Raw genomic sequence first — 111913 nt, 5'->3', positions numbered from 1 at the left:
TCCGGGGTCGGCTCCGGGGCCTCGGCGAGGAGCGGCTCGCCGTCGGCGGCGCGCTCGTGCGTGTCGGGCTCCGGCGGCGGGTCGGGCAGCCGGACCTGGAGCGTGGTCTCGGAGACGGACTCGTACGGGGCCGGGTGCGGCTCCTCGTACAACGCCTCGTGCGGCGCCTCGCGCGGCTCCTCGTACGAGGCCGCGTACGGCTCCTCGTGCGAGGCCGCGTACGGCTCCTCGTGCGGCCCTTCCGGCTCGGGGGCGTACGGGGCCTCCGGCTCGTACGCCTCCCCGGGCGCGGGCGCCCGCTCCTGGGCCTGTTCCGTCTCCGCCGCCAGGAACGCGGCCTCCGCCGCCTCCACGAGCGGGTCGCGGGTGCGGGAGGGCAGGGTGTTGGAGTTGGCCTCGGCGGCCGAGCCGGGCAGCTGGAGCACGGGCGCGGCGCCCGCGACCCGTACGGGCTCCGTCACGGCCGTCGGCGGGGTGGTGGGCAGGAGCGGCAGCGGCAGGACCACGACGGCCGCCGTGCCGCCCGGCTTCTGCTCGCGCAGTTCGACGCGCACCCCGTGGCGGGCGGCGAGCAGGGCGATGACCCGCATGCCGAGCCCCTCGCCCTCGAAGGCGTCGGGATCGGCCTCGGCCAGGCGCGCGTTGAGCTCGGCGGACCGGGAGGCGGTCATGCCGATGCCCGCGTCCTGCACGGAGAGCATCACCTCGCCGCTCTCCAGGAGCCAGCCGGAGAGCTGGACCTCGGCGTCGGGCGGCGAGAAGGAGGTGGCGTTCTCCAGGAGTTCCGCGACCAGGTGGCTCAGGTCGTCCGCGGCGAAGCCGGCGACCTGGGCGTGCGGCGGCAGGGACTGGATGGTGACCCGCTCGTACCGCTCGATCTCGCTGACGGCGGCGCGCAGCACGTCGACGAGCGGGACGGGCCCGGCGTGGCCGTGGACGTGCTCGTGGCCGGCGAGGACGAGGAGGTTCTCGCTGTGGCGGCGCATGACGGTCGCCATGTGGTCGAGCTTGAAGAGGGTCGCGAGGCGGTCCGGGTCCTGCTCGCGCTCCTCCAGCTTCTCGATGACGCCGAGCTGCCGCTCGACGAGCCCGAGGCTGCGCAGCGAGAGGTTGACGAAGGTGTGGTGGACGGAGTTCCTGAGCCGTTCGAGGTCGGCGGTCAGGAGCGCGACCCGGCCCTGGAGGTCGGCGCGCTGGGCGGCGAGCTCCGCGGCCGCGGCGTCCTTGGCGGCGACCAGGTCGGCGCGCTCGTCGGTGAGCCGCTCGGTCTGCGCGGCGAGGCCGGAGAGCTTGCCGTGCAGGGCGTTGAGGGAGCGGACGACCTGGGCGAACTCGTCGTTGCGGCCGGTGAAGCGGACCGCTTCCTCCGTGTGCGGCTCCGGGGCGGCGGCGAGCCGGGCGGCGCCGAGGCGGAGCACGGCGAGCGGCCGGGTGAGAGTGCGGGCGACATAGGTGGAGATGCCGATCGCGACGAGGAGGCAGCCGCCGAGGAAGGCGACGCGCAGTTCGAGGGCCTCGACGTCGTCGTCGCGGAGCGTGGCGAGGCGGTCGACGCGCTCGGTGGCGAGGGCGGACTCGACGCCGCGCATCTGCTCGATGCGGGCGGAGAGGGCGGCCTCCAGGCCGGCCGGGTCCGTGCCGCGCTCGGCCTCGGTCAGCCTGGGCTGGTCGGTGAGCGAGGCGAGCGCGAGCTCGGCGCTCTTGACGTCGGGGCCGGTGACGGTGGCCGCGAGGGAGTCGCGGGCGGTGGCTCCGGCGGCCTGGTCGAAGTCTCCGAGGGCGGCGAGTTCGCGGACGCGGGCCTGCTGGGCGGCGGCGGTGAGGCCGTCGCGGGCGCGCTCGGCCTCGGCGGCGCCCTCGGGCTCGTCGGCGACGTAGGTGCCGGTCTGGGGGTCGTAGTGGACGTTCCCGGTGGGCTCCGGCTGCGGTACGGAGAGCGCGGCGAGGAGCAGGCCGCGGGTGGCGGAGGCCTGTTCGACGGCGCGGCCGAGGGCGGCGGGGGCGCGGGTGGCCTCGGTGAGGGCGGCGTCGGAGGCGCGGGCCGGGGTCTTGTCGGCGAGCTCGTCGGCGAGGGCCTGGAGCTTGCCGATGATGTCCGAGTACGCCTTGTGGGCCTCCAGCGCCGTGCCCTTGCCGGTCAGCGCGGTGCGGCGGACGGAGGGGACTCCGGCGAGGTCGCGGCGGAGTTCGGCGGAGGCGGCGGGCCGGATCTCGTCGATCTGGCGGTCGACCCGGGTGGATCGCGCGTCGGTGATCCGCCGCTCGTGCTTGGCGTCGTCGCCCTGGGCGTCGCGTCCGGCGGCGATGTACGCCACGACCTCGTCGCGCTCGTCGGACAGGGAGTGCGCGAGGGTGACGGCCTGCCGGTCGAGTTCGGCGAGGGTGACGAGGCGCTGGGACTCGGTGAGCTCGGTGGAGGCGGCGAGGATCGCGGGGGCTCCGGCGGCGAGGACGGTGACGCCCACGAGGGCGACGCCGGCGACCAGCCGGTTGCGGACGCGCTTGGGCCGGCCGGCGGGGGCCTGCGGCTCACCGGGGGTCTGGCTCTGCGTGCCGTTGTTGCTCCGAGGCCGCTTCTTCTGCACCGGTGCTCGCATTCTTGATTCGTCCGCCGATGAAGCAGAGGTGACGGCCGGTCACATGGAGCGCCCCCACCCCTGGTACGGCTTCCGACCATTCCAGCGCTTCCGGCAAGGGGACGGGCATCGGCCGCTCCGCCACCCGAACGAGTGAACAACACTCAGTAGTTGGCGAACAACTTCCGGCGGCGATTGCCGGGGGCCCGTGCGGGGCGCCGGTTGGATCTTCCGGGCGGGCTTTGGCAGGATGCCCGCCCGCAGCTCCCCGGAGGTGGCCCTTCCGCCTCACGCGCCCGTTCCGCAGGGTTGGTACAGGCCTTTTCCGGTCATTTGCAGGTCCCGTGAAGGAGTTCACCGGGGAACGTACGGGTGCGGGCACACTGGACGCCATGCGCAGCGAAGTCGCCTCCCTTCCCGGCAGCCCCGAACGCCCCAACGAGGACTGGGTGGCCGCCGCTCTGCCCGCCTCGGGGAGCGGGGGGACGGTCGTCCTGCTCGACGGCGTCACGCCGCCCGCCGGTGATGACGGTTGTGTGCACACGGTCCCGTGGTTCACCGCGCGACTGGGCGGGGCTTTGACCGAACTGTCCGGTTCCCACCGGGACATGCCCCTGTCCGAGATCCTGTCGCTGGCCATCCGGCGCACCGCGGACGCCCATCGCGACACCTGTGACCTTTCTCACGTGCGAACGCCGCAGGCGACCGTGGTCCTCGCCCGCTGGGACGAGGCGTCGGTCGAACACCTCGTCCTCTCCGACTCCGTCCTCCTCCTGGAGGGCCCGGACGGGTCGGTGCGGGCCGTGCTCGACGACCGGCTCGACCGGGTGCCGGAGGAGGTGCTGCGCTCCCTGGCGGCGACGGACCGGCTGCGGAACCGCGAGGGCGGCTTCTTCACCGCGGCGGCGGACCCGGCGGTCGCGGAGCGGGCGGTGACCGGGACGAGCCCGCGCGCGGAGGTACGGGCGCTCGCCGCGCTCACGGACGGGGCGAGCCGCTGGGTGGAACGGTTCGCCGAGGGCGGCTGGGCGGACTGCTTCGGCGTGCTGCGCGCGGAGGGGCCGGCCGGCCTGCTGCGCCGCGTGCGGGCCCTGGAGGTGGCCGGCGCGCGGGCGGGCGGGGCCCGGCGCAGCAAGCTGCACGACGACGCGACGGCGGTGTACGCGGAGCTGTCGGACCGCTGACGCCCTCCTGCTCCTCAGCCCTCCGAGCGCAGGTTGAAGTGGTTCAGGAGGCGGGCGAGTTCGGCGACCTCGGCACGGTCCCAGTCGGCGAGTTTGCGGACGTAGCGTTCGCGCCGGGCGTCGCGGACGCTGCGGAAGCGGCTGCGGCCCTCCTCGGTGAGGCGGACGAGCGAGGCGCGGCCGTCGGCGGGGTCGGGGTCGCGGGCGACGAGCCCGAGGTCCTCCAGGGCGCGGAGCTGGCGGCTCATGGTGGCCTTGCCGACGCCGAAGTACCCGGCGAGTTCGGTGGCCCGCTGGGGTCCGGTGTCGTCGAGCCGCACGAAGAGGCCGTAGGCGGCGGGCTCCAGTTCGGGGTGGACCTCGCGGGCCATCTCGCCGGACTGGGCGCGGGCGCGCCTCAGGAAGACCGCCAGTTCCCGTTCGAGGGCGAGGAACTCCTGGTCCACACCACCTCCGGCGGTGACCCGGCCTTCATTTCCCGTACCGCTTCCGTGCACGTCAGCACCTCCCGCGCGCTTTCCGACCGCTGAAAGTTTCTTCCGGCGGCGCCCATCGCCGCAGCTCCTTCAGTATTTCGCAGGCGTAGACCAACGGCGGCAACCAGGCCCCCTTCCATCGGGCGGGTCTACGTGCGTAGCGTCTTGTCCGGCAGCCCTGAATGACATGTCCATTCCAGGCCGTTGTCGCGGGTCCTGCCGTCACCGCTCCCCCACCGAGCCTTTCGGAGGCACGCAATGCGTGTGCACAGATCCGGAACGACCCTCGCCGGCGCCGCCCTCGCGGCCCTGGCCCTCCTCCTCCCCCTCGGCCTCCCCGGCACCGCCGCCGCGGCCCAGGACCCCGGCGCCCGGCAGGCGGTCCCCGCCCGGGGCTCCGCCCACATGGGCATGGGCGTGATCGCGCACGACGGCCAGGGCCCCACGTCCGGCGCCGCGACCCTGGCCGCGCAGACGGAAGGCGTGGACGTCTCCAGCCACAACGGCAACGTGGCCTGGTCCACGCTGTGGAACAGCGGGGTCAAGTGGGCCTACGTCAAGGCGACGGAAGGCACGTACTACAAGAACACGTCCTTCACCCAGCAGTACACCGGCTCCTACAACGTCGGCATGATCCGCGGCACGTACCACTTCGCCACCCCTGACACGACGACCGGAGCCGCCCAGGCCGACTACTTCGTCAACAACGGCGGCGGCTGGTCGAAGGACGGCAGGACGCTCCCGGGCGTGCTCGACATCGAGTGGAACCCGTACGGCGCGGCCTGCTACGGCAAGTCGGCGGCCGGGATGGTCGCGTGGATCCAGGACTTCGTGAACCGCTACAAGGCCCGGACGGGCCGCGACGCGGTGATCTACACGGCCACGAGCTGGTGGAAGCAGTGCACCGGCAACTCCTCGGCCTTCGCCTCCACCAACCCGCTGTGGATCGCCCGGTACGCCTCCGAGGTCGGCGAACTCCCCGCCGGCTGGCCGTACTACACGATCTGGCAGTACACCTCCTCCGGCCCGACGGTCGGCGACCACAACCACTTCAACGGGGACTACTCGCGCGTGCAGGCGCTCGCGAACGGCTGACCTGCCGACCCGTCCCCCCTGGCGGCTTCCCGGGTGTGCGGCGCACCGGGAGGCCGCTTCGGCTTTTTCCACCCACCCCCTTGCCCATTGGTATGGACCAATGCGAGGCTTCCTCCGCCGGTCGCCCGGATTTCAACTTCCGTGCGCCCCACGCGCGTTGCTCGTCCCGTACTCCCCCACGCACGAGAGAGAGCCCCCGCATGCCCTCCTACCGCCGCACCACCGCCGTCGCCGCCTCCGCCCTGTCAGCAGCCGCCCTCGTCGGCCTCACCCCCACCGCGGCCGGTGCCCACGGGGCCGTCTTCAACCCCGTGAGCCGGGTGGCGGCCTGCTACGCCGAGGGCCCCGAGACGCCCAAGTCGCAGGTGTGCAAGGACCTCGTCGCCGACTCCGGCACCCAGCCGCTCTACGACTGGAACGAGGTCAACATCGCCAACGCCGCCGGACAGCACCAGGCCCTGATCCCGGACGGCAAGCTCTGCTCGGCCAACCGCGAGAAGTACCGGGCCCTGGACTGGGCGCGCACCGACTGGCCCTCGACGGCCGTGGCCGCCGGCTCCTTCGACTTCAAGGTCCGGGTGACGGCCGCGCACTCGGGCACGATGACGGTCTACATCACCAAGGCGGGCTTCGACCCGACCAAGCCCCTGAAGTGGTCGGACCTGGACACGACCCCCGTCGCCGTCTACAACACCACCCGCACCGCGACGGACGGCTACTACAACTTCACGGGCAACCTCCCGGCCCGCACCGGGCGCCACATCGTCTACAAGGTGTGGCAGCGCAACGACAGCCCCGAGGCCTTCTACAGCTGCTCGGACGTCACCTTCGGCGGTGCGGCGACGGGGACCCAGGCCCAGAAGCAGGCCCAGGCCCCGACCGAGGCCAAGATCGCGGCGGGCGCCTCGCTCTCCACCGTGAGCCACGCGGGCCACGGCGGCGACGAGCAGCCCCCGGCGCTCTCCGCCGAGACGGCCGAGGCCCCCTCCTCGCCGCTCCCGACGGCCCTCGCCGCCGCGGGCGCCCTCGCCGCCTTCGCCGGAGGCAGCCTGCTCCTGAGCCGCCGCCGGAACTCCTCCGCTTCCTGACGCCCAGGCGTCCTGTCGATCAGGCCGGGCTCACGACGCCCGGCACCGCGCCCCGATCCGGCCCGATCGACAAGACGCCCCTCGGGCCACGGACCCCTCCGGCTGCTACGTGCCGGAGGCGGCGGGCGGGAAGAGGGCGGTGAGCCGGGGTATCGCCAACCCCTCCGGCCGGGACCCCCGGGACTCCTCGTCCTCTTCCCACTCCCCCGCAGCCTCCGCGGCGTCCTCCGCCTCCTCCACGGCGTCGAGGAACTCCTCGCCGTCGTCGCCCTCCTGGCCCGTCAGCTCGTCCCACGCGTCCTGGGCGACGTAGTCGAGCTCCTCCCACTCGGGCCACTCGTCGTCGTCCCACGCGTCGTGGTGCCGGCCCACGAGCGCCCGCACGCCGGGCACGTCGGCCAGCGCGTCCGGGTCGGCGAGGACCGACTCGTACACCTTCCGTCCCTGGCCCACCAGCCACAGGGTGAAGTAGTGGAAGCCGTCGTCCGTGCAGTCGCCGCCCTCGATCCTGTCCGCCGCCTTCCACAGCGCGCGCGTGTCGGCGATCTCGCACGCCCTCTCCAGACGCACCTGGAACTCCACGCTCTCGGCCGCAGGACGCCGGACCAGATCCGCCCGCAGCCACTCCAGCCGCTCGTCCCGGTCACCGGGACGGCGGCTCAACTCGTCGATGAGAGCCCAGAAGGCGTCTTCGTTCATGCGTACGAGCATGCCAGCCCGCAGTGACATCCGGGTACCGGGATACGGCACGCCGGAGCGGGGTGCCCGGACGGCACCCCGCTCCGGCGTACGGGGAGTTACGCGGCCACGTCCACCGGCACCACCGCCGGGGCGAGCGCGATCTCCAGGACCTGGCGGACGTCCGTCACCGGGTGGACCTCCAGCTTCTCCAGGATCTCGGCCGGGACGTCGTCCAGGTCGGCCTCGTTCCGCTTGGGGATCACGACCGTCGTGATGCCCGCCCGGTGCGCGGCGAGCAGCTTCTGCTTCACGCCGCCGATCGGCAGCACGCGGCCGGTGAGGGAGACCTCGCCGGTCATGGCCACGTCCGTGCGGACGAGCCGGCCGCTCAGCAGGGAGGCGAGGGCGGTCGTCATGGTGACGCCCGCGCTCGGCCCGTCCTTGGGCACCGCGCCCGCCGGGAAGTGGATGTGCACACCCCGGTCCTTGAGTCCGGTGACGGGCAGTTCCAGCTCCGCGCCGTGCGAGCGGAGGAAGGAGAGCGCGATCTGCGCCGACTCCTTCATCACGTCGCCCAGCTGACCGGTGAGGGTGAGACCGGCGGCGCCCGTCTCCGGGTCGGCGAGGGACGCCTCCACGAAGAGGACGTCACCGCCCGCGCCGGTCACGGCCAGGCCCGTGGCGACACCCGGCACGGCCGTCCGCCGCTCCGCCGGGTCCTGGGCCGACTCCGGCACGTGGTGCGGCCGCCCGATGAGCTCCCGCAGGCCGTCGGGACCGACGGTGAACGGCAGCTCGCGGTCGCCCAGTTCGTGCTGGGCCGCGACCTTCCGCAGCAGCCGGGCGATCGCCCGCTCCAGGGTGCGGACGCCGGCCTCGCGGGTGTACTCGCCGGCCAGCTTCCGCAGCGCGGACTCCTCCAGGACGACCTCGCCCGCCTCCAGACCGGCCCGTTCCAGCTGGCGCGGGAGCAGGTGGTCACGGGCGATGACGACCTTCTCGTCCTCCGTGTAGCCGTCGAGGCGCACCAGCTCCATGCGGTCGAGGAGCGCCTCGGGGATGGCTTCGAGGACGTTGGCGGTGGCCAGGAAGACGACGTCGGAGAGGTCGAGTTCGACCTCCAGGTAGTGGTCGCGGAAGGTGTGGTTCTGCGCCGGGTCGAGGACTTCGAGGAGAGCCGCCGCGGGGTCGCCGCGGAAGTCGGAGCCGACCTTGTCGATCTCGTCGAGCAGGACCACCGGGTTCATCGACCCGGCCTCCTTGACGGCGCGGACGATCCGGCCGGGCAGGGCGCCGACGTAGGTCCGCCGGTGGCCGCGGATCTCCGCCTCGTCGCGTACGCCGCCGAGGGCGACGCGGACGAACTTCCGGCCCATCGCGTGGGCGACGGACTCGCCGAGGGAGGTCTTGCCGACGCCGGGCGGGCCGACGAGGGCGAGGACGGCTCCGCCGCGGCGGCCGCCGACCACGCCGAGGCCGCGGTCGGAGCGGCGCTTGCGCACCGCCAGGTACTCGGTGATCCGTTCCTTCACGTCGTCGAGGCCGGCGTGCTCGGCGTCCAGGACCGCGCGGGCGCCCCGGATGTCGTACCGGTCCTCGGTCCGCTCGTTCCACGGCAGTTCGAGGACGGTGTCCAGCCAGGTGCGGATCCAGGAGCCCTCCGGGGACTGGTCGCTGGACCGCTCCAGCTTCTCGACCTCCTTGAGGGCGGCCTCGCGCACCTTCTCGGGGAGGTCGGCGGCCTCCACGCGGGCGCGGTAGTCGTCGGACTCGTCGCCCTCGGACTCGCCGTTGAGGTCGCGGAGCTCCTTGCGGACGGCTTCGAGCTGGCGGCGGAGCAGGAACTCGCGCTGCTGCTTGTCGACGCCCTCCTGGACGTCCTTGGCGATGGTCTCGGCGACGTCCTGCTCGGCGAGGTGCTCGCGGAGCTGGGCGGTGGCGAGCTTGAGGCGGGCGACCGGGTCGGCGGTCTCCAGGAGTTCGACCTTCTGCTCGACGCTGAGGAAGGGCGAGTACCCGGAGTTGTCGGCGAGGCTGCCGACGCCGTCGATCTGCTGGACGCGGTCGACGACCTGCCAGGCGCCGCGCTTCTTGAGCCAGCTGGTGGCCAGCGCCTTGTACTCCTTGACCAGTTCGGTCACGGAGCCGGGCAGCGGGTCGGGCAGGGTCTCCTCGACGGTGCTGCCCTCGACCCAGAGGGCGGCTCCGGGGCCGGTGGTGCCGGCGCCGATGCGGACGCGGCCGAGGCCGCGGATGAGCGCGCCGGGGTCGCCGTCGGACAGGCGGCCGACCTGCTCGACGATGCCCAGGACGCCGGTGCCGGCGTAGGTTCCGTCGACCCGCGGCACGAGGAGCACGCGGGGCTTGCCCGCTCCGGTGCGGGCGGCGGCCTGGGCGGCCTCGACGGCGGCCCGTACGTCGTTGTCGGACAGGTCCAGCGGCACCACCATTCCGGGCAGCACGACCTCGTCGTCGAGCGGCAGCACAGGCAGAGTGAGCGGCACAGACGCCATGGACTCAGAAGCCATGATCTCCCCTTCGGCAGTCAAGTTGAGCTATACGCACTCAATGCTTGTGAGCCCGAGGATGTTCCCGGACGTTCGTTCGCTCTGAGCGATCACCCTCGCACGCGCCCGCGTGCAGCCGATGTAATGCCTGGATGGATATAGGAGCCATTACAGATGCCTGGGTGGCGGGCTGGACCGTCTCCCGGGGCACCCCGCCCGCCGTCGCCGAACCCTGGGGCTACCGGATCGACGTCGGCCTGCCCCGGCACGTCGTGCGCCACGTCCTGCCCACCCCCGACGCGGCCTCCGTCGGCGCGCTCTGCGCCCGGCTGACCGCGCCGTACAGCTGGCTCAAGGTCATGGCGGGGCCGGAGGAGGCCGGGTCCTGGATCACCGAGGGGTGGACCGTCCCCGACGACCCGGGCTTCATGATGGTCAAACCGCTGGACCCCGGCGCCCGCCCCGCGCCGCCCGAGGGGTACGCCCGGACCACCGAGGTCGAGGACGGCGTCGTCCGGGTACGGATCCTCGCGCCGGACGGCACCCTCGCCGCCCGCGGCCAGATCGCCCCGACCGGCTCCACCGCCGTCGCCGACCAGATCGAGACCGACCCCGCGCACCGGCGCCGCGGCCTCGGCGCGAACGTCATGCGCACCCTGGAGGCCGCCGCCGCCCAGGCGGGCGCCGTGACCGGCGTCCTCGCCGCCACCACGGACGGCCTCGCCCTCTACGACTCGCTGGACTGGCGCTACCGGGGACCGCTCACGGGCATCGTCCGCACCGGTCCGGCGGGCCGCTGACGACCGAGGGCCACTGACGGCCACACGCCGGCCGACGGCCCCCGGCCCCGGCCGAACCGGCGCCCCGAGGGCCCCCGCCGGGTGGAATCCCGGCCTTCCGGCTGCGCGCGGGACCCCGGAGGGGGCATGCTCGACCCATGGTGCGAGGCGTACGGAGGACGGGGACGTGGTGCGGCGCCCTGCTGCTGGCAGGGGCCCTGGTGGGCGGCGTGAGCGGCTGCGGCCCCGGGGTGCCGCCCGCGCCCGGCGGGCCGCCGTCGAGCACGAGCGCGCCCGCCGTGCCGAGCCCCACGACGGAGCCGGGCACACCGGTGGCGGACCCGCAGCCCGGTGAGGTCCTCGTCGAGGTGGTCGTCAACGGCGGCTTCGCCGGCGTCCGCAACCAGCTCGTCGTCCACTACGACGGTTCCTGGACCAGCCGCTCGGGCACCAAGCCTCCGCGCACCGGCAGGCAGACCCCCGCCGAGGCCGCCGAACTGCGGGCGGCCCTGGAGGACCCCGCGTACGCCCTGGTCCCGGAGCGCCCGACGGGCAGTCCGATCGCGGACGGCTTCCAGTACTACGTGACCTACCGTCACCACCTGGTCGTCGCGGGCGACGGCGAGCGCCCGCCCGCCCTCCAGCGCGTCTTCGCCGCCCTCCCGGAGGGCGGCCCCCCGACAGGCCGGTGAGCCCGCGCACCCCGTGCGCGCGGGTGATCCCGGGGGCGCGTGAACCGGGAGACGGTCTCCCGGCGATAGAGAGGGCGTGAGACTGTCGCGCCCCGCAGGGGGAGGCCCCTCCGGGGGCGACGAGGACGACGACGCGGCGCTGCTGCGCGCGGTCGCCCGGGGGGACACCGAGGCACTGGCCGTGCTCTACGACCGGCACGCCGGCTGGCTGTACGCGCGGCTGGCCCGGCGCTGCCCGGACGAGGAGACCGTACGGGAGGTCCTCCAGGACACCTTCGTCACCGTGTGGCGCTCGGCCGGCGGCCACCGCGGCCGGGGCGAGGCCGGCGGCTGGCTCTGGGTCATCGCCGCACGCCGCCTGGTGGACGCGCGGCGGGCCGGCGCCCGGGCCGAACGGGCCGCGGCCCACCCGGTACCGCCCGCCCCCGCGCCCTCCGCCGAGGACCGGGTGCTCGCGGGCCTGGAGTACGGGGAGGTCGGCGCCGCCCTCGACCGGATCTCGCCGGAACTCGCCGAGGTCCTGCGGGCCACCGTCGTCGACGGGCTCACCACCCGCGAGACCGCCAGGCTGCTCGGCATACCCGAGGGCACCGTCAAGACCCGCGCCCTGCGCGCCCGCCGTGAACTCCGCGCCGCGCTCGGCCCGCACCCCCTGGGAGGCACCGCATGACGGCCCCCTGGCACGTCTCCGGCACCCTGGCCCACCGGTACGCGGCGGGCGCCGCGCCCGAGACGGACGCCTGGTCCCTGGAGAAGCACGTCGAGTCCTGCGCCGCCTGCGCGGCCCTCGTCTCGGCGGCGGTCCGCGCGAGCACGGCGGGCCCGGCCCTGGCGGCGGTGCGCGCGGACCTCCTGACGTCCCTGGGCCACGCCCCGGCAGGAACGGCGACCACGCGCACGCGTGCGGAACCCGGCGGGGTGATCCCACCGCGCGGGATCCACGCGGAGCCCGATGTCCCTGGCACCTACCCGGAAGCCGACGTCACAGGCGCGCGCGTGGAAGTCGACGTCACGGGCGCCCACCCGGAAGCCGGCTTCACAGGCACCCGCCCGGAAGCCGTGTCCGGGACCTCTCCCGGGTCGTCCGCCGCCGGTGGGCCGGCCGGGCGGTGGGTGAGGGTCTGGTGGGCCGCCGGGCCCGCGCTGCGCGGGTCCTGGGTGGTGGCCGTGGTCCTCGTCGTCGGCGGGGCGTTCACCCTCGCCCACGGGGCCGGGTTCCGGGGCGCCCGGGGCTGGCTGCTCGCCGTCTCCCCGCTCCTGCCGCTCGCCGGTGTCGCCGTCTCGTACGGACGCCACGCCGACCCCCTGCACGAGATCACCGCGGCCACCCCCTCGGGCGGTCTGCGGCTGCTGCTCACCCGCACCGCCGCCGTACTCGCCGTGTGCGTACCCCTGCTGACCGCCGGCGGGGCGCTGCTGCCCCCCGTGGCCGGGTTCCCCGGCGCGGCGGCCTGGCTGCTCCCCGGACTCGCGCTGACCCTGGCCGCGCTCGCGCTCGGCTCCTTCGTCGGCTGCCGGGCGGCGGCCGCGACGCTCGGCGGCGGATGGCTGCTCGCGGTGGCCGGCCCCCTGCTCGGACCACAGGGGCAGGGCGCCGCGGGAGTCGCGCGGTACTTCGCCGGCCCCGCGGTGCAGGGGGCCTGGGCGGCCGCCGCCCTCGTCTGCGCCGCCCTCCTCGCGCTCCGGCGCCGTTCCTTCGACCACCTGGAGACGAACCGGTGAACCCCCCGACCACCGTCGCCGTGACCGGACTGACCGTCCGGCACCGCCGCAACGTCGCCCTCGACGCGCTCGACCTCTCCCTCGGCCCGGGCGTGCACGGTCTGCTCGGCCCGAACGGGGCCGGGAAGACCTCCCTCATCCGGGTCCTCGCGACCGTCGCCGCGCCCGCCTCCGGCCGGGTCGAGCTGCTCGGCGCCGACACCTCCGGCCACGGCGCGCGCACCGGGGTCCGGCGCCGGCTCGGCTATCTGCCGCAGGACTTCGGCTTCTATCCGGCCTTCACGGTGCGGGAGTTCGTCGCGTACGTGGCCTGGCTCAAGGAGCTGCCGGCCGACCGCGCCCCGGCGGCCGTGGAGCGGGCCGTGCGGCGGGTCGGGCTCGGGGACAGGATCGACGCGCGCATGAAGACGCTGTCGGGCGGGATGGTGCGGCGTGCCGGGATCGCGCAGGCCATCGTCAACGAGCCGGAGCTGCTGCTGCTCGACGAGCCGACCGCCGGACTCGACCCGGAGCAGCGCGTCGACTTCCGCGCGCTGCTGCGGGAGCTCGGCACACGGGCGACGGTGGTGGTCTCGACCCATCTGGTCGAGGACGTGGCGGCGGCCTGCACCGACGTCGCCCTGATCGAGGCGGGACGGCTGGCCTTCCAGGGATCGACGGCGGAACTCGTCGCGCTGGGCGGCGGGCCGGCCGGCCCGCACGACGCGTCGACGAGCGCCGTGGAGCGCGGCTACACGGCCGCGCTGCGCTCCCACCGGGACGCCTCGGGCCGGAGGACGGAGGTTCTGCGATGAACGGGACCTCCGCCACCCCTCGTACGAAGGAGCCACGCCCGTGACCGGCACCCTCGCCCCGTCCCGTACGGCCGCACCCGCGCGCGTGCGGGCCGTCTCCCCGCTCCGGACCGAGCTGCGGCGCGGCCTCGGGCCGTGGACCGGCGCCGCCGTGGCGGTCGTCGCCCTGGTGGCGATGTACGGCAAGGCTCCTGTGTGGCAGACCCGTTGGACGGATGCCACGGGACTGCTGCACGTGGCCGTCGGGCTGCTGGGCGGCCCCCTCGCGCTCGCGGCGGGCTGCTGGCAGGGCGGCCGGGACCGGCGGCGCGGCACCGTGGAGCTGTGGGAGTCCGTCCCCCGTTCCCCGCTGCGCCGTCTCCTGGTCGCGGTCGCCCCGTCCGCCCTGTGGCCGGTCGCCGGGGCGCTGTTCGCCGACGCCGTGTGCCTGCTCGCGACCTGGCCGTACGTCTCCGGAGGCCGCCCCTACCTCGAACTCCTCGCCTCCGACGCGGTCGCCCTCGCCTCCCTGGGAGCGCTCGGGCATCTCGTCGGGCGGCTGGTCCCCTGGCGGCTGGCGCCCCCGCTCCTCGGCGTCGTCGGATACGTGGCTCTCGGCATCGGCACGTACGCGGGGGGCTGGGCCCGCTGGCTGGGCCCGGCCGTCGAGTACCGGTTTCCCTGGGCCCGGCCCGTGTGGTGGTTCGCGCCCGTGTCGTCGGCGTGGGCCGCGGGGCTCGCGCTCGCCGCGCTCCTCGCCTACGGGGCGCGCACGGCCCGCCCGAGGGCACTCGCGCTGGTCCCCCTGGCCGTCGCGGTCGCCGCCGCCGGGCTGATCCTCCGCCTGCCGGCGGACGAGGGCCCGTGGCGCCCCGACCCGTCCCTGACCCGCCCCGTCTGCGACGGCGGGACTCCGCGGGTGTGCGTGACGACCCTCGACCGGAAGCTGCTCCCGGCCCTGTCGGAAGCGCTCGCCCCGGTCAACGCCCGCCTCAGGGGTCTGCCCGGCGCCCCGGCCCGCTGGGCGGTCGGCCCGCTCGACCCCCGCCCCGGCGACGTACAGCTGCTCGATCCGGCGGCGGACGCGGTGCGGGGCCGGATCGAAGCCGCGGACCTCTACCGGAACTTCGCCGTGATGCAGCTCTTCTCGGACACCTGCCGAGCGGGCGACCTCGCGGGCCCGAACGCCGAGCGGGCGATGACCGTCAACGCCGCCGTCATCGAGTGGCTGGCCCCCACACCGGACGGCTTCGGGCCCGACGTCACGGGCGCGCAGCCCCACATCGACCGCCTGCGCGCCAAGTCCCCCGCCGCGCAGCGCGACTATCTCGCCCGCTACCTCGCGGCGAACACCTGTCACCCGGACGAGGTGCCGATCCCGTGAGTCCCACCAGCCCCGCGGGCACCGCCCCTCCCACCAGGCCCGCAGGATCGGGTAGGCCCGGGAGCCCCGTCCGCGCCCGGCGCCCCCTGGCGCTCTACGCCCGCTCCCGGGCCCTCCCCGGCGGCCTCGCCGTCCTCGTGGGTACCGCGGCCGTCGCCGCCTGGGCGGCCCGGTGGCTGGTGTCGGCACCGGGACTCGGTCACACGGCCCGGCTGCCGGTCGTCGTCCTCGGCCCGCTGCTCGCGGCGGCCGTGATCGGCACGGGCCTGCACACCCCGAGCGACGAGCTGGACCGCACGGCGGTCCGCGCGTGGTGGCCCCGCCGATCGGCCCATCTCCTGGCCGTGACCGCGCTCGCGACGGCCCTGCTCGCCCTCGCGGTGCCGGGCCACCCGGAGGAGTTCGGCCCGCCCGCGGCCGTACGGAACACCCTGGGCCTGGCGGGTGTCGCCGCGGGTGGCGCCGCGCTGCTCGGCGCCCGGCTGAGCTGGCTGCCGCCCCTGCTCCTCGTGGCGGCGGTCTACCTGGCGGCCCCCGCCGAGCCGGGCGGTGCGGCGGCCTGGTGGGCGTGGCCGATGCAGCCGGGCCCGGAGGGCGGGGCGTGGACGGTGGCGGCGGGCGCCTTCACGGCGGGTGGCGCGCTGTACGCCTGGCGCGGCGCACGCCGGGGCACGCCGACGTCCTGAACCGGCCGCGGGGCGCGCCTCGGCCGCGGGCGCCGATCAGCCGCGAGGCCCCGAACAGTCGCGAGGCGCCGATCAGTCGCGAGGCCCCGATCAGTCGCGGGGCGCCGCCATCTCCGCGTACCGGCGTCGGAGGTACGCGCCCACCCGGGCCGGCATGTCCATCGCGGACGGATCCAGGGCCCACTGGATCTGGAGGCCGTCCATGACGGCGAGGTGTTCCTGGGCGACGGCCGGGCAGTCGAGGCCGGCGCGGAGTTCGCCGCTCCGCACGGCCTCCTCCAGGAGGTCGACGGTGTGCCGGAGCACGCGCGCGTAGCGCTCCTTGAAGTACGCGTGGGCGGGGTGCCCGACGTTGCCGGACTCGCCCACCAGGACGTTGAACATGCGGACGATGCCGGGGCGGCGGGTGTTCTCCTCGACCAGGGCGACGAGGGTCTCCAGGTAGTCGGCGTACGAGTCGGGGTCGACGCCGAACAGGCGCTCCTCGTCGTGCTGCTCGCTCTGCGCGAGGACCGAGAGGAGCAGGTCCTCCTTGCTGCGGAAGTGGTGCAGCAGGCCGCCCTGGGTGATCCCGCAGTCGTTCGCGATCCGGGCGAGGGAGGAGGCGTGGAAGCCCCACTGCCCGAAGTGGTCGACGGCGGTGTCCAGGATCTTCTGGCGGCGCGCGTCGCCGACCGCGTAGCTGCCCCTGCCTGCGCTCTTGCGGTTCGTTCGGCCCGTGTTCTCCGGCATGCGGCCACCTTAGTCGGGACCGGAATGCCCGTTTTCGACTGTGATCCAGGACACAATGCAGAAACCTAGTGGTCACTCGGTTTTCACACTTAGCCTGTGGTCGCCCAAGGTCGGCACCGCCGGCCCGTCACCGGTGGCACCCTCCCCACGGCCACCGGTCGATCAGCCCCGGAGCCACCCATGCACCCGTACCAGGACCCCAGCCGCCCCGTCGACGAGCGCGTCGAGGACCTCCTCTCCCGCATGACGCTGGAGGAGAAGGCCGGACAGCTCTTCCACACCATGCTGATGATGAACGCCGACGGCTCCCCGGTGACCGAGGTGGACGGCGAGACCCTGCGGCTCACCACCCCGCAGCTCGTCGAGGAACGGCAGCTGACCCACTTCAACCTGCTCGGCACCTACGGCGCCCGCGAGATGGCCCTCTGGCACAACGCGGTCCAGGAGATGGCGGCCGGCACCCGGCTCGGCATCCCCGTCTCGCTGTCGACCGACCCCCGCCACGCCTTCACCGACAACATCGGCGCCTCCTTCGACTCCGGCGCCTTCTCCGCCTGGCCCGAGGCGCTCGGACTGGCCGCGATCGGCGACCCCGAGCTGGTCTTCGACTTCGCCGACACCGTCCGCCGCGAGTACCTCTCCGTCGGCTTCCGCACCGCGCTCCACCCGCAGATCGACCTCGCGACCGAACCCCGCTGGTCCCGCCAGTCCGGCACCTTCGGCTCCGACGCGAAGCTGACGGGCGAGCTGGTCCGGGCGTACGTGCGAGGGCTCCAGGGTCCCGAGCTCGGCCCGGACTCGGTGGCCGCGATGGTCAAGCACTTCCCCGGCGGCGGCCCGCAGAAGGACGGCGAGGACCCGCACTTCCCGCACGGCAAGGAGCAGGTCTACCCGGGCGGGATGCGGGAGCACCACCTGGAGCCGTTCCGGGCCGCGATCGCCGCCGGCTGCTCGCAGATGATGCCGTACTACGGCCAGCCGGTCGGCACCGACTGGGAGGAGGTCGGCTTCGGCTTCAACAAGGGCGTCATCACGGGCCTGCTCCGCGAGGAGCTCGGCTTCACCGGCATCGTCTGCACGGACTGGGGCCTGCTCCAGGACGCCTCGATCTTCGGCGAGGTGCACGAGGCCCGTGCCTGGGGCGTCGAGCACCTGAGCGTGGCCGAGCGGGCCGCGAAGGCGCTGGACGCGGGCGCGGACCAGTTCGGGGGCGAGGAGTGCCCCGAGGTGATCGTGGAGCTCGTCGGGACGGGCCGGATCTCCGAGGCGCGGATCGACGCGTCCGTACGGCGGCTGCTGCGGGAGAAGTTCCTCCTGGGGCTCTTCGACGAGCGCCGTTACGTCGACCCCGACGAGGCCGCCGAGACGGTCGGCCGCGCCGACTTCGCGGCCGCGGGCGCCGCCGCCCAGCGCCGCTCGCTCACCGTGCTCACCGACGGACCGCTCCCCCTGCCGGGGCGGCCGAGGCTGTACGTGGAGCACGTCGACCCGGCGGTCGCGGCGGCGTACGGCGAGGTCGTCTCCGACCCGGCCGTCGCCGACCTCGCGGTGCTGCGGCTCCGTACCCCGTTCGAGGAGCGGCCGAACAGGTTCGAGTCCTTCTTCCACTCCGGCAGCCTCGCCTTCGGCGAGGAGGAGCTGGCCGGGATCCTCACGCTCCTGCGGGCCGTCCCGACGGTGGTCTGCGTGAACCTGGAGCGGCCGGCCGTCCTGCCGGAGATCGCCGAGCACGCGGCCGCGCTGATCGCCGACTACGGCGCGAGCGACGAGGCCCTCCTCGACGTGGCCTTCGGCCGGGCGAGGCCGGAGGGGAGGCTGCCGTTCGAGCTGCCGCGCTCGATGGCGGCGGTGGCGGCGTCCCGGCCGGACGTCCCGAACGACACGGTGGATCCGGTGTTCGCGCACGGCCACGGCCTGGAGATCTGAGAGATCTCCCACAGACCGCGGGGCATCTGACGGCCCCGCGCACGATCCGGGGCCCTCCCGTGGGGGGCTGGGCCCCGGATCCTCTTCTCCCGCCCGAATGTCATGCTCATGAAGGGACGCCCACGCATGCGCACGTACCTCGCGCTGTCCGCCGCGGCAGCCGTACTCGCCGCCGCCGGAGCCACCGCCTACGCCACCACCCCCGACAGGACCGAGAGGCCCCTCCCGCTCGCCGGGATGCGGATCCTGATCTCCAACGACGACTCGATGCAGGCGGCGAAGGCGAGCAACTCGGACGGTCTCGGCCTGTACGAGCTCCGCCGCGCGATGTGCGCCGCCGGCGCCGACGTCGTCGTGATGGCACCCTGGCAGGTCCAGTCCGGCAAGGGCACCGCCGTCACCAACGGCGGCGTCCTCACCGCCCAGCGCCGCACCGCCCTGCCCGCCGGCTACGAGGACGACTGCGCGCAGGCGCCCGCCCGGGGAGCCGTCTACGGCGTCTGCCTCGCCGACGGCCCCTGCGGCAAGGACTCCCCGTCCGCCACCCCCGCCGACACCGTCAAACTCGCCCTGCGCGCCGGACTCAGAGCCAAGGCCGGCTGGACCGGTGCTCCCGACCTGGTCCTCACCGGCATCAACTCCGGCCCCAACGTCTCCGCGAGCGTGAACGACTCCGGGACCGTCGGCGCCGCCGTCGCCGCGATCGACCAGGACGTGCCCGCGATCGCGTTCTCCTCCTCCGGCGACGAGACGAACACGAGCTTCCCCCGGGTCAACTACCGCGCCAACGCCGAGTTCGGCGCCCGCCTCGTCGCCGGCCTCCGGCAGCGCGCCCTGCTGACCTCCGCGTTCGCCCTCAAGGTCGACTACCCCGACGTCAGCACCGGGCGGCGGGCCGGAGCCCCGGTCTGGACGCGCGTCGGGGACGGGGCCGTCGTCCACCACGCCTTCGAGCAGCGCGGGAACGGCGACTCGTTCGACATCACCCTCGGCCTCTGCCCGTTCGACGGCACGGGCGAGGGCGAGTGCGCCGAGGGCCGGAAGGACGCCGACTCCACCTGGCTGCTCGACAAGGGCCACCTCACGATCGCCCCCGTCACCTGGGACCGCACCTACGGCACCCCGGTCGGCGCGCGCCGCGAGCTGAAGGCGGTCGAGCGGTACGTGGAGCGCGAAGCCCCGCGCCCGTAAGGGCCCGTTAAGCGTTTGTCCCGGCCGTCGCCACCGCACAGGATGGCCGGGACGAACCGTACGCAAGCGAGCCACGGAGTGATCATGACCAGCCCCGTCACCCTCGACCGCCGCGAAGGGCCGTACGGCGAGGTGGTGCTCCGCCGCCGTGCCGAGCACTACGAGATCATCGCGAACGGCACCTTCCTGATGGACACCTCCGACGGGCGCTCCGAGCGGCTCCTGATCGACGCCGCGCTGGCCGCGCTCCCCGAGGAGTCCCGTACCGGCGCCTCCGTCCTCGTCGGCGGCCTCGGCGTCGGCTTCTCCCTCGCCCACGCCGCCGCCGACCCCCGCTGGGGCCGGATCGTGGTCGCCGAGCGCGAGGAGGCGATCATCGACTGGCACCGGAAGGGACCCCTCGCGGCGATCTCCGGGGCCGCACTCGCCGATCCGCGGACAGTGATCCTGCACACGGACCTCGTGGCCCACCTCCGCACCACCTCCGACACCTACGACGCCCTCTGTCTCGACATCGACAACGGCCCCGACTGGACGGTCACCGAGGACAACGAATCCCTGTACTCGGCCGAGGGATTGGCCACCTGCGCGGCCCGGCTGAACCTCGGCGGAATCCTCGCCGTGTGGTCCGCCCGGCCGTCCGCCGATTTCGAAGGGTCGTTGCGGAATGCCGGATTCAGCGGGGTACGGACGGAAGAGATCCCCGTTGCCCGGGGCGTCCCCGACGCGGTCCACCTCGCGGTCCGTCCCGGGTAGCTCCTGGATAGCCGGGACGGCGCCGGTGCCTCTAGGCTGCTGAGCCGACAACGGCGACGCGAGGCGGGGCAATGGAGCAGACACACACCACTCACCACGGTGCGGCGGCCACTCCGGGGGCCCAGCGGCGCGTCCTTGTGGTCGAGGACGACGCCACGATCGTGGAGGCGATCTCCGCGCGGCTGCGCGCCGAGGGCTTCCTCGTGCAGACCGCGACCGACGGCCCCGCGGCCGTCGACGCCGCCGAGGCCTGGCAGCCCGACCTGATGGTCCTGGACGTGATGCTCCCCGGTTTCGACGGCCTGGAGGTGTGCCGCAGGGTCCAGGCCCAGCGCCCCGTCCCGGTCCTCATGCTGACGGCCCGGGACGACGAGACCGACATGCTCGTCGGCCTCGGCGTCGGCGCGGACGACTACATGACCAAGCCGTTCTCGATGCGCGAGCTCGCCGCCCGGGTGCACGTACTGCTGCGCCGGGTGGAGCGGGCCGCGCTCGCGGCGGTCACCCCGCGCAGCGGGATCCTCCGCCTGGGCGAGCTGGAGATCGACCACGCGCAGCGCCGGGTCCGGGTCCGCGCGGAGGACGTGCACCTGACCCCGACCGAGTTCGACCTGCTGGTCTGCCTGGCGAGCACGCCCCGCGCGGTCCTCTCCCGCGAGCAGCTGCTCGCCGAGGTGTGGGACTGGGCGGACGCCTCGGGCACCCGGACCGTGGACAGCCACATCAAGGCGCTGCGCCGGAAGATCGGGGCCGAGCGGATCCGTACGGTCCACGGCGTCGGTTACGCGCTGGAGACCCCGGCGCCGTGAACCGGCCGGGGCCCGGGAGGCCGCACGTGGGACGGAGAGAGCACCGGCCGCGTCGGATCGTGATCTCGATCAAGACCAAGCTGGGCGCCCTGGTCGTCGGGGCGGTCCTGCTGACCTCCTGCCTGGCCCTGGTCGCGATCCGCACGTCCACGGAGTTCCGGTACATCACGATCTTCGCGATGATCGCGACCCTGCTGATCACGCAGTTCGTGGCGCAGTCCCTGACGGCGCCGCTCGACGAGATGAACACGGTGGCCGGGTCGATCTCGCGCGGGGACTTCAGCCGCCGCGTGCGGGGCGCGGACCGGCGGGACGAGCTGGGCGACCTCGCTTCGACGATCAACCGCATGGCGGACGACCTGGAGGCCGTCGACCGGCACCGCAAGGAGCTGGTGGCGAACGTCTCCCACGAGCTGCGCACGCCGATCGCCGCGCTCCGGGCCGTCCTGGAGAACGTGGTGGACGGGGTGTCGGAGGCCGATCCGGAGACCATGCGGTCGGCGCTGAAGCAGACGGAGCGGCTGGGCCGGCTGGTGGAGACCCTGCTGGACCTGTCACGTCTTGACAACGGTGTCGTCGCGCTGCGGGCGGGCCGCTTCGAGGTCTGGCCCTATCTGTCGGGCGTGCTGCGGGAGGCCAACCTGGCGGCGTCCCAGCGCGGCCTCTCGTCCACGTCGGGCCTGCACCGCCGCACGGACGTGCACCTGCACCTGGACGTCTCGCCGCCCGAGCTGGTCGCGGTCGCGGACGCGGAGCGGCTGCACCAGGTGATGGCGAACCTGATCGACAACGCGGTGAAGCACTCCCCGCCGCACGGCCGGGTCACGGTCCGGGCCCGGCGCGGCCCGTATCCGGACTCGCTGGAGCTGGAGGTCGAGGACGAGGGCCCCGGCATCCCGGAGTCGGAGCGGCACAAGGTCTTCGAGCGCTTCAACCGGGGGTCGACCCCGGACCGGCACGGCCCGGGGAGCGACGGCGGCACGGGCCTCGGACTGGCGATCGCCCGGTGGGCGGTGGATCTGCACGGCGGCGGGATCGGAGTGGCCGAATCGTCACGTGGCTGCCGTATCAGAGTCACTCTTCCGGGCAGCCTTCCCCTGCGGGATTGACGTAGGGTTCGAACCGGAAGGGCACGTTCTGCGTGTACGTGAACAGGACGTGGTCAGGGGTGCGGTCGAACAGGGCCGTGCTCGCGCTTTTCCGTACCCTCACACATGCGGAACCACGCTTGTTTCCCGCCATTCACGGCGTCGAAACACCCCGTCAAGTGTGACTTGCGCGACGTTGGCAGTGCCCGGCCTGCACCTCCCGGCCGGACAGGCGTAGCCTTTATTTCCGCTGTCCATCACCTTGCGAAGCGGAAGAGGGCGGTTGCCGCCGTGTCGTCTCAGTCCCCCAGTACCCCGAGCTCCCCGGCCCACCAAGACGGGCAGGGCGTGAGCCCCGCAGCCGCCTTCGGTGCCAATGAGTGGCTCGTCGACGAGATCTACCAGCAGTACCTCCAGGACCCGAATTCGGTCGATCGTGCCTGGTGGGACTTCTTCGCCGACTACAAGCCCGGAGCGTCGGAGACCCCGACCGCCCAGGCCCCCACCACTCAGAGCGCGCCCGTCGCGCAGCAGGCGGGCCCCGCACAGGCCGCGCCTGCCGCTCCGGCGGCCGTTCCGGCCCCCGCGCCCGCCCCGGTCCCGGCCCCGGCTCCCGTGAAGCCCGTCGCGGCTCCCGCGCCGGTCGCCGCGAAGCCCGCCGCCGCCGCTCCGGCGCCGGTGAAGGCCGCTCCGGCCGCCGAGGCCCCCGCCGGCCCCGAGCTGATCACGCTGCGCGGCCCCGCCGCCGCGGTCGCGAAGAACATGAACGCCTCCCTGGAGGTGCCGACGGCCACGTCCGTCCGCGCCGTCCCGGTGAAGCTGCTCTTCGACAACCGGATCGTGATCAACAACCACCTGAAGCGCGCCCGGGGCGGGAAGATCTCCTTCACGCACCTCATCGGCTACGCGATGGTGCAGGCGATCAAGGCCATGCCGTCCATGAACCACTCCTTCGCGGAGAAGGACGGCAAGCCGACCCTGGTCAAGCCGGAGCACGTGAACTTCGGCCTCGCGATCGACCTGGTCAAGCCGAACGGCGACCGCCAGCTCGTCGTCGCGGGCATCAAGAAGGCCGAGACGCTCAACTTCTTCGAGTTCTGGCAGGCCTACGAGGACATCGTCAAGCGCGCCCGCGTGGGCAAGCTGACGATGGACGACTTCTCCGGCGTGACGGTCTCCCTGACCAACCCCGGCGGCCTCGGCACCGTCCACTCCGTGCCGCGTCTGATGCCCGGACAGTCGGTCATCATGGGCGTCGGCTCGATGGACTACCCGGCGGAGTTCCAGGGCACCTCCCAGGACACCCTGAACAAGCTGGGCATCTCCAAGGTCATGACCCTGACCTCGACGTACGACCACCGCGTCATCCAGGGCGCCGCCTCCGGCGAGTTCCTGCGGATCGTGGCGAACCTCCTCCTCGGCGAGGACGGCTTCTACGACGAGATCTTCAAGGCCCTGCGCATCCCCTACGAGCCGGTCCGCTGGCTCAAGGACATCGACGCCTCGCACGACGACGACGTCACCAAGGCCGCGCGCGTCTTCGAGCTGATCCACTCCTACCGGGTCCGCGGCCACGTCATGGCCGACACCGACCCGCTGGAGTACAAGCAGCGCAAGCACCCCGACCTGGACATCACCGAGCACGGCCTCACCCTGTGGGACCTGGAGCGGGAGTTCGCGGTCGGCGGCTTCGCCGGCAAGTCGATGATGAAGCTCCGCGACATCCTCGGCGTGCTCCGCGACTCGTACTGCCGCACCACCGGCGTCGAGTTCATGCACATCCAGGACCCGAAGCAGCGCAAGTGGATCCAGGACCGCGTCGAGCGCCCGCACTCCCGTGTGGAGCGCGAGGAGCAGCTGCGGATCCTGCGCCGGCTGAACGCCGCCGAGGCCTTCGAGACCTTCCTGCAGACGAAGTACGTCGGCCAGAAGCGCTTCTCCCTGGAGGGCGGCGAGTCCGTCATCCCGCTGCTCGACGCGGTCATCGACTCGGCCGCCGAGTCGCGCCTCGACGAGGTCGTCATCGGCATGGCCCACCGCGGCCGTCTGAACGTCCTGGCGAACATCGTCGGCAAGTCGTACGCGCAGATCTTCCGCGAGTTCGAGGGCAACCTCGACCCGAAGTCGATGCACGGCTCCGGCGACGTCAAGTACCACCTGGGCGCCGAGGGCACCTTCACGGGCCTCGACGGCGAGCAGATCAAGGTCTCCCTGGCCGCCAACCCCTCCCACCTGGAGGCGGTCGACCCGGTCCTGGAAGGCATCGTCCGCGCCAAGCAGGACGTCATCAACAAGGGCGGCACGGACTTCACCGTCCTGCCCGTCGCCCTCCACGGCGACGCGGCCTTCGCGGGCCAGGGTGTCGTCGCCGAGACGCTGAACATGTCGCAGCTGCGCGGCTACCGCACCGGCGGCACGGTCCACATCGTCATCAACAACCAGGTCGGCTTCACCGCCGCCCCGGAGTCCTCGCGTTCCTCGATGTACGCGACCGACGTGGCCCGCATGATCGAGGCGCCGATCTTCCACGTGAACGGCGACGACCCGGAGGCCGTGGTCCGCGTCGCGCGGCTCGCCTTCGAGTTCCGCCAGACGTTCAACAAGGACGTCGTGATCGACCTCATCTGCTACCGCCGCCGCGGTCACAACGAGGGCGACAACCCCTCGTTCACCAACCCGCAGATGTACAACCTGATCGACAAGAAGCGTTCGGTGCGCAAGCTGTACACCGAGTCGCTCATCGGTCGCGGCGACATCACCCTCGAAGAGGCGGAGCAGTCGCTCCAGGACTTCCAGGGCCAGCTGGAGAAGGTGTTCGCGGAGGTCCGCGAGGCCACCACCGCCCCGGCGGCGGCGACCGTCCCGGACGCGCAGGCCGAGTTCCCGGTCGGCGTCACCACCGCGGTCTCCCAGGAGGTCGTGAAGCGGATCGCCGAGTCGCAGGTCAGCATCCCGGAGCGGACCACGGTCCACCCGCGTCTGCTCCCGCAGATGCAGCGCCGCGCCGCCTCCATCGACGACGGCACCATCGACTGGGGCTTCGGCGAGACCCTCGCCATCGGCTCCCTGCTGATGGAGGGCACCCCGGTCCGCCTGTCGGGCCAGGACTCCCGCCGCGGCACGTTCGGCCAGCGCCACGCGGTCCTGGTCGACCAGGAGACCGGCGAGGACTACACCCCGCTGCTCTACCTGGCCGAGGACCAGGCCCACTACAACGTCTACGACTCGCTGCTCAGCGAGTACGCGGCGATGGGCTTCGAGTACGGCTACTCGCTGGCCCGCCCGGACTCCCTGGTCATCTGGGAGGCCCAGTTCGGTGACTTCGTCAATGGCGCGCAGACCGTCGTCGACGAGTTCATCTCCTCGGCCGAGCAGAAGTGGGGCCAGACCTCCGGCGTCACGCTGCTCCTGCCGCACGGCTACGAGGGCCAGGGCCCGGACCACTCGTCCGCGCGCCCGGAGCGCTTCCTCCAGATGTGCGCCCAGGACAACATGACGGTCGCCATGCCGACGCTGCCGTCGAACTACTTCCACCTCCTGCGCTGGCAGGTGCACAACCCGCACCACAAGCCGCTCATCGTCTTCACCCCGAAGTCGATGCTGCGTCTGAAGGCCGCGGCGTCCAAGGTGGAGGAGTTCACCACCGGCGGCTTCCGCCCGGTGATCGGCGACTCGACGGTCGACCCGGCGAACGTCCGCAAGGTCGTCTTCTGCGCCGGCAAGGTCTACTACGACCTCGAGGCCGAGCGTCAGAAGCGCGGTGACACGGAGACCGCGATCATCCGTCTGGAGCGCCTGTACCCGCTGCCGGGTGCCGAGCTGCAGGCCGAGATCGCCAAGTACCCGAACGCCGCGAAGTACATCTGGGCCCAGGAGGAGCCGGCGAACCAGGGTGCCTGGCCGTTCATCGCGCTCAACCTGATCGACCACCTGGACCTGGCGGTCGGCGCGGACATCCCGGCGGGCGAGCGCCTGCGCCGGATCTCGCGTCCGCACTCCTCCTCCCCGGCGGTCGGCTCGGCCAAGCGCCACCAGGCGGAGCAGCAGCAGCTGGTCAACGAGGTCTTCGACGCCTGATCGACCACTCCGTACGCGTACGGAAGGAGGCCCGGCACCCCTTGTGGGGTGCCGGGCCTCCGGCGTTCGTGCCGCGTGGGCGGGGGGCTCAGCCCAGGTTGGCCTCGAAGTCCCAGTAGGGCCTGTTCCGCTGCCGGGCCGACAGGGTGTGCGGGTGCTGGGCGCCGAGCGTCCGGGTGAGGCTGAGCAGCGCGTCCTCCTCCAGCTTGCCCGCCTCCTCGGTCTCCCTGAGGCCGCGCAGGTCGGTGGCGAGGGCCACCTGACCCGACAGGGTGAGCGGGTGCTCGTTGCCGAGGGTGTGCCGGGCGCGGCGCAGGGTGTCCCGGCTGAGCTCGGCGGCGTCGTGCACCCGGCCGTTGAAGTTGCGCGCGGCGGAGGCGTTGAGGGCGCAGCCGAGGACCCAGGGGTGGTCGGCGCCGAGCGAGGAGGTCAGTCCGGCGAGCGCGGCCTCCAGGATGGCCAGGGCGTCCGCGCGTTCGCCGGACGCCTGGAGGACGAGGGCGGTGTTGGCGAGGACGCCGGTGGCGACCGGGTGCGCGGGGCCGAGGAGGGAGCGGTAGCCGGCTTCGGCCTCGCGGCTGAGTTCGCGGGCGTGGTCGAGGTCGCCGTGTTCCCGGAGGTAGTTGGCGTAGTTGTTGAGGGAGGAGAGCGTCACGTAGTGGGTGCGGCCGTGCACCTGCTCCAGCTGGTCGAGCAGGCTGGCCATGGTGGCCCCGAGGTCCTGCTGGAAGCCGCCCTCGCGGCGCCTGCACAGGGCCAGCTGGGTGCGGGCGTACAGGGTCTGCAGGTGCTGCGGGCCGAGGACCTGCACGTGGCGCAGGACGTTGGCCTCCTGGCGGGCGAGGGCCTCGCGGTACTGCCCGAGGAGCCGCAGGTCGTGCGCGAGGGCGTTGCTGGAGTTCAGGGTGTGGGAGTGGCGTTTGCCGAGCACCCGCTCGCTGTGGGTGAGGGTCTCGGCGTCGGACTCGTACGCCTCCTGGAAGCGGCCGAGCTGCCGCAGGGTGACGCCGAGGTTGTGCCGGGCGACGAGGGTGGAGAACTCGCTGCCGCCGAGGAGGCGTTCGGCGTCGGCGAGGACCTGGCGCTGGAGCCGTTCCGACTCCTTGTACTGGCCGAGGAAGCGCAGGTCGCTGGAGATGGCGCTGCTGGAGAGCAGGGTGCCGAGCTCGTTGGGGGGCTGGGCGCCGGCGAGGCGTTCCCGCTGGGCGAGGTCGAGGTCGTACGCCTCGCGGAAGCGGCCGAAGGAACGCAGGATGTTGCTCTGCTGGGTGGTCAGGTCGAGCATGGGCTGGTCCAGCGGCTGCATGAAGGTGGACCAGTTGTCGCGGATCTTCTCGGCGAGTTGGATGCCGGCCCTGAACTCGCCGCTGCGGAAGCAGTAGCGCAGACAGTTGAGCACGGCGGTCTGGGTGCGCGGGTTGTGGCTGAGGAGCGCGCCGGAGGGTTCCAGGTGGGGCAGGAGTTCGGCGTATCGGGGCCAGTGCCGGCTGTCCATGGGGTTGCCGGGGTCGGCCTCGGCGAGCAGGGTGCGGACGGCCTGGCGGTGGGCGGCGCGGTGGTCACCCTCGGTGAGCCGGGCGACGATGTCGTGGACGAGCCGGTGCATGTGCACGGACTCCTGGTGCGGGCCCACCTCCGCGTTGTTGACGGGGCCCCGGGTCTCGCGGGTCAGCACCGAGTAGTTGACCAGGGTGTCCAGGGCGCGGGACCAGGCGGCGAGATCGGTGGTCATCCAGCGCAGGTCCTCGGGGAGGTCCGCCTGCGGATAGGCGCGGATGAGGCCGAGCGGGATGCGGCCGGGGGCGAAGGAGGCGCACAGGCTGAGCACGTCGATGGCCTGCGGCTGGGCGCGTCGGAGCCGGTTGATCAGTATCGACCAGGAGGTCAGGGACGCCTGCGGGAAGCCGTCGCCGGAGGGCTCGACGGCGGAGATCCGTCCTTCGCGGACCATGTGGAGGTACTCGGAGACCTCCATGCGGGACTCGCCGAGCCAGGCGGCGGCCTGGACGAGCGGCAGCGGTACGTCCCCGAACTCGGCGGCGACCTCTTCCGCCTCGGGCGCCGTGACGTGCGGCGCGCGGCGCATCAGATAGGCGGTGGACTCGGCGCGGTCGAAGCCGGGGACCTCGAGGATGTCGGTGTAGTCGCCCCAGCCGCGGTTGCGCGAGGTGACGAGGACGTGGCCGGGGCCGTGCGGCAGCATGACGTTCGCGCCGTCCGTGTCGTCCCAGCCGTCGAAGACGATGAGCCAGCGGGAGTGCGGGTCGCCCCGGCGCAGGGCCTCGCGGACGGCGCGGATGCGTTCGCCGGGCTCGTTGCCGGTGGGGAGGGCGAGTTCGGTGGCGAGCTCGCCGAAGCGGTCGCGCTGCACGTTGCGGTCGTCGGAGCTGACCCACCACACGACGTCGTAGTCGGAGCTGAAGCGGTGGGCGTACTCGGCGGCGATCTGGGTCTTGCCGATGCCGGACATGCCGAGCAGCGTGCACGCGGCGCTGCCGCGCTCGGCGTCCATCAGCCGTTCCTGGAGCTCGGTCAGCAGGTCGTCGCGACCGGTGAAGCGCGGGTTGCGGCGCGGGATCTCGCCCCAGACCTCCGGAGGGGTGTCCGGGAAGCGGACGAGTGATCCGGCCGGGATCCGGCGGCCGGTGGCGCGGCGGGGTTCGACGGCGAGCCGGCTGAGCAGCCGGACCTCGGCCTCCTCCTCGCCGACGCCCCAGAGGCTGACGGGTTCGAGGACGGCGGTGGCCGGGAGCAGGGTCCGGTTGGTGAGGTTGACCGCGGCGAACCGCTCGGAATGGGCGGCGACGAAGCCGCGCAGGACGTCGTTCCACTCACCGGCCGCACGCGGGCCGAGCTGGAAGAACCAGTCGTCCAGGACGAGCAGCACCTGGCCGCGGGCGAGCAGCAGGTCGCCGAGCGAGTCCTCCAGGGGCACGTCCCGCGGCGGGTCCCAGCGCTGCAGACTCGCGCGCACCCCGTACGCGTCGAGCCGTTGGTTGATCCAGGTCGCCCACGGGCGGTGATAGCCGGGGAAGACCACGAGGACATGTTCCGGGGCGCTCCTGGCTCCCTGGTCCGCCGCACCGCCCGATCGCTGTTCCGCCATCTGTCGTGTCTCCCGTCCCGCTCCCGCGCAACGCGGTGTCATGTGCCGTGGGCACAGTGTTACCCAGCTGCCAGGGGGCTCGCGCCGAGACTCGCGTGGTGGAGCCTCATGTGTCGCACGAACTCCCGTCCCTCCCCGGTCAGTTCATCGGATTCAAGCAGGATCCGCAGCGCTACGCCCACCTGATCGTGGATGTCGTCGAACTGTTGCCCGGCAGCGTGCCGCCAGGCCGTCGGCACCCCGTCGGCGGTGACCGCGCGCCGCCACAGGTCGGTGAGGGCCATGTGCGCGTAGGCGCCGTGCAGCACTCCGGCGATGGGCCGCGGGTCCGGCCGCCAGCCGACCTGGTGCACGGCGTCCCGCCCGGGCCCGTACAACGGCATGAGTTCGTGGAGCGTCGCCAGCTTGCTGTGGTGCAGCTCGTGCACGAGCGTTTCGACCATTCCCTGCCCCTCGGCGGGCAGCGAGGTCAGCACGGCTCCGGGGGCGGCGCTCAGCGTGGCCCCCAGGTGCCGGGGTCCTCGCGGGAGGACGGGGACGACCGCACGGACGCCGCGGGACACCTCGGCCGCCCGGCCGGGGTCCGTGCGGGCGAGGAGGTCCTGGGCGGCGCGCCAGGTGGCGGACCAGGCGGCGTGGTCGGTGTCGGCGGGATCGGCCGCGATGACCACCGTGCCGCCCGCTCCGGACGGCACGCGGTACGGGTCGAGGTCGTCGAGGCGCGCGGCGCTGCCGTGCAGCGGACGGACCGCGCGCCAGCCGGGCCCACGGCCCGCCAGGACGCCGTGGTGCCCGTCGGCCAGGGTCAGGACGGCGGGTGCGGCATGGCGGGCACCGTCCGGGTGGAACCGTACGGTCCGCTCGCCGGCGCTGACCCGGACGCGGTCCGCGGCCACCTTCAGCCGGCCCACTCCGGGCAGCGGGAAGAGGCCGTCCGGGGTCTCGACGGTCAGGTCGAGCGTGCCGCCGGCGCGCAGGGCCGCGGTGACCGCGAGGTGGTCGAGGTGGCCGAGCAGCCTGTCGAAGGCCGGCCCGGCGGGCTCGGCGAGCGCACCGGCCAGCCAGGCCCCGGTCGTCGGGTAGTCCAGGACGTCACGGACCACGGCGGGACGGCTCCGCTCGACCCGTTCGAGCAGATCCCAGGACCGCTCGAACCGGCCCAGCGCACCCGGCTCGACGGACGCCCGGTGCCGGTGGACGCGCACCAGGAGCGCTTTGAGGAGCAGCAACCGCCGGGTGTGCAGGGCGGACCGCAGCAGCGTGAGCCCGTCCGGGGCCGGACTGAGCCGGGCCAGTCGGGCGACGACGGGCGCGGGCAGGGGCGCGACGCTCACTCCCGCCTCCACGGGCCTGCGGCGGGCGGTGTGCATCTGACCGAAAAGGGTCGGTCGGAGCGGCCACTCCACCGGAGGTCAGCCGTCGACCTTGTCCCCGCCGCTCTCGACGAACCAGGAAGGCTCCAGCTCCTGCGGATCCCAGAGGACCCGCTCGACGGCGGCCGCCAGCTCGGGATCGTCCATGAAGCGCAAGGTCCGCAGGTCCACGGCGGTGAGGTCGGGCAGGCCCCATGGCCGTTCGCCGCCCCGGTCGACGCCTGCGACCCGCTGCGTGTGCTCCAACACCCTCGGCTCCTCCTCACCGACCCTTGTCCCCCACGGTCGTAGCGGCGGAGCGGTTCTTCCCGACGCCCTAAAGGCGGAAACCCGTTCGACTCAACTGCGCCCATGCGCGCCCCCGTTATCCAGCCGTTCCGCATCCTCTTCGCGCCAGGCCCACCAGGGCGGCGCGATCCGGCGCCGTTCCTCGCGGGAGAGGCTGTCCGGCCGGGGGCGGGGGTCGGCGCCGACCTCGGCGAGCAGGGCCCGGGTCCGCTCCACGTCCGCCCAGTCCAGCGGCACCAGCATGCCGTCCAGGCGCCGCCACTGCTCGGCGGCCTCCGCCAGGACGGTCGCGGCGTGGCCGACGCGGTCCATCAGGTAGAGCACCGTCCCCTGGGCGTGGAGCGCCCTCGCCAGGGTGACCGTGCCGGGGGTGTCGCCGCGGGCGGAGCGGCTGTCGTCGGCGGCGCGCCGGAAGGCGGTGAGGGCGTCGACGAGCTGCCCGTCCCTGGCCGCCTCGCTCAGTTGCAGTTGCACCCAGCCCAGCAGGAGCCAGACCTCGGCCCGGGTCGCCGGGGCGCGGGTGGTGCGGACGGCCTCGTCGAGCAGGTGGCGGCTTTCGTACAGGTCCGGCAGGAAGCCCGCGCGGTCGTAGCGCAGGGCGAGCACGCTGCCGATGAGGATCCGGGCCCGCTCGCGGGCGGCGGCGCCGGCGGGGAGACAGGTGAGGGCCTCGCGCAGCACGGACTCGGCGCGGTCGACCGGCCGGGTGCCGGTGCCGGCGGCGGCGCGGCGCAGCAGGGACTCGCCCCAGGTGAGCAGGAGCCGGCCGCGCTGTCCGCTCTCGGCGGGGGCGAGCAGGGTGGCCTCCTCGTACGCCTCGTCCGCCGCCGCGCCGTCGCCGGTGGTCTCGTACAGGCGGGCCCGCGCGGCGGTGTGACGCAGCCTCAGGGCGCGGCCGTCGCCGAGGAGGGCCTCCGCGCGGTCGAGGACGGGGGCGACGCGGTCCGGTCCGGCCTCGGCGAGGTGCAGGGCGTCGGCGAGGTCGAGCAGGGCCGCGGCGCTCTCCCCGAGGGCGAGGGCGGCGGTGAGCTCCTCGGCCGCCGCGGCGCCCTCGCCGCGCGCCAGGAGCAGCCGTCCCCGGCGCAGGTGCAGGGTGGGCCGGGAGGCGGCGGGCCACTGGTCCGTGTCCTCGGCGAGGGCGGCGAGGGCGGTGTCGAGCTGCCGGGGATCCTCGGTCTCCTGCCACAGGGCGTGGTGGACGACGGCCCGTTCGAGGCGGGCCTCGGCCCCGTGCTCGTCTCCGGGCCGGGCCAGCTCCCCGGCCCGTACGAGCGTGTCGGCGGCCTCGGTGAGGAGCTCGTGGCGGCGGCCCGCGCGCCGGGCGGCGCCGGTGCCCGCCTCCGCGTACAGGATGCGGCCGAGGAGGACGCGGGCCGCGACGGGCGCGGTGGGGAGCGCCTCCTCGGCCCGCTCGCGGGCGGCGGCGAGGAGGGCGGGGTCGGACTGGGCGCGCCCCTGGTCGAGGAGGCGGCGGGCCTCGGTGAGGGGGTCGGGGGTGACGAGGTCGGGGTGGTAGAAGCGGAGTACGCGCGCGGGGATGCGGGCGAACAGTTCCGCCTCGGCGTCCTCGGGCCCGGTGGGGTCGTCGGAACCGTCGGCCGGGTTCACGAGGCCGGGACCGTCCTCGCCGTCGGAGCCGGAGCCGGGGCCGTGTCCGGCGAGGCGGGCGGCGGCGAGCGCCGGGAAGTTCCGCATGCCCTGGCCGAAGTTGCGCTCCACATAGGCCGAGCAGTGCTTGAGCACGAGCGCGGCGGCGCCGGGATCGAGCGAGCCGAGCAGGAACTGCTGGATGCCGGGCGGATAGCTGAAGCAGGGGTACGGGACGGGGCCGGGCAGCCGGCGCAGGAGTCCGCTGAGCAGCACCTCGGCCAGTTCCATGGGCCCGGTGTCGGGCAGCATGGCGCGCTGGACGAGCTGCATGACGGGCAGGGTCAGCGGGGCCGCCGCGAGGTGGACGGCGAGCCGGAGCGCCCCCGGTGAGGCGCCGGCCCGGAAGGCGCGCAGGAGTTCCTCGTCGCCGCGCGGGGCACGGGGCGTCCCCGGCGTGCGGGGCCCGGCAGGTTCGGGGTGGAGCCAGGCGGCCCAGCCGCGGACCGTGTTGCCGCCGTGGCCGGTGTGGAGCCGGGCCCAGGAGGCGAAGGCCTCGGGAGTGGGGGTGAGGACGGGGACGGCCCGCCGGGCCGGGTCGGGAACGGCCCAGGGTTCGTCGTCGGAGCGGAAGGCGGCGGGGCTCCCGGGGCTCGCCGAGCGCTGGAAGGTGCCGGGTTCGGCGGGGAGCGCGGTGCGCGGCCAGAGGCGCGGCGGCAGCGGCTGGACGAGGGCGAGCGGGGAGTGGCGGGGCCACTGGCGGAGGAAGCGCTGGGCGGATCCGCGCTGCCAGAGGGGTCCCACGCAGTCGCTGACGACGAGGGTGAGGCGGCGCCCGGTGGGGTCGTGGAGCTGGTCGACGGGGCGGAGGCGGGGGCGCCCGTCGGCACCGGAGGTGGTGGTGACGAGCGGGGGACCCTCGCCCGTGTCGTACAGGCGGTGCACCTGGACGTCGCGGAAGGCGCCGGACTGCTGGCAGGCCTGCCGGAGCTCCTCGACCATGCGGTCCCAGACGACCATGGCGGGGCCGGTGTCCATGAGCAGCTGGATGTCGGGGCGGCGGCTCGCGGCGGGGCGCAGGACGGGCGTCAGGATGCCCGCGGCGGCGCTGCGCTCGGCGGTGGCCTCCTCGTCGAGGGTGCCCTCGTCGGGACGCGGCGGGGCGGGCGCGTACCCCCGCAGCGGGCGCAGGGCCTTCTGGAGGCCGAGGAGTCCGGGCAGGGCGTTGGCGCCGGGCGCGCGGACGGGCAGGGCCGCGCCCCGTCTCGTACCCCCGCCCGCGCCGACGCGCGTCCCGACCCCCGGAGCGGCTCCGGTGCGCATGTGGAGGGCGACGGACTCGCGGCCTCCGGTCCGCGCGGGCGTGCGGGGAGGCACCCCCTCACGATTGGCCGGATCTCGCCCCTCGTCGGAGGGCCGGGCGGCCTCCGTGCTCCCGTCGCCGGTGCTCCCGTCGTCCTTGCTCCGGCCGTCGGCGCCGCTGCCGTCCGTGCGGGACGGCGACTCCGGATCGGGAATCTCCGGTTCCGGCAGCCACTGGGACAGCCACAGCGCGTCCGCGACCGCCTCGGCGGACGGGTCCGCCCCGCCCGCCCGCAGTCTGCGGGTCAGCTCCTCCAGAGGCATCCGGCCCGTCCGGTGCATCCGGTCATCACCTCGGCTGATCGAGCGGCTGCATGAGCATGTCCGCGATGCGTTCCCTGGTCACCCGCTCGGCGCGGAAGGCGTGCTGGGTGAGGTAGAGGGCGTTGAGCAGCTGGTCGGTGGCGATGACCTCGCCCGGCTCACGGTTCAGGAAGCGCTGGACGAGACCCTGCTCGCCTTCGCCCGCGGCGGCCTCGGTCCCGAGGTGGGCCTCGATCATCGCGCCGAGCTGTTCCTCACCGGGCGGTTCGAGCTCCAGGCGGATGCAGCGGCGCAACAGGGCGGCGGGGAAGTCCCGCTCGCCGTTGGACGTGAGCACGATGAAGGGGAAGGTGGAGCAGCGGATCCGGCCGCCGTACACCGGCACCTTGCGGCCGTCGTCGCTGAGCACCTCGACGACGGGCTCCCGGTCGGCGAGACGCTCCAGCTCGGGGATGGCGAACTCGCCCTCCTCCAGGGCGTTCAGGAGGTCGTTGGGCAGGTCGAGGTCGCTCTTGTCGAGCTCGTCGATGAGCAGGACGCGGGGCTGCTCGGAGGGGAGCAGCGCGGTGCCGAGCGGTCCGAGCCGGATGTACGAGCCGATGCCGGCCGGGGCCGCGGCGGCGGAGCCGGAGGCTCCGGCCTGGGCGCGCTCCAGCTGGACGTCCTGGAGGCGACCGATGGCGTCGTAGCGGTAGAGGCCGTCCTGGAGGGTGGAGCGGCTGACGATCGGCCAGCGCAGCACGCGGCCGAGGCGCAGCTCGTGGGCGACGGCGTGCGCGAGCGTCGACTTGCCCGTGCCGGGGTTGCCGGTGACGAGGAGCGGCCGCCGCAGGTACAGGGCTGCGTTGACGGCGTCGGTCTCGGCGGGCCGGGGGTGGTGGTTCTGGACGAGCCTGCGCTTGACGCCGAGCCGCCGGTCGGAGCCGGCCAGGGTGTCGTCGGCGCCGCCCGTCGAGAAGTCGCGCCAGGGCGGTGGCGCGGGCAGGCGCTGTATCTCGTCGTGCGGATGCCCGGCCCCGCGGTAGATCCGCCAATCGTTCACGATGAACTCCTCCTGGCTGTGGTGTGCCGCCCGGGCCCTCCGAAACGTACTGCCCACAACAGCCCCTGCCGACCCCCAAATCGGACGTCCGCGACGGGGTCGTGCGCCGCCGGGCGCGCGGGGCGGACGGAGGTGGAAGGAGGCGGCGTCCGGGCCGGACGCGCCGGGCGGACCGGACGGGACGAACCCTGCGCCCGAACGGCGCCCGCGGGGCGGACCGGACCGGACGGACCCCACGCCCGAGTCGTGCGCACGGGGCGGACCGGACCGGACGGCCGCCGTAACCACGCCGTGCTCGCCGGGCGGACCGGACCGCACGGCCGCCATGCCCCGGCCGTGCTCACGGAGACGACCGGACCCGACGATCGCCACGGCCCGGCCGCGCTCACGGAGACGACCGGACCCGACGATCGCCACGGCCCGGCCGCGCTCGCGGCGTGCCGTGCCGCCGTCACTGGTCGTCCTCGCCGAGCAGTGACGGGGCCTCCAGTTGGCCGCCGTGCGGTGGGCGGTCGGGCGGGTCGTACAGGACGGCGATGGTCTCGGCCCAGGCGAGGTCGGCCCGCTCCGGCGCCAGGGTGCGCAGGGAGCGGACGGGCTTGCCGAGCCCGTGGGCGGTCAGCGCGTCCGTGAGCAGCCGGTCGGCCTGCTCGTGGAAGTCCGCGCAGTCGGTGTGGTCGTGGGCGCCGGTCCGCCAGAGGGCCAGCGGGTGGCCGGCGGTCAGGGCCGCGTTCATCGCCATGAGCCCGTCGCCGCTGCCGACGGGGCCGCAGAAGACGGGAACCGTACCGCCCTCGGACTCCCGGAGCCGGTCGTACGTCTCCGCCCAGGTCTCCCGCCGCACGCGCGGGGTGTGGGCGTCCGGGCCGGCGTCGGGCACCTCGGCGCGGAGCGGGGCCGCGCGCAGCGGGCCCCGCTCCCCGGCCTCCCAGCGCTCGCGCCACTCGGGAGACGGCTCCTTGTCGTGGCGCCGGGCGTCCCTGATGACCACGATGCGGCGCTGCCCGAGGGTGATGGCCCCCCACGCCTCGTCGGGGCCCTGCGGGGGTTCGAGCCGCCAGGTGTCGAGCGGCTCGTCGAAGAGCTCGCGCGGCAGCACCGCCTCCACGGCGGCCAGGTGCGGCCCGTTGTCACCGAGCCGGAGCGCCTCGGCGAGCGGCCCGCGCAGGGTCTGCTTGAGCTGGGCCCGCTCGACGCCGCTGTCGTCGCCCTTGAGCGGGGTGACCATGTGCCCGTCGCGGAGCAGCTTCACGCGCCAGGGGTACCGTCGGCCCCAGCGCGGCGTGTCGATCTCCAGGAGCACGTCCGCGCGGGGGCGGCGTTCACGGACGGCGGCGGGCGTCGCCACCCGGCCCGGGCCGATCAGGTCGTCGATCTCCCGGCGGAGGAACTGGCCCGCGTCGGCGGCCCGGTCGATGAGCCAGCCCCGGAAGGCGGCCGCTTCGCCCAGCCCGCCGGGGCGTCCGGAGACGCGCCGGACGACATGGGCCGCGTACAGGAGAACGGCGTCGAGGCCGGGGTCACCCGGATCGCTGCGGTCCGGCGCGCGCAGCCCGTACAGCAGGGCCGCGCCCTCGCTCCAGGTGCGCGGGTCGTCCTCGAACGCGTCCGGGGTGGTGGTGTTCCTGATCCAGGCCTTGACCCGGTCGACCACGTCCATGATCTCGCCGGGGTTGATCGGCGGGGGCAGCGCGGCGAGCTGTCCCCGCAGGCGGGTGCGCAGCTTCGGGCTGAGCGGGTGCGGGCCGCCGAGCCGTTCCTGCGCGCGCGTCCAGTCGGATCCGTCGTCCAGCGACTGGTGGTAGTGGTCGAGGTGATGACGGTCGTGGTCGCGCAGGGCCTCGGCCCAGAACTCGCCCCCGGGCACGTCGTGGAGGCGGCGCAGGGCGGTGAGGGGGACGAGGGCGCCCTGGTCGGACCAGCGTCCCTTGTTGAAGCCGATCACGGCGCCCGTGGCGTCGTCGACGACCGGGCCGCCGGAGCAGCCCTCGACGGGCAGCACCCCGTCCGTCACGAGGGCTCGGGCGTCCACGCCGCTCAGCTTGCCGTGGACCTGGCGGATGCCCAGCTCTCCGGTCTCCCGGGACCAGCCGTGCAGGCCGATCCTGGTGGTGCGGGCGGGGGGCAGCTCGGCGAGGAGGACGCAGGACGCCTTGCGCGTGCCGGGCACGCGCACGAGTGCGGCGTCGGGGAAGCCCCAGGGCTCGGGGCGCACGTCCGGGTCCTCGGGCCGGGGCAGGGCGAGCACCACGGTGCCGATGGAATGGCGTGTGGTCCTGCCGTCCTGCCAGGTGATGCCGACGGCCGGTTCCTTCCTCCACACCTCGCCACCCCCCTCGGCCACGACATGGGCGCAGGTCAGCACCCAGCCGGGGGCGATGAAGAAGCCGGTGCCCCAGAACCGGTCGCCGTCCAGGTCATACCCGCCGTCGGGAGCGCCGATGCGTACGAGTGCGGGGCGCACGAGAGCGTCGAAGGCGCTCATGCGATCTCATCGGCCGCCGGGCGCGCGCTGGGCACCGGAGGCACGGGCGGCGCGGCGGGCGCGGGCGGCGCCGCGGTCACCGGCGGCGCGCTCGGCGCCGGGGGGACGACGGCGGGGACGACGGCGGGGCCGGGGCCTGCGACCTGTCCCTGCCCGGCTGCCGGACCGGAGGCGGTTGCGGTGGCCTGTCCGGCCGCCGAGCCGGAGGCCGTCGCCGTCCCCTGTCCGGCCGCCGGACCGGAGGGCGTCGGGCCCGGTTCGGTCCAGGTCAGGGAGACGTTCACGGAGGCCTTGCCCGCGCCGTCCGCCAGGACGCCGATCACCTTGCCGGACTGCGCGGACAGTTCGATGCCGAAGCTGACGGCGACCTCCACCTGCCCCTGCGGGTCGAGGCCCGCGCGCAGGGAGCCGACGACCCCGCGCACCACGTCCGTGAGCCCGCCGGCCATCGAGACCACCCGGTCCCTGACTCCGGTGTCCTGGAATCCGCCGCCCCGGCCGAGTTCCTCCGCGTCGCTGACCCGTGCCCAGACGGGTGTGCCGTCGTCCAGTCGAATCCGAGCGATCCCGTGTGCCACAGCGGCCCCCGCTCCCCGAAGCGATGTTGGATCCAGAAGGCTAATCGGTGGGACTGACGGGCGACAGGGGACGTGAGGGGGTACGGCCTATCCTGATCGCATGTACTTCACCGACCGTGGCATCGAGGAACTGGAGAAGCGGCGCGGCGAGGAGGAGGTCACCTTCGAGTGGCTCGCCGAGCAGCTGCGGACGTTCGTCGACCTCAACCCCGACTTCGAGGTGCCCGTCGAGCGCCTCGCGACCTGGCTGGCCCGTCTGGACGACGACGAGGACGACGACGAGTAGGAGAGCCCTCCGGCCGCGGGGTCACCGCTCCCGCAGCCGGTCGTAGGCGAGCCCGAGCGCGCCGTGTGCGACGAGCAGCGCCCCGGCCGCCGCCCAGCCGCCGCTGCGCCGGCCGGCGCCCCAGACCAGCAGCGGAATCCCCACGAGGAGCTGTGCCCCGCCCAGTACGCGCGCCCTCGGGCCGCGCAGGTACGGGCCGAGGGGACCCTCCTCCACCACGTCCAGCTCCGCGCGCACGGCGTCCCGCCAGCCCGCCCATTCGAGCTGTTCCGCGCCCTGGGCGAGGGCGACGGAGCGGAGCCGGTCGGCGCTCTCGCCCGGGACGATCCCGGTGGGCAGGGCGAGTCCGGCGCGGGCGAGGACCGCGACGACGCCGACCAGCCGGGCGTGGGCGTCGGCGGCCGGGTCGGGCTCGGTGAGCGGTTCGAGGGCCTGCACGTCCAGGACGGGATCGAGGGCGAGCCGGGCGGCGAAGGTCCGCATGGCCTCGTCCTCGCCGACGGGGGTGCCGTCCGCGAGCCAGGTGTAGCCGACCGTACGGCGGAAGCCGGCGGCGAGTGTGAGACCCGCTCGGTCCCGGTCCCACCAGAGCGCGACGACGGGCCAGGAGGCCGAGACGGCGAGGGCCGTGGCCCAGCCGGTGACGACCTGTTCGACGGGCTCACCGCCGTGCAGCCAGGGCTTCCCCTCCGGTACGAGCACGCTCCACTCGGTGCCCGCGGGGGCGAGGAGCAGCTGTTCCCGCAGGAGTTGGGCCGGCGGCCGGACCGCCGGGGGCTCGGCGCGGCAGAGCAGGAGGGCTCCGGCGGGGTGCGGTCCGGATGTCGCGTTCATGGGCCCTACGCTAGGCCAATTTGTCCCCGTATGGCCGCGATTACCCCGTGCATATCAGGGATGAGTCGGGGTTGACTTCGCAAGACCGCGATATATCGTGTCTAGCGAGAGACGCGATATGTTGCGTTGCCGATACGGGAGGTCAGCACCATGACAGAGTGGTCCGTCACCGAGCCGACGAAGCTCGCCCCGGCCGACCCCGTGACGCTGCTGCAGGTCCGCATCGTCAACGGCACGGTGAACGTGGTGGGGACGGAGGAGAGTTCCGCCCGGGTGGAGATCTCCGAGATCGAGGGTCCGCCGCTGATCGTGACGCAGAACGGCTCCACGCTGACCGTGACCTACGAGGACCTGCAGTGGAAGAGCATCCTCAAGTGGTTCGAGCGCAAGGAGTACCGGCGCCGGGCCGTCGTCTCGGTCGCCGTCCCGGCGGGCGTCGACGTCGAGGTGGGGGTGGTCGGCGCCGAGGCGGTCGTCACGGGGATCAGAGGGCGTACGGAGGTGCGCGGCGTCACGGGTGACACCACCCTCCTCGGGCTGTCCGGCCCGGTCCGCGCCGAGAGCGTCTCGGGGAACCTGGAGGCCCAGTCGGTCACCGGCGCGCTGCGCGTCAACTCCGTGACCGGCGACGTGACGGTGATCGAGGGCGCCGGCTCCTCGGTGAAGGCCGACACGGTCAGCGGCGACATGGTCATCGACCTCGACCCCGCCAGGCTCGACGGACCGCCCGCCGACATCCGGCTCACCAGCGTCTCCGGCGAGGTCGCCATCCGGCTCCCGCACCCGGCCGACGCACGGGTCGAGGCGAGCACCACGAGCGGCGCCGTGTCGAACGCCTTCGAGGACCTGCGGGTGGGCGGCCAGTGGGGCGCCAAGTCCATCACCGGCACGCTCGGTTCGGGCCGGGGCACCCTCAAGGCGACCACCGTCTCCGGTTCGATCGCCCTGCTCCGCCGGCCCGAGCCCGAGGAGGACGGCGACACCGCCGCCTCGTCCTCCACCCCCACGTCCGCCCCCTCCGCGACCGGAAAGGTGCTCTGACATGCCGCCCGTCTTCGCCCACGGACGCCTCCGCCTCTACCTCCTGAAGCTGCTCGACGAAGCCCCCCGCCACGGGTACGAGGTGATCAGGCTCCTGGAGGAGCGCTTCCAGGGGCTGTACGCCCCGTCGGCCGGCACGGTCTATCCGCGCCTCGCCAAGCTGGAGGCCGAGGGCCTCGTCACCCACGCCAGTGAGGGGGGCCGCAAGGTCTACTCGATCACCGACGCGGGTCGCGCCGAGCTGGCCGGGCGCGGCGCCGAACTGGACGACCTGGAACGGGAGATCCGCGAGTCGGTCTCGGAGCTGGCGGCGGAGATCCGCGACGACGTGCGCGGTGCGGCCGGCCGGGTGCGCAGCGAGATGCGCGCGGCGGCGGGAGAGAACCGCACGGTGGATCCCCCCTCGTTCGCCGAGGCGAAGGAGGAGATGCGCCGCTTCAAGCAGGAGTGGAAGCAGCAGGCCCGCGAGGCCCGCGAGGAGGCCCGGTCGGCGCGGCGCCAGGCGAAGGAGTTCCAGCGGATCGCCCAGCAGGTGCAGGACGAGGTCCAGGACCGGTTCTCGCGGGGTGACTGGCCCAAGGGCGTCTGGGAGGGGATCTCGGGCATCACCGCCCAGCTCGGCGACCTCGTGGCGGGCACGACCCACCCGAAGGCCGCCGCGCCGCAGCCGCCCTTCACGAAGGCCCCGGCCGACGAGGTGCCGGAGTGGGCGCGGGACACGGCGGGCACGGGCGACCCGGCCCGCGACCTCGACCGGCTCCTCGACCGCTTCCGCGACGAGATCCGCGACGCGGCCCGCGACAACGGGGTGACCCAGGACCAGCTGAAGGAGACCCGCCACCACCTGTCGACGGCGGCCCTCGGGATCAGAGCCCTCCTGAACCCCGAACGAAAGGCCTGAGGGGAAAGCCGTCCGGGGCGACCGGGCCTGACGGCTGGTCGGACGGCGGACCGGACGGCTGGTGGGGGCCGGACCGGACGACGGACCGGACGGCTGGTGGGGGCCGAACCGGTCAGCCGGACCGGCCGGCAGACCTGCCCGGACGGCCTGACCGACCGGCCGACCGGACGGCCTGACCGACCGGACCGACCGGACAGGCCGGGCCGCCGGGCCACCGGGCCACCGGGCCACCGGGCCGCCGGGCCGCCGGGCCGCCGGGCCGCCGGTGCGAGGGTGCGAGGGTGCGAGGGTGTGCCGCCCGGCACGGCGGCACCGCCCGGGCCGCAGGCTCGTCAGCCGCGGGTGGCTGTGACGGTCACTCGGGCGTTCGGAGTTGCCAGGATCCAGGCGCGGTTGCGGTCCTTGCGGAGGACCAGTGCGCCGCCGCGGGCGGTCACGTGCCAGTCGCCGGGCGGCAGGGAGAGCTCGGTGACGCGGGAGCCGCGACGGCCGGCCGCGTCGTACGAGAGGCGGTAGACGCCGGCCGCCGGGTCGTACGAGGTGGAGCGGACCGTGCCGGCGACCGCCTCGGCGTACGGCTCGGCGGTCAGCTCCTTGTTCGTGCGGAAGGCTCCGGTGCCGTCCACGGCGCAGTAGCCGCCGCCGTAGCACCACTCCCAGCCGGTCCAGCCGGAGCTGTAGCGGCCGAGGGAGGCCATGGCCTCGCGGTAGAAGCGGTTCATGTTCGGCAGGGAGTTGTTGAGGGGGCCCCACTCCCCCACGACGACCGGCACCTTGTACTTCTCGGGGTACAGGGTGACGGCGGCCTCGTAGTTCTCGATCCAGCGGGCCGAGGGGTCGTAGTCGCCGCCCGCCTCCATCGTGCCGTTGTAGAAGTGCGGGGCGTAGACCACCTTCGGGTCGTCGATCCTCCCCAGTCCGGTGGGCACGCCCTCACCCACGATCGGGGTCGGCTCGACGAAGATCCAGCCGTCCTTGTCGACCGAACGGATCTGGTCCGCGATGCGGTTGTGCATCGGGGTGATCTGGTCGCGTTCGATGCGCTGGGCGGCCGTCGCGAGGTCCTCGCCCTCGCGCAGCTCGCCCATCGGCTCGTTGATCGGGTCGTAGCCGAGCACGGCCGGGTGGTCCTCGAAGCGGTCGGCGAGCACCCGCCACATACGGGCCTGGGCGCGCTGCAGGTCCTCGTCCTCGTACAGGTGGGTGAAGGCGCGCTGGACGGCGGGCTCGAAGTACTCGGAGAACCAGTCGTCGGGGTGCGGGGTGAAGGGCAGCCCGTCGGTCCTGGTGGCCCAGGCGGGCACGCCCCGGGAGCCGAACGCGGGCCCGAAGACGTCCTGGTGGGCGTCGAGGATCACCTTGACGTCGTACTTCCCGGCCCAGTCCAGGACCCGTTCGATCTTGCGCATGTACGCCTGGCTGTACTGGCCGGGGCGGGGTTCCAGGTCGTCCCAGAAGACCAGGAGCCGGGCCGTGTTGTAGCCCTTGGCCCGCATGTCCCGGAGGTGCTTCTCGGTGATCGAGGAGAGGGCGGTGTCGCCGCTGTGCGACTTGTCCGCGAGGTTCCAGCCGCGGAGGGTGAGGACCCGGCCGCGGGAGTCGGTGAGGGCCGGTATCCCGTCACCGCCACCGCCCTTCCCCGCACGGGCGCCGTCCCCCACACGGGCGCCGCCCTCCACACGGGCGCCCCCCGCAAGGACGCCGTCCCCCGCGCGGGCGTCGGTCTCCGCGCGGGCGCCGTCCCCCGTTCGGGCGTCGGTCTCCGCGAGGGCGGCGGTCGGGGCGAGCAGCGAGGCGACGACGACGGTCGCCGCGAGGGTGGTTCGCAACATGGAGGCCTCCGGCACGGCAAAGTGAGAGATGTTCACGTTTCGCGTGCCGGAGATCCCATCAGGTCAAGCGACCTGTATCAAGAGGTCGTCACGAGGTCTTCAGGACGATCTTTCCGAAGAGCTCGCCGGAGGCCATCTTCTCGAAGCCCTCGCGAGCCCGGTCCAGCGGCAGGACCTCGTCGATCACCGGCCGGAGGCCCGTCGCCGCGCAGAACGACAGCAGGTCCTCCAGCTCGTCCTTTGAGCCCATCGTGGAGCCGACGACCTTCAGCTCCAGGAAGAAGATCCGGGTCAGTTCGGCGTGCGAGGGGCGGTCGCCGCTCGTGGCGCCCGAGATGACGAGCGTGCCGCCGGGCCGCAGCGACTTGACCGAGTGGGACCAGGTGGCGGCTCCGACGGTCTCGATGACGGCGTCCACCCGCTGCGGGAGCCGCGCGCCCGGCTCGTACGCCTCGACGGCACCGAGCTCCACGGCCCGCTTGCGCTTGGCCTCGTCGCGGCTGGTGGCGAAGACCCGCAGGCCGGCCGCCTTGCCGAGGGCGATCGCGGCGGTGGCGACGCCGCCGCCCGCGCCCTGTACGAGCACGGAGTCCCCGGGCCGCACACCGGCGTTGGTGAAGAGCATGCGGTACGCGGTCAGCCAGGCGGTGGGGAGGCAGGCGGCCTCCTCGAAGGAGAGCTCCTTCGGCTTGGGCAGCACGTTCCAGCGGGGCACGGTCACCCGCTCGGCGAAGGTGCCCTGATAGCGCTCGGTGAGGATGGACCGGGGCTCGTCCGGGCCCACGCCGTGACCCGTCTGGCCGATCACGGAGTGCAGGACGACCTCGTTGCCGTCCTCGTCGATGCCCGCGGCGTCGCAGCCGAGGATCATCGGCAGCTTCTCCTCGGGCAGCCCGACCCCGCGCAGCGACCACAGGTCGTGGTGGTTGAGGGAGGCGGCCTTGACGGTGACGGTGGTCCAGCCGGGACGCGCCTCGGGCTCGGGGCGTTCGCCCAGTTCGAGGCCGTTCAGGGGCTGGTCGCGGTCGATTCGGGCGGCGTAGGCAGCGAACATGGCCCCGACCCTAGGGGCCCGCGGGCGGCCGGGGGAACCACGCCCCGGTGTGACCCGTGTCGCCTGGACAGCACGCGCCGGTACCGCTCGGCGGGCGCCCTTGTGCCGCTACGCCGAAGGGCCCCGTCCCGGTGTCCGGAACGGGGCCCTTCGGCGTGCCTGGAGCGCGTCAGCGGCGCGCGACACCCTCGGCGCGGGCGGCGGCGGCGACCGCGGCCGCGACGGCCGGGGCGACCCGCTCGTCGAACGGCGACGGGATCACGCAGTCGGCGGCGAGCTGGTCACCGACCACGTCCGCGATGGCGTTGGCCGCGGCGATCTTCATGCCCTCGGTGATCCGGGAGGCCCGGACCTGGAGCGCGCCGGCGAAGATGCCGGGGAACGCGAGGACGTTGTTGATCTGGTTCGGGTAGTCCGAACGGCCGGTCGCCACGACGGCCGCGTACTTGTGCGCGACGTCGGGGTGGACCTCGGGGTTCGGGTTGGCCATGGCGAACACGAACGCGTTCGGGGCCATGGAGGCGACGGCCTCCTCGGGGACCGTGCCGCCGGAGACGCCGACGAAGACGTCCGCGCCGGCCAGGGCGCTCTCCAGGGAGCCGCTGAGGCCCGCCTTGTTGGTGAGCTCGGCGATCTCGCGCTTGACGTCCGTGAGGTCCTCACGGTCGCGGCTGACGATGCCCTTGCGGTCGGCGACGGCGACGTCGCCGAGGCCGGCCTCCAGGAGGAACTTCGCGATGGCGACACCGGCCGCGCCGGCGCCGGAGATGACACCGCGCAGCTCGCCGAGGGTCCGGCCGGTCAGCTTCGCGGCGTTGCGCAGGGCCGCGAGGGTGACGATGGCGGTGCCGTGCTGGTCGTCGTGGAAGACCGGGATGTCGAGGCGCTCCTGGAGCCTGCGCTCGATCTCGAAGCACCGCGGCGCCGAGATGTCCTCCAGGTTCACGCCGCCGAAGGACGGGGCGAGCCGGACGACGGTCTCGACGATCTCGTCGGTGTCGGTGGTCGCGAGGGCGATCGGGACCGCGTCCACGCCGCCGAACTGCTTGAAGAGGATGGCCTTCCCCTCCATGACCGGGAGGGAGGCCTCCGGGCCGATGTCACCGAGGCCGAGCACCGCGGTGCCGTCGGTCACGACGGCGACGACCTGCGACTTCCAGGTGTAGTCGTTGACCAGCTCGGGCTGCTCGGCGATCGCGGTGCACACCTTGGCGACGCCGGGCGTGTACGCGAGGGAAAGGTCGTCCTTGTTCCGGATGGGAACGGTGGCCTGCACGGCCATCTTGCCGCCCCGGTGAAGGGCGAAGACAGGATCGAAGGGCTCCTCGGGAGCTCCTTCCGTACCACTGTCATTGCGAGGATTGACGATCTCCGCTGCCATTGGGTTGACCCCTTAAGTCTGCTTCATTTGAGGGTTGGCCGCTCCTGGTGTGGAGCGGTGGGCGGGTCCCGCGGCCGCCGTGTCTGGCAGCCGCGCGGGCGCGCCGCACAACGCGCCCTGAGCCCCGGATGAGGGGTGTAAGGATCCTTCTTACCGGACGGACGGCACCGCAGACGAGTCCATATCCGCTCGGTGACGCGACTCATACCGAGCGGATACGGACGCGGACGGAGAACGACACGTCACCCGATGTCCCGATAGATGCATTCCGCACCCGATTGGCGGACTTCCATTCGTCCGAATGGCGAGATGAACCGCAGATTTTCCGGTGTCGGGGAAGGGATTCCGCAGAAGATCCGGCCTTGATGTACCGGCCTGTCGGGATTTCGGGGTCACCCGTTACCCGATTTTGACATCCGTGGCCGTCGGTTTGTGGCAGTCCGAATGGCAAGATGCCGTAATCACACGAGGTCGCGACACTCGAAGATGTGTACGCGACCACCTGGCAGCTCCCTCACACGCCGGAGGAACCCGACCATGACCGCACGCTCCACGCGCTGTACGACCGCCAAGACCCGCACCTCCCGTCTTGCCGCGGTCGCCGCCATCGCGGTCGCCGGCTCGATGCTGCTGACCGCCTGCGGCGACCAGACCGAGAGCGCGAACACGCCGAGTGACACCGGCTCCGCGTCCGCCGGCAAGGCCCCGCTCTTCTCGAAGCTCCCCGCCGACATCCAGAAGGCGGGTGTCATCAAGGTCGGCACGGACGCCTCGTACGCCCCGATGGAGTTCACCGAGGGCGGCAAGATCGTCGGTGTCGACCCGGACCTCGGCGAGGCCCTGAGCAAGCAGCTCGGCGTCAAGCTGGACTTCGTGTCGGGCACCTTCGACGGCCTGATCACGTCCATCTACACCGGCCGCCAGCAGCTGATCATGTCCTCGATGACGGACAACAAGAAGCGCCAGGAGGGCCTGGACGACAACGGGAAGAAGATCGGCAAGGGCATCGACTTCGTCGACTACTTCAGCTCCGGCGTCTCCCTGCTGGTCAAGAAGGGCAACCCGCAGGGCATCAACTCCCTCGACGACCTCTGCGGCAAGACCGTCGCCGTCCAGCGCGGCACGATCTACGAGGACACCTTCAAGGCCCAGGCCGCGAAGTGCGGTGACAAGAAGCTGACCATCCAGGCCTTCGACACCGACGCCGAGGCCCAGACCCGTGTGAAGGCCGGCGGCGCGGTCGCCGACCTGAACGACTACCCGGTCGCCGCGTACATCGCGAAGACCTCGGGCGGCGGCAACGACTTCGAGGTCGTCGGCAGCCAGAGCGACGTCGGCCTCTTCGGCATCGGCGTCTCGAAGGAGAACACCCAGCTGCGCGACGCCGTCAAGGAGGCGCTCGACGCCATCATCAAGGACGGCTCCTACGCGGAGGTCCTGAAGAAGTGGGACGTCGAGGACAGCGCGGTCAAGTCGGCCACGATCAACGCCGGCAAGTGACCTCTCCTCGTACCACTGAAGGGCAGTCGTCATGACTGACAAGATCAGCAAGGAACCGGCCGCCGCTCCGGCCGGTCCCTCCCCCTCGGGCGTCCCGTACGAGGCGATCAAGGCCATCCCCGTGCGGCACTACGGCCGCTGGGTCAGCGCCGTCGTGGTCGTCGTGCTCCTCGGGTGGCTCGTCTACGCCTTCTCCCAGGGCGACGTCGTCTGGGCCACGGTGTGGGACAAGGTGTTCGACCCGTCCGTGATCAGCGGCATGTGGAACACCATCATCATCAGCGTCACCTCGATGGCGCTGGGCCTCGTCCTCGGCATCGTCTTCGCCGTGATGCGGCTCTCCAAGAACCCGGTGACCGGTGCGGTCGCCTGGCTCTACATCTGGTTCTTCCGCGGCACGCCGGTCTACGTCCAGCTGCTCGTCTGGTTCAACCTGTCGCTGATCTTCCACTACATCAACCTCGGTCCGATCTACAAGAACGAGACCGTGGACGTCATGACGCCGTTCATGGTGGCCCTGCTCGGCCTCGGCCTGAACGAGGGCGCCTACATGGCGGAGATCGTCCGTGCCGGCATCCAGTCGGTCGACGAGGGCCAGACCGAGGCGGCGCACGCGCTGGGCATGTCCCAGACGAAGACCATGGGCCGCATCGTGCTCCCGCAGGCCATGCGGGTGATCGTGCCCCCGACGGGCAACGAGTTCATCAACATGCTGAAGACCTCGTCGCTGGTCTCGGCCGTGCAGTACACCGAACTCCTGCGGGCCTCGTCGAACATCGGCAACACGGCCGGTGCCGTGATGGAGATGCTGTTCGTCGCCTCCATCTGGTACCTGGCGCTGACCAGCGTGTTCAGCGTCGGCCAGTACTACCTGGAGCGCCGTTTCTCCCGCGGTTCGACCCGTAACCTGCCGCCCACTCCGTTCCAGCGGGTCAAGGCCAACCTGACCACGTTCAAGCGCTCCCCGGAGGCCACGCGATGACCGGCGCACCCATGGTCAAGGCCGAAGGCGTCCACAAGTCCTACGGCGCGGCCCACATCCTCCGCGGCATCGACCTGGAGGTGCAGAACGGCGAGGTCTTCTGCCTCGTCGGCCCCTCCGGATCCGGCAAGTCGACCTTCCTGCGGTGCATCAACCACCTGGAGCGCATCGACGGCGGCAGGCTGTCCGTCGACGGCCAGCTGGTCGGGTACAGGCAGAAGGGCGACAAGCTCTACGAGCTGAAGGACAGCGAGGTCGCGGTCCAGCGCCGTGACATCGGCATGGTCTTCCAGCGGTTCAACCTGTTCCCCCACATGACGGCCCTGGCCAACGTCATGGAGGCACCCATCCAGGTGAAGGGCGACTCCAAGGCGGTGGCGCGCGAGCGGGCCGAGCGCCTGCTCGACCGGGTCGGCCTGCGGGACAAGATGGGGAACTACCCGTCGCAGCTCTCCGGCGGCCAGCAGCAGCGCGTGGCGATCGCCCGCGCGCTGGCGATGGAGCCGAAGCTGATGCTCTTCGACGAGCCGACCTCGGCGCTCGACCCGGAGCTCGTGGGTGACGTCCTCGACGTCATGCGGGACCTGGCCGAGTCGGGCATGACGATGATCGTCGTCACGCACGAGATGGGCTTCGCCCGTGAGGTCGGCGACTCGCTGGTCTTCATGGACGGCGGCGTGGTGGTCGAGTCGGGCAACCCGCGGGACGTCCTGGGCAACCCGCAGCACGACCGGACGAAGGCGTTCCTCTCGAAGGTGCTGTAAGGCGTACGGAAAGGGGCGGTACGGGAGACCCGTACCGCCCCTTTCGGTCATCCCGGCTACTTCACGGCCAGCACGAGGGCGTCCGAGGGCGAGGCCCAGACCGGCCGCGCCTCTCCGAAGCCGGCGGCCAGGAGGGTGTCGGCGTGCCAGCGGGCGGAGGGCGTGTCGCCGTCGGCGTGCTCGCCGTAGATCTCGAAGCGGCGGGCGGTGGGCTCGGCGAGCACCGGGTCCGCGCCGGCGACGGCCCACCACTCGGCCCAGTCGAGGGCGCCGCCGTCCTTGGCGCGGTCCATGGCGGCGTGGCGGTGGGCGCGCTCGGCGGCGTTGATCCGGGGCGTGGTCTCGTCGATCATGTGGTCGGCGTTCATGAAGACCCCGCCGTCCCGGACGAGGCCGGCGAGCTGCCCGTAGAGGGCCGTCAGGGGGCCGCTGTGGAGCCAGTGGAGGGCGGTGGCGGTGAGGACGGCGTCGTACGTGTCGTACGGCAGGCTCGCGGCCCACGCGGGGTCCTTGAGGTCGGCGGTCACGAGGGTGACGCGCTCGTCGTCCGCGAAGGAGCCCTCGGCGATGGCGAGGAGGGCCGGGTCGAGGTCGACTCCGGTGCTCGTCGCGCCGGGGAACCGCTGGAGCAGCCGGCTCGTAATACTCCCCGTACCGCAGGCGAGGTCGAGGACGCGGGGCTTGGGCCCCACCAGTGCCTCGACCATGTCGAGCATCACCCGGAACCGCTCCTCGCGGTCCGGCATGTACCACTCCTGCTGACGGTCCCAGCTCTGCTGCCAGCCCGCCCAGTGGGTTTCGGTCATGGTCGTTCCTCCCCGCGTCAGCCCTACCATTCGTAATACCCTCGAAGGGGAAACAGCCGTTACCCCCTCCGACCGAGACACTAGCCCGCCGAAGTAAGGACTACAAGTGGAACTGGCCCATTACTCGGATTTCGCCGTACGTCTGGTCAACACCGAGGAGCCGGCCCGCGGCAAGGACACCCTGACGTCCGTCGAGGTGCTCCGGGAACTCTTCGGCCCCGCCACCCAGATGGCCCGCAGGGTCACGGAGGCCGACCTGCCGCGCTTCCGCACCGTGCGCGCCCGGCTGCGGGCGGTCTTCGCCGCCGCCGACGAGGGCGATCACACGGGGGCGGTGGACCTGCTGAACTCGCTGCTCCTGGAGTTCCCCGTCAGCCCGCAGATCTCCGGCCACGACACCCTCGACGAGGAGGGCCGGCCCCGCTGGCACATGCACCTCGCCGACCACTCGTCGAACGCGACCACGGGCTACGCCGCCATCTCGGCGATGGGACTCGCCTTCCACCTCACGGAGTTCGGCGCGGACCGGCTCGGCCTCTGCCAGGCGCCGCCCTGCCGCAACGCCTACCTGGACACCTCCACCAACCGCTCCCGCCGCTACTGCTCGGACCGCTGCGCGACCCGGGCCAACGTGGCCGCCTACCGGGCCCGCAAGCGCCTGGAGGCCGCGCGGTCGGACCACACGGGCCGCACCGAGGACACCAGCCAGGCGAGCACCACCCCGGCCGAACGCTGACGTCCCGGCGTCACCGGCCGGTACCGCGCCCGCACCCGCCCGAGAACCAGCTCGGGCGGTACGGCTCCGAAGACCCGGCTGTCCCCCTCGGCGTCCGGGTTGTCTCCGAGCACCCACCAGCCGCCGTCACGTCGCTCGACCAGCCGCTTCACGATGAGCAGATCCTGCTGGAGCGGATGCCGCAGCACGGCCACGCACCCCGGCCGCAGCCGCGCCCCGTACTGCACGAGCAACTGGTCGCCGTGGAGCAGCGTGGGCACCATGGACACCCCCGTCACCTCGGCGATCCCGAACGGGGCACCGGCCTCCCCCACCTGCTCCCGCCCAGACCGCGCCATCCGGCACCTCCCGATCCACTCCTGCGTGGACTCGTCCACTCGTACACGAGTCCCATGGTGACCCTGGACTTTTGACCTAAGCCCCAGGGGGCGCCCGCGAAAACGCCCTTCTCACCGAGTAATGTCCCACCTGAGAAGACGATCACGAGGAAGGACGGCTCAATGCTCTCCCGCCTGTTTGCCCCCAAGGTGAAGGTCAGCGCCCACTGCGACCTCCCGTGCGGCGTGTACGACCCTGCCCAGGCCCGCATCGAGGCCGAGTCCGTCAAGGCTGTCCAGGAGAAGTACCTGGCCAACGAGGACCCGCACTTCCGCGCTCGCGCCACGGTCATCAAGGAGCAGCGCGCGGAGCTCGCCAAGCACCACGTCTCGGTGCTCTGGAGCGACTACTTCAAGGCCCCGCACTTCGAGAAGTACCCCCAGCTCAACCAGCTGGTCAACGACACCCTGAAGGCCCTCTCGGCCGCCAAGGCGTCGACCGACCCGAAGACGGGCGAGAAGGCGCTGGAGCTCATCGCCGAGATCGACCGCATCTTCTGGGAGACCAAGAAGGCCTGATCTCCTCCGGGCCGTGTGATCCGCGCGTTCGCGGGTCGCGCGGCCGGGGTGTCCGCACCCGGTCCGCGGGCCGCCGAGCACGGCGTCCCTCGCGGGCCGGGTGCGTTCTTTTCGGCGTCAGCCGCGGGGCACCGCGACGTACGCCTCCCGGGGCGTGGTGGTCGGCTGGTAGCGGGCCGCGGTGGCCACCCTCGGGTTCAGGTCCCGGTGGATCACCTTGGCGACGGCCTGGATCGTGTTCACGCCGTAGGTCATGGTGCTGTTGCCGTCGGTGAGGACGGTGATGGTGTAGTCGTGACCGGCGTCCTTGAACGTGCCGACGCTGTGCACGCGCCAGCCGCGCGTGGCGCGCTGCAGCCAGCCGTTCTTGACCTGCACGGACAACGTGGAGGGCGCGCCGGCCGGGGTCCCCCACTTCTGCGAGCTGATGACGCGCCCCATGAGCTTGGTGATGTAGGCGCGGGAGTTGTCGCTCAGGACGGAGTTCCTGGCGGTGATCAGCGAGAGCAGCTTCTGCTCGTCGGTGACGTTGATGCGGGTGAGCCCCCAGTAGCCGCCGGACCCGGGCACCGTCCGCGTCATGCCGGCGGCGGCCAGGAAGCCCTTCACCTTGGTGACGCCGAGCTGGTTCCACAGTGCCGTGGTGGACGCGTTGTCCGACTTGGTGATCATGGCGGTGGCGAGGGTGGTCTCGCGCGAGGTCAGGTACCGGTGGGTCTTCTGCGCGTCCCACAGGAGCGTGGCGAGGACGGTCACCTTCACGACGCTGGCCGAGTCGTACGAGGTGGTGGCGCGCAGGGTGCAGGTGGTGTTCGTGGTGCGGTCCCGCAGGCCGACGGCGACGGTGCCGCCGCGCGTGGCGAGGGCGGCGGTGATGTCCTTCTGCAGCTTGGCGGCGAGCCCTGCCCTGCCCGACGTGCAGCTGACCTGCGGCGCGGTGGCCGCGGAGGCGGGTGCCGCGGCCGCGACGACGGGCACGAGCATCCCGGCGACGGCCACGGCCGGAAGCACGCGGGCGCGCAGGGATATGTGGTGAGTCATGTGGTCCCCCTGGAAACGAAACGAGCACGCCTGCGGCGCACTCGTCATCCAGGACGCTCGGAGCGTGCGTATGGTTGTACGAATCCAGCGAAGCCGCCGAAACCGGGAGAGCCCGTGACCGACAGCAAGAACATCAACAACCCCGTGGGCCAGGGCGGCGGCCAGCGCAAGAGGCAGTCCCGCGCCGAGCGGCAGAACAACGGCCCGCACCGCAACCTCGACCGCCAGAACGCGGCGGACAAGAAGGCGGAGCTGCTGCGCAAGATGCGTGAGAAGACGGGCGCGGCCGAGGGCACCGGGCAGGCGGGCGACACACCCGCACAGAGCTGACGCACCACCCCCGCCGGGCGGGCCCGGGCCCTTCCGGCGTCCCGCCCGGGAGGGGAGTGACAGCTACTCGCCGGTCATCCCGTCGCTTCCGCGGCAACGCCCGGCTGCGGCCGGGTCCGCGCGCCCCAGCGGGCAAGAGAGGGGCCGGCAGCGCCCACTGCCGCGAAGAACACCGCCAGCAGCAGCCAGCCCGTCGTGCCGAGGCCGAGCACCACCGTGGTGAGGATCGCGGGGGCGAGGGCCTGGCCCGCGCTGAAGCCGAGACCGAGGACACCTTGGTACTGGCCCTGGGCGTGGTCGGGGGCGAGACCGAAGCCCAGGGCGAAGCACGCCGATGACTCCCAGACCTCTCCCAGGCTGTGGACGAAGATCGCGGCCAGGACCAGTCCTGCCGCGGCCCAGACCGGGGTGTACGCCGCCAGCGCCATCATCGGGCAGCTGACGAGGAAGAGCAGCCCCGCCGTGCGAAACGCCCGGCCGCCGTCGTGCGGGGTCTCGATGCGCGAGCCGATCCTGGTCTGCATCAACACGCAGAAGAGCGAGTTGACGGCGAACAGCGCGGCCACCGTCCAGCGCGGCGCTTCGGTGTGCTCGGAGATCCAGATCGGCAGGAGCAGCGAGACCACCGGGTACTGCAGCCCCATGGCCCCGTAGAGGGCGGTGAACGCCAGGAAGGGACGATCCGCGAGGACGGGCCAGCGCCGCTGTTGCGGCGGTGCCGCCAGTACCGGATAGCGGGGCAGCAGGAGCAGAAGCACCGCGCACAGGGCGAAGCTCGCCGCGTTGCCGAGGATCAGCGTGACATAGGCGCCGCGGGTGTTCGCGGCCAGCGCCAGCCCCGCACCCATCGTTCCCAGGACGACGCCCAGGTTGACGAACGTGCGCAGCTTCGCCCGGAACAGGGCCGGGCGATCACCCCCGACCCGGACCACCAGAGCGCCCCACGCCGCCCCGCCGGCCGCCGCGGCGACCTGGTCGACCGTCGCGATGACGGTGAGCGCGGCCCAGCTCTCGACGAGGACGAGGGCCGCCATCGACACCGCCTGGACCGCGAGGGCCGACATCATGATCGTGCGCGCCCCGCGCCGGTCGGCCAGGTGCCCGCCCGGTATCCCCGCGAACAGGCCGATCACTCCGGCGATGGTCAGCGCGGCGCCGACCTGCACGGCGGGCAGGCCCACGACCAACGTGAAGTAGAGCGCCGCCGCCGCGTTGAACAGACCATTGCCGACTCGGTTGACGAAACTGGCGGCGATCAGCACGCGCTCCGGCCTGCTGTCCCCCACCAAGCGTCCTATTCGGCCTGCCAGGCTGCCCTTGATCATGGACGGCAGGCTAACAGCGGCCGCTGATCCGGCAGCGGTCGCACCGAGATCGCGTTGCGGTTCATGCGCCCGACCGGACCATCGTGATCGTTCTCGCCGGCCGCTGCACCGGTGTTCCCCGAGGCCGGGTACGGCCGCAGTACGTGCCCTCTCGGCGTTCCTACGCCTCCGTGGGGAGGGTGTAGCGGCGCTTCTCCTTCGAGGTGGCGCCCAGGCGGTCGTAGAAGCGGATCGCGCCCTCGTTCCACGCGGGGGTCTGCCACTGGAGTTCCGGGAGGCCCAGAGTCCGGGCCTCCGTGCGCAGGGCCTCCATCAGGAGCGGGCCGAGGCCGTGGCCGCGGGACGCCTCCGTGAGGTAGAGGCAGTCCATGTGGAGGTACTCCGTGCCGTCCCAGGTGGAGAGCTCCGGGGCGCAGGTGGCGTAGCCCGCGAGGGTGCCGTCCGGGAGGGCGGCGACGAAGCAGCGGAGGCGTGGCCGCACGGAGCCGAAGAGGAGGCCGGCCAGGCGGTCGGCGAGGCCGGAGGCCGGGGGCGCGGCCTTCTCGTACGCGGCGTGCTCGGCGATGAGTTCGACGATTCGGGGCAGGTCCTCGGGGTGTGCGTGTCGTACCACGGCCGCGCGTTCGCTCATACGGTCATCATGCACGGTCCCACCGACAGCGTGGCCGTCGCGCCCTGGCGGCGGAGCCACTCGCGGTACGGGGCCGCTCGCAGGGCCACCTCCCGGTAGGCCGCGGCGAGTTCGGCGTACAGCACGTCCAGCGGTGCCCCCGGGCGCGCGTACAGCAGCAGCCGGACGCCCAGCGGGTCGCCGCGCAGGGGCCGGATGGCCATGTCGTCGCGCGGGACCGAGGTGGGCTGGCAGGGCGCGACGGCCTCGCCGAGCGCGATGAGCGAGGCGGCCGTGTGGTAGTCGCCGTGCAGCAGCGGCGGGTCGATGCCGGCGGCGCCGAGGACCCGCCGCAGGCCGTCCCACTCGCCGTCGACCGTCGGGTCGACCATCCAGTGGTCGGTGGCGAGGTCGGCGAGGTCCACGACCGGGCGGGCGGCGGCGGGGTGGTCGTGGGCCATGGAGACGAACTGCGGTTCGCGGGCGACCAGGACCCGGCCGGTGAGGCCCTCGGGGACCCGCAGGGGGCAGCCCTCCACCTCGTGCACGAAGGCCACGTCGAGCTGCCCGGTGGCGACCGTGCGCAGCAGCGCGTTGGCGGAGACGTCCACCCGGAGGCCGACGTCCGTGCCGGGCAGCCGCTGCCGGAGCCGCCGCAGCCAGCCGGGGAGGGCCCGGCTTGCGGTCGAGCCGACGCGGAGTCCGGGCCCGTCGGCGCGGGAGGCCGCGGCCCGGGTCTCGGTGACGAGCGCGGCCATGTCGGCGACCAGCGGGCGGGCCCGGCTGAGCAGGGAGCGGCCGAGCGGAGTGGGGCGGCAGCCGGTGCGGCCGCGGGAGAAGAGCTCGGCACCGAGGGAGTTCTCGATCCGGCGCAGCTGGGTGGTCAACGAGGGCTGGCTCATGCCCAGTTGCCGGGCGGCCTTGTGCAGGCTGCCCGTGTCGGCGATGGCGCAGAGCGCGCGCAGATGTCTCACCTCCAGCTCCATGCCCCGAGGGTAGGGCGGCTCCGTGGGTCGCACCAGACACCCGGAACCCCTCAATCACCTTTGATTCCAAGGGAGTTGAGGGTCTGCGAGGCGGGGTGATGCGGTGGGGCTATCGGCGGTTGACATCATCCCCGCGCGGGCCGGCTCCCCCGAGACTCTCTCCGACCCCAACAGGAGGAGCCCCCCATGCGTCACCCCAAGGTCCTCACCTCCGTGCTGACCGCCGCCCTCGGCCTCGGTCTCGCCGCCTCCGTCGGTACGACACCGGCGGCGGCGGTCGGCACGGCCCCCCACGGCAACGCGGCCGTCGCGTACGCCGGTTCCGCCGAGGAGGCCAAGGCCAACCAGGCCTTCTTCGACGCCGTCGTGAAGTCGGTGGCGAAGAAGCGGGCCGCCACCCCGGGCGCGACCGCCGTCACCGTCGTCTACAGCACCGCCAACGCGCCGAGCTTCCGCTCCCAGATCACGCGCTCCGCCCAGATATGGAACAGCTCGGTGGCGAACGTCCGGCTCGTCGAGGGCGGCAACCCGGACTTCGCGTACTACGAGGGCAACGACTCCCGTGGCTCGTACGCCAGCACCGACGGCCACGGCAGCGGCTACATCTTCCTCGACTACCGGCAGAACCAGCAGTACAACTCGACCCGGGTCACCGCCCACGAGACCGGGCACGTCCTCGGGCTGCCGGACCACTACAGCGGCCCGTGCAGCGAGTTGATGTCGGGCGGCGGCCCCGGCACGTCCTGCCAGAACGCCCAGCCGAACGCGCAGGAGCGGTCCCGCGTCGACCAGCTGTGGCGGTACGGCCTCGCCTCGGCCTTCAAGGGCTGACGCGTAGCCACGCACGACGGCGGCGCCCCCTCCCCGGGGCGCCGCCGTCCCGGCCTCAGGCGGCCTGGAGGAGCCTGCGGCCGAAGTCCGCGCCGGGCGGCAGCTGGCGCCGCACCCGCTCCAGGGCCCCCTCGAAGTCGCCCCCGGCGACACACGCCTCGAAGGCGGCACCACCGTAGTGCAGCGTCAGACTGAGGTCGCCGCGCTCACCGAGCGTCAGCAGGCAGGCCAGCGTGGCCTGCTGGGCGACGCCGTCCACGACGACGGGGAGCGGCAGGTCCCACTCCAGGACGCAGCCCGTGAGGGCCCGGCCGTCCTCGTCGGCGGCGGCGAGCGCGGCGAAACTCTCGCCGGCGTACTCGACGCCCCTGATCCGGGTGGCGACGTGCCGCCCGTCGGCCGTGATGACGATCGCTTCCGCGCCGCTGCGGTCCCGGTACCAACCGGTCCAGACTTCTGTCGACTCCGATGACATGCGCGGACTGTAGCGGTATGACCGGCTCCACCGCGCGTCCGGTCACCCGGCGGCCGGACTTCTCCCGATCTCGCCGTTCTTGCCGGTCACGTGCGGGGTAGCGGCTTCCGCCCCCTCGTGGAGCGGGCACCCGGGATTGCGGCAGGGCTGCACCTCCCACTCCGGCACCCAGGCCCCGAGGACCTTGTGCCGGGTGGCCAGCGTGCCGAGCGGTCCGCCGCAGGCCGGGCAGTGGCGCTCGGCCAGGGGGTCCCGCGTCGTGCGAGGCACCTCGTCACCCATGCATCCAGGGTAGGTCGCCCCGCGCGACGCCGCCCGCCGCCAGGGGGTGTCTTGTCGATCACGCCGCGAGCCCGGCCTGATCGGCAAGACACCCCCTAGCGCTTCCTGGTGTAGGTGCGGACGAGCACGCCGTTGTCGAAGGCGCGCACCGCGCCGAGCTCGAAGTCCCGGGGCTCGAAGCCGGCGCCGAACATCGGCATGCCGGAGCCGTACACCTGCGGGTAGGTCTTGATGATCAGCTCGTCGATCTCCTCGATGAGCTCGCCCGCGATGGTGGAGCCGCCGCAGAGGTAGATGCCCAGGGGGCTGTCCTCGGCCTTGAGCTCGCGGACCCGGCCGACCAGGTCGTCGGCGATCAGCTCGACGTTGGCGTGGGGCGACTCGGCGAGCGAGCGGGTGACCACGAACTCGCGCAGGTGGTTGTACGGGCTGGTGACGCCGATGTCGAGGGCGAGCTGGTACGACAGCCTGCCCTGGATGAGGGTGTCGAAGTGCTTGTTGTCGGCGTCGATCCCGAGCATCTCCCGCGCGTGCGTCGGGACGGTCTCGGGGTACTCGGCGGTCATCGTCGCCATGTACTCCCCGGTCGAGAACGCGAACATGGAGGTGGCGTCGCCCTCGGGGTCGCCGATGAAGCCGTCGATGGTGCACGCGATGTAGTAGGTGAGCTTGCGCAAACCGGTCCTCTTCGTCTCAGGAGAGCGGCTGCAGTCGCAACCACGACAGCTATAGTGCTTCACCTGTAGTGGTTACGCAAGGCAATTCTTCGAGGGAGTCCGACGTGGCGAGAAATCCGGAACGCCGCACGAGCCTGCTCGACGCCGCGATCGAGGTCCTGGCGGACGAAGGTGCCCGCGGGCTGACCTTCCGGGCGGTCGACGCCCGGGCGGGGGTCCCCACGGGCACCTCGTCCAACTACTTCTCCGACCGGGACCAGCTGCTCTCCCAGGTCGGCGACCGGATCTTCGTCCGGCTGACCCCGGCCCCGGGCGCCGTGGAGGCCGCGATGGCCCCCGCACCCAGCCGGGAGCTGGTCCTCGACCTGATGCGCTGGATCGCCCGGCGGCTCGCCGCCGAGCGCACCTGCTACCTGGGGCTCTTCGAACTGCGCCTCGAAGCCGTCCGCCGGCCCGAGCTCAGGACCCAGCTCACCCAGGTGCTCCGCTCCGACCTGGACGCGAACATCGAGGGGCACCTCGCCGCCGGGATGCCGGGCGACGCGGACACGGTACGGCTGCTGTACTTCGCCCTCACCGGACTGCTCCTCGACCACTTCACCGTGCCCGGGATCCTCGGCGACCGGGACCTGGACGACATGATCGAGACCGTGGTCACCCGGATCGTCCCCGAGGCCTGACGGCCCGCGCGCCGGCTCCCGGCTCCCGGTCAGCGCGTGCGGCGGGTCACGAACTCCGCGAGGGCGAGCAGGTCCTCCGCCGCCGCCAGGTCCGGCACCGCCTGGGCCAGGTGCTCGACGGCGCGCCCCATCCGCTCGGCCGCCTGGGCCTGCGCCCAGTCGCGGCCGCCGGCCCGCTCGACGGCGTCCGCCGCCGCCCGCACCGCCGCCGCGTCGAGGGCCGGCCGGGAGTACAGCGCGGCCAGCTCCTCCCCCGCCGGGGTGCCGGAGGTGAGCGCCGCGACCACCGGGAGGGACTTCTTGTGGGCGACGAGGTCGGCACCCGCCGGCTTGCCCGTGCGGTCCGGGTCGCCCCAGATGCCGATGAGGTCGTCGATCAGCTGGAACGCGAGGCCGGCCTCCCGGCCGAAGGCGTCCATCGCCGCGACCTCCTCCTCCCCCGCGCCCGCGTAGAGCGCACCGAGGGCACAGGAGCAGCCGAGCAGGGCACCGGTCTTGGCGGTGGCCATGGCCAGGCACTCGTCGAGGGAGACCGCGCGCGGGTCGCGCCGCTCGAAGGCGCAGTCGGCCTGCTGGCCGGCGCAGAGCTCGATGACGCAGGCGGCGAGGCGCGCGGAGGCCGCCGCGGAGGCGGGGTGGGGATCCTCGGCGAGCAGCCGCAGCGCCAGCGCGCTCATCGCGTCACCGGCCATGAGGGCGTCCGGGACGCCGAAGACGGTCCAGGCGGTGGGCCGGTGCCGCCGGGTCGGGTCCTCGTCGACGATGTCGTCGTGGAGCAGGGTGAAGTTGTGCGCGAGCTCCACGGCCGCCGCGGCGTTCACGGCCCGGGTCTCGTCCGCGCCGAGGGCACGGGCCGCCGCGAGGACCAGGGCGGGCCGGATGGCCTTGCCCGGCCGGCCCGCGTCCGGGGTGCCGTCGGCGCGCTCCCAGCCGAAGTGGTACATCGCCACGCGCCGCAGGGAGTCCGGCAGGGACTCGACGGTCGAGCGCAGTCGGGGGTCGACGGCCGTACGCGTCCGGTCCAGGAGCGTCACGGCCCCCTGGCCGCCGGCGACGGCGTCCGCGCTTGTCATGGTCACGGTCGTTTCCTTCGCATCCTTCGCGGCCGTCCGCCGGGGCGGCGGTCCGGCACGGCGATCGGCCGCCGCGGTCCTTCGCCGCGGCGGACCGGGAGCGCCCGGGGGCGGGCGGGTTCGGCCCCCGCCCCCGGGCGCCGCCGGCTCAGCGCCAGCGGCTGACCTCGACGTTCTCCAGGACGCCGAGGGCGTCCGGGACGAGGACCGCCGCCGAGTAGTAGGCCGTGACCAGGTAGGAGATGATCGCCTGCTCGTCGATGCCCATGAAGCGGACGGAGAGGCTGGGCTCGATCTCGTCGGGGAGACCGGTCTGGTGCAGACCGATGACGCCCTGGTCGGCCTCGCCGGTACGCATGCAGATGATCGAGGTGGTCCGGGCGTCCGAGACCGGGATCTTGTTGCAGGGGTAGATCGGCACACCGCGCCAGGTCGGGATGCGGTTGCCCGCGATCTCGATCGTCTCGGGCACGAGGCCGCGCTTGTTGAGCTCGCGGCCGAAGGCGGCGATGGCGCGCGGGTGGGCGAGGAACATCTTGGAGCCGCGGCGGCGGGAGAGCAGCTCGTCCATGTCGTCCGGGCTGGGGGCGCCGTCGTGCGGCTGGAGCCGCTGCCCGTAGTCGCAGTTGGAGAGGAGGCCGAACTCCTTGTTGTTGATGAGCTCGTGCTCCTGGCGCTCGCGGAGCGCCTCGACCGTGAGCCGCAACTGCTGCTCGGTCTGGTTCATCGGCTGGTTGTAGAGGTCGGCGACGCGGCTGTGGACCTTCAGCACGGTCTGGGCGACGCTCAGCTCGTACTCGCGGGGCGAGGCGTCGTAGTCGACGTAGGTGTGCGGGACGACGGCCTCGCCGACGTGGCCGGCGGAGAGGTCGATGGCGGCCTCGCCGTAGGTGTTGGTGCGCTGGTCGGGGGCCGCCGCCACGCCCGAGAGATGGGCGGAGAGCGAGCCGGCCCGGTCCGCGAGGTTGCGTACGTCGGCGCGGGTGAGCTCCAGGACCGTACAGGCGGTGGCGGCCCGTGCGGTCCACTCCCAGGTGGCGTCCTCGTGGACCAGGGCGGCCTCGCCGAGGTAGGCGCCGTCGGCGAGGACGCCGAGGACGGCCTCGTCGCCGTAGGGTCCCTCGCCGATCTGCTCGATGCGGCCGTGCGCGAGGAGGTACACCCGGTCGGTGGGTGCTCCGGCGACGGCGATGATCTCGCCCGCCGCGTACTCCCGCTGGGTGCAGCGGGCCGCGAGCTCGGTCAGCGCGCTCTCGTCCTCGTAGCCGCGCAGTGCCGGGAGTTCGCCGAGTTCGGCGGGGATCACCGCAACGCGCTCTCCGGTCTGGACGAAGGTGACGCGTCCGTCACCCACGGAGTAGCTGAGCCTCCGGTTCACCCGGTACGTGCCGCCCTGCACCTGGACCCACGGCAGCGTCCGCAGCAGCCACCGGGAGGTGATCTCCTGCATCTGCGGGGCCGACTTGGTGGTCGTGGCGAGGTTCCGCGCGGCGGCGGTGCCGAGACTCTGCTGCGGGGACTGCTGCTCCGCGCGGACGTCGTCGCCAACCGAACCAACGGACATGGAACTCCCTCTCGTATGACTGAGTTGCGAGAGAAAGCCTGTCAGCACGGAACGTGTCGGCGCCATTACACATTCGGGTGGGACTGTTCGACGATCTTCGGGGCATGTCACGCGATTTCCCTCCGAACAGCGCAGCCCCACGCGTCCCCTGACGAACTGTCCGGATCGGCTCGCACACGGACCGAACGGATGGCAGCGGAGTGGCGGAATCCGGTACTCCGGACGTTCACCCCGTCCTCCGGAAGGAGTCGGTCATGGCCTCACCCATGTCCGCGAACAGGTTCCTCACCGCACTGCGCGAGGAGGGCCTCGCGGTCGTCCAGGTCGGCGACTGGTCCACCCACAACCGCAACCACAAGGGCCCCTGGGGCCCGGTGCACGGCGTGATGATCCACCACACCGTGACCCGTGGCACCGCCCGCACCGTCCAGATCTGCCGGGACGGCTACGAAGCCCTGCCGGGGCCGCTCTGCCACGGCGTGATCGCCAAGGACGGCACGGTGCACCTCGTCGGCTACGGGCGCGCCAACCACGCGGGGCTCGGCGACGACGAGGTCCTCCGCGCGGTCATCGCCGAGCGGCGGCTGCCGCCGGACGACGAGGCCACCACGGACGGCAACCGGCACTTCTACGGCTTCGAGTGCGAGAACCTCGGCGACGGCCAGGACCCGTGGCCGAAGGTCCAGCTGGAGGCCATCGCGAAGGCGGCCGCGGCCGTCTGCCGGGCGCACGGCTGGACGCACCGCTCGGTCATCGGGCACAAGGAGTGGCAGCCGGGCAAGGTGGACCCGCGCGGCTTCACGATGGCGTCGATGCGGGAGCGGATCGCCGACCTGCTGCGCTGACACAGACCGACCCGCTGGGCCCGACACAGGCCCGCTGCGCCCGACACCGGCCCGACCCGCTGGGCCCGACACCGGCCGCGTCCTCGCCGCCCCGCGCGGGGCGGCGAGAATGGGCGGGTGAACGCGTTCGACCCGTCCCGCCTGCGACCCCGGCTCCCCTCCCCCCTGGAGCCGGTGGCGGACGAGCGCTTCGCCCGGCGCGGGCTCACGCTGCTGCTGAAGCGCGAGGACCTCATCCACCCCGACCTCCCCGGCAACAAGTGGCGCAAGCTCGCGCTCAACCTGCGCGAGGCGGCCGGCCGGCCCGTGCTCACCTTCGGCGGCGCGTACTCCAACCACCTGCGGGCGACGGCCGCCGCCGGCCGGCTGCTCGGCTTCCCCACGGTCGGCGTGGTCCGGGGCGACGAGCTGGCCGGGCGCCCGCTCAACCCCTCGCTCGCGCGGTGCGCGGCGGACGGGATGCGGCTGGTGTTCGTCGACCGGGCCACGTACCGCGCGAAGAACGACCCGGCCACGCTCGCGGGGCTCCTGGAGCGGGCCCCCGCGGGCGCGTACGTGGTCCCCGAGGGCGGCAGCAACGCGCTCGCCGTCCACGGGTGCGTGGAGCTGGGCCGCGAGCTCGCCGGGGCGGCGGACACGGTCGCGGTCGCCTGCGGCACGGGCGGCACCCTGGCGGGGCTCGCGGCGGGGCTCGCGCCCGGGCAGAAGGCGCTGGGCGTCCCGGTGCTCAAGGGCGGCTTCCTCGGCGAGGAGGTCCGCGCCCTGCAGGAGTCGGCCTTCGGCGGACCGCGCGGCGACTGGTCCCTGGACGAGCGTTTCCACGGCGGGGGCTACGCGCGCGTACCCCCCGCCCTGGAGGCGTTCGCACAGGACTTCGAGGCGCGGCACGGACTCGCCATCGAGCGGCTGTATGTCGCCAAAATGCTGTACGGCCTGACGGCCCTCGCCGAGGAGGGCGCCTTCCCTGCGGGCACCCGGCTCGCGGCCGTGATCACGGGCACGCCGGACACCGCCTAGTCAGTCGGCCTCCCGGAAGGCCGCCGCCTCCTCCAGGTCGAGGCGGCGGAGCAGCGTGCGCATCATCTCGTCGTCGATCCGGCGGGCGTCGCGCAGCTGGACGAAGACCTCGCGCTCGGCGTCGATCATCTCGCGCGACAGACGCCGGTAGGTGTCGTCCACGGTCTCGCCCGTGACCGCGTTGACCGCTCCGAGGCGCTCCCACACGGAGTTCCGGCGCCGCTCCATGACCGTGCGGAGCCGGTCTGCGAGCGGTTTCGGCAGGGCGTTGCGCTCGTCGGCGAGCAGCGCGTCGAGCCGCTCCTCGGCGGCCCGGGAGGCCTCGCTCTGGGCCTGCGCCTCCGCGAGGGTCTCGGCGTACCGGTCACGGCCGGGGAGCTTCAGGAGCCGGATCAGGGGCGGCAGCGTGAGGCCCTGCACCACGAGGGTGCCGATCACGGTGGTGAAGGTGAGGAACAGGACGAGGTTCCGGGCCGGGAAGTCCACCCCGTCGGTGACGACGGGGATGGAGAAGGCGATGGCCAGGGAGACCACCCCGCGCATGCCGGCCCAGCCGACGACGAGCGGCGCCCGCCAGTCCACCTCCGGTTCCCGCTCCCGGATGCCCGAGGACATCCAGCGGGGCAGGAAGGTCGCCGGGTAGACCCAGACGAAGCGGACGACGACCACCGCGACGAAGACCCCGGCCGCGTACCAGGCCGCCTCGCCCATGCCGTACCGGCCGAGTCCCCTGACGACGTACGGCAGCTGGAGGCCGATGAGCGCGAAGACGGCGGACTCCAGGACGAAGGCGACCATCTTCCAGACGGCCTCCTCCTGGAGCCGGGTCGCGAAGTCGACCTTCCAGGCCTTGTGGCCGAGGAAGAGGCCGACCACGACGACGGCGAGCACTCCGGAGGCGCCGACCTCCTCGGCGGCGGCGTACGCGATGAACGGGATCAGCAGGGAGAGGGTGTTCTGGAGCAGGGCCTCGGTCAGGTGGGTGCGGAGCCAGTGGATCGGGACCATCAGGACCAGGCCCACGCCGATGCCGCCGACCGCGGCCAGGGCGAACTCCCACAGGCCGCCGGCCCAGCTGACGCCCGCGCCGACGGCGGCCGCGAGGGCGACCTTGTACGCGGTGATCGCGGTGGCGTCGTTCACGAGGGACTCGCCCTGGAGGATCGTGGTGATCCGGTTCGGCAGGCCGAGCCTGCGGGCGATGGCGGTGGCGGCGACGGCGTCCGGCGGGGCGATCACGGCGCCGAGCACGAGGGCGGCGGTGAGCGGCAGGTCGGGCACGAGGACGTACGCGAGCCAGCCCACGGCCACGGTGGCGAAGAGGACGTACCCGACGGAGAGCAGCGCGACGGGCCTGATGTTGGCCCGCAGATCGAGGTACGAGGAGTCGACCGCGGCCGTGTAGAGGAGCGGGGGCAGGATCAGCGGCAGCACGATGTGCGGGTCGAGGGTGTAGTCGGGGACCCCCGGTACGTACGCGGCGACGAGACCCACGGCGACCAGGAGCAGGGGGGCCGGCACCGGGGTCCTGCGGGCGAACCCCGCCACGGCGGCGCTCGCCGCCACCAGCCCCACCAGCTGCAGTGCGTCCATGCCCGACCCCGTCCCGTGCCGCAACGTAACCTGGCCATCATGAGTGAGTGCCCGCACGTAGCCGAAATGCCGCGCCCCGAACCGGCGCCGCTGGCCGACACCTGTCCCGAGTGCCTGGCGGACGGCACGCACCCGGTCCAGCTGCGGCTCTGTCTGAGCTGCGGGCACGTGGGCTGCTGCGACTCCTCGGCGGGGCGGCACGCGACGGGGCACTTCTCCTCCACCGGGCATCCGGTGATGCGGACCTTCGAGCCGGGCGAGGCCTGGCGCTGGTGCTTCGTCGACGGTTCGATCGTCTGACGGCTGGGTACGTCACCCCTCCGCGGGTTCTCCGCGGCTGCCGGGGCCAGGGCGGGGGACCACCGGGTCTCCAGTGCTCACGGCGACACGGCAGGATGGATCGCGATAGCGTCACGGCGGACCGCGCAGGCTCCCTGCGTACCGCCCGGTCCGGGGCCTCTCCCCCCGGACCCCGAATGAGCTTGTGCCACCTTGGAGGTGAGGGTGTCCCAGATCGCAGGCGAGCCCGGGACCCAGGACTTCGTGGAAGTCCGGCTGCCCGCTGCGGGTGCCTATCTGTCCGTGCTGCGTACGGCCACGGCCGGCCTCGCGGCGCGCTTGGACTTCACCCTCGACGAGATCGAGGACTTGCGGATCGCGGTCGACGAGGCCTGCGCCATCCTGCTCCAGCAGGCCGTGCCGGGGTCCGTCCTCAGCTGTGTCTTCCGGCTGGTCGACGACTCCCTCGACGTGACCGTCTCCGCCCCGACGACGGACGGCAGGGCACCCGAGCGGGACACCTTCGCGTGGACCGTGCTGTCGGCGCTGGCCGGAAAAGTGGAGTCGTCGGTGGCCGAGGACCGTACCGTCTCGATCAGCCTGTACAAACAGCGCGGCGCGGGGCCAGGCCCGGCGTGAGGAGCGGGGACGCGACGGCCGGCATCCCTGAGCAGCAGGCGCGGCCGAACAGGGTCGCTACGGAGCAGGCGGACCACATGAGCGAGCACGAGCAGCACCACGAGGTTCCCGAGACACCAGGAGTCTCCGAGGCCCCGGCGAGTTCCGAGGGCTCCTCCGAGGCTCCCGGGGCGCGGCCGCCCCACGACGCCGAGGCGGCCGGGGCGGCCGCGCCGGCGGACAAGGCCGGGGACGGGGACGAGGACGACGAGGGCCCGGACGCCCACGCCGCCCCGGACCCGCACGACCGGAGCGGCGCCCGCGCCCTCTTCGTCCAGCTGCGCGAGCTGCCCGAGGGCTCTCCGGAGAAGGCCGAGCTGCGCAACCGGCTGGTGCGCATGCACCTGCCGCTGGTGGAGCACCTGGCCCGGCGCTTCCGCAACCGCGGCGAGCCGCTGGACGACCTGACGCAGGTGGCGACGATCGGCCTGATCAAGTCGGTCGACCGGTTCGACCCGGAGCGCGGGGTGGAGTTCTCCACGTACGCGACGCCGACGGTCGTCGGCGAGATCAAGCGCCACTTCCGTGACAAGGGGTGGGCGGTCCGGGTGCCGCGCCGGCTCCAGGAGCTGCGGCTCTCGCTGACCACGGCGACGGCGGAGCTCTCGCAGCAGCACGGCCGGTCGCCGACGGTGCACGAGCTGGCGGAGCGGCTGGGGATCTCCGAGGAGGAGGTCCTGGAGGGTCTGGAGTCGGCCAACGCCTACTCGACGCTCTCCCTGGACGTGCCCGACACGGACGACGAGTCGCCGGCGGTCGCGGACACGCTGGGCGCCGAGGACGAGGCGCTGGAGGGGGTCGAGTACCGGGAGTCGCTCAAGCCGCTCCTGGAGGACCTGCCGCCCCGGGAGAAGCGGATCCTGCTCCTTCGCTTCTTCGGGAACATGACCCAGTCGCAGATCGCGCAGGAGGTCGGCATCTCGCAGATGCACGTCTCCCGGCTGCTGGCCCGGACCCTGGCGTCGCTTCGGGAGAAGCTTCTGGTGGAGGAGTAGTCCCTCGGGCCTACTGGCCGGGGCGCCTGATGCCGAGCGCCTCGGTCGTGGCCGGGTTCACCAGGAGGACGAGCCCGGTCACGGCGAGCGCGGCGAGGGCGATCCCGAAGGGGATCACGCCGTCGGTCTGGAGCATCTGCCAGGCGACCGGCAGGGCGAGGATCTGGGTGATCACGGCCGGGCCGCGGCTCCAGGAGCGCATGCTCCACAGACCGCGGGCGGCGGCGAGCGGAATCAGCCCGAGTGCGACGACCGTCACACCGCCCGTCACGCCGCTGGTGACGTCGCCGCCGTCGACCAGGGTCCGCACCAGCATGTAGACGCCTCCGGCGATGAGCCCGAGGGCCTCGACGAGGGCCACGCCCGCGGCTGCGGCCAGGCGGGCGGGGCGGGGGGTCTGCTCCGTACTGCTCATGAAGGGCAGCGTAACGGGGGTGCCGGGGAACCGGGTCGCACCGGGGGTGAGGGGTCCGGTATCGGGCAGGCTGGGCTGGGCCCGGTACCGTCGGGTAGGTACGCTGGCGACCATGCGCGCACTTCTCGTGGTCAACCCGGCAGCCACCACCACCAGTGCCCGCACCCGTGACGTGCTCATCCACGCGCTGGCCAGCGAGATGAAGCTGGAGGCCGTCACCACCGAGTACCGCGGTCACGCGCGTGACCTGGGCCGGCGGGCCGCCGACAGCGGGAACATCGACCTGGTCGTGGCCCTCGGCGGGGACGGCACGGTGAACGAGGTCGTCAACGGACTGCTGCACGACGGGCCCGATCCGGAGCGGCTGCCGAGCCTCGCGGTCGTCCCCGGCGGGTCGACGAACGTCTTCGCCCGCGCGCTCGGACTGCCGAACGACGCCGTGGAGGCGACCGGGGCCCTGCTCGACGCGTTGCGTGAGCGGCGGACACGGACGGTGAGCCTCGGGCTCGCGTCCGGGACCCCGGGCACCGAGGACGAATCCGTGCCCGAACGCTGGTTCACCTTCTGTGCCGGGCTCGGCTTCGACGCGAGCGTCATCGGCCGGGTCGAACAGCAGCGCGAGCGCGGAAAGAGATCGACGCACGCCCTCTATCTGCGCCAGGTGGTGCGCCAGTTCCTGGAGGAGCCGCACCGCCGGCAGGGCACGATCACCCTGGAGCGCCCCGGCGCGGAGCCGGTCGAGGACCTGGTCCTCTCCATAATCTGCAACACCTCCCCCTGGACCTACCTGGGCAATCGTCCGGTGTACGCGTCCCCGGAGGCGTCCTTCGAGACCGCGCTCGACGTGCTCGGGCTGCGTCGGCTCTCCACTCCGGCGGTGGCCCGTTACGGCACCCAGCTGCTCACCTCGACCCCGGAGCGGGGTCCGCGGGGCAAGCATGCCGTGACTCTGCACGACCTGACCGACTTCACCTTGCATTCGAAGGTTCCCCTCCCTCTGCAGATGGACGGAGACCACCTCGGGCTGCGTACGAGCGTGACGTTCACAGGCGTTCGCCGTGCACTGCGTGTGATTGTGTGAGTGGAAGGGCCCAAAGTCCTTTCACTCGAACGTTTAGACGCGCATCCACCCCTAAGAAGTACGGCTGTGACCTAGCCGACACCGAGGAATCAAAAAAAACTTTCCGGAAGGGGTTGTATCCGCCCCTGGGGTTTGGGAGTCTCTTCTTGGCGATCGGGACGGCCCGCAACACCGGCCTCCACTGAGAGCCAGAACCCCACCCCAAGCAACAGGACCACACCAGTTCAGCTGGCAGTCGGCCCTTCCCTTGCGGAGGGATTCGTGAAAGCGTTCACATTCACAAGCAACTCGCACGAAACACTGAGAGAGGTAGCAGCCATGGACTGGCGTCACAACGCCGTTTGTCGTGAGGAAGACCCCGAGCTGTTCTTCCCCATCGGCAACACCGGTCCTGCGCTGCTGCAGATCGAGGAAGCCAAGGCCGTCTGCCGCCGCTGCCCCGTCATGGAGCAGTGCCTGCAGTGGGCGCTCGAGTCCGGCCAGGACTCCGGCGTCTGGGGTGGCCTCAGCGAGGACGAGCGCCGCGCGATGAAGCGCCGTGCCGCTCGCAACCGGGCGCGTAACGCCAGCGCCTGAGCCACCTGCACAGCCTGAGGCACGCGGCGCGTACACCGCGTACGCATTCACCGCCCCCGAGCCGCAGCGCGCAGCAGTAACCCACAGCATTCGAGCCCCGGACCGATTCCCTTCGGTCCGGGGCTCGCTGCTGTCACGCGCCTCAGGCCGTCACGTGCCGGGCCGTCACTTCCCGGCCGTCACGTGCCGGGCCGTCACTTCCCGGCCGGCACGTGTCGGGCCGTCACTTCCCGGGTCGTCACTTCTGCGACCGTACGGGAATGTCGAGGACCACCTTCGTGCCGCGCTCGGCGCCGGGCAGCATGTCGAACGAACCGCCCAACTCCCCTTCCACCAGGGTCCGTACGATCTGCAGTCCGAGGTTGCCGGCCCGCTGCGGGTCGAAGCCCTCGGGTAGACCGCGGCCGTCGTCCTGGACCGTGATCAGGAGCCGGGCGTCCGTCCGGGTCTCGCCGCGGACGGCGCTGACCTCGACCGTGCCCTGCTCCCCCTGCGTGAAGGCGTGTTCGAGGGCGTTCTGCAGGACCTCGGTGAGGACCATGGAGAGCGGGGTCGCGACCTCGGCGTCGAGGATGCCGAAGCGGCCGTTGCGCCGGCAGGTGACCTTGCCCGGGGAGATCTCGGCGACCATCGCGATGACCCGGTCGGCGATCTCGTCGAACTCCACCCGCTCGTCCAGGTTCTGGGACAGCGTCTCGTGGACGATGGCGATCGAACCGACCCGCCGCACCGCCTCGTTGAGGGCCTCGCGACCCCGGTCGGAGTCCATCCGGCGGGCCTGGAGGCGGAGCAGCGCGGCCACGGTCTGGAGGTTGTTCTTCACCCGGTGGTGGATCTCCCGGATGGTGGCGTCCTTGGTGATCAACTCGCGCTCCCGGCGGCGCAGTTCCGTGACGTCCCGGAGCAGGACGAGCGAACCGATCCGGGTGCCCTTGGGCTTGAGCGGGATCGCCCGCAGCTGGATCACGCCGCCGTTGCCCTCGACCTCGAACTCGCGGGGCGCGTAGCCGGAGGCCAGTTTGACCAGGGCCTCGTCCACCGGGCCCCGGGAGGGGGCGAGTTCGGCGGTGATCTGGCCGAGGTCCTGGCCGACCAGGTCGGCGGCGAGGCCGAGGCGGTGGTAGGCGGAGAGCGCGTTGGGCGAGGCGTACTGGACGACGCCCTCGGCGTCGAGGCGGACGAGACCGTCGCCGGCGCGCGGCGAGGAGTCCATGTCGACCTGCTCGCCGGGGAAGGGGAACGTTCCGGCGGCGATCATCTGGGCGAGGTCGGAGGCCGACTGGAGGTAGGTGAGCTCCAGGCGGGAGGGGGTGCGGACGGTGAGCAGGTTGGTGTTGCGGGCGATGACGCCGAGCACCCGGCCCTCACGGCGCACCGGGATGGACTCGACCCGCACCGGGACCTCCTCGCGCCACTCGGGGTCTCCCTCGCGGACGATCCGTCCCTCGTCGAGGGCGGCGTCGAGCAGCGGACGGCGGCCGCGCGGCACCAGGTGGCCGATCATGTCGTCCTGGTAGGAGGTGGGGCCGGTGTTGGGCCGCATCTGGGCGACGGAGACGTACCGCGTGCCGTCGAGGGTCGGGACCCAGAGCACGAGGTCGGCGAAGGAGAGGTCGGAGAGCAGCTGCCACTCCGACACCAGCAGGTGGAGCCACTCGAGGTCGGAGTCGCTCAGGGCGGTGTGCTGGCGGACGAGGTCGTTCATGGAGGGCACGGTGCGAGCGTACCCGCGGAATTACAGGGGCGGTGAACCTGGATCTCCGGGGCTCCGTGTTGGAGGATGGGCCGGGAAAGACCGTGTTCCTGTGGATGGACAGACAAGAATGGTCTAGTCCACAATGAACGCAACCGAGCCTCCATCCTCCCCGCACAGGAGGATGGACGAGGTACCCGGCGCTCTCTGCCCTGACTGCGCCGAGACCTCCCACACGGCCGAGGGACCGCACACCCCCGGCCGGGCAACTCCGGGCTGCGGTGCCGGACGGGCTGAGGGTCCCGTCAGGCGCCGTAGCCCGCGGGTGCCCCTCGCTCTCCCCGCTCCCGCGCCGCTCGGTCCCGGGGACCTCACACGCTTCGACCGGCCGGCCAGGCGCGCATCGCCGCCTCCGCCACCGCCGTCAGCTCCTCCGCCGTCGCCCCGTCGCGGGCCTGCATCGACATGCCCTGGAGGACGGCGCCGGTCAGCCGGGCCAGCATGCGCGGATCGGTGTCCGGCGGAAGGTCACCGACCTCCATGCCCTCGCGGATGCGGGTCTCGAACGCGGCCAGGTTGGCGTTCCGCCGGTCGCGCAGGGCCTCCTCCACCTCGGGGGTCGAGCAGTTCACCGCGGCGGAGATCATCAGGCAGCCGTGCGGGTGCCCGGGCTCGGTGAAGACCACGGCGGCCTCGCGCAGCATCCTCCCCATGGCCGCGCGGGCGGTCGGCTCCTCGGCGAAGGCGCGGCTGCCGTAGGCCCCGTAGCTGAGCGCGTACGCCTCGACGACCTCCTCGAACAGCGTCTTCTTGTCGCCGAAGGCCGCGTAGAGACTGGGCGCGCTGATGCCCATGACGCGGGTGAGGTCGGAGACGGAGGTCGTCTCGTAGCCGTGCTCCCAGAACGCCATCGTCGCCTGCTCCAGGGCCGTGAGCCGGTCGAAGGAGCGGGGGCGGCCGCGCTGTCTCGTCACCATGGAGTGAATTCTATAGCGCCCACTACGGATCGTGGGGTACGGTCTTTACGTAACGACCACTACAGAAACAGGGGGCGTCGCCATGGGCGTGCTCGACGGAAAGCTGGCCGGGAAGACGGCACTGGTGACGGGCGGCAGCAGGGGCATCGGGCGGGGCATCGCCGAGCGGCTCGGCCGCGAGGGCGCGCGGGTCGCGGTGCACTACGGGACGAACGCGGACGCGGCGAAGGACACGGTCGCCGCGATCGAGGCGGCCGGCGGCTCCGCCTTCGCCCTGGGTCAGGAGCTGGGGGTACCGGGGGACGCGGCGGCGCTGTGGCAGGCCTTCGACGCCCACGCGGACGGCCTGGACATCCTGGTGAACAACGCGGGGATCGGGGCGTCGCAGCCGTTCGCGGCGATCGGCGAAGAGGAGTACGACCGGATCTTCGCGGTCAACACGAAGGCGCCCTTCTTCCTGGCGCAGCTGGGCGCGGAGCGGCTTCGGGACGGCGGCCGGATCATCAACGTCTCGACCGGGCTGAGCAGGGCGGCGGCCATGCCGGACCTCATCACGTACGCGATGTCGAAGGGCGCCCTCGACGTCTTCACCCGCTATCTGTCGAAGGTGCTGGGCCCGCGCGGGATCACGGTCAACGCGGTGGCGCCGGGGATCGTGGACACGGACATCAACGCCGGGTGGCTGCGGGGGAACGAGGAGGCCTGGGCCGGGGCGGCGGCGATGTCGGCGCTGGGCGCGGTCGGGGCGCCGTCGGAGATAGCGGACGTGGTGGCCTTCCTGGCCTCGGACGACGCGCGCTGGGTGACGGGCGACTGGATCGACGCGACGGGAGGCTCGCTGGCCTGACCGCGCGTCCCGCGGGGGCGCGCCGGGCCCCGGGATGCATGGGGTTCGAGTGGCTGGGGGGACAGGGGCGGCCGACGATGGACGGGGTGCCGTCCGCGGGGCGGAACGGCATGAGGAGAAGGCCTCCCCTCTGCTAGATTTGGACTTAGATTGGTCTATACCACACGGTCCTTCACCAGCCCCTCACCAGATCGGCAGGCACAGCGTGGAAGTTGTCATCGTCAAGGACGCCAAGGCCGGCGGCGAACTGATCGCGGACGGCATCGCCGAGCTCCTGCGCCGCAAGCCCGACGCGCTGCTCGGCGTGGCCACGGGGTCGACCCCGATCCCGATCTACGACGCCCTTGTCGCCCAGGTCTCCGCCGGTGCCGTGGACGCCTCCCGCGCGCGGATCGCCCAGCTGGACGAGTACGTCGGCCTGCCCGCGGGGCACCCGGAGTCGTACCGCTCGACCGTGCTCCGCCAGGTCGTCGAGCCGCTCGGGCTCTCCCCCGAGGCCTTCATGGGCCCCGACGGCTCCGCCGAGGACGTCCTGGCGGCCTGCGAGGCGTACGACAGGACGCTGGCCGAGGCCGGTGGCGTGGACCTGCAGATCCTCGGCATCGGCACCGACGGGCACATCGGCTTCAACGAGCCGTGCTCCTCGCTCGCCTCCCGCACCCGGATCAAGACGCTCACCGAGCAGACCCGCGTGGACAACGCCCGCTTCTTCGACAACGACATCGAGCAGGTGCCGCACCACGTCATCACCCAGGGCATCGGCACCATCCTGGAGGCCCGTCACCTGGTGCTGCTCGCCACCGGCGAGGGCAAGGCCGAGGCCGTGGCGCAGACCGTCGAGGGCCCGGTGGCGGCGCTCGTGCCGGCCTCCGCGCTCCAGCTGCACCCGCACGCCACGGTCGTCGTGGACGAGGCGGCCGCCTCCAAGCTGAAGCTCGCGGACTACTTCCGCCACACCTTCGCGAACAAGCCGGACTGGCAGGGCATCTAGGACCCCGTGCGACGACCCCGCACATGAGGAAGGGGCCCGGCACCTGATCCAGGTGCCGGGCCCCTTCGCGTACGTCCCGTCAGGCGCCGGTGCCGACCACGGCCTCGGCCGCCGCGCGGCCGCAGACCCGGGCCGCGCCGTGCGTGGCGATGTGCAGGGCCCCGCGGGGCTCCGCCTCGTTGAGGCCCATCTCGACGACGACGGTGTCCGGGCGGGCCGCGAGGAGGCCGTCCAGGGCCCGGGTCATCCACGGGTGCCGGTGGGCGTCGCGTACGACCGCCACGATCCGCCGCTCCCCCGCGGCGGCCAGGACGGCGTCCGCGGACGACTCGTCGTACGAGCCGGTCTCCGTGCCGGGGAGCAGCCGCTCCAGCTCGGCCGCGATGCCCCAGGGCGTCTCGTCGCCGACCGCGAAGTTCGCGACCGGGGTGAACGAGGCCACGTAGGGAGCGTCGGTCATCGGCGTGTGGGGGTGCTCCCCCCGGGTCACCCTGAGGGCCCGGCGGGCCGCCACGAGTCCGATGTCGGCGCCGGGCGCGGTCCCCTCCTGCACTGCCGCGCCCGGCACCGATTCAGCCCCGCCCCTCGCCCGGTGCGCCTGGGTCCAGGCCGCCAGGGCGCGCACGCGCGCCGCGGCGTCGGCCAGCCGCTCTTCGGGCAGTTCACCGGTCCGTACCGCGCTGACGAGCGCGTCGCGCAGCTGCAGCACGGTGTCCTCGTCGCACAGCCCGCCGCCGACGCAGATGGCGTCGGCGCCCGCGGCGATCGCGAGGACGGATCCGCGCTCGATGCCGTACGTCGCCGCGACGGCCTGCATCTCCATGCCGTCGGTGACGATCAGGCCCTCGAAGCCCAGCTCCTGGCGCAGCAGTCCGGTGAGGATCTGCGGGCTCAGGGTGGCCGGACGGTGGGGGTCGAGCGCGGAGAGCAGAATATGCGCGCTCATGACCGCTTTGGTACCCGCGGCGACGGCGGCGCGGAAAGGTACCAGCTCACGGGCGTGCAGTGTGGCGAGGTCCACATCGATCCGGGGCAGCGCGTCGTGGGAATCCACGTTGGTGTCGCCGTGTCCGGGGAAGTGCTTGGTGCAGGCCGCGACCCCGACGCCCTGGAGGCCGTCGACGTACGCCACGGTGTGCCGGGCGACCAGGTCGGGGTCCGGCCCGAAGGAGCGGACCCCGATGACCGGGTTCTCGGCGTTGGAGTTGACGTCGGCCGAGGGCGCCCAGTTCAGGTCGACGCCGCACTGCACGAGCCGGCGGCCGAGCTCGCGGGCGACGGCCCGGGTGAGCTCGACGTCGTCGACGCTGCCCAGCGCGTAGTTGCCGGGGAAGGACGAGCCCTGCTTGACCTCCAGGCGGGTGACGTCCCCACCCTCCTCGTCGATGGCGACGAGGACGTCGTCCCGCTCGGCGCGCAGCTGCGCGGTGAGCGCGGCGAGCTGGCCGGGGTCGACGATGTTCCGGCCGAACAGGCCGACCGAGGACAGTCCCTCGCCGATGCGGCGGAGCAGCCAGTCGGGGGCGGTCGTGCCGACGAAGCCGGGCTGGAGGACCGTGAGCGCGTCACGGGTCAGGGTGTCCGAGCCGTGTACGAGTGTGGTCATGGGGATCCGTTATCCCTTCACCGCGCCGGCGGTCATGCCGCCGACGGCCTTGCGCTGGAGGAAGAGGAAGACGATGAGCACGGGGAGTGCGAAGAGCGTGGAGGCGGCCATCGTGGCGCCCCAGTCGCTGCCGAACGCGGTCTGGAACTGGGTCAGCCAGAGCGTCAGGGTCTGCGACTCCTTGTCCTTGTTCAGCATGAGGATCATGGCGAACTCGTTCCAGGCGGTGATGAAGCCGAAGAGCGAGGTCGACATGAGGCCGGGGGCGAGCAGCGGGAAGATCACCTTGCGGAACGCCTGGCCCCTGGTGCAGCCGTCGATCTGCGCGGCCTCCTCCAGCTCGACCGGGACGGCGGCGATGAAGCCGCGGAGGGTCCAGATCGTGAAGGGGAGGACCATGACGAAGTAGATGAGCGTGAGCATCGGGATGCTGTTCAGCAGGTCGTTCTCACGCGAGATCATGTACATCGCGATGACCATGACCTCCCAGGGGGCCATCTGCGCCATCATCACGATGAGGACGATGCCCTTGCGCCCCTTGAACTTGAGTCGGGCGATCGCGAAGCTCGCGGCCAGGGCGACGAGCAGGGCGAGCAGCACGGCACCGATGGTGACGGTGAGGCTGTTGGTGACGTACGTCCAGAAGAGGTCGACACCGGTGGCGGTCGAGTAGTTCTCGAACGTCGGCGTGAAGACGAAGACCGGGTCCTTCGTCATGATCTCGTGCTGCGGCTTCAGCGAGGACGAGAACATCCAGTAGACCGGGAAGATGAACACGACCGCGATCAGGAGGGCGCCGACGTTCTTGGCGACCGCCGCGACGGTGAGCGGCTTCCTGGTGCGCAGCTTCTGCGGGGTCGGGGTGGTGGCGGTGGCGCTCACAGCTGCTCCTCCTCCTTCAGGATCAGGCGGAAGTAGAAGGACATGACCGCGATGAGCATCACGATCGTCAGGATGGAGATGGCGGCGGCGACACCGTAGTGGAACTGTCCGACGCCCTCGATGTAGGCGAAGACCGGGAGCGTCTCCGAACCGCGGTCGGGACCACCGAGGTTCATGGCGTAGACCTGGGCGAACGCCTTGAAGATCCAGATGATCTCCAGGAACGTCGTGATCATGAAGAAGGACCGGAGGTTGGGGAAGACCACGGCCCAGAAGGTGCGCCAGCCGCTGGCGCCGTCCATCTTGGCGGCCTCGTACAGCTCGGACCCGATGGTGGTCAGGCCGGCGTACATGTTGAGGGCGACGAAGGGGACCGAGCCCCAGACGAGCAGGATCAGGACGATGACCAGGGTGGAGAAGCCGGTCTCGAACCAGTTGTGCTGGTCGTAGCCGGAGAAGCCCAGCGTGCGCATCAGCCAGTTCACGACGCCGAACTGCTCGTCGAAGAGCCAGCGGAAGACCGTGACGGAGGCGACGATCGGCATGGCCCAGGCGAACATCAGGGCCAGCGAGAGGACCAGTCGCATCTTCTTGCCGAGGCGGTTGAGCAGCAGGCCGATGCCGGTGCCGATCGCCATGATGAGGGCGACGTTGACGGCCGTGAAGACGACGCTTCGGACGACGACGGTCCAGAAGTCGGAGTCACCGAGGAGCTCGGTGTAGTTGTCGAAGCCGGTCCAGACCGTCTCGCGGGTGATGAACTCCTTCCGGTTGAGCTGCTGGAAGGAGAGGATCACATTGCGGATCAGCGGGTAGAGCAGCAGCACCGCCATGGACAGCAGGGCCGGCGCGACGAGCAGGTACGGCAGCACCCCGCTGGGCAGGGAGCGTCTGCCGCGTGGAGGCTGAAGGACTTCCTTCGGGCCCGAAGAGGGTGGCGGAGTCTGAGACTTCCCTGCCGCCCTCCCGGGCGCGTCCTGGGGACCGGCGGTCGCCGTCCCCTGGGAGTCCACGGTCATGGTCTTATTCCTCGCGGTTCTGGGGCTCCCGCGCCCACCGGGGCACGGCCCGGGGGAGCGGGCCGCTGATCACTGCATCGCTGCAACGCGCCGGTGGTGCGGCCGGTGCGACACCGGCCGCACCACCGGGGCTACGGATTACTGCTGGTTGATGCGCTCGTTGATGACCTTGTCGGCCGCCTCGCCGGCCTTCTTGGCGTCCTCACCCTTCAGGACCTTGGTCATGTAGTCCTTGATCGGGTTCGGGGCGGTCTCGACGTTGGCCCAGCCCGGGGTGACCGGGGTGACCTTGCCGGAGGCGGAGGACGCGGCCATGGCCTCGGCGAAGGAGCCCGCGGCCGGCTTGAACTGCGCGGCGTCGGTGTTCGGAAGCAGCGCGCCCTCGGTGGCGGCGGCGTACTTCGTCATGTAGTCCTTGCCGGCGGCGAGGGCCAGCCACTCCTTCGCGAGCTCCTTGTTCTGGGAGCGCTCGGCGATGGCGAGGTTCGAGCCGCCGAGGAAGACGGAGCCCGGCTTGTCGGCCGTCTTGCCCGGGATCGGGAAGTAGCCGAAGTCGGCGGTCTTGCCGGCCTTCTTCATGGCGTCGATGGCGCCGCCGGCCTCCCAGCCGAGACCGATCCAGGACGACACGCCGCCCTTGGGGACGATGTCGGTGGACTGCTGCGGGGTGGCCTCGTCCTTGTCCTTCGGAGCGGTCGAGTAGGACGCCAGCTCCTTGTAGAAGTTCATGGCGCTGACGGCCTCGGGGGAGGACAGGTTGCCCTTCCACTTGTCGCCGTCCTTGACCGCGAGGTCGCTGCCCTCGTCCCAGATGAGACCGGCGAGGACGTACCAGGACTGGCCCGGCAGGTAGATCGCCTGCGACTTCGGGTCGGAGGCCTTGAGCTTCTTCAGGCCCTCGATCCACTCGGCGCGGGTCTTCGGCGGGGTGACACCGGCCTTCTTGAAGGCGGCCTTGTCGTAGACGACGACGCGGTTGGCGGCGTACCACGGGGCGGAGTAGAGCTTGCCGTCCAGCTCGTTGGAGGCGACCATGCCCTTGTTCCAGGCGTCGTAGCCGAGCTTGGCCTTGTCGCCCGACAGGTCGGCGAGACCGCCGGTGACCGCGTATCCGGCGGTCTGCGTGTTGCCGAGCTCCAGGACGTCCGGCGGGGTGTCCTCGGAGAGGGCGGTGGTGACCTTCTCCTGGATGCCGTTCCAGATCTGCTTCTCGACCTTGACCTTGACGCCCGGGTGCTTGGCCTCGAAGGCCTTGTTCACCTCGGTCATCCAGGCGTCCGGCGCGGAGCCGTCCATGACCCAGACGGTCAGGGTCTTGTTGCCGCCGGCCGTGGCCTTGCCGCCGTCCTTGCCACTGTCGCTGTCCGAACCACACGCAGCAATGGAGACCATCATGCCCGCGACGCCGATCGCCGCGATGAGCTTGCGCTTCACGCCACCCTCCTCAGGGATGCCTGCAACCCCTGCCCACCGCGCGAAGACATACGTCGGGTAGTGCTCGTGGGGCTGGGACCTGGTCTTTAATGGTTTAGACCAGTACCCGGAGCTTGGCCTAGACCTTTAGGGGTGTCAAGGGTGTATAAGAAGGGCAGTCGCGTCCGTTATCGGACCGACACCTGAGGGAGGGCGACGACCCGTGACCGGTCCGTGCCACCATGTGAGCCGCGACAGACGGAGGAGCCGGTGACGGCAGCAGCACAGGAGTCGGGAAGGCAGGCCATGGCCACGGACGCGGGCAGTACGGAGACAGAGGGCGGGGCACCCACCCGCACCGCGCGCGTGCCCAAGTACTACCGACTGAAGCGACACCTGCTCGACATGACGGAGACCCTGCCGCCCGGCACCCCGGTCCCGCCCGAGCGGACGCTCGCCGCCGAGTTCGACACGTCGCGCACCACCGTGCGCCAGGCCCTCCAGGAACTGGTCGTCGAGGGCCGCCTGGAGCGCATCCAGGGCAAGGGCACGTTCGTGGCCAAGCCCAAGGTCTCGCAGGCCCTCCAGCTCACCTCGTACACGGAGGACATGCGGGCCCAGGGCCTGGAGCCCACCTCGCAGCTCCTCGACATCGGGTACGTCACAGCAGACGACACCCTCGCCGGGCTGCTCGACATCACGGCCGGCGGCCGGGTGCTCCGCATCGAGCGCCTGCGTCTCGCGAGCGGCGAGCCGATGGCGATCGAGACCACCCACCTGTCGGCGAAGCGCTTCCCCGCGCTGCGCCGCTCGCTCGTGAAGTACACCTCGCTGTACACGGCGCTCGCCGAGGTCTACGACGTCCACCTCGCCGAGGCCGAGGAGACCATCGAGACCTCCCTCGCCACCCCGCGCGAGGCCGGACTGCTCGGCACGGACGTGGGCCTGCCGATGCTGATGCTCTCCCGTCACTCCCTGGACGCCCAGGGCGAGCCCGTGGAGTGGGTCCGGTCCGTCTACCGCGGCGACCGGTACAAGTTCGTGGCGCGCCTCCAGCGCCCCAACGGCTGAGCTCTCGTACGCGACGGACGGCCGCACCCCGGCGGGGGGTGCGGCCGTCCGGCGTTCGCGGGGGCGGTACGAGAGGAGCCGGCGCCTCCTGAGGCGGTACGGCACGCCCGGAACCGTACGCGGCGATCCGGAGCGGTACGGCGACGTGACGGGCCCCCGGCACCTTCCGCCTGGCAGGAACGTGACGCCTCCCGGGAACCCCCTGGTGGGCGGCGCGCGACGGCCCGCGGCAGGCATTGGCCCCTAACGGCCACGCGCTTGGCGCCAGCCGGATTCCGGTGACAGGGCTCCCCCGGCGGGCCAGTCTTGGACCTGTCGAAGCCGCCCGGCGGAGCCCGGGAGCGGCGCCGGGGACCCACCCCCGCGACCCCCACTCCGCACCGTCCAGGAAGGCAGCCCCGCCATGCTCAGCAGCGCCCGTTTCGCCACGTTCGCCCGCATTCAGCTTCGTGCCGCCGTCGCCCTGACCGTCCCCGCCGCGGCCGCCCTGACCCTGGTCCTCGCGGCCCAGCCGGCCACCGCCGCCACGGACGCCGCCACCGCCTCCGGCACGACCGGCACCGCGACCGTCCAGCCCACCGACGCCAACGACGGCTTCTCCTGGGGCTGATCCCCATCTACCTCATCGGCGTCTCGATGAGGGAACCGGACGACGACCCCGCACCGGACACCGACCCCCCACCGGCCCCGTCCGCCGCACGACTCGTCGAGACGCTGCACCGCGTCGCCCGGCCGCAGGACCGCTTCGAGTCCGCCCGGGCGCTGGTCGTCGACCGGACGGTCCGGCTGGCCCTGTACATCCGGGGCCCCGACGAGATCGAGGCCGTCGGCCACGCGCTGCTGCTCTGCCGGCTCCTCCTCGGCCACTCCCCCGAGCTCTCCCGCCACCGCATCGCGGACTTCCGGCTCCTCTGAAGCCCCCACCGACCGGGGAGCCCCCCCCGCCGCAAGGAACCCAAGGAACCCCCATGCCCAGGGCCCGTCCCAGCGTGTCCGTCATCATCCCCAACTACAACTACGAGAAGACCCTGCGTGCCTGCCTCACCTCGGTCTTCGCACAGACCCACGCCCCGCTCGACGTCATCGTCGTGGACGACGCCAGCACGGACCGGTCCCGGGACATCGCCCGCGAGTTCGACGTCGTCCTCATCGCCAACCCCCACAACCGCGGGGTCTCCGCCGCCCGGAACATGGGCGCCGCCGCCGCCCGCGGCGAGGTCCTCTTCTTCCTCGACTCCGACACCGCCCTCCACCCCGAGGCCCTCGCCCACGCCGCCGACCTGCTCCGGGACGACCCGGGCCTCGGCTGTGCGCACGGCGTCCTCGACCCCGAACCGCTCTTCGACGACGGCCCCGTGGAGCGCTATCACGCCCTGCACGCCCACTTCTGGCGCCGCCGCGCCGCCGGCGAGGTCCGCACCGCCTTCTTCGCCCTCGGCGCGATCCGCAAGGAGGTCTTCGAGGAGACCGGCCCCTTCGACGAGAACCTCCGGGACTCGGAGGACGTCGAGTACAGCGGCCGGCTCGTCCGCACGCACCGGATCCTGATGACCGAGGCGATCCGCGGCCGCCACGACGACGTGGACCGGCTCGGGGCGATGCTCTCGGAGCAGTACCGGCGCTCCCAGCTGCTCATCGCGGCGCTCGGGCAGATGCGGGAGGGCGGTCTCACCGCGAACCGGCCGCTCGGCGTCCTCGCCGCCGCGCTGACCCTCCCCACGCTGCTCCTCGGCCTGCTCTCCCCCTGGCTGCTGCTCGTCCCCGCCCTGTGCGCGCTGCTCTTCGCCTGCGCCGATCCGGGCCTGAGCCGGTTCGCGCTGCGGACGCGCGGCCCGGGCTTCCTCCTCTACTTCACCGCCGTGCACTTCGTGCTGCACCAGGCGATCGTCCTCGGCGCGGCCCGCGGCGCCGTCCGCTGGCTCACCGAGCCGGACTTCGGCCCGAGCGTGCGCCGCCGGGCCGCCACCGCCGCCCCCACCACCTCCGTATGACCTCCCGTACGACCCTCCCCACAGGAGTACGTCCATGGCCACGCCCACGCTCACCGGCCGAGAGGCGCCGGCGGCCCGTCCGCCGGCCTCCCGTCCGCCCAGTCGTCTCGCCGACCTCACCGCCCTCGTCCGCCCCGGGCAGTGGACGAAGAACCTGGTCGTCGTCCCCCTCGGCCTGCTCGGCGCCCCCCGTCTCGACGGCGGCGCGCTCGGCGGCGCCCTCGCCGCGATCGCCGTCTTCACCCTCGCGTCCGCGCTGATCTACCTCGTCAACGACATCGGCGACCGGGACCGCGACCGGCGTCACCCGGAGAAGCGGCACCGTCCGATCGCCGCCGGACGGATCGGCGTCGGGACCGCCGTGTCCTTCGCCGCCGTGCTCGCCGCCCTCCTCGTGACGACCGTCGGCCTCACCGCGCTCACCGGCACGGCCGGGCTCGCGGACTGGTGGCCGGTCGCCGCCTACGTCGCGCTGAACGCCGCGTACAGCAAGGGGCTCAAGCACGTCCCGCTGCTCGACGTCTTCATCGTGGCCCTCGGCTTCGTGCTGCGCCTCGCCCAGGGCTGCCTGGCCAGCGGGAACCCGGTGCCGAGCTGGCTCGCGCTCTGCGTCTTCTCCCTGTGCCTGCTGCTCATCCTGGGCAAGCGGCGCCACGAGATGGCGGTCGGCGGGGTGCTGCACCGGCCCGCGCTGCGCGGCTACACCCTCGGCTTCCTCGACCAGCTGCTCGCCTTCACGGCGGTCCTCACGGCGGTGAGTTACGTCCTCCAGGTCCAGGGCAGCCCGGTCTTCGGGGCGCACGGACCGCTCGTCGCGGTCCTCACCGCGCCGTTCGCGCTCTTCGGGCTCGCCCGCTACCTCCAGCTGATCGTCGTGGACGCGGGCGGCGGAAACCCCTCCCGGGCCCTGTTCAGCGACCGGATGACCGTCTCCAACGCCCTGCTCTGGTCGGCGCTGCTCGCCGGCGCCTGGCTGCTCGGCCGCCTCGGGTCATGAGCCCCGTGACGCTCACCACCGCCGCACCCCCGGCTCCCGCCGAGGCGCCCGCCCCGCGCGGCCGCCTGCGCCGCGCCCTGCCCGTCCTCTTCCCCGCCGCCGTCGTCACGGGCATCGGTCTCGCCCTGTACGACCGGGCCGGCGAGCTCGCCGCGCTCGTGCTGCGGCCCGACTCGGTCCCGTACCTCCTCGCGGCGCTCGCCGCCAACGCCGGCGCCGTCCTGCTCTCCCTGGCCACCTGGCGGACCCTCCTGTCCGACCTGGGGCCGCGGGTGCCGGGCCGGACCGCGACCCGGATCTACTTCACCTCCTACCTCGGCAAGTACGTGCCGGGCGCCGTCTGGGGCGTCCTCGCCCAGCTGCGGATGGGCGGCGCGGCCGGGGTGCCCGCGCCGGTCGTGCTCGCCGTCTTCCTGCTCAACCTGATCGTGGCCGTCCTCACCGGCCTCGCCGTCGGCCCGCTCGCCGCGCCCTGGACGATCGGCGCCGAGGCCTGGTGGCTGGTGCTGCCGGGCGCCGTCACCCTCGCCTTCGCCGTCCGGCCGGAACTGCTCCACCGCCTCGCCGCGACGGCCGCGCGCCTGGCCCGCAGGACCGCCCCCGAGACCCGGGCGAGCGACCGGGGCATGCGCCGGGCCCTCGCCTCCGCGACCGGCTCCTGGGCGGTCGGCGGACTCCACCTGTGGGCGCTCGCCGTGATGCTGGGCGCCCCGCCGCTGACCGCCCTGCCGGTCTGCGTGGGCGGCTTCGCCCTGGCCACCGCCGCCGCCAGCCTCGTGGTGGTGCTGCCGGACGGCTGGGGTGCCCGCGAGGCGCTGCTGCTGCTCGCCCTGACCGCCGTCCTGCCCTGGCAGGAGGCGACCGCCGCCGCCGTCGCCAGCCGGGTGGTCTGCACCCTCAGCGAGGTCCTCGTCGGCGGCGCCGCCCTCCTCCTGACCCTCCCCCGCCGCACCGCTCCCCCCACCGACCCGAAGGAACGGACATGACCGCCCTCTACACCGTCGACGACTGCGAGTCGCTGACGACCAAGCAGGTCCACGGCCTGTACAAGGACCACGTCAACAAGAGCCAGGTCTCCCTGATGACCTCGTTCGGCTTCGGCCAGGAGCTCGTGGAGAGCGCCGAAGGCGTCTGGATCACCCAGCGCGACGGCCGCCGCGTCCTCGACTTCACCGGCGGGGTCGGCGTCCTCAACCACGGCCACAACCACCCCCGGATCCTCGCCGCCCGGCAGCGCTTCCAGGAGCGCAGGAGCATGGAGGTCCACAAGACCTACTTCTCGCCGTACGTCGCGGCCCTCGGCCACAACCTGGCGGAGCTGCTGCCCGGCGACCTGAACATGTCGTTCTTCCCCAACTCCGGCGCGGAGGCGGTCGAGGGCGCGGTCAAGCTGGCGTACAAGTACCACGGCGGCCGGCGCTCCCGGGTGCTGCGGGCGGACATCTCCTTCCACGGCAAGCTGCTCGGCTCGGGCAGCCTGACCGGCCAGAACCAGTCCGGTTTCCAGTTCCCGGGCATCCCGGGCGTGGGGATCTTCCGGTACGGGGACCTGGAGTCGGTCCGGAGTCTGGTCGCCGGACTCCGCACCGCCAAGGGCGAGTCCGACGTGTACGCGATCCTCATCGAGCCGCTGTCGGCGTCGACGATGAACGAGTGCTCGGAGGAGTTCCTGCGCGGTCTGCGGGAACTGTGCACCACCGAGAACATCGTGCTGCTCTTCGACGAGATCTACACCGGCTGGGGCAAGACCGGCACCCTCTTCCACTTCATGCGGTACGAGGGCCTGGTCCCCGACATCCTCACCACCTCGAAGTCCTTCGGCGGGGGCAAGTCCTCCATCTCCGCGTTCGTCGCCCGCGAGCCCGTCTTCCGCAAGGCCTACGACAACCTCACGGACGCGCTCCTCCAGTCGACCTCCACCACCTACTACGGCTTCGGCGAGGAGGCGGTCACCGCCATCGAGGCCGTCAACGTGGCCGTCGAGGACGACTATCCGGCCCGCGCCCGGGACATCGAGCGGATCCTCGCCCCCGGTCTGGAGCGGATCGCGAAGCAGTACCCGGACGTGGTGGCGGAGGTCCGCGGCCACGGCGCGCTGCACGGTGTCTTCCTCCACAAGGGCCCGAAGGTCCTGGAGCTGGTGACGAAGCTGGTGCCGGGCGCGATGACGAAGGACCCGCGCTTCCGCACCAAGCTCATCACCTCGTCGGTGGTCAACGCCCTGTACCGGGACCACGGCGTCTACACGTACTACACGCTCAACGGCGACAACCCGCTGATGGTCGCGCCCTCGCTGGTCGCCGAGCCGCACGAGGTCGAGTTCTTCCTGGACTGCCTCGACAAGACCCTGGCCCAGGGTCTGCCCCGTCTGCTCACCCGTTTCGTCAAGGAGAAGGTGTCGTCGCTGTGGTAGAGCGCATCGTGGTCACCGGCGGTGCCGGAATGCTCGGTTCGACCCTGATCGAGCGGCTGCTCGACGAGGGCCGGCAGGTGCACTGCGTGGACCTGCGGGCCCCTCGCACGGAGCACGGGAACCTCACGCACACGGTCTCGGACGTCCGGGACGCCGTGACGATGAAGCGGGTCACGGCGGACGCCGACGTGGTGGTGCACTGCGCGGCAGCCCTGCCCAGCTACCCGGCGGACACCATCCGCTCGGTGATCGTCGGCGGGACGGAGGCGGTCCTGACGGCCGCCGAGGCGAACGCCGTGCCCCGGGTGGTGCACATCTCGTCGACCGCGGTGTACGGGCTGCCGAAGGTGGTGCCGACGCCGGAGGAGTACCCCCGCGAGCCCGTCGACACGTACAGCGCCGCCAAGGCGGAGGCCGAGGAGGTCGCGGAGCGCTTCCGGGGCCGGGAGATGTGCGTGCCGATCCTGCGGCCCAAGACCTTCCTGGGGCCCGGCCGGATGGGGCTCTTCGCGATGCTCTTCGAGTGGGCCGAGGAGGGCCGCGACTTCCCGGTCCTCGGCCGGGGCGACGTCCGCATCCAGATGTTCGACGTGGCCGACCTGGTCGACGCGGTCGTCACCGCGATGGAGGCGCCCGCCGAGCGGGCCGACGACACCTTCAACCTCGGCGCCACCGAGTTCGGCACGCTACGCGAGGACTTCCAGGCCGTCCTGGACGCCGCGGGGCACGGCAAGCGGGTCCGGTCGCTGCCCGCGAGGCCCGCGCTCGCCGCGCTCAGCCTGCTCCAGCGCTCCGGGCTCTCCCCCGTCTACGGACGCCTGCTGCACAAGCTCCTCGACGACAGCTTCGTCTCCACCGACAAGGCGAGGGACGTCCTCGGCTTCCGGCCCCGGCACTCCAACCAGGACGCGATCCTGCGCACCTTCGCCTGGTGGCGCGAGCAGCAGCGCACCGCCGGCGCCCGCCCCGCGAAGAAGAGCGAGGGCGTCACCAGCGTCGAACCGTGGCGGCAGGGGGCCCTCTCCCTCGCCAAGGTCCTCTTCTAGGAGAACCCCTCATGTCCCTCCCCCTGGTCTCCGTCATCGTCCCCAACTACAACTACGGCCGCTCGATCGGCCTGTGCGTCGAGGCCGCCCTCGCCCAGACGTACCCGAACATCGAGGTCCTCGTCGTCGACGACTGCTCCACCGACGACTCCGCGGCGATCGCCGCCGCGGCCGGCGCCCGGGTGGTCTCCACCGGCGTCAACGGCGGGGTCGCGGTCGCCCGCAACCTCGGCGCGGAGCTCTCCTCCGGCGAGATCCTGGTCTTCCTCGACTCCGACGTCGCCATGCACCCCGACGCGGTCGCCAGGTCGGTCGGACTCCTCGCCTCCGGGCAGGGGTACGGCGCGATCTGCGGCACCTACGAGCCCGAGCCGCTGATCCGCGACAGCCTGATCGAGGAGTACCGCTCGCTCCAGCAGTACTACCTGCTGCTGAAGTCGGAGGGGGTCATCGACACCGTCCACACCGCGATCCTGGCCATGCCCCGGCGGGTCTTCGACGAGGTGGGGCCGTTCAACCCGATCCTGCGGCACACCGAGGACCAGGACTACGGGCGGCGGATCTCCGAGCGGTACACGGTGCTCAGCTCCCTGGAGGTGCGCGGCCGGCACGACCACGACGACACCGTGCGGATCGTCCTCGACAAGGTCTTCGCCCGTGCCCGGCTCGCCGTGCCGCTGATCCTCGGCCGACGTCACCTCCAGGGCGGCTTCGTCACGGGACCGCGCGCCGGCGCCAGTCTCGCGGCGCCCCTGACGGTCGCCGCGCTGGCCGCGCCGCTCCTGTGGGGGGCCGGGTGGGCGCTGCTCCCGCTCGCCCTGTTCCTGCTGGGCGTCTGGGGCGACCTGGACATGTACCGGGAGGTGCGGCGGCACCGGGGGCGGCTGTTCCTCGGGTACTTCGTGGCGGTCAACTTCCTGGTGAACCTGACGGTGTTCGCGGCGATCGGGGTCGCGGGCGTGCAGTGGCTGTGCTCGAAGCGGTTCCGGCACCTGTACGACCCGCAGCCGCGCCCCGATCTCGCGCGGGTGACCGTGGGCGCCGACCGTGGCTGACACGCTCGCGCCGCCGGAGGGCGACACCGGGACCCCCGCCCCGCCCCGTCGCCGGAACCGGCTCGTCCTCGGCGCCACCCTGGCCTGGCTCGTCCTGCTCCTCGCCGAGTGGGCGGCGGACGGCCGGATCTGGCTGGGGCACCTGGTCGGCATCGTGCCGCCGGCCGTCTTCGCGCTGGTGCCGCTCGGGCTCGCGGCGCTCGCCCCGCTCGCCCGCGGCGCGGCCCGGTGGCGGGCCCTCGCCGCCGCCGCGCTGGCGCTGGTCCTGGGCTTCGGGCAGTCGGGCTTCGACCCGGCGGCGCTGTGGCGGGCGGAGCCGAGGCCCGGCCCGGACGCCGTACGGGTCTTCGCCTGGAACACCAACTCGTGGAACCAGCTCCTCGGCACCCAGGACCACTTCTACGCCTTCCTGAGGGCGAAGGACGCGGACGTGTACCTGCTGCACGAGTACCAGCACGTCACCGCCGACCGGAAGGGCAGGCTGCCGATCGACGACCTGGCGCGGCTGCGCCGGGAGTTCCCCGGCTACCAGGTGGCGGTGCGGGGTGAGCTGGTGACGCTCTCCCGCTTCCCGATCCTGCGGCAGCCGGCGGTGGGCCCGGCCCGGGACGTGCCGCCCGGCGCGGACTGGGCGACGGAGTACCGCGCGAACAAGGTGCTGCGGACGGACGTGCTGGTCCGGGGGCGCGCGGTGTCCTTCTACAACGTTCACATGCCGGTGTGGAACAGCATGCCGGACGGGCTCCTCTCCGCCGCCTTCTACCGCCACATGCGGGAACGGTTCGCCCCGCGCCGGGCGCAGTACGCGGGTCTGGAGGCCGACCTGGCCGCCAACCGCAACCCGGTGGTGGTGGCCGGCGACTTCAACGCGACGGCCGCGATGTCGGACCTCGACCCGCTGCGGGAGCGCCTGGACGACGCGGCGGAGGTGAGCACCGACCCGTACCCGACGAGCTGGGAGGAGGGCGGCTGGAAGCCCTTCTGGCGGACCGACTGGGCGTTCACCGGGAACGGGGCGCGGGCCGAGCGGTACGCGTTCGGGCCGCCGGAGAAGCTGTCGGACCACGCCGTGCAGGACCTGTGGGTGTCGCTGCCGGGGAGCGGATGACGGCGATGGTCCTGTCCTGCGCCCTCGCCTGGGCGGTGTTCCTGGCCCTGCACCTCGCGTTCAACGGCCGCTGGTGGCCGTGGCTCGCGGTCTCGCTCCTTCCGCCGGTCGCGCTCGCGCTGGTCCCGCTGGTCCTGCTCGCCGCCGCCTCGGTCACGGGCGGCGGACCCGCGGCGGCGCTCGCCGCGGGCTGTCTCCTGGTGGCCTGGCCGCAGAACGGGATCAACCTGCGGGGGCTCCGCGCGCGGGGGCCCGGGGAGGACGGCCTGCGGCTGGTGTCCTGGAACACCCAGCACTGGAACCAGGGCGGCGACCCCGACCGCTTCTACGCCTTCCTGCGCGCGCTCGACGCCGACGTGTACGTCCTCCAGGAGTACCTGAACGGCTTCGAGGGCGGCGAGGTCTGGGACATCGACGACGAGGAGCGGCTGCGGGCCGCGTTCCCCGGTCACCACCTGGCCGTCGGCAACAACTCCGTGACGCTGTCCCGGTTCCCGCCCGCCGGGCCGCCCGTGCCGGTCGGCGCCTGCTCGCTCCGGGTGGACCTGCGGGCCGGGGACGGCGTCCTGTCGACGTACAACGTGCACATCCCGGTCCAGCTCACGGTCATGAACCCGCTGCGGCCGGCGTTCCTCCGGGACATGCGGCGCCGGGCGGCGGCCCGCGACCGGGAGTACGCGGCGCTCGTCGCCGACCTGCGGGGCAACCCGCATCCGGTCCTGGTGACCGGGGACTTCAACACCAGCGCCGCCATCGGCGACATCCGCCGGATGCCCCGGTCGCTGCGCGACGCGATCGGCGCCTGCCGTGCGGTCCTGCCGGCCAGCTGGAACGCCCGCGCCCGGCTGCGGCTGTGGCGGATCGACTGGGCGTTCACCGGCGGCGGCGCCCGGGTCGGCTCGTACCGCTTCCGCGACGCGGAGGGGCTCTCGGACCACCTGGTCCAGGAGCTGACCGTCACCGTCTGAGAGAGAGGGAAGAAACCATGGAGTACACGAACCTGGGCGGCCCCGAGGGCCCTCGCGTGTCCACGCTGTGCCTGGGCGCCCTGCCGTTCGGCACCCGGATCGACGAGGCCGCGGCCTTCGCCGTCCTCGACCGCTTCCACGAGGCCGGCGGCACGTTCATCGACACCGCGAACACGTACGCCTTCTGGGAGCCGGGCGCGACCGGGGCGGAGAGCGAGCTGCTCATCGGCCGGTGGCTGCGCAGCCGGGGCGTCCGGGACGAGATGGTGATCGCGACCAAGGTCGGCGCGCTGCCGGACCCGCCGGGCTCGGCCTGGCCGGAGTGCGCGGAGGGCCTGTCGGCGCCGGTGGTCCGCCGCCAGGTGGAGGAGAGCCTGCGGAATCTGGGCACGGACCGGATCGACCTGTACTACGCGCACATCGACGACCGGAGGACGCCGGTCGCGGAGACGATGGGCGTCTTCGGCGAGCTGGTGGACGTCGGGAAGATCGGCCGGGCCGGCTGCTCGAACTTCGCGGCCTGGCGGATCGAGGAGTCGCGGGGCGCGGCGGCCGCGGCCGACGTGCCGGGCTACGCGGCCGTGCAGCAGCGGTACACGTACCTCCGGCCGCGCCCCGGCGCGGAGTTCGGGGTGAACCCGCACGCCTCGGAGGAGCTGCTCGACTACCTGGGGACGCGGCCGGACCTGACGTTCACCGCGTACACGACGCAGCTGACGGGGGCGTACACCGATCCGGGCAAGGAGATCCCGGAGCAGTACCGGCACGCGGGTTCGGAGCGGCGTCTGAAGGTCCTCGCCGAGGTGGCGGCGGAGCTCGGGGTGACCGCGAACCAGGTGGTGCTCGCCTGGGCGTTGGGCGGCGCGCTGCCCGTCCTGCCGGTGATCGGGGCGAGTGCGCCGGGGCAGCTGGACGAGACGCTGGGCGCGGTGGGGCTGCGTCTGGACGACGAGCTCAGGAAGCGGCTCGACGATGTGGACTGAGCGCGTACGGGCCGCGGTGCTGCGGCACCGGGTGGCGGTCGGGGCGGTGTGGCTGCTCGTGCTGCTGCTCGGCGCGGCGGCGGCGGTGCTCGGTCTGGGACGGCTCGACCAGTCCTTCACCGCCTCCGGCGGGCCGGGCCACGCGGCGAACCGGGCGATCCAGGAGCGGTACGGGAACGGGGCGGCGGTCGCGCCGCTGGTCGCGGTCGTGACCTGGCCGACGGGGACGGACGTACGGGCCGGGGGCGCCCGGCTCGCGGACGCCCTGGACCGGGCGGCGGGTCCGGGCGCGCGGACGGTCTCGTACGCGGCGACTGGCGACGAGGGCTTCCTCGGCGCGGACGGCCGGACCGCGGCGGCCCTGGTCTATCCGGCGGCCGGGAAGCCGGACCTGGCGGGTCTGACGGCGGTCGAGGAGGCGGCGGTCTCGCTGCGCGCGGGGCTGCGGACGGCGCTGCCGGAGGCCCGGACCGAGGTGACGGGGGTGCTGCCGCTCCAGCACGACAGCGCGCTCGCGGGGCCCGGCCCGGTGGCCCTCGGGGCGAAGGCGGCCTGCGCGCTGGGGCTGCTCCTCGTGCTGGTCCTGGCGTTCCGCTCGCCGCTCGGGGTCCTCGCGCCGCTGCTGCTCGCGGGCGTGACCTCGGTGGGGGCGCTGGTCCTGGTGGAGGCGGTGGCCGGCTTCACGGAGATCGGCTTCGTCGTGGTGTACCTGGTGCCGGTGACCGCGCTCGTGGTGTCGGTGCACCGCTGGGCGCAGCCGCCGGGGCCCTGCGCCGCCCGGTCGGCGCTGACGGGCGGTGCGGCGGCCGCGGCGGCCTGCGCGGTCCTGGCGCTGTTCCCCGCCGCGTTCCTGAGGTCGGTGGGGGTGGCGGGCCTCGCGGTCTGCGCGGTGGGCACGGCGGCGGCGCTGACGCTGGCGCCGGTGCTGCGGTCGGTGGCGCGTCCGGCTCCCGTGCGGAGGTCCCGTGCCGCCCACGGTTCGCTGCCCGCTCTCGGTCTCGTCCTTCTCGTCCTGCTCACCGGCGCGGCCACGCAGCTGCGGGTCGGCAACCCGGAGGCTCGGGCGCTGGTGGCGAGCGGTCCGGCCCGGGACGGTCTCGACCGGCTCGCGGCGGCCGGGGTGCCGTCGGGGGTGCTGAACCCGCTGGAGGTCCTGGTGCCGGAGGGCGCGGACGCGGCGGCGGTGGCCGCGCGGGCGGCGCGGGTGCCGGGGGTGCTGCTCGCGGCGGCGCCCGCCGGGTGGCACCGCGCGGGGTCCGCCCTGGTCGTGGTGGTGCCGGTGGAGGAGCCGATGACGGCGGCGGGCGCGGGGACGGTGACGGCGCTGCGGTCGGCGCTCGTGGACACGGGGGCCCTGGTGGGCGGTTCGGGTGTGGTGGACCGCGATCTGGTGGACGGGGTGTACGGGCTGCTGCCGTACGCGGTCCCGGCGGCGGCGCTCGCGGCCTTCGGGGTGCTCGCCCGGCGGCGGGGGCCCGGCCCGGCGGCGCGGGCGGTGCTCGGCGGGCTGCTCGCGGCGGGCGCCTCGGCGGGGGCGCTGGTGGTGGTGTGGCAGTGGGGCCCGGCGGGGACCGGCGCGGTGACGGGCTGGGTGCCGCTGGTGGTGGGCGCCTTCGCGTTCTGTGTGTCGCTGGAGCGGTCGGCGGCCTCGGCGGCGGGCGGGCCCGGGTGGGCGGGTCCGGTGGCGGCGGGCGCGGGCGCGCTCGCGGTGCTCGCGGTGGGGATCGGTCCGCAGGTCGAACTGGCCCTGCTGGTGACCGGGTTCGCGGCGGGCGCGGTGGCCGACGCGGCGGCGGGCCTGTGGGCGGGAGCGCGGCCCGGCGTTCATCATGATTGGTCTAGACCTAGACCGCCCCTCCCCTCTAGCATCGACGACCGCGATCACGAGTTCGACCGGTCGCGCCACGGAAGGTGACGAGGGGGAGATACCTGATGCTGGAGGCGCTCGGCATAAAGGAGTCGACGGAGGCCGTCTACCGCCTGCTCCTGGAGCGGCCCGAGTACGACGTGACGGAGATGGCGGCCCATCTGGGCCGCCCCGAACCAGAGGTCCGCGAGGCGCTCGCCTGCCTCGCGGACCTCAAGCTCGTCCTCATGGACGACTCCTCGGGCGAGGTCGAACCCTTCAACCCGGACGTCGGCTTCTCGTTCCTCCTCTCCCGCGCCGAGGCCGAACTGAGCAAGCGCAGGCGCCAGGTCGAGCGGGCCGGGCGCGCGGTGGCCGGCATCCTCGCCTCGTACGCGGACCACTCCGAACCGGGCGTCCGGCACGACCTCGTGGACCGCATCACCGGGCTCGACAACGTCCGCGAACGCCTGGAGGACCTGGCCGCGAACGCCCGCACCGAGTGCCTCTCGCTGCTGCCCGGCGGCGCCCAGCTCCCCGACACGATGGACGCGAGCCAGCCGCTCGACCAACTCGCCCTGGAGCGCGGGGTGAAGATCCGCTCGATCTACCAGGAGAGCTTCCGCAACGACCCGCCGACCGTCGACTACGTGCGCTGGTACTGCGACCTCGGCGGCGAGGCGCGGACCGTGCCCGTGGTCCCGATGCTCATGGTGATCGTCGACCGCGAGGCCGCGCTCGTCCCCGTCGACCCGGAGGACGGGCGCGCGGGCGCCCTCGAAGTCCGCAGCCCCGGCCTGGTCCACGCGCTCGTGGTGCTCTTCGACCGCCTGTGGGACGCGGGCACCCCCTTCGGCGAGGCCCCGCGCCGCGACGCGCACGACCTCTCCCCGCAGGAACGGGAGTTGCTGATGCTGCTCGGCATCGGCTGCACGGACGACATCGCGGCCCGCCGGCTCGGGGTCTCGCTGCGGACCGTCCGCCGGATGAGCTCCGAACTGATGAACCGCCTGGGCGCGCGCAGCCGGTTCGAGGCCGGCGTACGAGCGGCGAAAGAGGGCTGGCTCTGAGAATTCCCGTCCGTTATCGGGATGGCTCTGACAAAGTCACATCCGTTATGCGGACAGGGGTTCCATGGAGGGGTACCGTCCCCTAGATTTCCCCAGCATTACCGAGGTGATCAGCGAGGGGACGGAATCGCCATGTCAGACACGCCAGATGCGACACAAGGGAAACAACCGACCGTCACACCCCTGCGGGTGGTGATCGCGCTCTGCCTGATCGCCCCGTTCGTGGCGATGCTCTGGGTGAGCTCCTACGCGAAGGCCGAACCGCTCTTCGCCGGAATCCCGTTCTTCTACTGGTACCAGATGCTCTGGGTACTGATCTCCACGGCTCTCACCATGATCGCGTACAAGCTGTGGCAGCTGGACCAGCGTGCCCGCAAGGGAGGTGACGCGCGATGAAGGACGGCGTGAACGGCGTGGCGCTCGGCGTCTTCGTCTTCTTCTTCCTGGCCGTCACGGTCATGGGATTCCTGGCCGCGCGGTGGCGCAAGGCCGACAACGAGCAGAGCCTCGACGAATGGGGCCTGGGCGGCCGGTCGTTCGGCACCTGGGTGACCTGGTTCCTGCTCGGCGGCGACCTCTACACGGCGTACACCTTCGTCGCCGTCCCCGCGGCCATCTACGCGGCGGGCGCGGCCGGCTTCTTCGCCGTCCCGTACACGATCCTGGTGTACCCGCTGATCTTCACCTTCCTGCCGCGCCTCTGGTCGGTCTCGCACAAGCACGGATACGTCACCACCTCGGACTTCGTGCGCGGCCGCTTCGGCTCCAAGGGCCTCTCGCTGGCGGTGGCGGTCACCGGCATCCTCGCCACCATGCCGTACATCGCGCTCCAGCTCGTCGGCATCCAGGCCGTCCTGGACGTGATGGGCGTCGGCGGCGGCGAGAACACCCACTGGTTCGTCAAGGACCTGCCGCTGCTGATCGCCTTCGGCGTCCTCGCGGCGTACACGTACTCCTCGGGCCTGCGCGCCCCCGCGCTCATCGCCTTCGTCAAGGACACCCTGATCTACATCGTCATCGCGGTGGCGATCATCTACATCCCGATCAAGCTGGGCGGCTTCGACGAGATCTTCGCCAAGGCCGGCGAGGCGTACGCGCAGACCAACCCGGCGACCGGCAAACCGCGCGGCGCGCTCGTCCCCGGCGAGGCCGGACAGTGGACGTACGCGACGCTCGCGCTCGGCTCGGCGCTCGCGCTCTTCATGTACCCGCACTCCATCACGGCGACCCTGTCGTCCCGCAGCCGTGAGGTCATCCGCCGCAACACCACGATCCTGCCGCTCTACTCGCTCATGCTGGGCCTGCTCGCGCTGCTCGGCTTCATGGCGATCGCCGCCGGCATCAAGGTCACGAACGGCCAGCTCGCCATCCCGCAGCTCTTCGAGACCATGTTCCCGGACTGGTTCGCGGGCGTCGCGTTCGCCGCCATCGGCATCGGCGCGCTCGTCCCGGCCGCGATCATGTCGATCGCCGCGGCCAACCTCTTCACCCGCAACATCTACAAGGACTTCATCAAACCGGACGCCACCCCGGCCCAGGAGACCAAGGTCTCCAAGCTGGTCTCGCTCCTGGTGAAGGTCGGCGCGCTCGTCTTCGTCCTCACCATGGACAAGACGGTCGCGATCAACTTCCAGCTGCTCGGCGGCATCTGGATCCTGCAGACCTTCCCGGCGCTCGTCGGCGGTCTCTTCACCCGCTGGTTCCACCGCTGGGCGCTGCTCGCCGGCTGGGCCGTCGGCATGATCTACGGCACGGCCGCCGCGTACGGCGTCGCCAGCCCGACCCAGAAGCACTTCGGCGGCTCGGCCGCCGAGATCCCGGGCATCGGCGAGATCGGCTACATCGGCCTCACCGCCTTCACGCTCAACGTCGTCGTCACGGTCGTCCTGACCTTCGTCCTCAAGGCCGTCAAGGCCCCCGAGGGCGTCGACGAGACCTCCCCGGAGGACTACACGGCGGACGCGGGCGACGCCGGCGTCCGCACCGAGGTCCCGAAGGTCGGCACCCCGACGCACTGATCCACGGACGCGCAGACGAAGGGGCCCGGGAAATCCCGGGCCCCTTCGCGTGACCGCGCGGCAGACTGGCGGGCATGGACTTCACGATCAGGGCGGTACGGCCCGAGGAGTACGAGGAGCTCGGTGACCTCACCGGGCTGACCTATCTGAACGACGGGCTGCTGTTGCACGGCGAGGACGACTTCTATCTGGACGTGCTCCGCGACACGGCCCGGCGGGCGCGCGAGAGCGAGGTGCTCGTCGCCGCCGACGCCGAGGACGGGATCATCGGAGGGGTGACCTTCGCCGCCGGCGGCACCACCTGGGCCGACATCGCCGTGCCCGGCGAGGCCGAGTTCCGGATGCTCGTGGTCGCGCCGGCAGCCCGCGGCAGGGGCGTCGGAGAAGCGCTCGTACGCGCCTGCGTGGACCGGGCGCGGGCCCTCCCCGACTGCGCGCGGCTCGTCCTCTCCACGGACGCGAAGATGGTCTCGGCGCACCGGATCTACGAGCGGATGGGCTTCGTCCGCACCCCCGAGCGGGACTGGAACCCGATCCCCGAACACCCGCTGCGGACGTACGCCCTGGAACTGTAACCCCGGGACCGACACAACATGTGGGGGGTGCTCGAAGGGGCGCCCCCCACATGTATGCTCGTGCTCGCTGTCGACGCAGGGGAATCCGGCGCGAATCCGGAACTGTCCCGCAACGGTGTGCTACGTGCGGATTCGTACGGAGTGAGTCCGAGGACCTGCCGGCAGCGCGCCCGGTCCGTCCGTTCCGGGTGCCACAGACGTCCGGGCCTCGCGGAGTGGGCCGGTGGACGCGGCGCGCCCGCGCGTAAGGGTGCCCGCCTGCCCGCCCCCCGCCCTGGCCCCGAGCCGAGCGAGGGAGAGCCCCCACGTGACCATCGCGCCCGCCGATCCGGCCGCAGCGATCGAGAACGACGGCCCCGGGACCGTACTCCTGCGGACCCTGACCGATCTCACCGCCGACCTCCCGGACACCGACCCCGGCAAGGTCGCCGCCGCCGCGCTCCGCGGCCGCAGCGCCCTGTCGGACGAGGCGGAGCTGCGCGAGCTGGCCACCGAGGCCGCCGCCGGCCTGATCGCCGAGGACCCCGCGTACTCCCGGCTCGCCGCCCGGCTCCTCACCCTCACCATCGCCGACGAGGCGGCCGGCCAGGGCGCCGTCTCCTTCTCGGCCTCGGTCGCCGTCGGTCACCGCGAGGGCCTCATCGCCGACCGCACCGCCGAGTTCGCCGCCCTGCACGCCGAGCGCCTCGACGCCACGATCGACCCGGCCGGCGACGACCGCTTCGGCTACTTCGGCCTGCGCACCCTCTACTCGCGCTACCTGCTGCGCCACCCGATCACCCGCAAGGTGGTCGAGACCCCGCAGCACTTCATGCTGCGCGTGGCCTGCGGCCTGGCCGAGGACAACAGCGTCCGCGCCCTGGACGAGGTGGCGTCCCTCTACGGCCTGATGAGCCGCCTGGACTACCTCCCCTCCTCCCCCACGCTCTTCAACTCCGGCACCCGCCACCCGCAGATGTCCTCCTGCTACCTGCTGGACTCCCCGCAGGACGAGCTGGACTCCATCTACGACCGCTACCACCAGGTCGCGCGCCTCTCGAAGCACGCCGGCGGCATCGGCCTCTCGTACTCCCGCATCCGCGCCCGCGGTTCCCTGATCCGCGGCACCAACGGGCACTCCAACGGCATCGTGCCGTTCCTGAAGACCCTGGACGCCTCCGTCGCCGCCGTGAACCAGGGCGGCCGCCGCAAGGGCGCCGCCGCGGTCTACCTGGAGACCTGGCACGCGGACATCGAGGAGTTCCTGGAGCTCCGCGACAACACGGGCGAGGACCAGCGCCGTACGCACAACCTGAACCTGGCGCACTGGATCCCGGACGAGTTCATGCGCCGGGTCAACGCCGACGCCGACTGGTCGCTGTTCTCCCCGTCGGACGTGCCCGAGCTCGTCGACCTGTACGGCGAGGAGTTCGACGCCGCCTACCTCAAGGCCGAGGAGGCGGGCCTCGCCCGCAAGACGATGCCGGCCCGCGACCTGTACGGCCGGATGATGCGGACCCTGGCGCAGACCGGCAACGGCTGGATGACGTTCAAGGACGCCTCGAACCGCACGGCCAACCAGACCGCGCTGCCCGGCCGCGTGGTGCACTCCTCGAACCTGTGCACCGAGATCATCGAGGTCACCAACGACGACGAGACCGCGGTGTGCAACCTCGGCTCGGTCAACCTGGGTGCCTTCGTGGTCGGTTCGGACCTCGACTGGGAGCGGCTCGACGCGACCGTCCGCACGGCCGTCACCTTCCTCGACCGGGTCGTCGACATCAACTTCTACCCGACCGAGCAGGCCGGCCGCTCCAACTCCAAGTGGCGCCCGGTCGGCCTGGGCGCGATGGGCCTCCAGGACGTCTTCTTCCAGCTGAAGCTGCCGTTCGACTCGGCCGAGGCGCGCGCCCTGTCCACCCGCATCGCCGAGCGGATCATGCTCGCCGCGTACGAGGCGTCCGCCGACCTCGCCGAGCGCAACGGCCCGCTGCCGGCCTGGGCCGAGACCCGTACCGCCCAGGGTGTCCTGCACCCCGACCACTACGACGTCGAGCTGAACTGGCCGGAGCGCTGGGCCGCCCTGCGCGAGCGGATCGCCTCCACCGGCATGCGCAACAGCCTCCTCCTCGCCATCGCCCCCACGGCGACCATCGCCTCCATCGCGGGCGTCTACGAGTGCATCGAGCCGCAGGTCTCCAACCTGTTCAAGCGCGAGACGCTGTCCGGCGAGTTCCTCCAGGTCAACTCGTACCTCGTCGACGAGCTGAAGCGGCTCGGCGTCTGGGACGCCCAGACCCGTGAGGCGCTGCGCGACGCCAGCGGCTCGGTGGCCGGCTTCACCTGGATTCCGGCCGAGGTCCGCGAGCTGTACCGCACGGCCTGGGAGATCCCGCAGCGCGGCCTCATCGACATGGCCGCGGCCCGCACCCCCTTCCTGGACCAGTCGCAGTCGCTGAACCTGTTCCTCGAGACGCCGACGATCGGCAAGCTGTCGTCGATGTACGCGTATGCCTGGAAGCAGGGCCTGAAGACGACGTACTACCTGCGCTCCCGTCCGGCGACCCGGATCGCCCGCGCGGCGCAGGCCGCCGCCCCGATCCCCGTCCAGCAGGCGGCCCCCGACGCCGACGCGCTCGCCTGCTCCCTTGAGAACCCCGAGTCCTGCGAGGCCTGCCAGTAATGAGCTCCACCGAGAAGAAGAACCTCCTGGACCCGGGCTTCGAGCTCACGCTCCGTCCCATGCGCTACCCGGACTTCTACGAGCGCTACCGGGACGCCATCAAGAACACCTGGACCGTGGAGGAGGTCGACCTCCACTCGGACGTCGCCGACCTCGCCAAGCTCACCCCCGGTGAGCAGCACATGATCGGCCGGCTGGTCGCGTTCTTCGCGACGGGCGACTCGATCGTGTCGAACAACCTCGTCCTGACGCTGTACAAGCACATCAACTCCCCCGAGGCGCGCCTGTACCTCTCGCGCCAGCTGTTCGAGGAGGCCGTGCACGTCCAGTTCTATCTGACGCTGCTCGACACCTACCTGCCCGACCCGGACGACCGCGCCGCCGCGTTCGACGCGGTCGAGGAGATCCCCTCCATCCGCGAGAAGGCGCAGTTCTGCTTCAAGTGGATGGACTCGGTCGAGAAGATCGAGAAGCTGGAGACGGCCGCCGACCGCCGCCGCTTCCTGCTGAACCTGATCTGCTTCGCGGCGTGCATCGAGGGCCTGTTCTTCTACGGCGCCTTCGCGTACGTCTACTGGTTCCGCTCCCGCGGCCTGCTGCACGGCCTGGCGACCGGCACCAACTGGGTGTTCCGCGACGAGACGATGCACATGAACTTCGCCTTCGAGGTCGTGGACACCGTCCGCAAGGAGGAGCCGGAGCTCTTCGACGACGCGCTGCAGCAGCAGGTCACGGACATGCTGAAGGAGGCCGTCGAGGCGGAGCTGCAGTTCGGCCGCGACCTGTGCGGCGACGGCCTGCCGGGCATGAACACCGAGTCGATGCGCGAGTACCTCCAGTGCGTCGCCGACCAGCGCCTCCAGCGCCTCGGCTTCCCGCCGGTGTACGGCTCGGAGAACCCGTTCGCGTTCATGGAGCTCCAGGGCGTCCAGGAGCTGACCAACTTCTTCGAGCGCCGCCCGTCCGCCTACCAGGTGGCGGTCGAGGGCTCGGTGGACCTGGACGAGGACTTCTAGGTCTTCCGCCGTACGGGAAAGGGCCCCGCTCCTGGACAGGAGCGGGGCCCTTCCGCGTGCGTGCGCGAGGGTCAGTCGTTCGCGACGACCGGGTAGCGCGGGGTGCCCTCCTCCATCTGGCGGAGGGCGTCCTTGCGGTCCCGCTTCGACAGCTTGTCGATGTACAGGAAGCCGTACAGGTGGTCCGTCTCGTGCTGGAGGCAGCGGGCGAAGTAGCCGGTGCCCCGCACCTTGATCGGGTTGCCCTGGGAGTCCTGGCCGTGCACGACGGCGTAGTCCGGGCGGGCCAGCTCGGCGTACGCGGTCGGCACGGAGAGGCAGCCCTCGTTGGACTCGTCGAGGTGGCGCTGCTCGGCCGGCAGCTCCTGGAGGACCGGGTTGACCACGTGGCCGACGTGCCGGACACCCTCGTCGTCCATGCAGTCGTAGACGAAGACCTTCTGGTCCACACCGATCTGGTTCGCGGCGAGGCCGACGCCCTCGGCGGTCTTCTGGCTGGCGAACATGTCGTCGATCAGCTGCGCCAGCTCGTCGCCGAACTCGGTGACGTCCTTGCACTCCCGGTGGAGCACGGGGTTGCCGACGACCGTGATCGGACGCGAGGTGCCCCGCTCGCGGTGCGCGAGCTCACGCGCCTCGCAGTCCTCCGTGTCCACGACGAACTCGTCGTCGATCTGCGTCTGCTCGTCCGTGTCCTGCTGCGCCATGTCCGGCCGCGCCTTCCTGAAAACCCGATTCCGTCGGAGGACAGCCTACGGGGCCGGGGGCCGGAGGCTCAGCAGACCTCTTCGAGATCGCGCCACTCCCGGGAGTCCGGGCTGTCGGCGACCCAGCCGTCGAGGAGCCCGCGCACCAGGCCGGCCGGGGCCGCGATGCCGCACTCCCGCTCGGGGACCCACAGCTCGCCCGGCGAGCGGTGGCCGAGCGGCCCGGGGTGCCCCGGCTCGCTGTGGTCGTGCGGGTCGGAGTGCTCGCCCTCGCCCTCGGCGCTCGGCATGGTCGACTCGGAACAGGCACGGCAGAGCAACCGTACGGAGGACGACCAGTCCTCGGCGGCGAATCCGGCCTCCGCGGCGAGCTGCTCCAGGGCGTCCCGGTCGGCCTCCGTGGCGGCCTCCAGAAGGACGACCCAGGTGGGGACGGGCGAGGGCGCCCACAGCTCGATCTCGTCGAAGACGGGGTAGGAAGGTCCCGCGGTGGTGGTCCGCTCGCCGTTCGGCACCCCGTCGTGGAGGACGACCTCGCCCCAGCGGCGGCCGGAGGACGGCAGCGGGATGGAGAGGACCTCGATGCGGGCCGGGTCGAGCCGGCGGCCCCACACGACCTCCGCCTCGCCCTCGGGCGAGAGCCGGACGGCGGCGCTGCCCAGCTCCATGCCGGCGGGCTCGCCGGTGCCGGCGGCGGCGCCGGGCACCTTCAGTCCGTACGCCTGCCAGGCGCGGCGGGCCAGCGGCCAGTCCTGGAGGGCGGTGGCGGCGATGCCGACGTTCCACCAGTCGGGGGCGCCGGTCTCCTTGTCGAGCAGCGCGACGGCGCGCAGCCCGGCGGCCCGCGCCTGCTCCCAGTCGTGCCGGAACTTGTGCAGCAGCGCCAGGTTGAACCAGGACTCCGAGAGCCAGGGCTCCAGGTCCGCCGCGCGCGTCAGGAGTGCGCCCGCGTCCTCGTACCGGCCGTCGCCGATCAGCGTGAACGCGCGGTCGGTGGCCTGCCGCCACGAGGCGGAGGGCCGATGCCGTACCTTCCCGAAGATCTTCACGATTCCCGCCTGCCGGTCGCTTCACCCTCTTGTTCGCATCCAACCATGCCCGGTCGGACGCGCGCTCATTACCCATGGGTTACCCAGGGACGGCCGGGGTCACCCCAGCGCCTCCGCCCCGCGCCAGGACCCTGGCCAGGCATTCGACGACATCCGGGTGATAGTCGCGGGCGGTGCCGAGCCTGAGCCGCTCAAGGGCGCCGAGGGCGGCACCCGCGCCGTCGCCCGCGAGGTCGTCGTAGGCGTTCACGGCCCGGACGATCCGGGCGGCGGGCGGCTGCTCGCGGTACGGGTCGGCCTGCCGCTCGACGACGACGGCGACGGCCTCGGGGACCCCGGTCCTGCGGACGACCTCGCCGCCCAGGAGGGCGATCCGGCGCTGCTCCTCGGGCGGCAGGAGGGCGGTGGCGCCGCCCGCGACGGGGTCGACGAGGGAGAGCTGCCCGATGTCGTGCATGAGCGCCGCGTGCTCCAGGACGGTCAGCTCGGTCCCGGAGAGGCCCAGCTCACGGCCGACGGCGGCGCTGAGGGCGGCGACCCGGCGGGCGTGGCCGGGCGGGGTGCAGCCGGCGATCTCGGTGGCGCGGGCGAGGGAGGCGATGGTCTGCCGGTTGACGGTCCGCACGGCCGCGTACCGCCGGAAGGAGACCTGGGTGAGCAGGAGCGGGACGGCGAGCACGGGCAGCGCCCACAGTCCGGCGGCGGCGACACCGAGCGCCATGACGGTGCCGGTGGCGCAGACGGCGGAGCCGATGCCGAGGAAGGCGCGGAGTTCGTCGCGCAGGAGGGGGCCGTACGGGAATCCGGTGCGGGCGCGGAGCGTGAGGGCCCCGAGGACGGCGTCGCACAGGGCGGTCAGGACGAGCAGGAGGACGAGGAAGAGGGCGTAGGCCGGGCCCTGGCCGAGGTGCTCGGTGACGGCGCCCGAGTTGTAGAGGGGCTGGAAGCAGAGCGCGGCGAAGCCGACGGTGAGGACGCGGCGGGCGAGCTGGTCGAGGCCGGGGCCGCGGCCGCGGGCGATGTGGGGGACGATCCCGGCGAGGCCCCCGGCGACGACGACGGCGACGGTCTGGAGGACGCCGTGCGTGGTGGCGGTGCCGGCGCTGGTGCCGAGCAGGGCGTACGCGAGGGCTCCGGCGGCGGCGAGCGGCGCGGGCTCGCGCTCGCCGGGTGCGGCGCCCCGGCGGGCGAGCTCGCCGAGGGCGACGAGGGTGCCGAAGGCGAGGGCGTTGCCGGGTTCGTCGAGGCCGTACCAGAGGGTGCCGCCGAAGCCGGCGAGGCCGAGGAGGAGGGCGGCGGCGCGCACGGCGGCGACGGTGAACGCCCCGGGTCTCACGCGAGCTCCTTGGCGGGGGCGGGACGGGGCTCGCGCTGCGGGGGCGTCTGCTCGGGGCGGGGGGCGGGCGGCGCGGGGGGCTCGTCGGCGGTGACGGCGGGCTGCCAGCCGTGCCGGTCCAGGGCCTGGGCGAGGGCGGTGACCATCCGGGGGTCGAACTGGGTGCCGGCGCAGCGCTCCAGTTCGGCGAGGGCGGTGGGCACCGGGCGGGCCCGGCTGTAGGAGCGGGTGGAGGTCATGGCGTCGAAGGCGTCGGCGACGGCCACGACGCGGGCGAACTCGGGGATCTCCTCGCCGTGGAGCCCGTACGGGTAGCCGCTGCCGTCCATGCGTTCGTGGTGGTGGAGGATCGCGGCCCGTGCCTCGCCGAGGAAGCCGATGCCGCGGACCATCTCGTGGCCGTACTCGGGGTGGAGTTCGATGACGCGGCGTTCCTCGGGGGTGAGGGGGCCGTCCTTGCGGAGCACCCGGGTGGGCACGCCGAGTTTGCCGACGTCGTGCAGGATGCCGGCGAAGCGGACGACGTCGAGGCGGTCCTCGGTCATGCCGAGCTCACGGGCGATCAGGACGGAGGCGTGACCGACGCGTTCGCTGTGGCCCCGGGTGTACCGGTCCTTGATGTCGACGGCCTGGACGAGGGCGCGGATGGTGGCCTGGTGGGCGGCGCGCTCGCGGTGGTACTGGGCGAAGACCCAGCAGGAGATGTACATGGGGAGGAGGACGAAGAGCGCCGCGACGGGCCCGTAGGTGCTGCGCCAGAGGACGGCCATCATCAGTCCGGCGAGGCCGTGGACGGCGTGCGGGGCGAGGGCCCGGCCGAGGAGGCCGCGCCAGGCGGCCCGCGGGGGCAGTCCGCTGGCGGTGGCGCGGATGCCGCCGTCGAGGGCGGTGAGGACGAGGCAGAAGGCGAGGGCGGCGGCGGCCGCGGGCAGCAGCGCGTAGGGCAGGTCGGGGGCGTCCGGGCCGCGGCCGAGTGCGGTGGGGCCGCCGAGCGCGCCGGCGGTCAGGGCGGCGGCCCAGACGGCGAGGGCGGTGGCGGCGGCCCGCCAGGCGCGGCGTGGCGCGGCGGGGGGTTCGTCGACGCGGGCGAGGAGACCGCCGGGGATCGCGGTGAGCGCGGCGGCGGCGGGCGGCAGGAGCAGGGCGGCGGCGAGGAGGACGGGGAAGAAGGAGCCGGTGCCGATGGGGACGGCGGCGCCGAGGGCGCGGCCGATGAGCCGGCAGCGGGCGGGCAGCTCGCAGAGCACGTAGAGGGCGGCGAGGAGCGCGACGGTGCCCCAGGGGACGGCGGCGCCGGGGCGCAGCGCGGGCAGGGCGCAGGCCCCGGCGCCGAGCAGGGCGCAGCCGATGTACACGCGGGCCGCTCGCGGAATGACCATCACGCCCATCACGCGTGTCACGCTAGCGAGTGGGGCGGCCGGGGGCGGCGCGGTCCGGGTGATTCGCACCATCGGGTGATACAAGCTGATGTATGCGCGAGGCCGCCGCGAGTGGATCGCGGCGGCCGTTCGCTGCCCGGTACGGGAGCGGCTGTTACTCCTGCGGCGCCGGTGTCGTCGGGGCGCTCACCGTGATGTCCTGCTCGGGCACCAGGTGTCCGGCGCGGATCAGGTCGATCCGGCCCATGACCTTGGCGCGCAGGTCGGTGGGGACGTCGTCACTGCCGCAGCAGCGCTTGACGAGCTTCTTCACCGCCTGCTCCAGGCCGTACTTCTCCAGGCACGGGGAGCACTCCTCGAAGTGCACCTCGAACTTGGTGCAGTCCGTGTCGGGCATCTCGTTGTCGAGGAACTCGTAGAGATGATCCAGGACCTCTGAGCAATCCGTCTCGTGCGGCTCTCCGCAGCTCATGAGCCCGAGCCTTTCAGATCGTTCGACGACTCTCCGGCGCCCGCGGGAACCAGCCCGCGGTCGCGAGCGTAGTCCTCGAGCATGCCGCGCAGCTGGCGGCGGCCCCGGTGCAGTCGGGACATCACCGTACCGATGGGTGTCCCCATGATGTCCGCGATCTCCTTGTACGCAAAGCCCTCGACATCGGCGAGATAGACGGCGATGCGGAACTCCTCGGGAATCGCCTGGAGCGCTTCCTTCACGTCGGAGTCCGGAAGGTGGTCGAGCGCCTGCGACTCGGCGGACCGCAGCCCGGTCGACATGTGCGACTCGGCGCGGGCGAGCTGCCAGTCCTCGATCTCCTCGGCGGCGCTGCGCTGGGGCTCACGCTGCTTCTTGCGGTACGAGTTGATGAAGGTGTTCGTGAGGATGCGGTAGAGCCAGGCCTTGAGGTTCGTGCCCTCGCGGAACTGGTGGAAGGATCCGTACGCCTTGGCGTAGGTCTCCTGCACCAGGTCCTCCGCGTCCGCGGGGTTGCGCGTCATGCGCAGCGCGGCCGAGTACATCTGGTCGAGGTAGCCGAGGGCGTCCCGCTCGAAGCGCGCGTTGCGCTCCTCGGTCGTCTCCTCGGGGCCGTCGTCGGTCCCTGTGTCGGTCCCAGTGACCGGACCCACCTCCTCCAGCGCGGCGGCGAGCCCGAGGGCGGACCCGCTCGTTTCGGAGGATAGACGAGGAACCGCTCCGCCCGCCGCCCGAATCGGGGCGGCCTTGGGCGCGGGCAGCACTGTCCAGTCGAGGTCAGCGCCCTGCGCGCGCTCCGGGCAGATGGTCATACCCATACGACGGACTCCCTCTTCCTTGCTCTCACACCGACGCTCTCCACAACCGTGGTCCCGCGCTCCGCATTCCCGGGGACGGCGGGGAGATCAGCGGAGTGCGGAGATCCACTCGGTGACGCCGCCCACGAGGAGCGCCACGGCCTCGTCCTGGCCGAGCGGCGCCCGCTTGGGGACGGCGAAGCCGTGGTCTCCGTACGGGATCTCCACGAGCCCGTACGGCCCTTCCGGGTACTCCTCGGGCCGTCCGAAGGGGTCGCTGCCGCCCTGGACGACGAGCGTGGGCAGACCGGTGGAGAGGAGCTCCTCGGCGCGGGACCGTTCGGGCCTGCCCGGCGGGTGGAGCGGGAAGCTCAGGGCGAGGACGGCGAGCGCGCCGAGCTCCCGGCCGGTGCGGCAGGCGACCCGGGCGCCGGCGCTGCGGCCGCCCGCGATCACCGGGAGGCCGGGCTTAGCGAGGGCCGGCCAGAGGCCGCGCCAGCCGGTGTCGAGGGTCTTCGGCGCGGGCGCGACCTTCTTGCCGGCGACCCGCCAGGGCTGCTCGACGAGCGCGACGGTCACGCCCCGGGCGGGCAGCGCCCCGGCGAGGGCCTGGAGGTCGCGGGCCTCGACGCCGCCGCCAGCGCCGTGTCCGAGGGCGAGGACGGCCCAGGGCTTCGTCCCGGCGTACCACGTGATGCGTGCCTCACCGGCGTCGGTGGGAACGGTCTCGTACTGTGTCACGTCCCCATCCTGCCGTCCCGGCGGCTCCGGGGGTCAGAACAGCGTTCCCACCTCCGGTCCCGACAACTCCTCCAGGAGCTCGGGGCCGTTGTTACGGACGTTGCTGACGGCGGTCGCGACCGGGTAGGCCCGCATCAGGCCCCCGGGCGGCGGGGTGAGCAGACCGCGGAGCTCCTCGGGGTCGGTGCGCGCCGGGTCGAGCCAGGCGTCCCAGCGGTCCCCGGTCAGCATGAGGGGCATCCGGGGGTGGATGTCGGCGAGCGAGCGCGGGCCGTCGGCCGGGGCGACGCCCAGCGGTCCGGTCTCGGCCTCGGTCGTGACCACCGAGCAGGTCACCCACCAGGCGGACGGGTGCCCGTCGGGGAGGGTGCGGTCGCGCCAGAACTCGTAGAGCCCTGCCATCGCGAAGACGGAGCCGTCCGCCGGGGTCACGAAGTACGGCTGCTTCCTGGCCCGCTTCTTCTTCCCCTCGACCTCCAGGTCGCGCTCGGCGGCCCCGGTCACCCACTCGTAGTAGCCGTCGGCGGGCAGGATGCACCGGCGCGACTGGAAGGCCCGTTTGAAGGAGGGCTTCTCGTCCACGGTCTCCGCGCGCGCGTTGATCATCCGGGCGGCGCCCTCCGGCGACTTCGCCCAGGACGGGACGAGCCCCCATTTCAGCGCGCGCAGCTGGCGAACCGGGCGCGGGGATCCGGCGTCTTTCACAGGACGCTCCAGAACGGCCCAGACCTCTTTGGTGGGGGCCACGTTCCAGTCGGGGGCCAGGGTCTCCTCCGGCTCCCACTTCTCGATCCCGAAGAGACCGACGAGGTCCTCGGGACGCCGACTCGATGCATACCGTCCGCACATACGTGCCACACTGCCACGATCCCCGAGCTCCCGAGGAGCGGCCCGAAAGATGGACCTCGCGATCGACCTCCTCCGTCCGCAGGCCGCCCCGGCCGACTGGATCGTCTGGCTCACGGGTGCCTGCGCGCTGGCCCTGGTGGCGTTCCGGCGGCCCTGGCTCCTGGCCCGGAACGCGATCACCATCGCCCACGAGGGCGGCCACGGACTCGTCGCCCTCACCGCCGGCCGCCGCCTGGAGGCGATCCGGCTGCACTCGGACACCAGCGGCCTGACGGTGACCCGGGGCCGCCCGACCGGTGTCGGCGTGGTCCTCACCCTCGCCGCCGGCTATCCGGCGGCCCCGCTGCTCGGGCTCGGCGGCGCGGCCCTGCTCGGCACGGGCCACGTCACCCTGCTGCTGTGGATCGCGACCGGGCTGCTGCTCGCGCTCCTCGTGATGGTCCGCAACGCGTACGGGATCCTCACCGTCGTCCTGACGGGCGCCGCCTTCCTCCTCGTCTCCTGGCTGACCGGCCCCGAGGTCCAGTCCGTGTTCGCGTACGCGGTGGTCTGGTTCCTGCTGCTCGGCGGTGTCCGGCCGGCCTTCGAGCTCCAGGCGAAACGGCGCCACGGCGGCGCCCCCGACTCGGACGCGGACCAGCTCTCGCGGCTCACCCACGTGCCCGCCGGGGTGTGGCTCCTCTTCTTCCACACGGTCGCGATATCCGCCCTGATCGGCGGCGGGCGCTGGCTCCTGGGTTTCTGACTCCCCCGTACAGTGAGTCCATGACCGCAGCAGCTTCCGCGCACACCGACCCGCCCACCGACCTCTGGCCCGCCCCGTATGCGAGCGGCGCCGTCGACGCGACCGTCACCGTGCCCGGATCGAAGTCGGTCACCAACCGCGCCCTGGTCCTCGCCGCACTCGCGGCCGAGCCCGGCTGGCTGCGCCGCCCGCTGCGCTCCCGCGACACCCTCCTGATGGCCGAGGCGCTGCGCACCCTCGGCGTACGGATCGAGGAGGGCGTGGGCCCGGACGGCTCCGGCGAGGCCTGGCGGATCATCCCCTCCCCGCTGCGCGGACCCGCCACGGTCGACGTCGGCAACGCGGGCACGGTCATGCGCTTCCTGCCCCCGGTCGCGGCCCTGGCCGACGGCCCGGTGCGCTTCGACGGCGACCCCCGCTCCCACGAGCGCCCCCTGCACGGTGTGATCGACGCGCTGCGCGCGCTCGGCGCCCGGATCGACGACGAGAAGCGGGGCGCGCTCCCCCTGACCGTGCACGGCGCCGGCGGCCTCGACGGCGGCACGGTCGAGATCGACGCCTCCTCGTCCTCCCAGTTCGTCAGCGCCCTGCTGCTCTCCGCGCCCCGCTTCAACCAGGGCGTCGAGGTACGGCACGTGGGCACCCGGCTCCCCTCGCTCCCGCACATCCGGATGACGGTCGACATGCTGCGCGCGGTCGGCGCCCGGGTCGACGAGCCGGAGCACGGCGGCGAGCCGAACGTGTGGCGGGTGGCGCCCTCCGCGCTGCGCGGCCGGGACCTCGTCGTCGAGCCCGACCTGTCGAACGCACAGCCGTTCCTGGCGGCCGCCCTGGTGACCGGGGGCCGTGTGACGATCCCCGACTGGCCGGCGCGGACCACCCAGCCGGGCGACGAGCTGCGACGGATCTTCACCGAAATGGGTGGCTCCTGCGAGCTCACCGACGCGGGCCTGACCTTCACCGGCACGGGCCGGATCCACGGCATCGACGTGGACCTGGGCGAGGTCGGCGAGCTCACCCCCGGCATCGCGGCGGTCGCGGCCCTCGCGGACTCGCCCTCGACCCTGCGCGGGGTCGCGCACCTGCGGCTGCACGAGACGGACCGGCTCGCGGCGCTCACCAAGGAGATCAACGAGCTCGGCGGCGACGTGACGGAGACCGAGGACGGTCTCCACATCCGCCCGCGCCCGCTGCACGGCGGCGTCTTCCACACGTACCACGACCACCGCATGGCGACGGCGGGCGCGATCATCGGCCTCGTGGTCGAGGGCGTGGAGATCGAGGACGTGGCGACGACGGCGAAGACCTTGCCGGACTTCCCGACGATGTGGACCGAAATGCTCGGGGTCTGAACCATGCGGCGCTACGGCAAGCACACCGACGAGGACGACATCCGCCAGCGGCCCAACCGCAAGGGCACCCGTCCCCGCACCACCATCCGCCCGAAGCACGAGGACGCCGTCGAGGGCATGGTCCTCACCGTCGACCGGGGCCGGCTGACCGTCCTGGTCGACGACCGGGCGGTGACCGCGATGAAGGCGCGCGAGCTGGGCCGCAAGGCCGCCGTCGTCGGCGACCGGGTCTCCCTCGTCGGCGACCTCTCCGGCGAGAAGGACACGCTGGCCCGGATCGTGCGGATCGGCGAGCGGAGCTCGGTGCTCCGGCGCACGGCCGACGACGACGACCCGTACGAGCGGGTGGTCGTCGCCAACGCCGACCAGCTCGCCATCGTCACCGCGCTCGCCGACCCGGAGCCGCGCCCCCGGCTGATCGACCGCTGCCTGGTGGCGGCGTACGACGGCGGGCTCTCCCCGCTGCTCGTGCTGACCAAGTCCGACCTGGCCCCGGCGGACGACCTTCTGGAGATGTACGGCGCGCTGGGCGTCCCCCATGTGGTGACCACCCGCGACGAATTCGTCGACGGGGTCGCCGCCGAGCGGGTCCACGAGCACCTCAAGGGCCGCACCACCGCGTTCGTCGGCCACTCCGGCGTCGGCAAGACGACCCTGGTGAACGCCCTGGTCCCGGCGGACCGGCGGCGTACGACGGGTGTGGTCAACGCGGTCACGGGCCGCGGCCGGCACACCACGACCTCGGCGCTCGCCCTGCCGCTGAACGACAAGGAGGGCGGCTGGGTCATCGACACCCCGGGCGTGCGCTCCTTCGGTCTGCACCACGTCGACCCGTCCCGGGTGATCCTCGCCTTCCCCGATCTCGTGCCGGGCACGGAGAACTGCCCGCGCGCGTGCAGCCACGACGAGCAGGACTGCGCGCTGGACGCGTTCGTGGCGGAGGGGCACGCCGATCCGGCGCGGCTGTTCTCGCTGCGGCGGCTGCTCGCGACCCGGGAGCGACGCGAGGGCGACTGAGCCGTCGGCGTTTACGCCCGCTCACCGCCGGTAAGTGCATAATCGCACCAAGTGCGACGAAGCAGTCACCGACGGCGTGGGAGGCACTGACGATGGCGTGGCTGCTGGTGGTGATCGCGGGAATCCTGGAGACGGGTTTCGCGGTCTGCCTGAAGCTCTCGCACGGTTTCACCCGGCTGTGGCCGACGGTCGCCTTCGCGGCCTTCGCCCTGGGCAGCTTCGGTCTCCTCACGCTGGCGCTGCGGAAGCTCGACGTGGGTCCGGCGTACGCGGTGTGGACGGGGATCGGCGCGGCCGGGACGGCGATCTACGGCATGGTCTTCCTCGGCGACGTGGTCTCCACGCTCAAGATCGTCTCGATCAGCCTGGTGATCGCGGGCGTGATCGGGCTCCAGCTCTCCGGCTCGGCGCACTGAGGGCCCAGCGGCAGGGCCGGTGCGACGACGTGGCTGAGGGCGATCCGTACGGCGAGTTCGCAGCCGGCCGCCCAGCCCTCCCCCGCGCAGGCCGCGGTCTCCGCCACGAGCTCGCCGGGCGCGGGCGGCCCCGTGTCGGCGCGCCGCTGGGCGGGGACGGGGGCGAGCCGGGCGCCGGGGCGGACCGGGCGGGGCTGGGGCAGTCGCTCGTTCCAGGCGCCGGTGAGCAGGGCCCTGAGTATCGGGCGGACGGCGGTGCGGGCGACGATCCACTCGGCGACGGCGACGAGGTTGCGCTCCGGCGGGGCGGGGGCGGCGAGCAGGCGCCGGACGCCCTGGAGGTAGGCGTCGGCCTCCCTCCGTACGAGCGCGCGGGCCAGTCCGTCCTTGGAGCCGAACTCGTTGTAGAGGGTCTGCCGGGAGACCCGGGCGGAGGCGGCGAGGTCGGCCATCCGCACGGCGGACCAGGGGCGGTGCGCGAGCGCGGCGAGCGCGGCGTCGAGCAGGGCCTCGCGGGCGTTCGCCATCCTCACCTCCGGGAGGGAACGGTTCTCCGCTCAGCGTCGGCAGGTGCCCGCGGCCTGTCAAGGGGCCGTGGTGGACGGCTCCGCGCGGGCTCCCGGCTCGGGGATAGAGTGCCGGGCATGGCCGACTACCACGATGATCTGCGTCTCGCCCACGTCCTCGCGGATGCCGCCGACGCGGCCACCATGGACCGATTCCAGGCGCTCGACCTCCAGGTCGAGACGAAGCCGGACATGACTCCGGTGAGCGAGGCCGACAAGGCGGCGGAGGAGCTGATCCGCGGACAGCTCCAGCGCGCGAGGCCGCGCGACGCGATCCTCGGCGAGGAGTACGGCGTGGAGGGCACCGGCCCGCGCCGCTGGGTGATCGACCCGATCGACGGCACGAAGAACTACGTGCGCGGGGTGCCGGTCTGGGCGACCCTGATCGCGCTGATGGAGGCCGGGGAGACCGGGTTCCAGCCGGTGGTGGGCGTGGTGTCCGCGCCGGCGCTCGGCCGGCGCTGGTGGGCGGCGAAGGGCCTCGGCGCGTACACGGGCCGCAGCCTGGCCTCCGCGACCCGGCTCGGCGTCTCGAAGGTCGCGTCCCTGTCGGACGCGTCCTTCGCGTACTCCTCGCTGAGCGGCTGGGAGGAGCGGGGCCGCCTCGACGGCTTCCTCGACCTCACGCGCGCGTGCTGGCGGACCCGGGCGTACGGCGACTTCTGGCCGTACATGATGGTCGCGGAGGGTTCCGTGGACATCTGCGCGGAGCCGGAGCTCTCGCTGTGGGACATGGCCGCGGTCGCGATCGTGGTCCAGGAGGCCGGCGGCACGTACACGGGCCTCGACGGCCGCCACGGCCCGCACAGCGGAAACGCGGCGGCGTCGAACGGCCTGCTGCACGGGGAGCTGCTCAGCTACCTGAACCAGGAGAACGCCCAGGACTGAGCGCCCGGCCGCCTGAACCGGGAGAAGCCCCGAACCGGGAGAAGCCCCGGGGCGAGCGCCCCGCCGCGCGCCCGGGGGCGCCTCGCGCGCCCCCTTGTCGGCTCCACCCCCCGGTGCCACTCTGAGAGTCCCCCCACTTGTGAACTTGTGAATTCGTTCTCGTAGAAGGCGGGAAGGGTTCACCAAGGAGGTGGCTCCGTCCATGCTCGTCCGTGACGCCATGAGCACGGTGGTCCTCACCATCGGCCCCGCCCACACCCTCCGACAGGCGGCCCGGCTGATGTCGGCGCGCCGCGTCGGCGCCGCCGTCGTCCTCGACACCGACGCCGGCGGCCTCGGGATCCTCACCGAACGGGACATCCTCAACTCCCTCGCCCGGGACCAGGACCCCGACCGGGAGACCGCCGGATCCCACACCACCCGCGACGTCGTCTTCGCCGCGCCCGCCTGGACCCTGGCGGAGGCGGCCGAGGCCATGACGCGCGGCGGCTTCCGGCACCTCGTCGTCCTCGACGACCGCGGACCCGTCGGCATCGTCTCCGTGCGCGACATCATCCGCTGCTGGATCCCGGTGCACAGCGTCGCCGGCTGAGCACGCGAGGGCGGGCCGGACCTCCGTACGGAAGTCCGGCCCGCCCTCTCCTACGGCAAGCGCCCTCAGCCGCGCAGGGCCTGGACC

General features: G+C 72.8%; 106 protein-coding genes and 1 riboswitch (2 of these 107 running past the window's edge). Of the genes, 61 read left to right on the top strand and 45 right to left on the bottom strand.

Annotation, left to right across the window (positions count from 1 at the left end):
- Positions 1–2597 carry the 5' portion of a nitrate- and nitrite sensing domain-containing protein gene (locus ACN9MM_RS26535; RefSeq protein WP_426366122.1) on the bottom strand. The gene continues 400 nt to the left of window position 1, outside the view, so only the first 2597 of its 2997 coding nucleotides appear in the window; it begins with the start codon at positions 2595–2597; its stop codon lies beyond the left edge, outside the window.
- Between the two features lie 371 nt (positions 2598–2968).
- On the opposite strand from ACN9MM_RS26535, the gene ACN9MM_RS26530 reads away from it, so the two are divergent.
- Positions 2969–3760 (top strand): hypothetical protein, encoded by a 792-nt coding sequence (locus tag ACN9MM_RS26530; protein ID WP_426366121.1) that lies wholly within the window; start codon positions 2969–2971, stop codon positions 3758–3760.
- 14 nt (positions 3761–3774) lie between these two features.
- Here ACN9MM_RS26530 and ACN9MM_RS26525 read toward each other — a convergent pair whose 3' ends face one another.
- On the bottom strand, positions 3775–4257 hold the full coding sequence (locus tag ACN9MM_RS26525; RefSeq protein ID WP_426366119.1) for a MarR family winged helix-turn-helix transcriptional regulator: 483 nt from the start codon (positions 4255–4257) through the stop codon (positions 3775–3777).
- A 237-nt stretch (positions 4258–4494) separates the two neighbouring features.
- On the opposite strand from ACN9MM_RS26525, the gene ACN9MM_RS26520 reads away from it, so the two are divergent.
- Both ACN9MM_RS26520 and ACN9MM_RS26515 read left to right on the top strand, forming a co-directional pair.
- The gene (locus ACN9MM_RS26520) at positions 4495–5331 is read left to right on the top strand and encodes a lysozyme (protein WP_426366118.1); all 837 of its coding nucleotides are present in this window, start codon (positions 4495–4497) and stop codon (positions 5329–5331) included.
- Between the two features lie 200 nt (positions 5332–5531).
- Entirely contained in the window at positions 5532–6419 is an 888-nt protein-coding gene (locus ACN9MM_RS26515) for a lytic polysaccharide monooxygenase auxiliary activity family 9 protein (protein ID WP_426366116.1), read from the top strand.
- Positions 6420–6524: 105 nt separating this feature from the next.
- Here the strand turns inward: ACN9MM_RS26515 and ACN9MM_RS26510 are convergent, their stop codons facing one another.
- Both ACN9MM_RS26510 and lon read right to left on the bottom strand, forming a co-directional pair.
- Positions 6525–7118, bottom strand: coding sequence for a DUF4240 domain-containing protein (locus ACN9MM_RS26510; RefSeq protein WP_426366115.1), 594 nt, complete (start codon positions 7116–7118; stop codon positions 6525–6527).
- A gap of 98 nt (positions 7119–7216) precedes the next feature.
- Positions 7217–9628 (bottom strand): endopeptidase La, encoded by a 2412-nt coding sequence (gene lon / locus ACN9MM_RS26505; RefSeq protein ID WP_426366114.1) that lies wholly within the window; start codon positions 9626–9628, stop codon positions 7217–7219.
- Positions 9629–9759: 131 nt separating this feature from the next.
- Here lon and ACN9MM_RS26500 point away from each other — a divergent pair, with 131 nt between their 5' ends.
- The 7 genes from ACN9MM_RS26500 to ACN9MM_RS26470 all read left to right on the top strand — a co-directional run bounded on the left by ACN9MM_RS26500 (position 9760) and on the right by ACN9MM_RS26470 (position 15643).
- A complete protein-coding gene (locus tag ACN9MM_RS26500; RefSeq protein WP_426366112.1) occupies positions 9760–10407 on the top strand; it encodes a GNAT family N-acetyltransferase in 648 nt (215 codons plus the stop codon).
- A 137-nt stretch (positions 10408–10544) separates the two neighbouring features.
- Positions 10545–11078 (top strand): hypothetical protein, encoded by a 534-nt coding sequence (locus tag ACN9MM_RS26495; protein WP_426366111.1) that lies wholly within the window; start codon positions 10545–10547, stop codon positions 11076–11078.
- A 76-nt stretch (positions 11079–11154) separates the two neighbouring features.
- Positions 11155–11748, top strand: a complete 594-nt coding sequence (locus ACN9MM_RS26490) for an RNA polymerase sigma factor (protein ID WP_426366110.1) — start codon at positions 11155–11157, stop codon at positions 11746–11748.
- Complete coding sequence (locus ACN9MM_RS26485; RefSeq protein WP_426366109.1) at positions 11745–12800, top strand: zf-HC2 domain-containing protein; 1056 nt, start codon at positions 11745–11747, stop codon at positions 12798–12800. The genes ACN9MM_RS26490 and ACN9MM_RS26485 overlap by 4 nt, the downstream gene beginning before the upstream one ends.
- Positions 12797–13594 (top strand): ABC transporter ATP-binding protein, encoded by a 798-nt coding sequence (locus ACN9MM_RS26480; RefSeq protein WP_426366108.1) that lies wholly within the window; start codon positions 12797–12799, stop codon positions 13592–13594. The genes ACN9MM_RS26485 and ACN9MM_RS26480 overlap by 4 nt, the downstream gene beginning before the upstream one ends.
- Before the next feature lie 40 nt (positions 13595–13634).
- Positions 13635–14957 (top strand): hypothetical protein, encoded by a 1323-nt coding sequence (locus ACN9MM_RS26475; RefSeq protein ID WP_426366107.1) that lies wholly within the window; start codon positions 13635–13637, stop codon positions 14955–14957.
- An 86-nt stretch (positions 14958–15043) separates the two neighbouring features.
- Positions 15044–15643 (top strand): hypothetical protein, encoded by a 600-nt coding sequence (locus tag ACN9MM_RS26470; RefSeq protein WP_426368832.1) that lies wholly within the window; start codon positions 15044–15046, stop codon positions 15641–15643.
- Positions 15644–15733: 90 nt separating this feature from the next.
- Here ACN9MM_RS26470 and ACN9MM_RS26465 read toward each other — a convergent pair whose 3' ends face one another.
- A complete protein-coding gene (locus ACN9MM_RS26465) occupies positions 15734–16375 on the bottom strand; it encodes a TetR/AcrR family transcriptional regulator (RefSeq protein WP_426366105.1) in 642 nt (213 codons plus the stop codon).
- Between the two features lie 180 nt (positions 16376–16555).
- On the opposite strand from ACN9MM_RS26465, the gene ACN9MM_RS26460 reads away from it, so the two are divergent.
- The 6 genes from ACN9MM_RS26460 (at position 16556) to ACN9MM_RS26435 (ending at position 26222) form a co-directional block, all read left to right on the top strand.
- Positions 16556–18301, top strand: coding sequence for a glycoside hydrolase family 3 protein (locus ACN9MM_RS26460; protein WP_426366103.1), 1746 nt, complete (start codon positions 16556–16558; stop codon positions 18299–18301).
- A gap of 126 nt (positions 18302–18427) precedes the next feature.
- A complete protein-coding gene (gene surE / locus ACN9MM_RS26455; protein ID WP_426366101.1) occupies positions 18428–19492 on the top strand; it encodes a 5'/3'-nucleotidase SurE in 1065 nt (354 codons plus the stop codon).
- An 84-nt stretch (positions 19493–19576) separates the two neighbouring features.
- On the top strand, positions 19577–20248 hold the full coding sequence (locus ACN9MM_RS26450) for a spermidine synthase (protein ID WP_426366100.1): 672 nt from the start codon (positions 19577–19579) through the stop codon (positions 20246–20248).
- A 71-nt stretch (positions 20249–20319) separates the two neighbouring features.
- The gene (locus ACN9MM_RS26445; protein WP_030688813.1) at positions 20320–21057 is read left to right on the top strand and encodes a response regulator transcription factor; all 738 of its coding nucleotides are present in this window, start codon (positions 20320–20322) and stop codon (positions 21055–21057) included.
- A gap of 56 nt (positions 21058–21113) precedes the next feature.
- The gene (locus tag ACN9MM_RS26440) at positions 21114–22166 is read left to right on the top strand and encodes a HAMP domain-containing sensor histidine kinase (protein ID WP_426368831.1); all 1053 of its coding nucleotides are present in this window, start codon (positions 21114–21116) and stop codon (positions 22164–22166) included.
- Positions 22167–22436: 270 nt separating this feature from the next.
- Entirely contained in the window at positions 22437–26222 is a 3786-nt protein-coding gene (locus ACN9MM_RS26435) for a multifunctional oxoglutarate decarboxylase/oxoglutarate dehydrogenase thiamine pyrophosphate-binding subunit/dihydrolipoyllysine-residue succinyltransferase subunit (RefSeq protein WP_426366099.1), read from the top strand.
- Positions 26223–26310: 88 nt separating this feature from the next.
- On the opposite strand, the gene fxsT is transcribed toward ACN9MM_RS26435, so the two are convergent.
- The 7 genes from fxsT to ACN9MM_RS26400 form a co-directional block, all read right to left on the bottom strand.
- Entirely contained in the window at positions 26311–29328 is a 3018-nt protein-coding gene (gene fxsT, locus ACN9MM_RS26430; RefSeq protein ID WP_426366097.1) for an FxSxx-COOH system tetratricopeptide repeat protein, read from the bottom strand.
- Positions 29329–29387: 59 nt separating this feature from the next.
- Complete coding sequence (locus tag ACN9MM_RS26425; protein ID WP_426366096.1) at positions 29388–30662, bottom strand: aKG-HExxH-type peptide beta-hydroxylase; 1275 nt, start codon at positions 30660–30662, stop codon at positions 29388–29390.
- A 78-nt stretch (positions 30663–30740) separates the two neighbouring features.
- Positions 30741–30950, bottom strand: a complete 210-nt coding sequence (locus ACN9MM_RS26420; RefSeq protein ID WP_382867332.1) for a hypothetical protein — start codon at positions 30948–30950, stop codon at positions 30741–30743.
- A 90-nt stretch (positions 30951–31040) separates the two neighbouring features.
- Positions 31041–34220, bottom strand: a complete 3180-nt coding sequence (locus ACN9MM_RS26415; RefSeq protein ID WP_426366095.1) for an SAV_2336 N-terminal domain-related protein — start codon at positions 34218–34220, stop codon at positions 31041–31043.
- Positions 34221–34227: 7 nt separating this feature from the next.
- Positions 34228–35244: an AAA family ATPase gene (locus ACN9MM_RS26410; protein WP_426366094.1), complete on the bottom strand. Its 1017-nt coding sequence runs from the start codon at positions 35242–35244 to the stop codon at positions 34228–34230.
- Positions 35245–35695: 451 nt separating this feature from the next.
- Positions 35696–37729, bottom strand: coding sequence for a trypsin-like peptidase domain-containing protein (locus ACN9MM_RS26405; RefSeq protein WP_426366093.1), 2034 nt, complete (start codon positions 37727–37729; stop codon positions 35696–35698).
- The gene (locus ACN9MM_RS26400; RefSeq protein ID WP_426366092.1) at positions 37726–38307 is read right to left on the bottom strand and encodes a CU044_2847 family protein; all 582 of its coding nucleotides are present in this window, start codon (positions 38305–38307) and stop codon (positions 37726–37728) included. Before ACN9MM_RS26400 ends, ACN9MM_RS26405 begins: the two co-directional genes overlap by 4 nt.
- 100 nt (positions 38308–38407) lie before the next feature.
- Between ACN9MM_RS26400 and ACN9MM_RS26395 the strand changes: the two genes are divergently transcribed.
- Positions 38408–38593 (top strand): DUF6104 family protein, encoded by a 186-nt coding sequence (locus tag ACN9MM_RS26395; protein ID WP_024761804.1) that lies wholly within the window; start codon positions 38408–38410, stop codon positions 38591–38593.
- A 21-nt stretch (positions 38594–38614) separates the two neighbouring features.
- Here ACN9MM_RS26395 and ACN9MM_RS26390 read toward each other — a convergent pair whose 3' ends face one another.
- The gene (locus tag ACN9MM_RS26390) at positions 38615–39427 is read right to left on the bottom strand and encodes a hypothetical protein (protein WP_426366091.1); all 813 of its coding nucleotides are present in this window, start codon (positions 39425–39427) and stop codon (positions 38615–38617) included.
- Between the two features lie 150 nt (positions 39428–39577).
- Here ACN9MM_RS26390 and ACN9MM_RS26385 point away from each other — a divergent pair, with 150 nt between their 5' ends.
- Both ACN9MM_RS26385 and ACN9MM_RS26380 read left to right on the top strand, forming a co-directional pair.
- Entirely contained in the window at positions 39578–40468 is an 891-nt protein-coding gene (locus ACN9MM_RS26385; RefSeq protein ID WP_426366090.1) for a DUF4097 family beta strand repeat-containing protein, read from the top strand.
- Position 40469: 1 nt separating this feature from the next.
- Positions 40470–41369: a helix-turn-helix transcriptional regulator gene (locus tag ACN9MM_RS26380; protein ID WP_426366088.1), complete on the top strand. Its 900-nt coding sequence runs from the start codon at positions 40470–40472 to the stop codon at positions 41367–41369.
- Between the two features lie 332 nt (positions 41370–41701).
- Here ACN9MM_RS26380 and ACN9MM_RS26375 read toward each other — a convergent pair whose 3' ends face one another.
- The 3 genes from ACN9MM_RS26375 to ACN9MM_RS26365 all read right to left on the bottom strand — a co-directional run bounded on the left by ACN9MM_RS26375 (position 41702) and on the right by ACN9MM_RS26365 (position 45636).
- Positions 41702–43201, bottom strand: coding sequence for a cellulase family glycosylhydrolase (locus tag ACN9MM_RS26375; protein WP_426366087.1), 1500 nt, complete (start codon positions 43199–43201; stop codon positions 41702–41704).
- Between the two features lie 88 nt (positions 43202–43289).
- Positions 43290–44255: a zinc-binding dehydrogenase gene (locus ACN9MM_RS26370; protein WP_382867315.1), complete on the bottom strand. Its 966-nt coding sequence runs from the start codon at positions 44253–44255 to the stop codon at positions 43290–43292.
- Positions 44256–44424: 169 nt separating this feature from the next.
- On the bottom strand, positions 44425–45636 hold the full coding sequence (locus tag ACN9MM_RS26365; RefSeq protein ID WP_426366086.1) for an NAD(P)-dependent malic enzyme: 1212 nt from the start codon (positions 45634–45636) through the stop codon (positions 44425–44427).
- Between the two features lie 537 nt (positions 45637–46173).
- Here ACN9MM_RS26365 and ACN9MM_RS26360 point away from each other — a divergent pair.
- Genes ACN9MM_RS26360 through ACN9MM_RS26350 form a run of 3 tightly spaced genes read left to right on the top strand, consistent with a single transcriptional unit; the run spans position 46174 to position 48882 of the window.
- Complete coding sequence (locus tag ACN9MM_RS26360) at positions 46174–47136, top strand: ABC transporter substrate-binding protein (RefSeq protein ID WP_426366085.1); 963 nt, start codon at positions 46174–46176, stop codon at positions 47134–47136.
- A 31-nt stretch (positions 47137–47167) separates the two neighbouring features.
- On the top strand, positions 47168–48118 hold the full coding sequence (locus tag ACN9MM_RS26355; RefSeq protein WP_426366084.1) for an amino acid ABC transporter permease: 951 nt from the start codon (positions 47168–47170) through the stop codon (positions 48116–48118).
- Positions 48115–48882: an amino acid ABC transporter ATP-binding protein gene (locus ACN9MM_RS26350; RefSeq protein WP_426366083.1), complete on the top strand. Its 768-nt coding sequence runs from the start codon at positions 48115–48117 to the stop codon at positions 48880–48882. Before ACN9MM_RS26355 ends, ACN9MM_RS26350 begins: the two co-directional genes overlap by 4 nt.
- A 56-nt stretch (positions 48883–48938) precedes the next feature.
- On the opposite strand, the gene ACN9MM_RS26345 is transcribed toward ACN9MM_RS26350, so the two are convergent.
- Positions 48939–49688 (bottom strand): class I SAM-dependent methyltransferase, encoded by a 750-nt coding sequence (locus ACN9MM_RS26345; protein ID WP_426366082.1) that lies wholly within the window; start codon positions 49686–49688, stop codon positions 48939–48941.
- A 106-nt stretch (positions 49689–49794) separates the two neighbouring features.
- Between ACN9MM_RS26345 and ACN9MM_RS26340 the strand changes: the two genes are divergently transcribed.
- On the top strand, positions 49795–50424 hold the full coding sequence (locus ACN9MM_RS26340; RefSeq protein ID WP_426366081.1) for a CGNR zinc finger domain-containing protein: 630 nt from the start codon (positions 49795–49797) through the stop codon (positions 50422–50424).
- Here the strand turns inward: ACN9MM_RS26340 and sodX are convergent.
- On the bottom strand, positions 50328–50762 hold the full coding sequence (gene sodX, locus ACN9MM_RS26335; protein WP_426366080.1) for a nickel-type superoxide dismutase maturation protease: 435 nt from the start codon (positions 50760–50762) through the stop codon (positions 50328–50330). The two genes, ACN9MM_RS26340 and sodX, sit on opposite strands and share 97 nt — an antisense overlap.
- 162 nt (positions 50763–50924) lie before the next feature.
- Between sodX and sodN the strand changes: the two genes are divergently transcribed.
- The gene (gene sodN / locus ACN9MM_RS26330; RefSeq protein ID WP_382867299.1) at positions 50925–51320 is read left to right on the top strand and encodes a superoxide dismutase, Ni; all 396 of its coding nucleotides are present in this window, start codon (positions 50925–50927) and stop codon (positions 51318–51320) included.
- A 117-nt stretch (positions 51321–51437) separates the two neighbouring features.
- Here the strand turns inward: sodN and ACN9MM_RS26325 are convergent, their stop codons facing one another.
- Positions 51438–52361 carry a serine hydrolase gene (locus tag ACN9MM_RS26325; RefSeq protein WP_426366079.1) on the bottom strand — a complete coding sequence of 308 codons (924 nt, stop codon included), beginning with the start codon at positions 52359–52361 and terminating at the stop codon, positions 51438–51440.
- A 114-nt stretch (positions 52362–52475) separates the two neighbouring features.
- On the opposite strand from ACN9MM_RS26325, the gene ACN9MM_RS26320 reads away from it, so the two are divergent.
- On the top strand, positions 52476–52691 hold the full coding sequence (locus ACN9MM_RS26320; protein ID WP_426366078.1) for a DUF6243 family protein: 216 nt from the start codon (positions 52476–52478) through the stop codon (positions 52689–52691).
- Between the two features lie 74 nt (positions 52692–52765).
- On the opposite strand, the gene ACN9MM_RS26315 is transcribed toward ACN9MM_RS26320, so the two are convergent.
- The 3 genes from ACN9MM_RS26315 to ACN9MM_RS26305 all read right to left on the bottom strand — a co-directional run bounded on the left by ACN9MM_RS26315 (position 52766) and on the right by ACN9MM_RS26305 (position 55612).
- Positions 52766–54016 carry an MFS transporter gene (locus tag ACN9MM_RS26315; protein ID WP_426366077.1) on the bottom strand — a complete coding sequence of 417 codons (1251 nt, stop codon included), beginning with the start codon at positions 54014–54016 and terminating at the stop codon, positions 52766–52768.
- Between the two features lie 160 nt (positions 54017–54176).
- Complete coding sequence (locus tag ACN9MM_RS26310; protein WP_426366076.1) at positions 54177–54647, bottom strand: GNAT family N-acetyltransferase; 471 nt, start codon at positions 54645–54647, stop codon at positions 54177–54179.
- Complete coding sequence (locus ACN9MM_RS26305; protein ID WP_426366075.1) at positions 54644–55612, bottom strand: LysR substrate-binding domain-containing protein; 969 nt, start codon at positions 55610–55612, stop codon at positions 54644–54646. The genes ACN9MM_RS26310 and ACN9MM_RS26305 overlap by 4 nt, the downstream gene beginning before the upstream one ends.
- Positions 55613–55798: 186 nt before the next feature.
- Here ACN9MM_RS26305 and snpA point away from each other — a divergent pair, with 186 nt between their 5' ends.
- On the top strand, positions 55799–56443 hold the full coding sequence (gene snpA, locus ACN9MM_RS26300) for a snapalysin (protein ID WP_426366074.1): 645 nt from the start codon (positions 55799–55801) through the stop codon (positions 56441–56443).
- 55 nt (positions 56444–56498) lie between these two features.
- On the opposite strand, the gene ACN9MM_RS26295 is transcribed toward snpA, so the two are convergent.
- From ACN9MM_RS26295 to ACN9MM_RS26285, 3 genes are all read right to left on the bottom strand, one after another.
- The gene (locus tag ACN9MM_RS26295) at positions 56499–56918 is read right to left on the bottom strand and encodes a DUF6304 family protein (protein ID WP_426366073.1); all 420 of its coding nucleotides are present in this window, start codon (positions 56916–56918) and stop codon (positions 56499–56501) included.
- A 42-nt stretch (positions 56919–56960) separates the two neighbouring features.
- On the bottom strand, positions 56961–57200 hold the full coding sequence (locus ACN9MM_RS26290; RefSeq protein ID WP_426366072.1) for a hypothetical protein: 240 nt from the start codon (positions 57198–57200) through the stop codon (positions 56961–56963).
- 95 nt (positions 57201–57295) lie between these two features.
- The gene (locus ACN9MM_RS26285) at positions 57296–57877 is read right to left on the bottom strand and encodes a dihydrofolate reductase family protein (protein ID WP_426366071.1); all 582 of its coding nucleotides are present in this window, start codon (positions 57875–57877) and stop codon (positions 57296–57298) included.
- A 104-nt stretch (positions 57878–57981) separates the two neighbouring features.
- Between ACN9MM_RS26285 and ACN9MM_RS26280 the strand changes: the two genes are divergently transcribed.
- Positions 57982–58557 (top strand): TetR/AcrR family transcriptional regulator, encoded by a 576-nt coding sequence (locus ACN9MM_RS26280; protein WP_426366070.1) that lies wholly within the window; start codon positions 57982–57984, stop codon positions 58555–58557.
- 29 nt (positions 58558–58586) lie between these two features.
- Here ACN9MM_RS26280 and ACN9MM_RS26275 read toward each other — a convergent pair whose 3' ends face one another.
- Positions 58587–59630 (bottom strand): family 2 encapsulin nanocompartment cargo protein polyprenyl transferase, encoded by a 1044-nt coding sequence (locus ACN9MM_RS26275; protein WP_382867375.1) that lies wholly within the window; start codon positions 59628–59630, stop codon positions 58587–58589.
- Positions 59631–59778: 148 nt separating this feature from the next.
- Positions 59779–61194: a family 2B encapsulin nanocompartment shell protein gene (locus ACN9MM_RS26270; protein WP_426366068.1), complete on the bottom strand. Its 1416-nt coding sequence runs from the start codon at positions 61192–61194 to the stop codon at positions 59779–59781.
- Positions 61195–61448: 254 nt separating this feature from the next.
- On the opposite strand from ACN9MM_RS26270, the gene ACN9MM_RS26265 reads away from it, so the two are divergent.
- The gene (locus ACN9MM_RS26265) at positions 61449–62039 is read left to right on the top strand and encodes an N-acetylmuramoyl-L-alanine amidase (protein WP_426366067.1); all 591 of its coding nucleotides are present in this window, start codon (positions 61449–61451) and stop codon (positions 62037–62039) included.
- A 117-nt stretch (positions 62040–62156) separates the two neighbouring features.
- Positions 62157–63056 (top strand): 1-aminocyclopropane-1-carboxylate deaminase/D-cysteine desulfhydrase, encoded by a 900-nt coding sequence (locus tag ACN9MM_RS26260; RefSeq protein WP_426366066.1) that lies wholly within the window; start codon positions 62157–62159, stop codon positions 63054–63056.
- Here ACN9MM_RS26260 and ACN9MM_RS26255 read toward each other — a convergent pair whose 3' ends face one another.
- A complete protein-coding gene (locus ACN9MM_RS26255) occupies positions 63057–64649 on the bottom strand; it encodes a Na+/H+ antiporter (protein WP_426366064.1) in 1593 nt (530 codons plus the stop codon).
- 39 nt (positions 64650–64688) lie between these two features.
- Here ACN9MM_RS26255 and ACN9MM_RS26250 point away from each other — a divergent pair, with 39 nt between their 5' ends.
- The 3 genes from ACN9MM_RS26250 (at position 64689) to ACN9MM_RS26240 (ending at position 66601) form a co-directional block, all read left to right on the top strand.
- Positions 64689–64949 carry a UBP-type zinc finger domain-containing protein gene (locus ACN9MM_RS26250; RefSeq protein ID WP_329851676.1) on the top strand — a complete coding sequence of 87 codons (261 nt, stop codon included), beginning with the start codon at positions 64689–64691 and terminating at the stop codon, positions 64947–64949.
- A 204-nt stretch (positions 64950–65153) separates the two neighbouring features.
- Complete coding sequence (locus tag ACN9MM_RS26245) at positions 65154–65567, top strand: anti-sigma regulatory factor (protein ID WP_015036094.1); 414 nt, start codon at positions 65154–65156, stop codon at positions 65565–65567.
- A complete protein-coding gene (locus tag ACN9MM_RS26240; RefSeq protein WP_426366063.1) occupies positions 65564–66601 on the top strand; it encodes an RNA polymerase sigma factor SigF in 1038 nt (345 codons plus the stop codon). The genes ACN9MM_RS26245 and ACN9MM_RS26240 overlap by 4 nt, the downstream gene beginning before the upstream one ends.
- A gap of 10 nt (positions 66602–66611) precedes the next feature.
- On the opposite strand, the gene ACN9MM_RS26235 is transcribed toward ACN9MM_RS26240, so the two are convergent.
- Positions 66612–67016 (bottom strand): hypothetical protein, encoded by a 405-nt coding sequence (locus ACN9MM_RS26235; protein ID WP_426366062.1) that lies wholly within the window; start codon positions 67014–67016, stop codon positions 66612–66614.
- Positions 67017–67128: 112 nt separating this feature from the next.
- Between ACN9MM_RS26235 and ACN9MM_RS26230 the strand changes: the two genes are divergently transcribed.
- Positions 67129–68097: a diacylglycerol/lipid kinase family protein gene (locus tag ACN9MM_RS26230; protein WP_426366061.1), complete on the top strand. Its 969-nt coding sequence runs from the start codon at positions 67129–67131 to the stop codon at positions 68095–68097.
- A gap of 318 nt (positions 68098–68415) precedes the next feature.
- Entirely contained in the window at positions 68416–68673 is a 258-nt protein-coding gene (locus ACN9MM_RS26225) for a WhiB family transcriptional regulator (protein WP_003953983.1), read from the top strand.
- A gap of 238 nt (positions 68674–68911) precedes the next feature.
- Here ACN9MM_RS26225 and ACN9MM_RS26220 read toward each other — a convergent pair whose 3' ends face one another.
- Both ACN9MM_RS26220 and ACN9MM_RS26215 read right to left on the bottom strand, forming a co-directional pair.
- Complete coding sequence (locus ACN9MM_RS26220) at positions 68912–70378, bottom strand: sensor histidine kinase (RefSeq protein WP_426366060.1); 1467 nt, start codon at positions 70376–70378, stop codon at positions 68912–68914.
- A 359-nt stretch (positions 70379–70737) separates the two neighbouring features.
- The gene (locus tag ACN9MM_RS26215; protein WP_426366059.1) at positions 70738–71343 is read right to left on the bottom strand and encodes a TetR/AcrR family transcriptional regulator; all 606 of its coding nucleotides are present in this window, start codon (positions 71341–71343) and stop codon (positions 70738–70740) included.
- A gap of 82 nt (positions 71344–71425) precedes the next feature.
- Between ACN9MM_RS26215 and ACN9MM_RS26210 the strand changes: the two genes are divergently transcribed.
- Together ACN9MM_RS26210 and nagB are read left to right on the top strand one after the other, a co-directional pair.
- A complete protein-coding gene (locus ACN9MM_RS26210) occupies positions 71426–72190 on the top strand; it encodes an SDR family oxidoreductase (protein WP_426366058.1) in 765 nt (254 codons plus the stop codon).
- A gap of 205 nt (positions 72191–72395) precedes the next feature.
- Complete coding sequence (gene nagB / locus ACN9MM_RS26205) at positions 72396–73181, top strand: glucosamine-6-phosphate deaminase (RefSeq protein WP_426366057.1); 786 nt, start codon at positions 72396–72398, stop codon at positions 73179–73181.
- Positions 73182–73260: 79 nt separating this feature from the next.
- Here nagB and ACN9MM_RS26200 read toward each other — a convergent pair whose 3' ends face one another.
- The 4 genes from ACN9MM_RS26200 to ACN9MM_RS26185 all read right to left on the bottom strand — a co-directional run bounded on the left by ACN9MM_RS26200 (position 73261) and on the right by ACN9MM_RS26185 (position 78122).
- Positions 73261–74787 (bottom strand): glycoside hydrolase family 3 protein, encoded by a 1527-nt coding sequence (locus ACN9MM_RS26200; RefSeq protein ID WP_426366056.1) that lies wholly within the window; start codon positions 74785–74787, stop codon positions 73261–73263.
- A gap of 9 nt (positions 74788–74796) precedes the next feature.
- Positions 74797–75633 carry a carbohydrate ABC transporter permease gene (locus ACN9MM_RS26195; RefSeq protein ID WP_426368830.1) on the bottom strand — a complete coding sequence of 279 codons (837 nt, stop codon included), beginning with the start codon at positions 75631–75633 and terminating at the stop codon, positions 74797–74799.
- A 32-nt stretch (positions 75634–75665) separates the two neighbouring features.
- Entirely contained in the window at positions 75666–76688 is a 1023-nt protein-coding gene (locus ACN9MM_RS26190; protein ID WP_329851689.1) for a carbohydrate ABC transporter permease, read from the bottom strand.
- A 138-nt stretch (positions 76689–76826) separates the two neighbouring features.
- Positions 76827–78122 (bottom strand): extracellular solute-binding protein, encoded by a 1296-nt coding sequence (locus ACN9MM_RS26185; protein ID WP_426366055.1) that lies wholly within the window; start codon positions 78120–78122, stop codon positions 76827–76829.
- Positions 78123–78407: 285 nt separating this feature from the next.
- Here ACN9MM_RS26185 and ACN9MM_RS26180 point away from each other — a divergent pair, with 285 nt between their 5' ends.
- The 19 genes from ACN9MM_RS26180 (at position 78408) to ACN9MM_RS26090 (ending at position 98920) form a co-directional block, all read left to right on the top strand.
- Complete coding sequence (locus ACN9MM_RS26180) at positions 78408–79172, top strand: GntR family transcriptional regulator (RefSeq protein WP_426368829.1); 765 nt, start codon at positions 78408–78410, stop codon at positions 79170–79172.
- A 403-nt stretch (positions 79173–79575) separates the two neighbouring features.
- Positions 79576–79782, top strand: coding sequence for a hypothetical protein (locus ACN9MM_RS26175; RefSeq protein WP_426366053.1), 207 nt, complete (start codon positions 79576–79578; stop codon positions 79780–79782).
- A 26-nt stretch (positions 79783–79808) separates the two neighbouring features.
- Complete coding sequence (locus tag ACN9MM_RS26170; RefSeq protein ID WP_426366052.1) at positions 79809–80087, top strand: hypothetical protein; 279 nt, start codon at positions 79809–79811, stop codon at positions 80085–80087.
- A gap of 53 nt (positions 80088–80140) precedes the next feature.
- Positions 80141–81163 carry a glycosyltransferase family 2 protein gene (locus ACN9MM_RS26165; protein ID WP_426366051.1) on the top strand — a complete coding sequence of 341 codons (1023 nt, stop codon included), beginning with the start codon at positions 80141–80143 and terminating at the stop codon, positions 81161–81163.
- Positions 81164–81197: 34 nt separating this feature from the next.
- Positions 81198–82160: a UbiA prenyltransferase family protein gene (locus ACN9MM_RS26160; protein ID WP_426366050.1), complete on the top strand. Its 963-nt coding sequence runs from the start codon at positions 81198–81200 to the stop codon at positions 82158–82160.
- Positions 82157–83146 (top strand): lysylphosphatidylglycerol synthase domain-containing protein, encoded by a 990-nt coding sequence (locus tag ACN9MM_RS26155; protein ID WP_426366049.1) that lies wholly within the window; start codon positions 82157–82159, stop codon positions 83144–83146. The genes ACN9MM_RS26160 and ACN9MM_RS26155 overlap by 4 nt, the downstream gene beginning before the upstream one ends.
- Positions 83143–84573 (top strand): aspartate aminotransferase family protein, encoded by a 1431-nt coding sequence (locus ACN9MM_RS26150; RefSeq protein WP_426366048.1) that lies wholly within the window; start codon positions 83143–83145, stop codon positions 84571–84573. Before ACN9MM_RS26155 ends, ACN9MM_RS26150 begins: the two co-directional genes overlap by 4 nt.
- Positions 84567–85619: an NAD-dependent epimerase/dehydratase family protein gene (locus ACN9MM_RS26145; protein WP_426366047.1), complete on the top strand. Its 1053-nt coding sequence runs from the start codon at positions 84567–84569 to the stop codon at positions 85617–85619. The genes ACN9MM_RS26150 and ACN9MM_RS26145 overlap by 7 nt, the downstream gene beginning before the upstream one ends.
- 11 nt (positions 85620–85630) lie before the next feature.
- A complete protein-coding gene (locus ACN9MM_RS26140) occupies positions 85631–86674 on the top strand; it encodes a glycosyltransferase family 2 protein (protein WP_426366046.1) in 1044 nt (347 codons plus the stop codon).
- Complete coding sequence (locus ACN9MM_RS26135; protein WP_426366045.1) at positions 86667–87782, top strand: endonuclease/exonuclease/phosphatase family protein; 1116 nt, start codon at positions 86667–86669, stop codon at positions 87780–87782. Before ACN9MM_RS26140 ends, ACN9MM_RS26135 begins: the two co-directional genes overlap by 8 nt.
- A complete protein-coding gene (locus ACN9MM_RS26130; protein ID WP_426366044.1) occupies positions 87779–88750 on the top strand; it encodes an endonuclease/exonuclease/phosphatase family protein in 972 nt (323 codons plus the stop codon). The genes ACN9MM_RS26135 and ACN9MM_RS26130 overlap by 4 nt, the downstream gene beginning before the upstream one ends.
- Before the next feature lie 17 nt (positions 88751–88767).
- Positions 88768–89733 (top strand): aldo/keto reductase, encoded by a 966-nt coding sequence (locus tag ACN9MM_RS26125; RefSeq protein ID WP_426366043.1) that lies wholly within the window; start codon positions 88768–88770, stop codon positions 89731–89733.
- The gene (locus ACN9MM_RS26120) at positions 89723–91648 is read left to right on the top strand and encodes a hypothetical protein (RefSeq protein WP_426366041.1); all 1926 of its coding nucleotides are present in this window, start codon (positions 89723–89725) and stop codon (positions 91646–91648) included. Before ACN9MM_RS26125 ends, ACN9MM_RS26120 begins: the two co-directional genes overlap by 11 nt.
- Before the next feature lie 17 nt (positions 91649–91665).
- Positions 91666–92649 (top strand): LuxR C-terminal-related transcriptional regulator, encoded by a 984-nt coding sequence (locus ACN9MM_RS26115; RefSeq protein ID WP_426366040.1) that lies wholly within the window; start codon positions 91666–91668, stop codon positions 92647–92649.
- A 132-nt stretch (positions 92650–92781) separates the two neighbouring features.
- Positions 92782–93045, top strand: a complete 264-nt coding sequence (locus ACN9MM_RS26110) for a DUF3311 domain-containing protein (protein ID WP_426366039.1) — start codon at positions 92782–92784, stop codon at positions 93043–93045.
- Positions 93042–94667: a monocarboxylate uptake permease MctP gene (mctP, locus tag ACN9MM_RS26105; RefSeq protein WP_426366038.1), complete on the top strand. Its 1626-nt coding sequence runs from the start codon at positions 93042–93044 to the stop codon at positions 94665–94667. Before ACN9MM_RS26110 ends, mctP begins: the two co-directional genes overlap by 4 nt.
- Before the next feature lie 74 nt (positions 94668–94741).
- A complete protein-coding gene (locus ACN9MM_RS26100) occupies positions 94742–95242 on the top strand; it encodes a GNAT family N-acetyltransferase (protein WP_426366037.1) in 501 nt (166 codons plus the stop codon).
- A gap of 54 nt (positions 95243–95296) precedes the next feature.
- Positions 95297–95419: riboswitch (cobalamin riboswitch) on the top strand.
- 130 nt (positions 95420–95549) lie between these two features.
- Positions 95550–97904 (top strand): ribonucleoside-diphosphate reductase subunit alpha, encoded by a 2355-nt coding sequence (locus tag ACN9MM_RS26095; RefSeq protein WP_426366036.1) that lies wholly within the window; start codon positions 95550–95552, stop codon positions 97902–97904.
- On the top strand, positions 97904–98920 hold the full coding sequence (locus ACN9MM_RS26090; protein ID WP_189799963.1) for a ribonucleotide-diphosphate reductase subunit beta: 1017 nt from the start codon (positions 97904–97906) through the stop codon (positions 98918–98920). The genes ACN9MM_RS26095 and ACN9MM_RS26090 overlap by 1 nt, the downstream gene beginning before the upstream one ends.
- A gap of 71 nt (positions 98921–98991) precedes the next feature.
- Here ACN9MM_RS26090 and def read toward each other — a convergent pair whose 3' ends face one another.
- The 8 genes from def to ACN9MM_RS26050 all read right to left on the bottom strand — a co-directional run bounded on the left by def (position 98992) and on the right by ACN9MM_RS26050 (position 106250).
- Complete coding sequence (gene def, locus ACN9MM_RS26085; RefSeq protein WP_426366034.1) at positions 98992–99627, bottom strand: peptide deformylase; 636 nt, start codon at positions 99625–99627, stop codon at positions 98992–98994.
- A 68-nt stretch (positions 99628–99695) separates the two neighbouring features.
- The gene (locus tag ACN9MM_RS26080) at positions 99696–100676 is read right to left on the bottom strand and encodes a tetratricopeptide repeat protein (RefSeq protein ID WP_017236276.1); all 981 of its coding nucleotides are present in this window, start codon (positions 100674–100676) and stop codon (positions 99696–99698) included.
- A gap of 79 nt (positions 100677–100755) precedes the next feature.
- Positions 100756–102012, bottom strand: a complete 1257-nt coding sequence (locus ACN9MM_RS26075) for an HD domain-containing protein (protein WP_426366033.1) — start codon at positions 102010–102012, stop codon at positions 100756–100758.
- The gene (locus ACN9MM_RS26070; RefSeq protein WP_426368828.1) at positions 102009–103400 is read right to left on the bottom strand and encodes an HD-GYP domain-containing protein; all 1392 of its coding nucleotides are present in this window, start codon (positions 103398–103400) and stop codon (positions 102009–102011) included. The genes ACN9MM_RS26075 and ACN9MM_RS26070 overlap by 4 nt, the downstream gene beginning before the upstream one ends.
- Positions 103401–103545: 145 nt before the next feature.
- Positions 103546–103863: a mycothiol system anti-sigma-R factor gene (gene rsrA / locus ACN9MM_RS26065; protein ID WP_189799967.1), complete on the bottom strand. Its 318-nt coding sequence runs from the start codon at positions 103861–103863 to the stop codon at positions 103546–103548.
- A complete protein-coding gene (locus ACN9MM_RS26060) occupies positions 103860–104516 on the bottom strand; it encodes a sigma-70 family RNA polymerase sigma factor (RefSeq protein WP_030207302.1) in 657 nt (218 codons plus the stop codon). Before ACN9MM_RS26060 ends, rsrA begins: the two co-directional genes overlap by 4 nt.
- Positions 104517–104768: 252 nt before the next feature.
- Entirely contained in the window at positions 104769–105401 is a 633-nt protein-coding gene (locus ACN9MM_RS26055) for an alpha/beta family hydrolase (RefSeq protein WP_426366032.1), read from the bottom strand.
- A 33-nt stretch (positions 105402–105434) separates the two neighbouring features.
- Positions 105435–106250 carry an SOS response-associated peptidase gene (locus tag ACN9MM_RS26050; protein WP_383696020.1) on the bottom strand — a complete coding sequence of 272 codons (816 nt, stop codon included), beginning with the start codon at positions 106248–106250 and terminating at the stop codon, positions 105435–105437.
- Positions 106251–106299: 49 nt separating this feature from the next.
- Between ACN9MM_RS26050 and ACN9MM_RS26045 the strand changes: the two genes are divergently transcribed.
- The 4 genes from ACN9MM_RS26045 (at position 106300) to ACN9MM_RS26030 (ending at position 109780) form a co-directional block, all read left to right on the top strand.
- Entirely contained in the window at positions 106300–106995 is a 696-nt protein-coding gene (locus ACN9MM_RS26045; protein WP_426366031.1) for a M50 family metallopeptidase, read from the top strand.
- A gap of 20 nt (positions 106996–107015) precedes the next feature.
- The gene (gene aroA / locus ACN9MM_RS26040; RefSeq protein ID WP_426366029.1) at positions 107016–108347 is read left to right on the top strand and encodes a 3-phosphoshikimate 1-carboxyvinyltransferase; all 1332 of its coding nucleotides are present in this window, start codon (positions 107016–107018) and stop codon (positions 108345–108347) included.
- Between the two features lie 3 nt (positions 108348–108350).
- Positions 108351–109364 (top strand): ribosome small subunit-dependent GTPase A, encoded by a 1014-nt coding sequence (rsgA, locus tag ACN9MM_RS26035; RefSeq protein ID WP_382867195.1) that lies wholly within the window; start codon positions 108351–108353, stop codon positions 109362–109364.
- A 92-nt stretch (positions 109365–109456) separates the two neighbouring features.
- A complete protein-coding gene (locus ACN9MM_RS26030) occupies positions 109457–109780 on the top strand; it encodes a DMT family transporter (protein WP_189799973.1) in 324 nt (107 codons plus the stop codon).
- Here the strand turns inward: ACN9MM_RS26030 and ACN9MM_RS26025 are convergent.
- Positions 109672–110307 (bottom strand): TetR/AcrR family transcriptional regulator, encoded by a 636-nt coding sequence (locus tag ACN9MM_RS26025; RefSeq protein WP_426366028.1) that lies wholly within the window; start codon positions 110305–110307, stop codon positions 109672–109674. The genes ACN9MM_RS26030 and ACN9MM_RS26025 overlap by 109 nt on opposite strands.
- Before the next feature lie 117 nt (positions 110308–110424).
- Between ACN9MM_RS26025 and hisN the strand changes: the two genes are divergently transcribed.
- Positions 110425–111234, top strand: coding sequence for a histidinol-phosphatase (gene hisN, locus ACN9MM_RS26020; RefSeq protein ID WP_426366027.1), 810 nt, complete (start codon positions 110425–110427; stop codon positions 111232–111234).
- A gap of 202 nt (positions 111235–111436) precedes the next feature.
- Positions 111437–111826 carry a CBS domain-containing protein gene (locus tag ACN9MM_RS26015; RefSeq protein WP_383796787.1) on the top strand — a complete coding sequence of 130 codons (390 nt, stop codon included), beginning with the start codon at positions 111437–111439 and terminating at the stop codon, positions 111824–111826.
- A gap of 65 nt (positions 111827–111891) precedes the next feature.
- On the opposite strand, the gene ACN9MM_RS26010 is transcribed toward ACN9MM_RS26015, so the two are convergent.
- Positions 111892–111913: the 3' end of a catalase gene (locus ACN9MM_RS26010; RefSeq protein WP_426366025.1), read on the bottom strand. Its footprint extends 1448 nt past the window's final position; only the last 22 of its 1470 coding nucleotides appear in the window; its start codon lies off the right edge, out of view; the stop codon is at positions 111892–111894.

Source organism: Streptomyces sp. E-08, from assembly GCF_049913095.1.
Lineage (GTDB): Bacteria > Actinomycetota > Actinomycetes > Streptomycetales > Streptomycetaceae > Streptomyces.
The sequence above is the reverse complement of the archived record's forward strand: the minus strand, read 5'-3'. Positions and strand labels throughout refer to the sequence as shown.

Bases quoted from the DNA above. Each gene is read 5' to 3' on its own strand.
- ACN9MM_RS26530 (WP_426366121.1), top strand. From the start codon at position 2,969: ATGCGCAGCGAAGTCGCCTCCCTTCCCGGCAGCCCCGAACGCCCCAAC.
- ACN9MM_RS26520 (WP_426366118.1), top strand. From the start codon at position 4,495: ATGCGTGTGCACAGATCCGGAACGACCCTCGCCGGCGCCGCCCTCGCG.
- ACN9MM_RS26515 (WP_426366116.1), top strand. From the start codon at position 5,532: ATGCCCTCCTACCGCCGCACCACCGCCGTCGCCGCCTCCGCCCTGTCA.
- ACN9MM_RS26510 (WP_426366115.1), bottom strand. From the start codon at position 7,118: ATGAACGAAGACGCCTTCTGGGCTCTCATCGACGAGTTGAGCCGCCGT.
- lon (WP_426366114.1), bottom strand. From the start codon at position 9,628: ATGGCTTCTGAGTCCATGGCGTCTGTGCCGCTCACTCTGCCTGTGCTG.
- ACN9MM_RS26500 (WP_426366112.1), top strand. From the start codon at position 9,760: ATGGATATAGGAGCCATTACAGATGCCTGGGTGGCGGGCTGGACCGTC.
- ACN9MM_RS26495 (WP_426366111.1), top strand. From the start codon at position 10,545: ATGGTGCGAGGCGTACGGAGGACGGGGACGTGGTGCGGCGCCCTGCTG.
- ACN9MM_RS26485 (WP_426366109.1), top strand. From the start codon at position 11,745: ATGACGGCCCCCTGGCACGTCTCCGGCACCCTGGCCCACCGGTACGCG.
- ACN9MM_RS26465 (WP_426366105.1), bottom strand. From the start codon at position 16,375: ATGCCGGAGAACACGGGCCGAACGAACCGCAAGAGCGCAGGCAGGGGC.
- ACN9MM_RS26460 (WP_426366103.1), top strand. From the start codon at position 16,556: ATGCACCCGTACCAGGACCCCAGCCGCCCCGTCGACGAGCGCGTCGAG.
- surE (WP_426366101.1), top strand. From the start codon at position 18,428: ATGCGCACGTACCTCGCGCTGTCCGCCGCGGCAGCCGTACTCGCCGCC.
- ACN9MM_RS26450 (WP_426366100.1), top strand. From the start codon at position 19,577: ATGACCAGCCCCGTCACCCTCGACCGCCGCGAAGGGCCGTACGGCGAG.
- ACN9MM_RS26445 (WP_030688813.1), top strand. From the start codon at position 20,320: ATGGAGCAGACACACACCACTCACCACGGTGCGGCGGCCACTCCGGGG.
- fxsT (WP_426366097.1), bottom strand. From the start codon at position 29,328: ATGGCGGAACAGCGATCGGGCGGTGCGGCGGACCAGGGAGCCAGGAGC.
- ACN9MM_RS26415 (WP_426366095.1), bottom strand. From the start codon at position 34,220: ATGCACCGGACGGGCCGGATGCCTCTGGAGGAGCTGACCCGCAGACTG.
- ACN9MM_RS26405 (WP_426366093.1), bottom strand. From the start codon at position 37,729: ATGAGCGCCTTCGACGCTCTCGTGCGCCCCGCACTCGTACGCATCGGC.
- ACN9MM_RS26395 (WP_024761804.1), top strand. From the start codon at position 38,408: ATGTACTTCACCGACCGTGGCATCGAGGAACTGGAGAAGCGGCGCGGC.
- ACN9MM_RS26390 (WP_426366091.1), bottom strand. From the start codon at position 39,427: ATGAACGCGACATCCGGACCGCACCCCGCCGGAGCCCTCCTGCTCTGC.
- ACN9MM_RS26385 (WP_426366090.1), top strand. From the start codon at position 39,578: ATGACAGAGTGGTCCGTCACCGAGCCGACGAAGCTCGCCCCGGCCGAC.
- ACN9MM_RS26380 (WP_426366088.1), top strand. From the start codon at position 40,470: ATGCCGCCCGTCTTCGCCCACGGACGCCTCCGCCTCTACCTCCTGAAG.
- ACN9MM_RS26375 (WP_426366087.1), bottom strand. From the start codon at position 43,201: ATGTTGCGAACCACCCTCGCGGCGACCGTCGTCGTCGCCTCGCTGCTC.
- ACN9MM_RS26370 (WP_382867315.1), bottom strand. From the start codon at position 44,255: ATGTTCGCTGCCTACGCCGCCCGAATCGACCGCGACCAGCCCCTGAAC.
- ACN9MM_RS26365 (WP_426366086.1), bottom strand. From the start codon at position 45,636: ATGGCAGCGGAGATCGTCAATCCTCGCAATGACAGTGGTACGGAAGGA.
- ACN9MM_RS26360 (WP_426366085.1), top strand. From the start codon at position 46,174: ATGACCGCACGCTCCACGCGCTGTACGACCGCCAAGACCCGCACCTCC.
- ACN9MM_RS26355 (WP_426366084.1), top strand. From the start codon at position 47,168: ATGACTGACAAGATCAGCAAGGAACCGGCCGCCGCTCCGGCCGGTCCC.
- ACN9MM_RS26350 (WP_426366083.1), top strand. From the start codon at position 48,115: ATGACCGGCGCACCCATGGTCAAGGCCGAAGGCGTCCACAAGTCCTAC.
- ACN9MM_RS26345 (WP_426366082.1), bottom strand. From the start codon at position 49,688: ATGACCGAAACCCACTGGGCGGGCTGGCAGCAGAGCTGGGACCGTCAG.
- sodX (WP_426366080.1), bottom strand. From the start codon at position 50,762: ATGGCGCGGTCTGGGCGGGAGCAGGTGGGGGAGGCCGGTGCCCCGTTC.
- sodN (WP_382867299.1), top strand. From the start codon at position 50,925: ATGCTCTCCCGCCTGTTTGCCCCCAAGGTGAAGGTCAGCGCCCACTGC.
- ACN9MM_RS26325 (WP_426366079.1), bottom strand. From the start codon at position 52,361: ATGACTCACCACATATCCCTGCGCGCCCGCGTGCTTCCGGCCGTGGCC.
- ACN9MM_RS26315 (WP_426366077.1), bottom strand. From the start codon at position 54,016: ATGATCAAGGGCAGCCTGGCAGGCCGAATAGGACGCTTGGTGGGGGAC.
- ACN9MM_RS26310 (WP_426366076.1), bottom strand. From the start codon at position 54,647: ATGAGCGAACGCGCGGCCGTGGTACGACACGCACACCCCGAGGACCTG.
- ACN9MM_RS26305 (WP_426366075.1), bottom strand. From the start codon at position 55,612: ATGGAGCTGGAGGTGAGACATCTGCGCGCGCTCTGCGCCATCGCCGAC.
- snpA (WP_426366074.1), top strand. From the start codon at position 55,799: ATGCGTCACCCCAAGGTCCTCACCTCCGTGCTGACCGCCGCCCTCGGC.
- ACN9MM_RS26295 (WP_426366073.1), bottom strand. From the start codon at position 56,918: ATGTCATCGGAGTCGACAGAAGTCTGGACCGGTTGGTACCGGGACCGC.
- ACN9MM_RS26290 (WP_426366072.1), bottom strand. From the start codon at position 57,200: ATGGGTGACGAGGTGCCTCGCACGACGCGGGACCCCCTGGCCGAGCGC.
- ACN9MM_RS26275 (WP_382867375.1), bottom strand. From the start codon at position 59,630: ATGACAAGCGCGGACGCCGTCGCCGGCGGCCAGGGGGCCGTGACGCTC.
- ACN9MM_RS26270 (WP_426366068.1), bottom strand. From the start codon at position 61,194: ATGTCCGTTGGTTCGGTTGGCGACGACGTCCGCGCGGAGCAGCAGTCC.
- ACN9MM_RS26265 (WP_426366067.1), top strand. From the start codon at position 61,449: ATGGCCTCACCCATGTCCGCGAACAGGTTCCTCACCGCACTGCGCGAG.
- ACN9MM_RS26255 (WP_426366064.1), bottom strand. From the start codon at position 64,649: ATGGACGCACTGCAGCTGGTGGGGCTGGTGGCGGCGAGCGCCGCCGTG.
- ACN9MM_RS26250 (WP_329851676.1), top strand. From the start codon at position 64,689: ATGAGTGAGTGCCCGCACGTAGCCGAAATGCCGCGCCCCGAACCGGCG.
- ACN9MM_RS26235 (WP_426366062.1), bottom strand. From the start codon at position 67,016: ATGAGCAGTACGGAGCAGACCCCCCGCCCCGCCCGCCTGGCCGCAGCC.
- ACN9MM_RS26230 (WP_426366061.1), top strand. From the start codon at position 67,129: ATGCGCGCACTTCTCGTGGTCAACCCGGCAGCCACCACCACCAGTGCC.
- ACN9MM_RS26225 (WP_003953983.1), top strand. From the start codon at position 68,416: ATGGACTGGCGTCACAACGCCGTTTGTCGTGAGGAAGACCCCGAGCTG.
- ACN9MM_RS26220 (WP_426366060.1), bottom strand. From the start codon at position 70,378: ATGAACGACCTCGTCCGCCAGCACACCGCCCTGAGCGACTCCGACCTC.
- ACN9MM_RS26215 (WP_426366059.1), bottom strand. From the start codon at position 71,343: ATGGTGACGAGACAGCGCGGCCGCCCCCGCTCCTTCGACCGGCTCACG.
- ACN9MM_RS26210 (WP_426366058.1), top strand. From the start codon at position 71,426: ATGGGCGTGCTCGACGGAAAGCTGGCCGGGAAGACGGCACTGGTGACG.
- ACN9MM_RS26200 (WP_426366056.1), bottom strand. From the start codon at position 74,787: ATGACCACACTCGTACACGGCTCGGACACCCTGACCCGTGACGCGCTC.
- ACN9MM_RS26190 (WP_329851689.1), bottom strand. From the start codon at position 76,688: ATGACCGTGGACTCCCAGGGGACGGCGACCGCCGGTCCCCAGGACGCG.
- ACN9MM_RS26180 (WP_426368829.1), top strand. From the start codon at position 78,408: ATGGCCACGGACGCGGGCAGTACGGAGACAGAGGGCGGGGCACCCACC.
- ACN9MM_RS26175 (WP_426366053.1), top strand. From the start codon at position 79,576: ATGCTCAGCAGCGCCCGTTTCGCCACGTTCGCCCGCATTCAGCTTCGT.
- ACN9MM_RS26170 (WP_426366052.1), top strand. From the start codon at position 79,809: ATGAGGGAACCGGACGACGACCCCGCACCGGACACCGACCCCCCACCG.
- ACN9MM_RS26165 (WP_426366051.1), top strand. From the start codon at position 80,141: ATGCCCAGGGCCCGTCCCAGCGTGTCCGTCATCATCCCCAACTACAAC.
- ACN9MM_RS26160 (WP_426366050.1), top strand. From the start codon at position 81,198: ATGGCCACGCCCACGCTCACCGGCCGAGAGGCGCCGGCGGCCCGTCCG.
- ACN9MM_RS26155 (WP_426366049.1), top strand. From the start codon at position 82,157: ATGAGCCCCGTGACGCTCACCACCGCCGCACCCCCGGCTCCCGCCGAG.
- ACN9MM_RS26150 (WP_426366048.1), top strand. From the start codon at position 83,143: ATGACCGCCCTCTACACCGTCGACGACTGCGAGTCGCTGACGACCAAG.
- ACN9MM_RS26140 (WP_426366046.1), top strand. From the start codon at position 85,631: ATGTCCCTCCCCCTGGTCTCCGTCATCGTCCCCAACTACAACTACGGC.
- ACN9MM_RS26130 (WP_426366044.1), top strand. From the start codon at position 87,779: ATGACGGCGATGGTCCTGTCCTGCGCCCTCGCCTGGGCGGTGTTCCTG.
- ACN9MM_RS26125 (WP_426366043.1), top strand. From the start codon at position 88,768: ATGGAGTACACGAACCTGGGCGGCCCCGAGGGCCCTCGCGTGTCCACG.
- ACN9MM_RS26120 (WP_426366041.1), top strand. From the start codon at position 89,723: ATGTGGACTGAGCGCGTACGGGCCGCGGTGCTGCGGCACCGGGTGGCG.
- ACN9MM_RS26115 (WP_426366040.1), top strand. From the start codon at position 91,666: ATGCTGGAGGCGCTCGGCATAAAGGAGTCGACGGAGGCCGTCTACCGC.
- ACN9MM_RS26110 (WP_426366039.1), top strand. From the start codon at position 92,782: ATGTCAGACACGCCAGATGCGACACAAGGGAAACAACCGACCGTCACA.
- mctP (WP_426366038.1), top strand. From the start codon at position 93,042: ATGAAGGACGGCGTGAACGGCGTGGCGCTCGGCGTCTTCGTCTTCTTC.
- ACN9MM_RS26100 (WP_426366037.1), top strand. From the start codon at position 94,742: ATGGACTTCACGATCAGGGCGGTACGGCCCGAGGAGTACGAGGAGCTC.
- ACN9MM_RS26090 (WP_189799963.1), top strand. From the start codon at position 97,904: ATGAGCTCCACCGAGAAGAAGAACCTCCTGGACCCGGGCTTCGAGCTC.
- def (WP_426366034.1), bottom strand. From the start codon at position 99,627: ATGGCGCAGCAGGACACGGACGAGCAGACGCAGATCGACGACGAGTTC.
- ACN9MM_RS26070 (WP_426368828.1), bottom strand. From the start codon at position 103,400: ATGGGCGTGATGGTCATTCCGCGAGCGGCCCGCGTGTACATCGGCTGC.
- rsrA (WP_189799967.1), bottom strand. From the start codon at position 103,863: ATGAGCTGCGGAGAGCCGCACGAGACGGATTGCTCAGAGGTCCTGGAT.
- ACN9MM_RS26050 (WP_383696020.1), bottom strand. From the start codon at position 106,250: ATGTGCGGACGGTATGCATCGAGTCGGCGTCCCGAGGACCTCGTCGGT.
- ACN9MM_RS26045 (WP_426366031.1), top strand. From the start codon at position 106,300: ATGGACCTCGCGATCGACCTCCTCCGTCCGCAGGCCGCCCCGGCCGAC.
- aroA (WP_426366029.1), top strand. From the start codon at position 107,016: ATGACCGCAGCAGCTTCCGCGCACACCGACCCGCCCACCGACCTCTGG.
- rsgA (WP_382867195.1), top strand. From the start codon at position 108,351: ATGCGGCGCTACGGCAAGCACACCGACGAGGACGACATCCGCCAGCGG.
- ACN9MM_RS26030 (WP_189799973.1), top strand. From the start codon at position 109,457: ATGGCGTGGCTGCTGGTGGTGATCGCGGGAATCCTGGAGACGGGTTTC.
- ACN9MM_RS26025 (WP_426366028.1), bottom strand. From the start codon at position 110,307: ATGGCGAACGCCCGCGAGGCCCTGCTCGACGCCGCGCTCGCCGCGCTC.
- hisN (WP_426366027.1), top strand. From the start codon at position 110,425: ATGGCCGACTACCACGATGATCTGCGTCTCGCCCACGTCCTCGCGGAT.
- ACN9MM_RS26015 (WP_383796787.1), top strand. From the start codon at position 111,437: ATGCTCGTCCGTGACGCCATGAGCACGGTGGTCCTCACCATCGGCCCC.